The organism is Azospirillum sp. A26, assembly GCF_042604635.1.
GTDB classification, from domain to species: Bacteria; Pseudomonadota; Alphaproteobacteria; order Azospirillales; family Azospirillaceae; genus Azospirillum; species Azospirillum palustre.
In genome coordinates this window covers 235,686-348,296 of the sequence record NZ_CP170473.1, presented here as the reverse complement: position 1 = coordinate 348,296, position 112,611 = coordinate 235,686, and the positions used below count along the sequence as shown (strand labels likewise).

The following is a 112,611-nucleotide window of genomic DNA, read 5'->3' as shown; positions in this document are numbered from 1 at the left end:
CGGGTGAAGGCCTCGGCCAGGAACAGGGCGTCGGGATAGCGGTCCTGCACCTCGCGGATCATCCATTCCCAGAAGGGGAAGGGTTTGGTGTGCGGGTTGTCGACACGGAAGATGCGCACCCCCTCCTTGCACCACATCAGCACCACGTCGCGCAGCGCATACCACAGGTCCGGGTAGGACTGGCGGTAGAAGCTGACATTGACGATGTCCTGATACTTCTTCGGCGGGTTTTCGGCATAGCGGATGGTGCCGTCGGGCCGCCAGTAGAACCAGTGCGGATGCTCCTTCACCCAGGGATGATCGGGCGAGCACTGGATGGCGAAGTCCAGTGCGATCTCGATTCCGTGGCGCTTGGCCTCGCGCACCAACCGGCGGAAGCTGTCGAAATCGCCGATCATCGGGTCGATGGCGTCGTGCCCGCCTTCCTCCGCGCCGATGGCATAGGGCACGCCGGGATCGTCCGGGCCGGGATTCAGCGTGTTGTTCTTGCCCTTGCGGAAGGCGCGGCCGATGGGATGGATCGGCGGGAAATACAGCACGTCGAAGCCCATGTCGCGCACCATGGGCAGCAGATTGACCACGTCGTCGAAAGTGCCGGGACGCGACGGGTCGGGCGAGGCGGAACGCGGGAAGATCTCGAACCATGCCGAACAGGCGCCGGCGGTACGGTCGACATAGACCTCCAACTCACGCACATAGCGCGACTTGTACTGCCGCTCGCCATACTGCGTCATGACGCGGCGCGGCTCGTCCGACAGGGCGTAGTCGATGGCCTCGCGGCCCGACAACGCCTGCATCCGCTCGATCACCGCCTGGAGCGCCGCACGGCCGTCACCATGGTTCAGCTCCAGCGCCTGCTCGACGAAGCGGCGGCCCTCCACCAGTTCCAGATCGACGACCATGCCGGCATCGACCTTCTTCTTGAAGTCGGCGCGCCAGCTTTCCCACACGTCGCGCCAGGCTTCGATGCTGTAGGTGTAGCGGGCGTTGCGGGTCAGCGGCACGCGGCCGACCCAGCGGTCGTTCTCGTGCAGGCGCATCGGCGCTTCGCTCCACCCGTCGTCGCCGTCCGCCTTGTACATGACGGAGGCCGCCAGCACGAAGGTGCCGTCGGTGTAGATGTCGGCCCACACCTCCATCACATCGCCGACCGCGCGCTTGATGGCGAAGCGGCCGCCGTCCAGCTCCGGATAGACATTCTCGATGGTCATGCGGCCGGCGGCGATGGAATCCATCCATTCCCGCTCCTCCACATCGTGCAGTTCGATGGCGTGGCTGCGAGCGGCGCGGGCGCGGAAGACGCGCAGCTCCATCGGGCGCAACTTCATCGGCGCGCCGGGCTCCATCGGCAGCGGCTCCGCCTCCGGCGTCACATCCTCGAACGCCTCATAGGTGCCGCCGGTGGCCGCCAGGATCGGGCCGACATCCAGCGTGTGCGTCCGGTTCTCGTCCGGGTTCAGCACCAGAATGGCGCAGCCGTCGGGCTGGTCGAGGGCGGCGCCGTCCACCTGCCGGATCAGCCCCAGCACCGGGCTGTGCGGGGAGGTCACGCGGCGCTGCGGTCCTTCGACATTCAGGGCCGGGGTGGCCGCCTTCATGGCGTTGACGGCACCGATGAAGCCGGTCAGGTCCAGCTTCGGCTGCTCCCAGTCGGCCGGGCTGGTGCGCACCACGTCCAGCTTGCGGGTGAAGCCATATTCGAAGCCGACCGGCATCATCACGCCAGTAGAGAAGCTGGCGGCGAACAGGTAGTGCATCTTCAGCTGGGCGGCGAGCCGCACCGCGTCCTGGCTGCCGACCTCCGCCGCCAGCCGGTCGGTGTCGTGGCTTTCCGGGAAAGCGATGGACGGCGCAATCCAGCGGAATTCCTCATACTGGTCGAGCAGCCAGTCGGCCTTGAAGTCCCACCATTTGGCGCTGTTGAACAGGAAGTCGAAGCCGGCACCGCACAGCTCGCGCACCTGCTCAACGGTACAGCCCAGCGTCTCGGCGAAGAACTTCACCTCCGGGTTCACGGCGTGGGCGGCGTCGATCAGGCTCTTCCACACTTCCGCTGGCACCTGATAGGCGGCGTCGCAGCGGAAGCCCTTTACGCCAAGTCCGATGTAATGGCGCAGATAGTCGGACCAGTAGCCGACCAACCCGGCGCGCGAGTCCGCCCGCTCATAGTCGAGCGAGGCGAGGTCGCCCCACACCGTGACATGGGCGGTGTTGTCGGGATCGACGGCGCCCGGACGGTGCAGGTCGCCATCCGCGCCGCGCTTGTACCAGTCGGGGTGACGCTCGACCAGCAGGGCATCGCGCGAAGTGTGGTTGATGACGAAGTCCATCATCACCGACTGGCCGTGCGCGGCGGCGTCGGCCGTGAAGCGGCGCAGAAGCTCGTCGTCGCTTTCGTGCGACCCGCCGCGGAGCGCGTCATGCAGCCGGTAGGGGTCCTTGATGGCATACAGGCTGCCGGAGAATCCGGGCTGGTGGATCGGGTTCAGGAATATCCAGTCGAAACCCATCCCCTGGATCCGCGGCAGGTGCCCGGCCCAATCGCGCACGGGACCGACCAGGGTCGGAAACAGGTTGTAGATGCGCGGTCCGACGATGCTCATGGAACCCCCTTCCTTGGCCCTGCTTCTCCGTTGACAGCCTGCCGCTCCCCGTTGTGGGATCGACCAGGCGGCATCGGTGCTTTTCCCTCACAGGTGTGCCGGCGCCGACGCAGATGCCGACACCGTGCCCCCGCCGGACAACCCGCAGGAGCAGTGAAGGTTCCGCCCGCCCTGTTGGCAAGCCGCAACCGAACCCACCAGCACAGGATGCAACGCATGGCCGAGAAGCCCGGCAAGGTCTCGAAAATCCGTCTCGGGAAACTGGACCAGGAGCAGGCGCGGATCGAGACGGCGGAGGAATATGACCGCCGACTCGGCAAGCTGCAGAAGGAGCTGCTGCACATCCAGCAGACCTACTGGCACGAAAAACGCCGCGCCATCGTGGTCTTCGAGGGCTGGGACGCGGCCGGCAAGGGCGGGGCCATTCGTCGCATGACCGAACCGCTCGACCCCCGCGGCTTCCATGTCTGGCCGATCTCCGCCCCCACAGCGGACGAGCAGGGAAAGCATTACCTGTACCGCTTCTGGACCAAGCTGCCGGCGCCCGGCACCTTCGCCATCTTCGACCGGTCCTGGTACGGCCGCGTCATGGTGGAGCGGGTGGAGAAGTTCGCCACCAAGGACCAGTGGAAGCGCGCCTATGACGAGATCAACGAGTTCGAACGGCTGCTGACCGACGACGGCGTGCGCATCGTTAAGCTGTTCCTGCACATCACTCCGGAGGAGCAGCTGGAGCGCTTCCGCGAGCGGATGAAGAACCCCTACAAGCGCTGGAAGCTGACCGAGGAGGATTTGCGCAACCGCGCCAAATGGGACGATTACGTCAAGGCGGCGGAGACGATGTTCGAACGCACCTCCACCGTCAACGCGCCCTGGCATGCGGTAGAGGCAAACTCCAAATGGCATGCCCGCCTCAAGGTGCTGGAACTCGTCACCGCCGCCCTGAAGGAGGGTGTGAACATCGCCCCGCCCCCCATCAACGGCAACGTCGCGAGAATTGCCGCCGAAGTTCTGGGTATAGAGGCGGAGTAAATCACCCCCTGCCCGGCACCACCCAAGGCCGCCGCTCCGCATCCGTCCGGTCGAAGGCGTCGATGGCGTCCTGGTGGCGCAGGGTCAGGGCGACGTCGTCCAGCCCTTCGACCAGACAGTCCTTCTTGAAGGGATCGATGGCGAAGGACAGCGCCCGGCCGTCCGGACCGGTCAGGCTCTGGGCCGGCAGGTCCACGGTGACGGCGGCACCCGGCGTCTCCTGCAACTGGCGGCGCAGCAGTGCCACCGTCTCCTCCGGCAGGGTGACGGTCAGCAGGCCGTTCTTGGCGGCATTGGCGGCGAAGATGTCGCCGAAGCTGGGAGCGACGACGCAGCGGAATCCACCGTCCACCAGCGCATAGACCGCGCCCTCGCGCGAGGATCCGCAGCCGAAATTGCGGTCGCTCACCAGAATGCGGGCGCCGGCATAGGCCGGGTCGTCCAGCGGGAAACCCGGCTTGCGCTCGTCATGGAACAGGAAGTTGCCATAGCCGGCGCTGCGCGGCTTCTTAAGGAAGCGGGCGGGCAGAAGCTGGTCGGTGTCGATGTTGGCGATGTCGAGCGGCACCGCCGGCGCGGTCAGCGTGACGAAGGGCTCCATCCTCAGGAAACTCCCAGCTTGCGGACATCGAGCTTTCTGACATCGGTGAGTTTGCCGGTCGCGGCGGCGGCGGCGGCCATCGCCGGGCTCATCAGATGGGTGCGGGCGTTCGGCCCCTGGCGGCCGGGGAAGTTCCGGTTGGTGGTGGAGGCACAGCGCTCACCCGCCGGAACGAGGTCGCCGTTGATGCCGACGCACATCGAGCAGCCGGGTTCGCCCCATTCCAGCCCGGCGTCGATGAAGACCCGGTCCAGCCCTTCCGCCTCCGCCTGATGGCGCACCGGGACCGAGCCCGGAACCACCAGCCCCGGCACCGCCGCGCGACGGCCGCGCAGCACCGCGGCGGCGGCGCGCAGATCTTCCAGCCGGGCATTGGTGCAGGAGCCGATGAAGACGCGGTCGATGGCCACCTCCTCCAGCGCCATGCCGGGGGCGAGGCCCATGTAATCAAGCATCTTGCGCATCTGGCCGGCGCGCACCGGATCGGCCTCCGCAGCGGGATCGGGGACCGCAGCCGTCACTGGAACCGCGGTTTCCGGACTGGTGCCCCAGGTCACCGCCGGGGCGATGTCGGCGGCATCCAGCGTCACCTCGCGGTCGAACACGGCGTCCGGATCGCTGGGCAGGGTGCGCCAATGCTCCACCGCACGGTCGAACACATCCTCCTTGGGGGCGAAGGGCCGCCCCTCGATCCAGGAGAAGGTGGTGTCGTCCGGTGCGATCATGCCAGCCCGCGCGCCGGCCTCGATCGACATGTTGCAGACGGTCAGGCGGCCTTCCATCGACAGGGCGCGGATGGCGCTGCCCGCATATTCGATGACATGGCCGGCGGCCCCGTCGGCGCCGATGGCGGCGATCACCGCCAGGATCAGGTCCTTGGCCGTGACATGAGGCCCCAGCACCCCGTCCACCGTGATGCGCATGGTCTTGGGCCGGCGCTGCCACAGGGTCTGGGTCGCCAGCACGTGCGACACCTCGGTGGCGCCGATGCCGAAGGCCAGCGCGCCGAAAGCCCCGTGGGTCGAGGTGTGGCTGTCGCCGCAGACGATGGTCAGGCCGGGCAAGGTCAGCCCCTGTTCCGGCGCCAGCACATGGACGATGCCCTGGGCCGGATCGTGCAGGCCGAAATGGCGCAGACCGTGGCGGCCGGCATTCGCCTCCAGCATCGTCACCATGTTGGCGATCTCGGGATCGGCAATCGGCCTGGACCGGCTGTGCGAGGGGACGTAATGGTCGGCGACGGCGAAGGTCAGCTCCGGCCGGCGCACCCTGCGGCCGGCATGGTCGATCATGCCGAAGGCGTGGAAGGACCCCTCGTGCAGGAAATGGCGGTCGATGGCGAGCAGGGCCTGACCGTCCGGCCGGGTCGCCACGACATGGACGTCCCACACCTTCTCGAACAGGCTGCGTGGCTGTGCGGTCATTGGTTGGTTTCCTCACTAACGGTGCCCGCGGCAGCCATCCCGGCGATGCGCCCCAGCGCCACCGCGGTCAGCAGGCCGTTGCCGGACAAATAGCCGGACGCCTTGGATCCCGACACGCCGCAGGCGGCCCCGCCGGCGGCATAGAGGTTGGGCAACGGCGTCCCCTGCCCGTCCAGAACGCGGGCCTCGTCATCGACGACCAGCCCGCCCTGGGTGTGGAAGAGGGCGCCGGTAACGCGGACGGCACGGTAGGGCGGCACCAGCGGGGCCGAGCCGGCGAAATCGCGGCCGAACCCGTCGGTTCCACCCTCCGCCTTCAGCCGGTCGATACCAGTCAGAGTGGCGGCGATGGCATCCGCGTCGATCTTCATCAGACGGGCCAGTTCGGCCGGCGTGTCGGCGATCAGCACCGCGCCCATCGCCTCGGCCTGCCGGAAATCCTCGAACTGGCGGGCGATGGCGGCGATGCGCTCGTCGAAGACGGTCCAGGCGATGCCGTCCGGCTGGCGCAGCACCACCGCCGCCTGTTCCGAATAGCCCTGCGCCTCGTTGGAGAAGCGCCGGCCCTCCGCATTCACCTGCACGCCGCCCTCGGTGATCGTCGCCCAGGTGACGAGGATGCCGGCGGGGTGTGCCACGGAGCCATGGCCCTGATGCCCCGACAGGTGCCGGGTGGCCGCCCCCAGTGCCTCGCCCCACAGCAGCGCGTCGCCCTGGTTGCCGGGATGGCCGAAATAGAGCGCGTCGGCCAGTTCCGGCACATGCTGCCCGACCAGCGCCCTGTTGCCGCCATAGCCGTTGCAGGCAAGGATCAGCGCACCGCAGCCGACCCGCTCGACACTGCCGTCGGGCCGCGTGATCTCGACGCCGCGAATCCGTGCGCCATCGGCATGGAGGGCGGTGACATGCGCCTCGCACAGCACGTCGATGCCGGCGGTTTCCACGGCGCCGCGCAGCCGGTCGATCAGTTCCGCTCCCGATCGGCTGGGCAACCCATGCATGCGCCGGGCGCTGTGTCCGGGATAGCTGAAATTGTCCACCACAGAAAACGGCAGGCCGTAACGGTCGGCCAGCCATTCCAGAGCCGGCCCGACCGCCTGGGCGACGCGGGCGACCTCGGCCGGATCGGGCTCGCCCTTCGCCTTGGCGACGATGTCGGCGGCGAAGCGCTCCGGGCTGTCCTCGATGCCAGCGTCGCGCTGCCAGCGGGTGCCCGGCGCCGGGATCAGCCCGGCCGACAAGGCGGTAGATCCTTGCGGCAGCGCATCGCGCTCCAGCACCAGCACACCGGCACCCCGCTCATGGGCGGCCAGCGCCGCGACCATTCCGGCCGCTCCGCCGCCGATCACGACGACGGGCACGGTGAACTCGAACTCGACGCCCTCGGCGGGCAGGATACGGCTCATGAATTCGCCACCTCCTCCAGCATGGTTGCGACCGTCGCCACCCGGCAGACCGGACGCAGCGCGGCGACGGAGACCTCGTGCACCTCACGGCTGAAAGCGGCGCAGCCGTCCTCCAGCAGGATGGTGTCGAAATCGCGGACATGGGCGTCGCGCACGGTCGAGGCGACACCGCCATTGGTGACGATGCCGCAGACCAGCAACCGTTCCACCCCGCATTTCCGTAAGACCCATTCCAGCCGTGACATGTAGAAGGCGGAATACGCGACCTTCTCCACCTCGACATCGACGGGCTGAAGCGCATCCACCGTCCGGTGTCCCCAGCTTCCGGGCTGGAAATCGCCTTTCGCCAGGAAGGGCCGCAGCGTCTTAAGATGCGGGGAGATCATCGGCTCGCCGCCGCGGCCCGGCACCAGGGTGAAGTTGGTGGAGATCACCCAACCGCCCCGCGCGCGCAGCAGATCGGCCAGCGGCTTCACCCGCTCCGGCAGCGCCGCAATCTCCGGCGCCGTCTGTCCGGCGCGGCCATAGGCGCCTTCGGGATGGAGGAAGTCGTTCTGCAGGTCGCAGACCAGCAGGGCGGTACGCTCGACCGGGATGACGGCGGCGCTCATCGGCCGCTCCTTTCGACGATGACGTTGCCGAAGCCGTCGACACGGGCGGAGAGGTCGGGGTCGATGACGGTGGTGGCGTCGGGCTGCTCAAGGATCGCCGGCCCCTGGACGACGGCACCGACCGGCAGTTCCAGCCGGTTGTAGACGGCGGTCTCATGCCAGGCCCCGTCGAACCACACCGGCCGCGACCCGGCATAGGCGCCCTCCACCGTCGTTCCGGCTGCCGGAGCCAGGGCGGAGAGGTCGAAATGCGGACGGCGGCCGATGGCGGCGGTGCGCAGGTTGACGATCTTGGCGCCGACGCCCGGCAGCAGCCGGCTGAAGGACGCCTGATAGGACCGCTCGAAGGCGGCGCGGATGGTCGACTCGTCGATTCCGGTGCTGCCGTTCTCCACCGACACCGGCAGCGGCACGGCGACCGTGTGGGTCTGGCCGATGTAGTGCATGTCGAGTTCGAAGACGAGGTCGATGCGCTCGACGCTGAGCCCGGCGGACTCCACCACCGCGCGGGCGGCGGTCGCCTCCTCCACCATGCGGCGGTCGAGCGAGCCTGCGTCGATGCCCGCCAGCGGCAGATTGACCGTCTGCACCTGATCGTGGCGGATGTCGGCGATGACGCAGCCGAGCGCCGAGGTCACGCCGGGGAAGCGCGGCACCAGCGCCGCCTTCAGCCCGACCTCCTTGATCAGGGCGCCGACATGCAGCGCCCCGCCGCCGCCGAAGGGCACGGCGGCGAATTTGGCCGGGTCATGGCCGCGCTCAATGGAGACGAGGCGGATGGCGCCGGCCATCTTGCTGTTGGCAATGCGCACCACCGCTTCCGCCGCCGCCATGACCTCAAGGCCGAGCGGCTCGGCGACATGGGTGGCGATGGCAGTGCGGGCTGCATCGACGTCCAGCCGCGCCAGCTTGCCGCCGATGGGACGCTCGGCGTTGATGCGGCCGAGCAGGACATTGGCGTCGGTCAGGGTCGGGCGGGTGTTGCCCTGGCCGTAGCAGACCGGCCCCGGCCGCGAGCCGGCGCTCTCCGGCCCGACCTGGAGCATGCCGCCGGGATCGACCCCGGCGATGGAACCGCCGCCGGCGCCGATGGTGGTGATCTCGATCATCGGGGTGCGGACGACCAGACCGAAATCGATGGTGGTCTGGGCGGCCAGCATGGTCTGCCCCTCCACCACTAGCGACACGTCGAAGCTGGTGCCGCCGAGGTCGCCGGTGATGACGTTGGGGAAGCCCGCCGCCTTGGAGATCGCCGCCGCGGCGATGACGCCGGCCGCCGGCCCCGACAGGGCGGTGCGCACCGGCAGCCGCCGGGCGGTGTCGGTGGACATCACGCCGCCGTTCGACTGAACGATGTGGAAGCGTCCGCCGAACCCCTCCCCAGCCAACGCGTTGTCGAGCTTGGCGAGATAGCTGCCGACCACCGGCTGGAGATAGGCGTTGAGCGCGGTGGTCGAGGTGCGCTCGAACTCGCGGATTTCCGGCAGGATGCGCGACGAGCATTCGAGGTTGGCGTTCGGCCAGACCTCGCGCGCCGCCTCCAGCGCCGCCAGCTCGTTGGCCGGGTTGGCGTAGGCGTTGATGAAGACGATGGCGAGCGCCTCCGCTCCCCGGTCGGCCAGCCGGCGGGCGGCGGCCCGGACTTCCTCCGGATCGATTTCGCTGCGGACGGTGCCATCGGCCAGCGTGCGCTCTGTCACCTCCAGCCGCATGTCGCGGTCGACCACGGGGACGAAATCGCCCCACAGGCCCCAGGTGTGGCGGCGGTCGCGGCGGCGCATCTCCAGCACGTCGCGGAAACCGGTGGTGGTGATCAGCCCGACCTTGGCACCCTTGCGCTCCAGCAGCGCATTGGTGCCGACGGTGGTGCCGTGGACGATGGAGCCGAGTTCGGCAACCGGGCCGAAGCTCTGCAAACCGGCCAGGAAGCCGACCGCCTCGTCGCCACGGTTGGACGGGACCTTGGCGGTGCGGAAGCTGCCGCGCGCCTCATCGTAATGGAACAGGTCGGTGAAGGTGCCGCCGACATCGACGCCGACGATGGCACCCCTGGGGGCACCCTTGGAAATGCCGTTGTTCATGGTCTTGCTTCCGGGTTCGTCAGGCGGCGGAGGATTCGCGCAAGGTCGCGGTGGCGGCGATGTCGAGCGCGCCGTCGTCGGTCAGCACCACGCCATAGGCGCTGCGCGCCGCGTCACGGCCGAGATATCCGAGCCGCACATCGCGGGCGACAGCCTCCGCATCGCGGCGCTTCGGATCGCCCCAGCCGCCGCCGCCCGGCGTCTCCAGCCGCACGCGCTGACCGTCGCGGATCTTCACGTCGGTGACCTTGGAGGCCAGCGGCGGCGACTTCTCACCCTCGTCGCTCTGCCAGGTGAAGCGGTTCAGCGCCGCCGGGGTGCCACCGGCGACACCGAAGGGCGCGAAGACTCCGCGCTCGCCCAGCAGGAAGACGTCGGCGTCGGTCAGCGCCTCGATCTCATAGACGGCCCCCAAACCGCCGCGATGCAGGCCGGCCCCGGCGGAGTCCGGGCGCAGGGCCCATTGGGTGAACATCACCGGATAGGCGGCTTCCAGGATTTCCACCGGCGGGATGGTGGCGGTGGAGATCGGGTTGTTGGCGTGGTTCAATCCGTCCGTTTCCGGATTGCCGCCCAGGCCGCCGCCGAAGAAGGAGAACATCACCCAACGCGAGCCGTCCTTGCGGTGGCCGGCCAGCGACAGCGCGTTGATGGTGCCGAAGGGCGCGGCGGTGGCGCGGGCCGGATCGGCCAGGGACAAGGCGCCGAACACCACGCCGATGACGCGCAGGATGGTTTCGGTATAGCCGCCGACCGGCTTCGGCGGCTTGACCGCCAGCAGGGTACTTTCCGGGATGACGAAGGTGATCGGGTTGAGGCAGCCGGCATTGGCCGGCACGTCGGTGAAGACATGCTTCAGCGCGACGTAGCAGCAGGCGACCGCGGTGGAATAGGCGATGTTCAGCGGCCCGGCGCAGGGAGCCGACGACCGCGAGAAGTCCAGCGTCATCCGGTCGCCGGCAATCGTCAGGTCCAGCGCGATCAGCAGCCGGTCCGCCGTGATGCCGTCATTGTCGAGATAATCCTCGAAGCTGTAGACGCCGTCCGGCAGCTTGGACACGGCGCTGCGCATCAGCGCGTCGGCCCGCGCGGTGAAGGCGTCGAAGGCGGCGGCGACCGTCTCCTCGCCATGCTCGTCCAGCAGTTCGGTCAGCCGGCGCACGCCCAGGTCCAGCGCGTTCAGCTGCCCGTTCAGGTCGCCGTAATTCGACACCGGCACGCGGGAATTGGCAGCGAGGATCGCCAGCAGATCGTGGTTCATCGCGCCGGCCTTGACCAGCTTCACCGGCGGGATGCGCACGCCTTCCTGGAAGCTGTCGGTGGCGCGGGCGTTGAAGTTGCCCGGCACATTGCCGCCGATGTCGAGCCAGTGACCGACCGACGCCATCCAGCAGAACAGTTGGCCCTGGCGGAAGATCGGCCGCACCAGACGAAAATCGTTCAGGTGGGTGCCGCCGTCATAGGGATCGTTGAACAGGAAGATGTCGTCCGGGTGGAGGTCGCCCTCCTTCGTCACCTTGTCGATCACCGCCTTGACCGCGAAGGCCATGGCGCCGACGAAGATCGGCAACCCGTTGGTGCCCTGCACCAGCGTGGCGCCGGTCTCGGCATGGTAGAGGCCGTGGCAGGCGTCGCGCGCCTCGGCGATGATCGGGTTGAAGGCGGAGCGGTAGAGCGTCGCATCCATCTCGTCGGCGATCTGCTCCAGCCGGCCCTTCAGGACGGCCAGCGTGACGGGGTCGATGGACGTGGTTTTAGCAGTGGTCTGGGTGGTCATGCTGCGTCCTCCCGCTTGGCGGAGCCAAAGTCCTTGTAGGTCTCGCCGAGCGCCAGCATCTCCGGCGTGCCGATCAGGTCGTTTAGCGCGTTGAAGTCGAACATGCGGTCGCGGAAGGGCTGGGTGGTGCCGTGCTGCGCCAGCGAGCCGTAATAGTCCTGCGCTTGCCGAGCGAGCGCTCGCACGATTCCGCCGGGGAAGATCACCAGCCGGTAGCCCAGCTCAGCCAGATCGGCGGCCGAGCTGATCGGCGTCTGCCCACCCTCCACCATGTTGGCGAGCAGCGGGCGGATGCCACCCAGGTCGGTGGCGATGGCCGATAGCTGCTCGCGGCTCTTGGGCGCCTCGACGAACAGCACGTCGGCCCCGGCCTCGACATAGAGCCGGGCGCGGTCGAGAGCGGCGGACACGCCTTCCACCGCCACCGCATCGGTGCGGGCGACGATCAGCGTGCCTTCGCTGGTGCGGGCGTCGACCGCCGCCTTGATCTTGCCGGCCATCTCGCCGGCCGGGATCACCGCCTTGTCGGTCAGGTGGCCGCAGCGCTTGGGAAAGCTCTGGTCCTCAAGTTGCAACGCGGTGGCGCCGGCGCGCTCGAACATGCGCACGGTGCGCTGCACGTTCAGGGCGTTGCCGTAGCCGGTGTCGGCATCGACGATCAGCGGCGTCGGCACGCGGTCGCGCACCAGGGCGATGGTGTCGGCCACCTCGCTGACCGAAACCAGCCCGATGTCGGGCCGGCCCAGCCGGGTGTAGGCGATGGCCGCACCGGACAGATACAGCGCCTCGAACCCGGCAGCCGTGGCCATCGACGCGGTGAAGGCGTCATAGACGCCGGGCGCCAGCACGACGCGGTCTTCGGAAAGCCGCTGTTTGAAGCTGAGGTCGGGCATGGTCATCTCAGACGCTCCCCCCGGCGGCGGCAGGCGCCGACAGAAGCCGGGTCAGGGTTGAAAGATCGGCCGCGCGGTCGATGGTCTCGACGCAGTCGGCGATGGCGGCGGCGTGCGAAGCGCCCCAGACCGGGCCGGCGAGTTCAGCGAACTTCGCCCGCACCTCGCCCGCGCTGTAGGGATCCTCGGTGTCGCCCTTGTTGGTCAGCGCCTCCGCCGCGAAGCTGCGGCCGTCGGCGAGCGTCAGGCGGACACGGGCCGGGCGCAGGCCGGGAAGACGGGCAGTCAGGCCGGTATCCTCGTGCACCGTCACCCGGCGGGCGAGATCGCGGGTGGCCTGGGCCTGCCGGGCCTCGTCGCGGAAGGCGTCGGGTGTCGCCGCCCCATTGGCGAGGAAGGTCGCCAGGGCGAAGGGCAGCGAGAATTTCGCCGCCAGCATGTTCTTCGGCTCCGGCCCGTTCAACTGGGCCGCCCAGACATAGGTATCGACCTCGATGGAGGCGACCTGCTCCGGCGCGATCCGCCCGTCGGCCTGCGCCACGATGTCGCCCAGCGCATCGAGCGCGCCGTGGGTGTAGCGGCAGGCGGCGTGGCGCTTGAAGTAGTTGCGGGCGATCTCCCAGCGCTCGCCCAGCTCGTCGACCATCAGCTCCGGCCGGAAATCGCGGGCGATGACGCCGCCGAACACGCTGCCGACCCCGTCGGTCTCGCCGATGATGCCGCTGGCCGCCAAATCCCAGGCGGTCAGGCCCAGCTGGTTCGACACGCCGGCATAGGCGTTGCGCACGGTGCCGCCCTCCAGCATCGTCCGCCGGCTGGTGGCGAGGCCGAGGGTGGAGGCGATGTTGATCGTCTCGATCATCGCCGCCGCGTCGGCCCGGTTCAGGTGCGCCACCGCCAGCGCCGCCCCCGCCGTGCCCCAGGTGCCGTGCGGGTGGGTGGTGACCAGCAGCTTGGCGGCGATGCCGATGCGCGAGCCGATCTCGTACCCCAGCGCCAGCGCGGTCAGCAGATCGGCGCCGGAGGAGGTCAGCCGCGGCCCGGCGGCCAGCGCCGCCGGCAGCACATGGATGCCCGGATGGCCACGGGCATACTGGTTGCCCTCGTCCAGCTCCAGCATGGTCCCGGCGAGGCCGTTGAGGAAGGCGGCCGAGCCGGCGGGGAAGCCATGGCCCGAACCGATGGCCGGACAATCCCCTGCACCGGCGGTCCGGGCCATCCGGCCGACCAGCGCGCGGCATTCCGGTTCCTGCATGCCGGCGGCAATCACGCCGATGCAATCGAGCAGCACCAGCTTGGCCCGCTCCACCACCGGGGCCGGCAGGTCGGCGAAGGTCAGGCCGGCGGCGAAGGTGCCCCAGCGGTCGAGCCAGGACGGGCGGGCGGCGGCGAGCAGCTCGCTCGCCGGCTTCACGTCGAAGGACAGGCTTGTCATGTCACCGCTCCCAGGCGGACGGCCCCTCAGAGGCCGAGATAGGTGCGTTTCAGTTCGGGATCACGCGCGATCTCGTCGGACGGTCCCGACAGCGCGAAGACGCCGTTCTCAAGGATGTAGGCCCGGCGGGCGACCTCCAGCGACTGGACGACGTTCTGCTCCACCAGCAGGATCGCCAGCCCGTCGGCGTTCAGCTTGCGGATCAGCCCGAACATCTCCTCCACCACCAAGGGCGAAAGGCCAAGCGACGGCTCGTCGAGGATCAGCAGCAGCGGTTCCGCCATCATGCCGCGACCGATGGCCAGCATCTGCTGCTCGCCGCCGGAGAGCGTGCCGGCGAACTGGCCCTCGCGCTCCTTCAGACGGGGGAAGATTGCGAATATGCGCTCCAGATTCCGTGCCCGGTTCGGCTTGCCACGGCGGTAGCTTCCGAGTTCCAGATTCTCGCGGATCGACAGGTTGGGGAAGATCTTGCGGCCTTCCGGCACCTGGATCAGCCCTTCTTCCACGATACGCGCGGCGGATTTGCCGTCGATGCGGGCGCCGCCGAAGCGGATTTCTCCGGTCCAGGCCGGCAGCACGCCCGACAGCACCTTGTTCAGCGTCGTCTTGCCGACGCCGTTGGAGCCCAGCACCGTGACGATCTCGCCGGCATGGACGGCCATGTCGATGCCGCGCAGCACCTCGGTGGCGCCATAGCCGGTCTTCAGCCCGCGGATTTCCAGAAGCTGCTCAGCCATGGGCCGCCCCCTCCGCCTTCAGCCGGGCGGCGGCACCGTGGCCGAGATAGGCCTCGATCACGCGGGCGTCGGCACAGACGACGGCGGGCGGCCCTTCGGCGATCATGCGGCCCTGCGCCAGCACATAGACGCGCTCGCACAAATTCATCACCGCCTGCATGACGTGTTCGATCATCAGGATCGTCACCCCTTCGTCGCGGATGCCCCGGATCACCGGGATGATGTCGCGGATCTCCGATGGGTTCAGCCCGGCCAGCACCTCGTCCAGCAGCAGCAGCTTCGGCTCGGTGGCGAGCGCGCGGGCCAACTCCAGCCGCTTGCGCCCGGCCACCGTCAGCCCGCCGGCCGGCCGGTCCAGCTCGCTCCCCAGCCCGACGCGGCGCGCCACGTCGCGCGCCTTGGCGGTGGCGTCGGCCCGCTTGGCATGGCGCAGATAGGCACCGACCGCGATGTTCTCGCACACCGTCAGCCCGGCGAAGGGCTGGACGATCTGGAAGGTGCGGCCGATGCCGCGCTCGGCCCGGCGGTGCGGTTCCTCGGCGGTGATGTCGGTGCCCTCGAAACGGATGCGCCCGTCGGTCGGGGCGACGAAGCCGGAGATCATCGAGAACAAGGTGGTCTTGCCGGCTCCGTTCGGGCCGATCAGCCCGACGATGCCGCCGGGTTGCAGCGACAGCGTCGCGCTGTCCACCGCCATCAGCCCGCCGAACCGCTTGGAAACGCCGTCAACGGCCAGCATGGGAAACCTCCTTGGGTCCGCGCGTGACCATCCCGCGGCCGCGGTCGCGCAGCCGTTCCAGCAGGCCCAGGATGCCGCCGCGGGCGAAGGCGACGGCCAGCACCAGCACGCCGCCGAAGACGATCAAATCGATGCCGGGGATGCGGCCGGCGAACTGCTTGGCGACCTCGCCCAGCCCGTGCAGGGTCAGCGCCCCCACCACCGGGCCGAAGACGGTGCCGACGCCGCCGATGATCGGGGCCAGCAGAAGCTCCACCGAAATCCAGCTGCCATAGGCGATGTTGGCGTCGATGTAGAGGAAATACTGGGCATAGAGGCAGCCGGACAGCGCCGTCACCCCGCCGGACAAGGCGATGGCGCGCAGCTTCACCGTCAGGGAATTTACCCCCAGCGCCTTGGCCGCATCCTCGTTCTCGCGCACCGCCACCAGCTGCGCCCCGAAGCGGGAGCGCTGGATCCAGCGCGTCAGCAGCAGCACCGCAGCGACGAAGGCCAGCACCAGCCAGTAGAAGATGGCGCGGTCGTCGAATTGCAGGTTGACGGCGCGGACATCCAGCTTGATCAGCAGCCCCGCCGCGCCGCCGGTGACGGAGGCGGCATTGGCGAGGATGCGGAACACCTCGGCGAAGGCCAGCGTCACCAGCGCGAAATAGGAACCGCGCAGGCCCGACCGGAAGCTGAGGAAGCCGATGACCCAGCCGACCGCCGCACCGGCCAGGGTCGCCAGCACCAGCCCGGCCCAGGCGTTGACGCCATAGCGCACTTGCAGGATCGCCGTCACATAGGCGCCGGTGCCGAAGAAGGCGGCGTGGCCGAAGCTGAACTGGCCGCCGAAGCCGCCCAGGATGTTCCAGCCCTGTGCCCCCAGCGCCACGATCAGCATGAAGACCAGGAAGTTCAGCACCGGGCTGGAGGTCACCACCAGCGGCAGCAGCGCCGCCAGGAGGGTGAGGACGGCGATCGGGATCAGGTCGCGCGCGGTCATGCCTTGGCTCCGAACAGTCCGGTCGGCCGCACCAGCAGCACGGCGATGAAGATCAGGAAGATGCCGATCTGGCCCAGGCTGTCGCCCAGGAACAGGCCGCACAGGCTCTCCACCACGCCGATGAACAGGCCGCCCAGCAGCGCGCCGGGCAGCGAGCCCATGCCGCCCAGCACCACCACGGTGAAGGCGACCAGCACGAAGGCGCCGCCGATGCGCGGGTTGACGTAGAAGGTCGGCATCAGCAGCCCCGCCGCCACGGCAAGGCAGGCGCAGCCCAGGCCGAAGGTGACGGCATAGACATGCGGCACGTCGATGCCGACCAGATTGGCGCCGAGCTTTTCCTTGGCGACCGCACGGATCGCCTTGCCGGTGTCGGTTCGGTTCAGCACCAGCCACAAGAGGCCGGTGACCACCACGGCGACGCCCAGCCCGATCAGCCGTGGATAGCTGAGCAGCAGCGGCCCCAAGGCCACCACCTGGAAGGAATAGTCGGTGTCGAGCGTGCGGGTGTCGGACTGGAACACCGCCAGCAGCACATTCTCCAGCACGATGGACAGGCCCAGCGTGACCAGCAGGATGTTGCCGTCGTCGCCATGGCTGGCCGGCCCGATGACGAAGCGCTGCAGGCCATAGCCGAGCACGAACATCAGCGGCACCAGCGGCAGGATGGCGAGATAGGGGTCCATCCCCAGCCATGCCCAGGCGATCCAGACCGCGAACATGGCACAGGTCAGCAGCGCGCCGTGGGCGAAGTTGATGATGTGGAGCACGCCGTAGATCAGCGTCAGCCCAAGAGCGATCAGGGCATAGACCGCACCGGTCATCAGACCGTTCAGCGCCGCTTCCAGGATGATCTGAGGTGAATACATGGCAGCCCGCGCATGAGGGGAATGGTCCCTTCACCCGCGCCGGGTCGGCCGGCTCGCGGCGACCCGGACGGATGGGGGAATGCGGAGGTGCGACGGCGAAAAACGGATCAGGCCGCCGGGAAGTTGGCCTTCACCTCGGCGAATGCTTCGGGGAAGATCACCTTGATGTCCTCACCCTGGATCTGGGTGTTGATCGGGGTGGCGCCCTCGTTCTGGCCGTTGACGAACTTGGTCGGGCCGTAGGGCATGATGTGGCCGGCGAAGGTGGAGGCGTTCAGTGCCTCGATGATCTTCTTGCGGTCGGTGGAGGCGGCGCGCTCGATGGCGTCGGCCAGAAGCAGGACGTTCGAATAGTTCAGCGAGACATTGTAGGCGAAGGACTTGCCCTGCCCTTCCACCGCCTTGCGGAGCGTCAGCGCCTTCGGGTTCTTCGGATCGTGCCAATGGTTGCAGTCGATGACGTTCTGGGCCGCCTGCGGGAATTCCTTGACGAAACGTCCGTTCGACGCCGCACCGCCGAGAATGGCGTAGATGCCCTTCGGCTTGATGCGCTGCTGCTGCATGGTGCGGGCGAGCAGCACGAACTCGCCATAGTAGTTGGAGGGGATCACCAGATCGGGGTTCAGCGAGCGGATGCGCAGCGCCACGTTGGACATGTCGCGCGCCGGGGTCGGGTGGGCGATGGTCTCCAGAATCTCGAAGCCGCGCTTTGGCAGTTCGCTTTGCAGCAGCTTGGCGAGGCCGGAGCCGAACAGCCCGTCCTCATGCACCAGCACCACGGTCTTGGCCGGCTTGCCGGCCTTGTCGTTGATGGCAGTCAAATTGTCGAGCGCCACCTGGGTGACCTTGCCGAAGCCGGGGCTGAAGCGGAAGGTGTTGGTCAGGCCGCGCGACATGATCTGGTCCGACACGCCGACATCGACCAGATAGGGCAGGTCGTAGCGTGCCGCCGCCTGCGACGCGGCAAGGCAGATCGGGCTGGCGAAACCGCCGACGATGGCGGCGACGCCCTCGGCCTGCATCCGCTCCACCTCCTGCGTGCCGGCTTCGGGGGTCGAGCGGGCGTCGCCGAACAGCATTTCCAGCTTGGCGCCGCCCAGCGACTTGATGCCGCCGGCCGCGTTGATCTCGTTGATCGCCATCTCCGCACCGGCCCGGCCGAGGTCGCCGTCATGGGCCAGCGCGCCGGTCACCGGCTGGAGGATGCCGATCTTCACCACCGGGGCCTGCGCCCGCAGGACCGAGGGGGCTGCAAACGGCAGCGCGGTGACGGCGGCAGCCGCTGCGCCGGCCTTCAAAACCGTGCGGCGGGAAACGCCGATGAGGGTGGAGTCCTGAACCGAACGTCCCATAACGCTCAACTCCTCTGTTTGATGACCCGCGGGGTGCGGGCGGGCTTTTCGCCCGATTTGCTTTTCTCGGATTTGTTCTTGTCGGCAGCGCGCGGCCAGCCGAGTGCCGGGCTCCAGCGCCGTTCGCCGTCGCTGCCGGTGCGCACCAGATCCATGTGGAAGCTGTAGCGGTCGGGCCGGTACAGCGCGTGGAGATGTTCCACGCCGCGGCCCGACGGCTCGTAGACGATGCGGGTCAGCGTCAGCAGCGGCGAGCCGATCTCCAGGTCCAGCGCCGCCGCGGCTTCCGGACCGGCCAGCGTGGCGTTGATCGCCTGGGTGGCGCGTTCCGTCGTCACGCCCGACCGTTCGATCAGCTCCAGCAGCGGGCGCGCCGCCAGTTCCGCCTCCGAATAGGTCAGGCCGATCCATTCCGGCACATGGGTGGTGAGGTAGGAGAAGGGCTCCCCGTCGATCAGGCGCACGCGCACCGACCGCTGCGCCCGCTCGCCGGGCTTCAGGCCCAGGCTTTCGGCAATCGGCTCCGGCGGCACCCCATAGCCGAAAGACAGCAGTCTGACGTCGGTGCTGCGGCCCATGTCGATCAAGTGCGACAACACATTCGACAGGTCGGCGACGATCGGCCGGACGGTGCGCGTGTCGTGGACGAAGGTGCCGGACCCCGCCTTGCGCTGCACCAGCCCTTCCTTGTCCAGAAGGTCCAGCGCCCGGCGCACGGTGACGCGGGACACGGCATGTTCGGCGGCCAGAGCCGGCTCACCCGGCAGGCGCGCGCCCGGCGGCAGTTCACCGGCGACGATGCGGTCGCGCAGCAGCAGATAGATCCTGCGAGCCTTCAGGGGTTCGACCGCCGACTTCACAGCACTCCGCCTCCCCTTCCACCGGAAACCGTCCCACCGGGACCCAATGCTGTCCATTCATCAGACAGGAACCTGTATGATGGATAATACAGCTTTGGTCAACAGCGTTGTTGGGGGTGCGAACCATCGCGGCCCGGCCCGTCTGGAATGGCATGCCCCTTACGCAAGCGGCTTGGGATCGATGGGATTTCCTTATGGTTGAAATCGCAACTCCGCATTTCCGATTTCGATTTGCCCGGTTTATCCCTTGGTCACAGGCCAAGGGGCCGGGTTGCCAGCCGACGCCCCGCGAGCGAGGATCGGCCGGACTCCGGCGCTGCAAAGCCCAAGTTCGAAAAGCCAGCTTCCAACCGTCCATCAAGGGGAAGACCGCCATGACCATTCCGCCGAGCGAGCAGGTGCAACTCGTCGCCTATCTGGTTGCCAAGCCCGGCCAGGAGCAGGCGCTGGCCGACGCCATCGCCGCCATCGTTCCGGACGTGCTGAAGGAGCCGGGCTGCCTCGCCTACTCCGCCCATGTCAGCCGCGAGAAGCCCGGCACCGTCGTGATGTACGAGATCTGGCAGGATCAGGCGGCACTCGACACCCATGCGAAGGCGGCGGCCTTCACCGGCCTTGCCGCTCAGTTCGACACGCTGCTGGGCGAGCCGCTGCGGATCGACCTGCTCCGCCGCATCGCCTGATCGACGCAACAGCGGTCAGGCGCCGCCGGCCTCCGGCTTGCCGGAAGACCGGCCGAGGCTCGTGCGTGCCGCCTCCAGGATCTCTTCCGACAGGGCGGGATCGTCGACGGCACGCGCAAGGATCAGGGCGCCGACCATCTCCGACAGGGTGGTCAGCGCCGCCTTCCGCTTCGCCTCCGCCGAGCGGCCCGGAACGAGGCGGCTCAAGCCGTCGAGGAAGGGCCGCAGTCCGCGGGTGAAGGCACTCCGTGCCACGCCGCCCTGGCGGGCCACATCGATACCGAGCGCCGCGATGGGGCAGCCGGCGGCACTGCGGTCGCGGTGGCGCGGAGACAGATAGCTGTCCAGCAGCGCCGTTAGAGCCTCGTCCCCCTTGGTCTCCGCCGAAACGCGCCAGCGCTCCGCCGCCACCTCCATCGCGTGGGCACAGGCCTCCGCCGCCAAATCCTCCTTCGAGGCGAACTGGCCGTAGAAGCCGCCGTGGGTCAGGCCGGCCTCCTTCATCAGGTCGGCGACGCCGATCCCGTTGAAGCCGCGCTCGCGGAACAGCGCGCTTGCCACCTCGACGACGCGGCGCCGGTTCTCCGCCGCCTGCTCCTTGCTCACCCGCATGATGCACCTTCCCTCAAAAAGCAGTTGGAGACCCGTTGACAAATTATATGACGATCATCATCAATTATGCAAACATGATGCTTGTCATTTAAATTTCGCCCCAGCCGGGCTACCGATCCGGAGACCGCAACATGCACACCGCTTCGACCCACGACCCCGTCGTCATCGTGTCCGCCGTCCGCACGCCTCTGGGCCGCTTCCAGGGAGAGCTGTCGGCGCTGCCGGCCCCGGCTCTCGGCGCCCGCGCCATCGCCGCGGCGGTGGAGCGTGCCGGCTTGCCGCCCGCCAGCATCGACGAGCTGCTGTTCGGCTGCGTCCTGCCCGCCGGGCAAGGGCAGGCGCCGGCCCGGCAGGCCGCCCGCGGTGCCGGGCTGCCCGATGCGACCGGAGCGACCACGATCAACAAGGTCTGCGGGTCGGGCATGAAGGCGACGATGCTGGCCCATGACCTGATCCGCGCCGGGTCGGCCGACATCGTGGTGGCCGGCGGCATGGAGTCGATGACGAACGCCCCCTACCTGATGGCCAAGGCCCGCGGCGGATACCGCATCGGCCATGACCGGCTGCTGGACCACATGATGCTGGACGGGCTGGAGGATGCCTATGAGGGTGGCCGCGCCATGGGCGATTTCGGCGAGGCGACGGCCGAGTCCTATGGCTTTACCCGCGCCGAGCAGGACGCCTACGCCGCCCGGACGCTGACCCGTGCCCGTGCGGCGGTCGAGAGCGGTGCCTTCGCGGCGGAGATCGTGCCGGTCACGGTTCCCGTCAAGGGTGGCGAGCGGGTGGTCACGCAGGACGAGAACCCGCTGAAGGTCTCCCCCGACAAGATTCCGGCGCTGAAGCCCGCCTTCCGCCGCGACGGGACGATCACCGCCGCCAGCTCGTCGGCCAATGCGGACGGCGCCGCGGCGCTGGTGCTGACCCGGCGTTCGGTGGCCGAGGCCGCCGGTCTGCCGATCCTGGCGGAGATCCGCGGCCACGCCACCCACAGCCAGGATCCGGCCTGGTTCACCACCGCTCCGATCCCGGCGATCCGCAAACTGCTGGACAAGGTCGGCTGGGCGGTGGGCGAGGTCGATCTGTTCGAGATCAACGAGGCCTTCGCCGTCGTCGCCATGGCGGCACAACGCGACCTGGGGATCGATCCCGAGCGGTTGAACGTCAATGGCGGGGCCTGTGCGCTCGGCCACCCCATCGGCGCCACTGGGGCACGGCTGATCGTGACGCTGCTGCATGCGCTGTCGGCACGCGGACTGACACGGGGCGTGGCCTCCCTCTGCATCGGCGGCGGTGAGGCAACCGCCATCGCCATCGAGCGGGTCGCCTGAGGCGCCGGAAGCGGCGCACCTATCGCGCTGCCTCCTCCCGGTTCAGCCGGCGCGCCATGGCGTCGAGGAACAGGCGCACGCGCGTCGGCAGTTGCCGTTGCGAGGGGAACAGCGCACAGACCGGTGCGGGGTCGCCATGCCAGTCCGGCAGCACCCGCACCAGCCTGCCGGCGGCAAGGTCGTCCTCGACGTCGATCCGCGACTTCCACAGGAGGCCGCAGCCGGCAAGCGCCCAATCCTGGGCGACGTCGCCATTGTCGCAGCGCAGGCGGGATGCGGTGTCCAGTTCGACCACCGCACCGCCGGGCCCCAGCAGGCGCCAGCGCCCGCCGGTGCCGCGATACTGGATGCAGTCGTGGCTCTCCAAATCCTGCGGCGAGGCGGGCCAGCCGCGACGCTCCAGATAAGCCGGCGCAGCGACCAGTATGCGATGATTGTCGGCCAGCCTGCGCATGACCAGCGCCGAATCCCTGGGCGCGCCGATCCGCACCGCCACGTCCAGCCCCTCGTCGATCAGATCGACCATGCGATCTGTCAGGCGCAGGTCGACCGAAATCCGCGGATAAGCCTCGACAAGCTCGCGGCAGACTGGGCCGACATGCATGCGCCCCAGGGCGGCCGGCGCTCCCACCCGCAGAATGCCCTGCGGCTCGACGCGGCCATGGCTGAGAGCCTCCTCGGCCTCCGCGACCTCGGCGAGGATGCGCTGGGCATGCCGGTACAACCGCTGCCCCTCCTCCGTCAGGGCGAGGCGCCGGGTGCTGCGGGCCACCAGCCGCGTATCGGTCCGCCGCTCCAGCGATGCCAGCCGCTTGCTGACCACGCTCAACGCCAGATTCATCTCGCGGCCGGCGGCGGACAGGCTGCCCGCGGCGACGATGCGGACGAAGGTGCGCAGTTCATCGAGGTCGCCCAGCATGCCCGCCGCATTCTTTCCATTCGGTGGAGAGTATATCGATCAGGTCGAGGATACTGCGCAATCCGGAGAGGTTCTAGACTTGCTTCCACTCCACCCCTGAAGGAAGTGCACCATGTCAGACAGCTTGAAGAACACGCGCGTGCTGGTGGTCGGCGGCAGCTCCGGCATCGGTCTGGCGACCGCGACGGCCGCTGCCCAAGCAGGCGCTTCGGTCACCATCGCCTCGCGGTCGCGCGACAAGCTCGACGCCGCGGTCGCCGCAATCGGCGGCGATGCACGCGCCGTCGTGCTCGACACCCGCGACCTGGAGGCGGTCGAACGCTTCTTCGCGGAAGAGCCGGCCTGGGACCATGTCGTCGTCTCCGCGGCGCAGACGCCCGGCGGGTCGGTGCGCGGCCTTGCCGTCGCCGACGCCCGGAGCGCGATGGACAGTAAATTCTGGGGCGCCTACCACGTCGCCCGTGCCGCGAAAATCAGCGAGACCGGATCGCTTACCTTCGTGTCGGGCTTTCTCAGCGTCAGGCCCTCCGCGACCTCCGTTCTGCAGGGGGCCATCAACGCGGCGCTGGAGGCGCTGGCCCGCGGGCTGGCTCTGGAACTCGCCCCGGTCCGCGTCAATGCCGTTTCGCCCGGCCTGATCGCGACACCGCTGTGGTCCGGCCTGCCGGCGGAGAAGCGGGAGGCGATGTTCGCCGGCGCCGCCCAGCGCCTGCCCGCCCGCCGGGTCGGCCAGCCCGAGGATATCGCCAACGCCGTGCTGTTCCTCGCCACCACCCCCTTCGCCACCGGCTCCACCGTGCGCGTGGATGGCGGCGGCGCCATCGCCTGACCGGCCCCATGAACGGACATCGAAACCGCGACACGTCACGGGAATTGATGAAGTTCTTTCATAAGTCCATGCATCTTTGGGGGACTAATCGCAGACAGCCCCGTGGACTAGCTTCTCTGGTGCCACCACCGCCGCACCGCGGTGGGCAACGACCGGAGGATCGAGGCCATGGACATCACACGCGTCGGCTCGCAGCCATCCACCAGGGGACCGGCGGACTGGTTCACGGGCACGGTCCGCATCGACCCGCTGTTCCAGCCGCACCCGCCGGCCCGCACGACGGCCGCCAGCGTCACCTTCGAACCTGGCGCCCGCACGGCATGGCACACCCATCCGCTGGGACAGACGCTGATCGTCACCGCCGGTTGCGGCCGTGTCCAGCGCGAGGGCGGCCCCATCGAGGAGATTCGCCCCGGTGACGTGGTCTGGTTCGCGCCGGGCGAACGGCACTGGCACGGCGCCTCGCCCACCATGGCGATGACGCATATCGCCATCCAGGAACAGTTGGACGGCAAGGCGGTCGACTGGATGGACAAGGTGACGGACGAGCAATACGGCGCCTGACACCGCCCGTCCCGGAAAAGAAGCTGAGAGAAGCGAGGAGTTTCGCCCCATGACTGTGAAAGCCTATGGCGCCCATGCCGCCGACAGACCGCTGGAGCCGATGGACATCGTTCGCCGGGCTCCCGGTCCGCATGACGTGCAGATCGAGATCGCCTATTGCGGCATCTGTCATTCGGACCTGCATCAGGTGCGGGCGGAGTGGGCCGGCACGCTGTGGCCCTGCATTCCCGGACACGAGATCGTCGGCCGGGTTTCCGCCGTCGGCGGCCATGTGAAGGGCTTCCGCGAAGGGGATCTGGTCGGCGTCGGCTGCATGGTCGACAGCTGCCAACACTGTGACGACTGCGAGGCCGGGCTGGAGAATTACTGCGACGGCATGGTCGGCACCTACAACGGACCGACCGACGACACGCCCGGCCACACGCTGGGCGGCTATTCGCAGCGGATCGTCGTCCACGAACGCTATGTGCTGCACGTCAAGCATCCGGAGGAACAGCTCGCGGCGGTGGCGCCGCTGCTGTGCGCCGGCATCACCACCTATTCGCCCCTGCGCCACTGGCAGGCGGGGCCGGGAAAGAAGGTCGGCGTGGTCGGAATCGGCGGCCTCGGCCATATGGGCATCAAACTGGCCCACGCGATGGGCGCCCATGTGGTGGCCTTCACCACGTCCGAATCCAAGCGGGAGGATGCGAAGGCGCTGGGTGCGGATGAGGTCGTCGTATCCCGCAACGACGACGAGATGGCCGCCCATGCCAAGAGCTTCGACCTGATCCTGAACACGGTGGCGGCCCCGCACGATCTGGACGCCTTCCTGGTGCTGCTGAAGCGCGAGGGAACGATGACGCTGGTCGGTGCGCCGGCCACGCCGCACCCCTCGCCCAACGTGTTCAACCTCATCACCAAGCGGCGGTCCATCGCCGGCTCGATGATCGGCGGCATCCCCGAGACGCAGGAGATGCTGGATTTCTGCGCTGAACACGGCATCACCGCGGACATCGAACTGATCCGCGCCGGTGACATCAATGCGGCCTATGAGCGGATGCTGAAGGGCGACGTCAAATACCGTTTCGTGATCGACAACGCCTCCCTGTCCGCCTGATCCCGGCTCTCGCCTCCCTTTAGAAAATGCGAGCACCCCCGAACCGGCGCGCCCCCAGCGGCCCGCCGGACGGGGCTTGCTGCCTTGGATTTCGGCAAATATGCAAACTCACTACTCTTCGGATGCCGACAGGATCGTGCCGCAGCCGGCAGCATGGGGTGCCGTCTTCGCGTTGTCCCTCGGCGCCTTCGCCCTGGTCGCATCCGAATTCATGCCGGTCAGCCTGTTGACCCCGATAGCGTCGGAACTTCACATCACCGAGGGACAGGCCGGACAGGCCATTTCCGTATCCGGCGCCTTTGCCATGCTGACCAGCCTTTTCATCTCGTCCCTGGCCGGCTCGCTCGACCGCAAGCATCTGCTTCTGGGATTGACCGTCCTGATGATCCTGTCGGGAACCATCGTGGCCGCTGCACCGAATTACCCGACCTTCATGGCGGGCCGGGCCCTCATCGGCGTCGCCATCGGCGGATTTTGGTCGATGTCGGCGGCCACCGCCATGCGGCTCGTTCCCGACCATCAGGTGCCGTGGGCGCTGGCGATCCTCAACGGCGGCAATGCGCTCGCTACCGTCGTCGCCGCACCGATGGGAAGCTTTCTCGGCGGTCTCATTGGCTGGCGCGGCGCCTTCTTTCTGGTCGTGCCGGTCGCCGCAATCGTCCTCGTCTGGCAGTCGGTCAGTCTTCCGTCCATGAGGACGGAGAGCCGCTCATCCCCCGTGACGGTCTTCCGGCTGATGGGCCGCCCCGTCGTTGCATTGGGAATGATTGCGGTCAGCGTCTTCTTCATGGGGCAGTTCACCCTGTTCACCTACCTGCGGCCGTTCCTGGAAAAGGTCGCCCATGTCGACGTTTCCACCTTGTCGTTCATGCTGCTGGCGATGGGGGCGGCCGGCTTCGTCGGCACCACCCTGATCGGCGGATTCCTGAAGACAGGTCTCTACCGGACATTGATAGTCATTCCGGCACTGATGGCTCTCATCGCCCTGATGCTCGTCGCGGTTGACTGGACTCTGCCGATGACGGCGCTGCTGCTCGCCTGCTGGGGGTTGTTCGCCACCTCGGCCCCGGTCGGCTGGTGGACCTGGGTGGCAAGCACGCTGCCGCGGGACGCCGAGGCTGGTGGCGGCCTGATGGTGGCCATCGTCCAGCTTGCCATCACCCTGGGAGCGGTTGTCGGCGGCCTGCTGTTCGACGCAAGCGGCCATCGCGCCACTTTCGGCGCCAGTGCGGTTCTGCTCGTTCTTGCCGCCCTGCTGGCTTTTCTCACCTCCCGCGCCGAAATCGCCGGCATGCGGCGGGGACAGCAACCCAATTCCTGAATTCCACTCCGACGCTGTAATGTGCGGAATGACATGAAGGAGAGTCATGAATGCCGCGAGAGAGCGTCGACGATCTGCTGGCCTTCATCGCGGTGGCCCGTGAACGGAGCTTTACCAGGGCGGCGGCGCAGTTCGGCCTGTCGCAGTCGGCGCTCAGCCACACCATCCGCCAGCTTGAGGCCCGGCTCGGCATCCGGCTTCTGACCCGCACGACGCGGGCGGTATCGCTGACCGATGCCGGCGAGCGTCTGTTCAACGGCATCCGTCCGCATTTCGAGGAGATCGGCGCCCAGATCGACGCGCTCAGCGAGCTTCGCGAGAAACCGGCCGGCAACATCCGCATCACGGCATCCGACCATGCCGTCACTCATGTGCTTTGGCCCAAGCTGCGCGACATCCTGCCGAAATACCCCGACATCAAGGTCGAGCTGGTTCTCGACAACGCGCTGATCGACATCGTCGCCACGCGGTGCGATGCCGGCGTCAGGATGGGCGAACTGCTTGCCAAGGACATGATCTCGGCCAGGATCAGCCCGCCGGTCCGCTTCGCCGTGATCGGCACCCCCGCCTACTTCGACGACAATCCAATCCCCGCCAGCCCGCAGGACCTTGTCCACCACAGCTGCATCAATCTGCGCCTGCCGACCTATGGCGGGCTGTGGGCATGGGAGTTCGAGCGCGAGGGGCAGACGGTCAACATCCGCGTCGATGGGCAGGTGGCCTTCAACAACATCCACAATGTTCTGGAGGCGGCCCTGGATGGCTTCGGGCTTGCCTACGTTCCGGAGGACATCGCCAGCCCCCACATCGCGCAGGGGCGGCTGATGCGCGTCCTCGAAGACTGGTCGCCTTACTGGGAAAGCTATCACCTGTATTATCCGAGCCGGCGGCAGTCCTCGCCAGCCTTCATCGCGCTGGTCGAAGCGTTGCGCCATCGTGAATGAAAGGGCGGGACCGGCGGTGGCCGGACCGCCGGCTTCTCAGTCCGGCAACGCCCAATTCGGCGGCCAGCGATGGACGAAGCCGGCGTCACGCTCCAGCCGGCGGCCCAGCCCGATCAAGCGGTGTTCCTCCCCTGGACGGGCGATCAGCTGGATGCCGAAGGGCAGCCCATCGGCGTCGCCGGCCGGCAGCGTCAGCACCGGAAACCCTATCAGCGTCACGATGGCCGTAACGCCGAGATAATCCAGGATCGACTCCGTCGGACGGCCGTCGATGGCGGTCACCTCGCCATCCTCGTTCGGCCAGGGCATTACGCCGCAAGCCGGAGCCACCAGCACATCGACGTCCCGGAACAGTGCGGCAAACCGGCGGTACAGCGCGGTGCGCGCCGCCTGCGCCTCCAGATAGGACTGGGCGGTGATACCGCCGCCCGCTTCGATGTTCCACCGCACGGTGTCGGTCAACCGGTCGCCATGCCTGTTTAGCAGCGGGCCGTAGGCGTGGCTGATCTGTGCGGCGCGCAGGGTGCGGAAAGTCGCCATGGCATCTCCGCAGTCCGGATGACGGTGGACGACCGGCCCTGCCACCTCCTCCAGCCGGGCGACGGCAGCGGCGAAGCGCTCCCTCACAGCGCGCGACACGACTGCAGTGCCGAAATCGACCGTTGCACCCAGCCGTGAACCCATTCCGCCGTCGCGGCCACTGCCGTCACCGTCGCGGAGCGGCGCCAGAAACGATGTCGGATCGTCGGGATCCATGCCGGCCATCGCATCGAGCAGCAATGCGCAGTCCGTGGTGTTGCGTGCGATCACGCCATGCGTTGCCAGCGTATCCCAACCCAGCGGCCGCTTCGGCGCCGGGATCAGTCCGGGCGTCGGCCGGATCGAGGCGACGCCGCAGAAGCCCGCCGGTATCCGCACCGACCCGCCGAAGTCGGTGCCGTGGGCCAGCGGAACCATGCCGGTGGCGGCGGCAACCGCAGCACCGCCGCTCGATCCGCCGGACGTCAGCTGTGGATCGAACGGATTGCGCGTCGGTCCCGCCAGCCGGTTCTTGCAAATGGCGCCGAAGCCGAATTCCGGCGTGTTGGTCTTGCCGATGACGATGCCGCCGGCCGCATTGATCCGCTCCACCGCGACGTCGTTCGCCGCCGGCACATGGTCGGCGTACAGTTCCGACCCATAGGTGGTGCGGATGCCGGCGGTGTCGGTCAGATCCTTGACAGCCACCGGCACGCCGTGCAGCGGCCCGACCGGGCGGCCGGTCTTCGCAAATGCGGCGTCGAGCGCCTCTGCCTGTGCCAGCGCCTTGTCCGCGGCGACGGTGATGAAGGCGCAGTGCGCGGGGTCGGCAGCCGAGATCCGCTCGAGATGCGCCTCCGTCACCGCACGGGCCGAAACCTCCCCGGCGGCGAGGCGCGCCGCCAGGGCCGCCGCGCTGTCCCGCCACAAGACGTCGCTCTGCACAGACATCGCTCAATCTCCCCGTAATGGCGTCAAAAGCGGCATATGCATCCGGCTTCAGCACAAGATGGCGGCAACTCGGATTCCGCAAAACCGTCCGCCAGAATGAAAACAAAGCTATCATATTGCTATATATGGAAAAAGACAAAATCGGCATGCCGTTTGCTAAAGAGGTTTGCGATCAAACGGTAACGCGAAAGGGATGGTAAAGCCATGGTCAGCGCTTCGCCAATCGGCCCGGCTTCCCCGCGCGGGCAGACGCTTCTTCTCGACGGGATCACCCAACGTTACGGTGCGTCGCTCGCCGTGAACGAGGTCACGCTCGACATCCGTGGCGGAGAACTCGTGGCTCTGCTCGGCCCTTCAGGCTGCGGAAAGACCACCCTGCTGCGGATCATCGCCGGTTTCCTGGCCCAGACGAAGGGTCATGTGATGGTCGGCGGAAAAAGCGTGGACGGCCTGCCGCCCAACCGCCGCTCGGTCGGCATCGTCTTTCAGAACTACGCGCTGTTCCCGCACATGACGGTGGCAGAGAACGTCGCCTACGGCCTTGATGCGCGCGGTGTCGACCGCGCCACCCAGCGCAGCGAGGCGCAGCGCATGCTTGATCTGGTCAAGCTCGGCCATCTGGGCGACCGCACCCCGCGCCAGCTGTCCGGCGGCCAGCAGCAGCGCGTGGCGCTGGCCCGCGCACTGGCGGTCAACCCGTCGATCCTGCTGCTGGACGAACCCTTCGCCGCGCTGGACAAGAATCTGCGCCTGGACATGCAGATCGAGGTCAAGCGCATCCAACGCCTGTCCGGCATCACCACCATCCTCGTCACCCACGACCAGGAGGAGGCGCTGTCGATGGCCGACCGCGTCGCGGTGCTGAGCCAGGGCCGGCTGGAGCAATTCTCCCCGCCGACAGAAATCTACGACGCGCCCGACAGCCTGTTCGTCAACACCTTCGTCGGGTCCGCCAACCTGCTGGGCGGCGTGCTGGTCGACAGCGACCGCAGCGCCGGCCGGGTGCGGCTGGACGCCGGCGGCCTGATCGAAACCCGCGCGCCCAAGGGCGACCTGCAGCCCGGCTCCCGCGTCACCGTCTGCCTGCGCCCCGAACATCTGAGCGTCGATGCGGCCGCGGGCGACGCCGAGACGCTGAACGGCGTGGTGGAGATGGGGCTGCCGCTGGGCGCCACCGTCGTCCACGAGATCCGCGTCGGCGACGGCACCGCCGTCAAGGTGTCGGAGCCACGCATCCAGCGGACCGACCTGCTGGCGCCCGGCACCCCGGTGCGGCTGGCGCCGGTCGCCCCCCGCCTCGCCTCGGTCTTCGCCGCGGCCTGAATCTCCACTTCACCACCTCCTCTCACCTTCAGGCCCCTCTCACCTTCAGGAGTGAACGATGCTGCTGACCCGCCGCAATCTGATGCAGACGGCGCTGACGCTGGGAGCCATGCACGCCTTCCCCGGCCTGACCTGGGCGCAGGCGCGCCCGCTGGTCTTCGCGACCTTCACCGGCAGTTGGGAGGAAGCCCACAAGGCCGTTCTCGTCCCCGCCTTCCGCAAGGCGGCAGGCAACGCCAACATCGTCCTCGACCCGATGCTGTCGGTCGACCAGATCGCCAAGGTCAACGCCGCCAAGTCCAACCCGCCGATCGACGTCATGCTGCACGATCCGGGTCCGGCTCTCCAGGCCATCGCGCAGGATCTGGTCGAACCCTACCCCGTCGAACAGAGCGCTTATTACAAGGACCTGATCCCGGCGGCCCAGGTCCCGATGGGGCCGGCGCCCTTCTTCCAGGTGGTCGGCATCACCTACAACCCGGAGACGGTGAAGACGCCGCCGACCTCCTGGGCCGACCTGTGGAAGCCGGAATTCAAGGGCCGCGTCGGCATCACCAACCTGAACTCGACGCTCGGCACCGGCTTCATGGTGGAACTCGCCAAGATGCATGGCGGGTCGGAGGCCAACATCGACCCGGCCTTCAAGGCCATCGAGGCGCTGCGCCCCAGCCTTGCCGCCGTCGCCGCCAACCCCGGACAGCTCGCCACCCTGTTCCAGCAGGGCCAGATCGACATTTCCCCCGGCAACTTCAACGCCATCCAGATCCTGAAGGCACGCGGCGTGCCCGTCGAGTTCGTCATTCCCAAGGAGGGCGCCATCGCATTCAAGACGACCATTCACATCGTCAAGAACTCTCCCAACAAGGAGCTGGCCTTCAAGCTGATCGAAGCCGCGCTGTCGCCGGAGGTTCAGGCCACGCTGATGGAAGAGCCCTACCTGATCGTGCCGACCAACACGAAGGTCGCGATCAAGGGCGAACTGGCCAAGACGCTGGCCAAGGACCATGCGGAGATCGCGAAGAAGTTCGTGTTCCAGGACTGGGGCAAGATCAACGAGCAGCGCGCCGCCTGGATCGAGCGGTTCAACCGCGAAATCCGCGTCTGACCACGCAATAGCCCGCCAGCCGGAGGAGGCGCCCCATGGCCGCGACGTTGCGCGACGTCACCACCTACGACCTGAAGCTCGCGGCTCCGCTGGCGGCGGGCTTCGTCCTGTTCTTCGTTACGCCGCTGGCGATCCTGCTGGCGCTGAGTTTCCAGACCGACCCACAGGGCGGCCATTATGGGCTGACCCAGTATGTCAACTTCCTGGGCGACAGCTTCAGCCTGGGGGTACTGGGCTCTACCTTGTGGCTGGGGGTGAAGGTGACGGTGCTGACCCTGCTGCTGGGCTATCCGGTGGCATGGCTGCACCAACGCTCCCCCGGCTGGGCCAGGGGGATCATCATGCTTCTGGTGCTGCTGCCGCTGCTGACCAGCGTGGTGGTCCGCACCTTCGCTTGGGTGGTCATCCTGGGCCGCCAGGGCATCGTCAACGCCACGCTGGCCTGGATCGGGCTGATCGACACGCCGCTGAAGCTGCTCTACACCGAAGGCGGGGTGGTCGTGGCGCTGGCACAGGTGCAGATGCCGCTGATGGTGCTGCCGATCATCACCGCCCTGAGCCGCATCGACCCGAATTTCGCCGACGCCTCGTCGGTTCTGGGGGCCGGGCACTGGCGGACCTTCCGCAAGGTGATCCTGCCGCTGTCGCTGCCGGGCATCGTCGCCGGCTGTCTGCTGACCTACGCCGCGGCGATCACCGCCTTCATCACGCAGAGCCTGATCGGCGGCGGTCAGATGCTGTTCATGCCGATGTACATCTACCAGCAGGCCTCGACCCTGCAGAACTGGCCCTTCGCCGCGGCGATCTCCATCGTCTTCCTGGTGTCGGTGCTGGTGGTGGTGTCGATCTTCAACGCTCTCGGCCGCCTGTCGCGCGGCTATGCCAACGCCTGATCCGGGGAGGCATCGATGTCCGACCACGCAAAGCCGGTCTCCGGCGGCCGCCGCATCGATTTCGATGCGCTCAGCTTCCGCATCGTCATGACCGGCATCGCGCTGATGGCGCTGGTCCTGCTGGTCGCCCCCACCGTGGTGGTGATCTGGGTGTCCTTCACCAGCGGTTATTCCCTGAAATTCCCGCCTCCCGGCTATTCGCTGCGCTGGTACGCCGAGCTGTGGAACGCCTGGCAGCTTCAGTTCGCGATGATGAACAGCCTGAAGGTGGCTGCCTGGGCGACCGGCCTGTCGGTCCTGCTGGGGGTTTCCGCCTCGCTGGGCATCGCCCGCTCGCCCACGCTGACGGCGAAGGTGCTGGACAGCCTGTTCCTGTCGCCGCTGGTGCTGCCGGCGCTGGCCTTCGGCCTGTCGTCGCTGATGTTCTTCTCGATGATCGGGGTGCCGGTGTCGCCGCTGACGCTCATCATCGGCCATACGGTCGTCTCCGTGCCCTTCGTGGTGCGCAACACGGTGGCGTCGCTCGCCCAGATGAACCCGTCGCTGCTGGAGGCCTCGTCCAGCCTGGGCGCCGGGCGCTGGTACGGCTTCCGCCGCGTCACCCTGCCCTTGATCCGGCCCGGCATCATGGCGGGCGGCTTCATCGCCTTCATGGCGTCCTTCGACAACGTCCCCGTCTCGCTGTTCCTGCGCGACGCCGCCACCGACATGCTGCCGATCCGCATGTGGCAGGATCTGGAAGGCCGGCTGGACGTGACCGTCGCCGCGCTGTCGGGCGTGCTGATCGTCGTCACCATCGGCCTGATGCTGGTGATGGAACGTGTCGCCGGCCTCTCCAAAAGGTTGACCTGACCCCCGTCACACACCGAGAAAGAGGGAAACCCCGTAGGGGGTGAACTTGAAGGGCAGATGCAGATGGCGGTCGAGGTCGGTGACGACGAAGCGGAACGGAACGATGTCGAGGAAGCGGGCCTGCTCCTCGGCATAGCCCGCCGCCCGCAGCCAGTCGCCAACATGGAACAGCACCTCGTGCGGGCCGGCTTCGATGCCGTCGCCGCGCACGGTCGGGTGGTCGAGCTGCCCGTTGGCGCCAAGCTCGCCCGCCGCCAGCAGCCGGCGTTCCGGGGTCAGCGCGAGAAGCTCCACCAGCATGCCCTGGGCGGCGACGCCGCGCGCCACATCCACGCCATGGATCGAAATTCCGCCGGCCATGCCGCCTCCGTCTTCGGTTCGCCGAAATGGTAGCCGAGACGGCAACGGCAACGCCAGCGCCACTGCTCCCCCCGCTGCTGCCGGCACTGGTCGGCATGACCGGTTTGCAGGCGCTGGTCGCGCTGGCCCTGTTCGCGCCGGGGGTGCTGGCACCCCGATTGGGGATCGACCCGGCGGGGCTCGGCCTGTTCACCACCACCGGCTTCGCGGTCGGCATGGCGGCGTCGCTCTATGGCGGCGTGCTGGCCGGGCGTCTCGGACCGTTCCGGATCGCCAGCCTCTGCGCGGTGGCGGTCGCCGCCGCCATGCTGTGCGCGATGACGGGCGGGAGCGCCGCGGGGCTGCTGGCCGCCGGTGTCGCCATCGGCCTTGCCTGCGGACCCGAGACGCCGGCCAGCGCCGCGATCCTCGGCCGGCTGGTCCGGGAAGCCGACCGGCCGATGGTGTTCTCCGTCCGCCAGACGGGCAACCAGATCGGCGCCATCGCCGGATCGCTGGCTCTGCCGCTTCTGGCCGTCGCCTTGGATCCCCGCGCCGGCTACGCGGTCATCGCCATGCTGGCGCTGGCCTGCATTCCGGTCTTCGAGCGGCTGCGGCCCGTCTATGACCCGCTGACCCGCAACGCCGCCGCCGGTTTCGGATTGGGCACGGCGGTGCAGTTGCTGCGCGGCGACCCGGCGCTGCGGCGGATGGCGCTGGCAGCCATGCCCTATTCCGCCAGCCAATTGACGCTGAACGGCTTTTTCGTGGTCTTCGCCGTGACGGAGCTGGGGCTGGAGCATGTATCGGCCGGGGTGGCGCTGGCCGCCGGGCAGGCCGGCGGGCTGGTGGGACGGCTCGGCTGGGGCGTGGTGGCGTCGCGCTGGATGGCGCCGCGCCGGCTGGTCGGGCTGCTGGGGCTGGGCATGGCCGCGGCGTCGATCCTGGTGGGATGGGCCGGCGCTGCCCTGCCCTTCCCGGCGCTGACCCTGGCGACCTTCCTGTTCGGACTGACCGCCAGCGGCTGGAACGGCGTGTTCGTGGCCGAGGTCGCACGGCTTGCCCCCGCCGGCCGCATCGGCGAGGCGACGGGGGCGGTGATGGTCGGCGGCTTCGCCGGGCTGATCGCCGGGCCGATCCTGCTGGTCGCCGCCGCCGCGGTCAGCGACCTCGCCACCGGCTACATCGCCGTGGGCCTGCTGGCGGCGCTGTCGGGCCTCAGCCTTCTGAAGGACAAGCGATGACCACTTCCCCGCGCGCCGCCGCCCCACGCGCCACCGCCATTGCCGAAGCCGTGCGCACCGGACGCAGCAGCGCCCGTGCCGAAACGGAAGCGGCGTTGGCCCGCATCGCCGCCGGCAATCCGGCGCTGAACGCCTTCGTCTCCGTCGACAAGGCCGACGCGCTGGCCGAAGCGGATGCGGTCGACCGCAGGCTGGCCGCCGGGGAAACGCCGCTGCTGGCCGGGGTTCCGGTCGCGGTGAAGGACACCATCTGGGTCGCCGGCCGGCGCGTCACCCAGGGATCGCGCCTGTTCGCCGACTTCCACGCTCCGGCCGACGCCATCGCGGTGGAACGGCTGCGCGCCGCCGGCGCCGTCATCGTCGGCATGACCAACAGCTCCGAATTCGCCTGCAAGGGCGTCACAACCAACCCGCTGTTCGGACCGACGCACCACCCGCAGGACCCGAGCCTGACCCCCGGCGGGTCGAGCGGCGGACCGGCCGTGGCGGTGGCGGCGGGGCTGGTGCCGCTGGCGCTCGGCACCGATGCCGGCGGGTCGAGCCGCCGCCCTCCCGCCCATGTCGGCGCGGTCGGGTTCAAGCCGTCCTTCGGCGCCATCCCCTACGGACCGGGCTTCGGCGAACCCTTCACCGGCATTGCCGTGATGGCCCCCATCGCTGCCGACGTCGCCGACGCGGCACTGATGTTCGAGGCGCTGTGCGGCCTCGATCCGCGCGATCCCGAGTCCATCGCCGTCGCCCCGGCGGACACCCGACCGCCCGAAAGCCTGACCGTTGCCTACAGCCCCCGCCTCGGCCTGGATGCGCCGATCGACGAGGATGTGCGGCAGGCGGTCGAACATGCGGTGGAGGTGCTGGAACGGGCGGGAGTCTGCGTCGTCCGGCGCGATCCGCCCTGGCCGGCGGGGGTGACGGAAACGGCGCTGATGCCCTTGCAGCATGCCGGGCTGGCCGCTCTCTACGGCGATGCCTTCCGCCGCGATCCGACCCGGTTCGATCCCGACATCGCCGTGCAGATCGAACGGGGACTGACCTTGACGGGAGCGGAGGTCGCGGCGGCGCAGTTGCTTGGCGTCGAGGTGGCCCGCGCACTCGCCGCCTTCTTCACCGGCGTGGACCTGCTGATCGGCCCGACGACGCCGTGCGTGGCATGGCCGCTCGACCGGCTGGGGCCGGAGACCATCGGCGGTCAGGCGGTGGCGCCACGCGCGCATGCAGTCTTCACCCCGCTGTTCAACCACGCCAAGGTTCCCGCCCTCAGCCTGCCCTGCGGCACCGGCCGTGCCGGTCTGCCGGTCGGGTTGCAAATCGTCGCCCCGCGCGGGCAGGACCGGCAGGTGCTGCGCTTCGCCGCCTTCATCGAAACGCTGCTCGCCGGTGGCGGGCCAGGACTGGCCGGATGACCATGGACAACAACGCTCCGGGCGACGTTTCCAGCACCGCTCCCGAAGCCGCCCCCCGGCGGCGCCGGATGGTGCCGCCGCCGCCGCTGGCGGAAATGGCGGTGGAACGCCTGCGCTCCATGATCATCTACGGCGAACTGCCACCCTCGGCCCGGCTGATCGAGCCGGAGCTGAGCGAAAAGCTCGGTATCTCCCGTACCCCGTTGCGCGAGGCGCTGAAGCTGCTGGCGGCCGACGGGCTGGTGATGCTGCGGCCCAACCGCAACGCCATCGTCGCCCCCCTCGATGCCGACGAACTGATCCATTTGTTCGAGGCCGAAGGCTGCATCGAGAGCTTCGCGGCGAAGCTCGCCGCCGAACGGATGACCGCCGCTGACCTGCGCCGCCTGCGCGGCTTCCAGGACAGGATCGAGGCCTTGCAGGGGGCCGGCGCGCTGGAGGAGTATTTCTCCATCAACCAGAAGATCCACCGGCTGATTGTGTCGGGCGCCAAGAATCCGGCGCTGGTGGACGCACATGAGCGGCTGCTCGGCCGTCTGGCGCGGGCGCGCTATTTCGCGCTGGGCGCCCAGGGCCGCTGGAAGGAATCGGTGCTGGAGCACCGCGAGATCCTGGCGGCGATGGAGGCCCGCGACGGCGAGACCGCCCAGCGCCTGTTCATGCACCATGTCGGCCGCACCGGCGAGGTGGTGGCCGCCGCCTGCGCTTCGCCCAGAAATCCCCTCTCCCCCCCGGGGAGAGGGTTAGGGTGAGGGGGTTTCGCGGCGGCCCTTTACCGAGAATCCATCCTGTGCATCCCCCTCACCCCGCCCCTCTCCCCAGGGGGAGAGGGAGTAAATCAGAACGGCAGGACCGGCGCCGGGGCGCTTTTGGGACGGGCGGGCGCCGGCAGGCCGCAGGGCAGGAACTCGCCGCGGCCGGGCTCCGCCAGAAGCGCACCGTCACGGCACACCACCGCCCCGCGCGAGATCGTCGCCACCGGCCAGCCCGTGACCTCCATCCCCTCATAGGGGGTGTAGTCCACATTGTGGTGCAGCATGGCGTTCGTGACCGTGACCCGGCGGTTCGGATCCCACAGGGCGATGTCGGCATCCGCCCCAACCGCGATGGTGCCCTTGCGCGGATGCAGCCCGTACATGCGGGCGGGGTTGGTGGCGGTCAGCTCGACGAATTTGGTCAGTTCCATCCGCCCGGTCATCACACCGGCGGAGAACAGCAGCGGCAGGCGCGTCTCCACTCCCGGAATGCCGTTGGGCACGCAGCGGAAGGGCGCCTGTTCGCCATGGATTTTCTTGCCGCCCGGTCCGTCGAAATGGAACGGCGCATGGTCCGACGAAAAGACCTGGAAGGTCCCGCCGGTCAGCCCATCCCAGATGACGGCCTGATTGGCGGCATCGCGCGGCGGCGGGGAGCAGATGCACTTCGCGCCATCGAACCCCTCCCCGCCCAGATCGTCGCCGGTCAGGAACAGATATTGCGGGCAGGTCTCGGCATAGATCCGCAGGCCGCGCCCCTGGGCCCAGCGGATCTGTTCCACCGCGTCGGCGCCGGAGACATGGACGATCAGGATCGGCACATCCACCAGTTCGGCGAGCGAAATGGCCCGGTGGGTGGCCTCACGCTCCGCCACGCGCGGGCGGGAGACGCCGTGGAAGAAGGGTGCCGTCTGCCCGGCGCGCTCCAGCTTTTCGGTCAGCCAGGCGATGCATTCGGCATTCTCCGCATGCATCATCACCATGGCGCCCTCGCTGCGGGCAATGTCGAGAACCTCCAGAATCTGACGGTCGTTCAGCTTCAGCGCATCGTAGGTCATGTAGATCTTGAAGGAGGTGTAGCCCTCGCGGATCAGCGCCGGCAGTTCCTGGCCCAGCACCTGCTTGGTCGGATCGGTGACGATCAGGTGGAAGGCATAGTCGATCACCGGCTTGCCGGTGGCCCGCCGGTGATAGTCGTCCACCGCATCGCGCAGCGACCGGCCCTTTTCCTGGCAGGCGAAGGGCAGCACCGTTGTGGTGCCGCCGAAGGCGGCGGAGCGGGTGCCGGTCAGGAAATCGTCGGCCATCACCGATCCGTCGCCGGTCGGCTGGTCGAAATGGACATGGCCGTCGACGCCACCCGGCAGGACCAGCAGCCCGGCGGCGTCGATCTCCTCGGCTCCGGGGGCGAGACCGGCGCCGAGCGCGGCGATGGTCCCGCCGCGCACGCCGACATCGGCCTTGAACACATCCGACGCGGTGGCGACCGTGCCGTTGCGGATGACCAGATCGAACTCCATGCTCCCCTCCCCCCGATTATGCGGTCAGCCGTGCAGTTCCCGGAACAGGCTGCCCCAGCCCTCGACCCGGCGGGTGTCGACGCCGGTCATGCGCAGCGCCTTCCACACCACGGTGGACACGGTGTCGTAGACGGGGATGCCCAGCGCCTTCTCCACCCGCTCCGCCACCGGGGCGCCGCGCATGTTGGTGCAGATGATGGCAATCGCGTCGGGCTTGGCCTCCGCCACCTCGGCGCACATCCGCTCGATCCGCTCCTCGGTGATCTCGGAGAAGGAGAAGTTGCCGCGGTCGTTCAGATGGCGCTCCGCCACCACATCGAAGCCGGCGGCGTTGTAGTTGGCGACCATCCGCTCCTGAATCTCGTCGAGATAGGGGCTGACGATGGCGAAGCGCTTGCGGCCGGTCGTCTCCAGAATCTCGTTCAGCGCCAGCATGGAGGTGCAGGCTGGGATGCCGGTCTCCGCCGCGATGGTGCTGCACAGCCGCTCGTCGGCATCGAAGCCGAGCCAGCCCGCCGAGGTGCCGTTCCAGCCGATCACGTTCAGCTTGGCGTCGGCCAGCAGGCGGGCTGCGTCGAGGAAGGGCGCGTCGGTGAACTGGTCGAGCGCTGCGGCGCGCAGCGAGATCTCCTTGACGGTGAAGCGGCCGAAATGGGCCGACACCTCCGGCAGCCCACTCAGCATGGCGGAGGTCACCGGCTCAAGGACCGTGTTGGAGGACGGGGTCAGCATCCCCAGAAGGACGCGCTTGGTCAGGTCGGGCGTGGTCATGTTCGGTCCTTATCGCTTCAGGCGTTTCTTGTTTTCAGGGTTTTTGGGGTTCAGGCCCGCGCCCACAGCGCGCGGGCGGCCTCGTCGGCCTCGATGCAGATCCGCTCCAGATCGGCGCGCAGCAGGCGGCCGTCCTCGACCAGAACATCGCCGTCGACCATCACCATTTCCACGTCGCGGCCCTGACCGGTGTGGACCAGCGTGCCGAGCGGGTTGGTCTGCGGGCGCAGATGCGGACGGCGGCTGTCGAACACCACCAGATCGGCGCATTTGCCGACGGTGAGCGTGCCGATGCGGTCGGCCATGCCGACGGCCTCCGCCCCGCCCAGGGTCGCCATGTGGAAGACGTCGGCCGGCTGCCAGTCGGCGGTGACGCCGCCCTGGCCGATGCGGGCGGTGGCGAGCGCCCAGCGCATCGTCTCCACCATGTCGCCATGCTGGGTGTCGGTGCACAGCGCCAGATTGACCCCCGCCGCCTTCAGGGCCGGGGTCGGCGCCAGCCTGCCGGAGGCGGCGTTGCATTTGGGCACATGCACCGCATGGGCGCCGGCACGGGCCAGCCGCGCGATGTCGTCGTCATCGACATAGAGGCAATGGGTGGCGAGAAGCCGCTCGTTCAGCATCCCCACCTCGTCCAGCAGGGCCGCGGGAGAAAGGCCGGTGGAGGCACGGACGCGCTCCACCTCGACCCGGCTCTGCGCCAGATGGGTGTTGACGCGCATCCCGCGGGTCGATGCCTCGGCGGCAAGCGTCCGCAGGAAGCCGGGGGAGCAGGTGTCCGGCGCATGGGCGGCCATCTGCACCGCGATGCGCCCATCCAGCGCCCCGTGCCAGCGGTCGTGCAGGTCGAGCGTCCGGCGCAGCAGATCCTCGCCGATGCCGGCGTCGAAGCGCCATTCCCCCTGCGGCACGCGGGCGAAATCCACGTCATGCACCCGCCAGCCGGCATGGACTCGCAGCCCCAGCTCGGCCACCGCCTCCAGCGTCGCTTCGGCGTGGACGAAATGGTCGCAGACCAGGGTGGAGCCGGACAGCAGCGCCTCCGCCACGCCGAGCCGGGCCAGCGCCCGCGCCTCCTCCGGCGTTGCGTCGGTGCCCTTGGGCACGCCGGGGGTGTAGGACGGGGCGAAGCCGAGATCGGCGGCGACGCCGCGGACCATCACCAGCACCGCATGCAGATGGGCGTTGACGAAGCTCGGCGTCACCAGCCGGCCGGGACGGTGCAGCGTGCGCTCCGCCGCTGGCAGCCCGGCGGAGACCGGGGCCAGATGGGCGATCCGGCCATCACGGATGCCGATGGCGGCGTCTTCCACGATGCCCAGCGCCGGATCGCCGGTGATGGCGGTGACGCCGGTCAGCAACAGATCGAGGGGAGCGGGGTTCATGCCGCAGCGCCCTGACGGCCGGCCGCAGCGGCGTCCGGCACCGGTTCCGGCTTCGCCGCCTCCTTGCGCTGCTGCATCCCTTCCTCGCGGATCAGGTTCAGGATGTGGCGCTTGTGGTCGTTGAACTGCTGGCTGGTGATGTCGCGCGGGCGCGGCAGGTCGAGGTCGATCAGTTCGCGCACCCGGCCCGGCCGGCTGGTCAGGACGGCGACCTGGGTGCCCAGCACCAGCGCCTCGTCGACGCTGTGGGTGACGAAGACGATGGTGCAGCGCTGCTTCTGCCAGATGGCGACCAGCTCCTCCTGCATGTCCATCTTGGTCTGGGCATCCAGCGCCGCGAAGGGCTCGTCCATCAGGATGACCTGCGGGTTCAGCAGCAGGGCGCGGGCGATGCCGACGCGCTGGCTCATGCCGCCCGACAGTTCGGCCGGAAAATGGTTCTCGAAACCGCGCAGGCCCACCATGTCGATGTATTCCTGCGCGGCGGCCCGGCGGTCGGCCTTGCGCCAGCCCTTCAGCCGCAGATGGAAGGCGACATTCTCCCACACCGGCAGCCAGGGCATCAGGTTGGCCTGCTGGAAGACCATGCCGCGGTCGGCGCCCGGCCCGTCCACCGGCTTGCCACCGACCGTCACGCTGCCGCCGGTCGGCTTCTCGAAGCCGGCGATCATGTTCAGCAGCGTGGACTTGCCGCAGCCCGACGAGCCCAGCAGGCAGAGGAACTGGTTGGGTTCCACCGACAGGCTGACATCGTCGATGGCCAGCAGGTCGCGCTTGCGCTTGGCATCGCGGAAGATCTTGGTGATGTTCTTCAGCTCGATGGAGGCCATGGCGTCAGCCCTCCCGGCTTTGCAGGGTGGATCCGTGCTGCCAGTGCAGCGCCATGGACATCAGGAGCTTGATCAGGCCGTCGGTCGCGTAGCCGAGCAGGCCGATGCTGGCCATGGCGGCGAGCACGAGGTCGTAGCGCAAGAAATAGTAACTGTCCCACAGCACGTACCCGAGGCCGCTCTTGACCGCGACCATCTCGGCGGTGACGGTCAGCATCCAGGCGGCGCCGATGCCGATGCGCAGGCCGGCGAAGATGCTGGGCAGGGCCGCCGGGAACACCACATGGCGCAGAAGCTGCTGCTCGGTGGCGCCCATCATCGCGGCGGCGCGGATCAGGTTGCGGTCGGCCGTCTTCACCCCGTGGATGGTGTTCATCAGGATGGGGAAGAAGGCGCCGAGGAAGACCAGGAAAATGGCCGGCTTGTTGGCGATGCCGAACCAGATGATCGCCACCGGAATCCAGGACACCGGCGGAACCGGGCGCAGCATCTGGATCGTCGGCTCCACCGTCCGCTCGACCCACCGCCACCAGCCGATGGCGATGCCCAACAGGATGCCACTGGCCGCCGCGATGGCATAGCCGGCGGCAACCCGCACGGCGCTGGACAGCGCGTCGGCAAACCAGCGCCCGCTGTTGGCCTGGGCGGTCTCGTCGAAGCCGAAGACCCAGTCGCCCCATGCATGCAGAACCACCGTCGGCGGCGGCAGCAGCGCCGCGGGCAGAAGGCCGGACCGCGACACGGCCTCCCAGGCCACGAGGATGACGAGGGGAACGACCGCCCTTTCCCAGGCGAACCGCTCCCAGATTTTTCCTATCGCCGTCATGAACCGGACTCCTGTCCCATGAAACACCTGGCCGGATGCAGCCGGCAGCCGATCAGAAGCCCAACTCGGTCTTCGGCTTGGCCGTGACGGTTTCCAGGAAGCTGTAGTCGAGGTTCTTCTCGGCCGCGGCGGAGACGTCATGGCTGATGTATTTCAGGTCGCGCATCATCGCGGCGATGGCGAGCGTGCTGTCCTTGTGCATGGCATAGTCGGGCGAGGCGTTCTTCAGCGCCTCCGCGGCGACAGTCTTGTCCATGCCGGTGTATTTGTTGATGGTGTCGACCCAGGCGCCCCGGTCGGCCTTCAACTTGTCGACCAGCGCCACGACGGACGCGACGGTGGCCTCGACCGCCTTGGGATGCTCCTTGATCACGTCGGAGCGGGTGACGATCAGGTTGGTCAGGTTGCCGGCGGCCTGATCGTAGGGAAGCGTGAAGTGCCGGCCGGTCCCGCTGCTGCGGATCTGCGAGGCGAAGGGCTCCACCGTGCAGATCACATCGACCTCCCCGCGCTGAAGGGCGGCGGCATGGTCGGACGGGTTCGGGATGTTGACGAACTGCACGTCCTTGTTGGCGTCGATCCCATTCTTCAGGAAGGCGCCGCGCATGTGGATGTCCTGCGCGTTCCCGCGCGAGGCGGCGACGCGCAGCGGTTCGCCCTTTGCCTTGCGGTCGGCGATCAGCGCCTTCAGCCCGGCCCAGTCGTCCGGCTTCAGCTCGATCCCCTTGGCGGTCAGGATCTCCGATCCGCCATTCACCTGACCGGAGATCGCCACCACGTCGAAGCCCTTGTCGAGGGCGGTGATGTAATGGAGGTAAGTGACCTGCGCCACGTCGATGCTCTTGGACACCAGAGCCGTCAGCACGTCATTGCCGGAGTTGAAGTTGATGGCCTCGATCTTCACGCCCTTCGCCAGATCGGGCGTCAGCGCCATCGGCAGGCAGTGGGCGCATTTGGCGAAGCCCAGCTTCACCGCCTCCATGTCGGCGGCCTGGGCGGTCGCGGCGGCCGCGGACAGGGCGAGGACCGCGCCGGTGACGGCGCCAAGCGTGAAGGATCGAAGCGACATGAGCAGGATTCCCTGATGCGATTGCGATATTCCCTCTGTCGCAAGCCGCGTGCCAGATTGTATACAATATGGTGATTTTGGATTTATCTTTTTATATCAATGATATATAAGTTTTTGAAAGCCAAGTGCGCACCTCGACTCTCTTGCCCTATTTTTAAGCGCATGGCATCGTTTGCGCATGGCTGCACAATCATTCAGCATTATGGACATCGCCGGATCGACCATGGACATTGTGAAGACCGCCAAGTTCCCCGCCGGGCCGATCCGCCGTGAAACGCTGCACCATGGTGCCGTCGCGGAGCTGCGCGCGATGATCCTGTCCGGCGAATTGCGGCCGGGCAGCCGCGTGCCGGAGGTCCAGCTGTGCGAACAGCTGGGGGTCTCGCGCACGCCTTTGCGGGAAGCGCTGCGCGTCCTGGCGGCGGAGGGGCTGGTGGAGCTTCGTCCTCACCGCGGCGCCGTGGTGACGCCGATCGACCCCAAGGAGATCGCCGCCGTCTTCGAAGTGATGGAGGCGCTGGAGGCGCTGGCGGGCGACCTTGCCTGCCGGCGGGGTACGGTCGAGGAATTCGCCGAACTCGACCGGCTCCACGACCAGCTTCACGCCCAGTTCGATGCCGGCGACCGCCCGGCCTATTTCCTGACCAACCGGCAAATCCACGCCCGGATCGTCACGATGGCGCGCAACCCGTCCCTGGACGCCACCTACGCCGGCTTCGCCTCCAAGATTCTCCGGGCGCGGTCGCTGGCCAACTACGATGAGGAGCGCTGGCGGCACTCGCTGAACGAACATGACGGCTTCATGGCCGCAGTCCGGCAGCGCAACGCGGCGGCGGCCGGCGGTCTCCTGGCCGCCCACAGCCGCAAAACCGCCGATGCCGTCCTCGCTGCGCTGAACGGTCCCGGCGCAGCCATTCCGGCTGGTGCGGGATGGCAGGCAGAATCAGTGTGAACCAGTCCCTGTAAGCCGTATCACACGTCCTGCCCACCGCCCGGACCTGGCTGAGACTGCGGTGCGGTTCCGGAGGCGCGCGCGTCCTGGCCGGAGGGCGGCGGCGGCACCTCGTCGCTTCCCTCGCTGCGGTCGCGGTAGAGGGCGGCGCGGGCCAGCAGCATCAGGGTGATCGGGGTGGTGACCACCATCAGGGCGGTGATCAGCACCTCGTGCAGGATCGCCCTGGACTCCAGGACGGAGAAGACCAGCATCGAGGCCAGCAGGATGCAGCCGATGCCCAGGGTCGAGCCCAGCGTCGGCGCGTGGACCCGCTGGTAGAAGCTGCCGAACCGCAGCAGCCCGACGGTTCCGATCAGGGTCAGCACCGCACCGGCCAGCAGCAGCAGGGCGGCGGGAATGGCGGCCCAGGCGGGGAGATCGGCCAGATGGTTGTTCATTCGATGACCTCGCCGCGCATCAGGAACTTCGCCAGCGCCGCCGTCGACACGAAGCCGAGCAGGGCGATGATCAGAGCCGCCTCGAAATAGAGGATGCTGCCGTTGCGGATGCCGAAGGTCAGCAGCAGCATGGTCGCCGTGACGTAGAGGGTGTCCAGCCCCAGCACCCGGTCCTGTGCCCGCGGTCCCCGCAGCACCCGGACGGTCGCGAAGGCCATCGCGACCACCAGCATGATCTGGGTGAGGAAGATCGTCCCCATCAGCAGGGTCAGGATCATTCGAACAGCTCCATCAACCGTGTCTCGTAGCGGCCCTTGATGGTGTCGATCCACTCCTGCTCGTCCACCAGATCGAGGATGTGCAGGAGGATGGTGTTCCGCCGCCGGTCATAGGCGACCCACACCGTGCCGGGGGTGGCGGTGACGATGCAGGCGAGCGTCGCCAGCCCGTAGGGCGCCCGCAGATCGAGCGGGATGCGCACGAAGCCCGACACCCGGCCGCCGACGCCCGGCCGCAGGATGATCTTCGCGACCGCCCAGTTGGAGCGCAGGATATCCACCAGCACCACACCCAGCAGCGACAGCGCGGCCTGCGGACGGCGGAAGCGTCCGCCCGGCAGATCGAGCACGCCCAGCGTCGCGGCCGTCCCCAGCGAAAGAACGCTGCCCAGGATGATGGTGCCGGGGGCCACGCTCTCGTTCAGCAGCAGCCACACCCCCAGCAGCGTCGCCGTCATCATGGGATAGGGCAGCAGCAGCCTCATCAGCCGTCTCATCGGGCACCTCCGGCCGTCGGGCCCGCCGTCGGAATGCCGGACAGCACGGCACCGTTGTAGTCCTGCGGCGCATGGAGCGCGCGCGCGGTGTCCTCCATGTAGCGCATGGCCGGTCCGGCCTGGATGGTCAGCGCCAGATTGAGGGCGAGCAACAGCAGGACGGGCGCGATCTCGGCCACCCGCACCCGCGGCACCTCGGCGGCCGGCGAGGCCCAGAAGGCGTCGATGCCCACCCGCGTCATCGCCACCACCGTCGCCAGCCCCGACAGCACCAGCGCCGCCAGCAGGATCCAGGTGGTGACGGGAACCTCCGGCCCGGCCGCCAGCAGCGGCGACAGGATGGCGAATTTGGCGAGGAATCCCGACAGCGGCGGCAGGCCGGCCAGCAGGAGCGCGCTGGACATGAAGCCGATGCCGAGGATCGCCATCGTCGCCGGAATGGGCACACCGGCCCCGCCGCCACCCCCGCCGTCGTCGGCATCCTCGTCGTCGCCCTCACCGAAGGCCTCGCGGGTCACCGCCAGCACGTCGGCGCCGACACCCCGGCCGCGCTCCACCAGCTCGATCAGCAGGAAGAAGCCGGCGACCGCCATCACGGAGCTGGTCAGATAGAACAGCACTCCGCCGGTCACCGCCATCTGGCCGGCGCCGATGGCCGCCAGCAGGGTGCCGGACGACACCAGCACGGTGGCGCCGGCAAGCCGCGCCATGTTCTGCGTCGCCAGCACGGCGATGCAGCCGAAGCCGATGGTCAGCAAGCCGCCGATCAGCAGGACCGTGCCGCCGAAGCCGCTCGACGCCCCCGCCCCCTCGCCGAACACCAGCAGCCACAGCCGCAGCACAGCATAGATGCCGACCTTGCTGAGGATCGAGACGATGGCGGCCGAGGCCGAGCCCAGGGTGGAATAGGTGTTGGGCAGCCAGAAGCCCAGCGGCCACATCCCCGCCTTGATCAGGAAGGCGAGACCCAGGATCGCCGCACCGGCTTCCAGCAGCCCGCGATCCTCGGCAGCCAGCCCAGCGACCCGGCCGGCGAGATCGGCCATGTTGAGGGTGCCGGAAACGCCGTAGATCATGCTGACGCCGATCAGGAACAGCAGCGACGCCGACAGGTTGATCGCGACGTAATGCAGCCCCGCCCGCACCCGCGCCAGCCCGGAGCCATGCAGAGCGAGGCCGTAGGAGGCCGCCAGCATGATCTCGAAGAAGACGAACAGGTTGAACAGGTCGCCGGTCAGGAAGGCGCCGTTCAGCCCCATCAGCTGGAACTGGAACAGCGGGTGGAAATGCGCCCCCGCCTTCTGCCAGCGCGGCAGCGAGAAGGTCAGGGCGGCCACACCCAGAATCCCGGTCAGCACCAGCATCAGGGCGGCGAAGCGGTCCAGCACCAGCACGATGCCGAAATTCGCCGGCCAGTTGCCGAGCCGGTAGACGCGGACGACACCCGCCCCTGAATCGGCGATGGTCAGGGCCAGGATCGCCAGCCCCAGCAGCATCAGCGCCGACGCCATGCCGATCACGGCCTTCAGCGTGCGCTGCCGCTCGTCGATCAGCATCATCACCGCCCCGGCCAGCAGGGGCACGACGATGGGGGCAATCGTCAGATGGTCCATCCAGCCGCTCACCGGCCGCTCTCCTTTCCGTCGACATGGTCGGTCCCGGTCAGGCCGCGGGCGGCGAGCAGCACGACGAGGAACAGGGCGGTGGTGGCGAAGCCGATGACGATGGCGGTCAGCACCAGCGCCTGCGGCACCGGATCGGCATGCATGGCGAGCGTGCCGGCCCGGCCGCCCTCCAAGATCGGCGCAGCACCCGTGCGCAGGCCGCCGGTGGAGAAGATGAACAGGTTGACGGCATAGGAGAGCAGCGACAGGCCGACGATCACCTGGAAGGTGCGGGGCCGCAGCAGCAGCCACACGCCGGAGCCGGTCAGCACGCCGATGCCGAGCGAAAGGATCAGTTCCATCAATCGTCTCCTACAGCGGTAGGCACCGGTTCGGGCACCGCCGGAACCTCCGGTGGACGGGGGGCGGCGGCACGGTGGCCGCGCAGCGATTGGCGGGCCAGCGCGATCAGGATCAGGATGGTGGCGCCGACCACCAAGGCGAAGACGCCGATGTCGAACAGCAGGGCGCTCGCCACCGGGACCTTGCCCAGCACCGGAGTCTGCGAATAGGCGAAATAGCTGGTCAGGAACGGCCGGTCGAACATCCAGGCGCCGAGCCCGGTGCCGGCGGCCAGCAGCAGGCCGATGCCCATCCAGCGCATCGGCAGCACGCGCAGCCGCGCCTCGACCCACTGGGTGCCGCCGAACATGTATTGCAGGATCATGGCGATGGCGACGGTCAGGCCCGCGGCGAAACCGCCGCCCGGCAGGTCATGGCCGCGCAGCAACAGGAACAGCGCCACCAGCAGGATCACCGGGAACAGCAGGCGGGCGATCAGCGACGGGATGAACAGCCAGTCGGCCACGGTGTCGCCGTCCTTGCGGTCGGGCCGCGAGGCGTCGAAGGCGCTCTGGTCGCGCTGCTGTTCGGGAACGTCCACACTGTCCGACGCCGGGCGGAAGCGGCGCAGCAGCGCGTAGGCGGTCATCGCCACCACCCCCAGCACGGCGATCTCGCCCATGGTATCGAAGCCGCGGAAATCGACCAGGATGACGTTGACGACGTTGGTGCCGCCACCCTCGCTGTAGGCCAGCTCCAGGAAATGGCGGGCCAGCAGTTCCGGCGGGAAGCGCGTCATCACCCCGAAGGCCAGCCCGGCCATGCCGGCCCCGGCGGCGGTGGCGATGCCGAGGTCGCGCAGGCGGCGGGTCAGCGTGACCGCCTCCGACCCGCGGCTGCCGGCGCCGTCCATCCGCTTGGGCAGCCAGCGCAGGCCCAGCAGCAGCAGGATGGTGGTGACCACCTCCACCAGCAGCTGGGTCAGCGCGAGGTCGGGGGCGGAGAACCAGACGAAGGTGACGCAGACGACCAGCCCGGTGCCGCCGAGCAGGATCAGCGCCGCCAGCCGGTGGAACTTCGCCTGCCAAGCCGCACCCAGGGCGCAGGCGGCCCCCAGCAGCCAGATCAGCGCCAGCACCGGGTCGATGCCGGACGGCACCAGATTGCCCGGCCCCACTCCGCGGGTCCACACCGTCCAGCCGGCGGCCAGCACCGCGGCGGCCACCACCAGCCGCAGCTGCGGCTGCAGGCGGCGGGTGCCGAGCACCCCCTCGGCGGTGCGGGCCAGCCGCCAGGACAGGAAGACCATCGTCCGCTCGAACATGCGCCGCCCTTCCAGGCTGCGGATCAGCGGTGGCCCCTCGATGCCCTTGGCTAGATGGCTTTGCAGCAGCCGGTAGAGGATCAGCCCGGCGGCGAAGGCGGCCATGCTCATCACCAGCGGCAGGTTGAAGCCGTGCCAGACCGCGAGGCTGTATTCCGGCGTCGCCGCGCCCAGGGCGGCGCGGGCGGCCATGTCGAGATAGGGGCCGACGGTGGCGGCGGGCAGGATGCCGATGACGATGCAGGCCAGCACCAGCACCTCGACCGGGAAACGCATCCAGGCCGGCGGCTCGTGCGGCTTGTGCGGCAGGTCCACCGGGTCCGGCCCGAAGAAGGTGCCGTGGATGAAGCGCAGCGAATAGGCGACGCTGAAGGCGCTGGCCACCATCGCGGCGACCGGCAGAATGTCGAAGAAAACCGGAAGCGGGTCCTTGGCGGAGAGCGCCTCGGCGAAGAACATCTCCTTCGACAGGAAGCCGTTCAGCAGCGGCACGCCCGCCATGGCGCCGGCGGCGATCAGGGCAAGGCGGGCGGTGAAGGGCATGAAACGATTCAGCCCCGACAGGCGCCGGATGTCGCGCGTCCCCGTCTCGTGGTCGATGATGCCGGCGGCCATGAACAGCGACGCTTTGAAGGTGGCGTGGTTGATGACGTGGAAGATCGCCGCCACCATCGCCAGCTCGCTGTTCAGGCCGAGCAGCAGGGTGATCAGGCCGAGATGGCTGATCGTCGAATAGGCCAGCAGCCCCTTCAGGTCATGCTGGAAGATGGCGACATAGGCGCCGAGCAGCAGGGTGGCGAGACCGGCCGACCCGACGATCCAGAACCACGCCTCGGTCCCCGCCAGCACCGGCCACAGCCGCGCCATCAGGAAGACGCCCGCCTTCACCAGCGTCGCCGAATGCAGGTAGGCCGACACCGGGGTCGGCGCCGCCATGGCGTGCGGCAGCCAGAAATGGAAGGGGAACTGCGCGCTCTTGGTCAGGGCGCCGAGCAGGATCAGCACCAGGGCCGGCAGGTAGAGCGAATGCGCCCGGATGCGGTCGCCGGCCGTCAGCACGGCGTCGAGATCGTAGCTGCCGACGATGTGGCCGAGGATCAGCACGCCGGCGAACAGGCAGAGGCCGCCGGTCGCGGTGACCGTCAGCGCCATGCGAGCACCGTCGCGCGCGGCGGCGGTGTGGTGCCAGTAGCCGATCAGCAGGAAGGAGAAGAGGCTGGTCAGTTCCCAGAAGAAGGCGAGCTGGATCAGGTTACCCGACAGCACCACCCCCGTCATCGACCCCATGAAGGCGAGCAGGAAGGCGAAAAAGCGCGGCACCGGATCCTCGGCCGCCATGTAATAGCGGGCGTAGACCACCACCAGCACGCCGACCCCGAACACCAGCCCGGCGAAAAGCCAGGCGAAGCCGTCCATCCGCAAGGAGAAGTCGAGCCCCAGCGACGGCATCCATCCGGCGGTGAAGCGGAGCACGCCGCCGGCCGAAACCGTCGGGTAGGCCGCCCACACCATCGCCAGCCCGAGCAGCGCCACGCCGCCGGCCAGCCATGCCGCGGCGTTGCGCGCATGGGTGGGCAGCAGTCCGGCGGCGACCGCGCCGGCGAAGGGCAAGGCGATGGCGATCAGGAGCGGGAGTGCGTCGGGCATGAAATCCTACGGCAGACTGGCGGCAGACTGAAGGCACGCTGGAACGGCGGCGATGGACGGCGTCAGAAGCCGGGGGAGGCGTCGTTGCAGTCCCGGTCGTCCTCATCCTGGGCAACGGCCTGGATGACGATCTGGGCCGCGTCGTCGGCGGTCTTGGCACCGCGCAGCCGGCGCAGCGACTGCGGATCGCGCAGCGCCCCGCAGATTTCCGCCATGGACGCCAGCAGCCCCTTGCGGTTCGATGCCGGCCAGAGCGCCAGGAAGACCAGATCGACCGGCTCGTCGTCGCGCGCGTCGAAATCGACCGCGCGCTGGAGACGGGCGAACAGGACGACCGGGGCCGCAAGATCGGCAAGCTCCGTGTGGGGAAGCGCCACGCCCCTGCCGAGCGCGGTGGAGCCGATCTTCTCCCGCGCCTGCAAGGCCTCCAGGATCTCAGGCGCCGGACGCCCGCTGCGGGCGGCGGCCTCGGCCGCCAACTGGTCGAGCAGCGCCGCCTTGTTGCCGGGCGCGGCATCGAGGATCACGCTGGACGCGGAAAAATGGTCAGTGATGGTCATCCGGTTCTCCATTCAGGCCCATCAGGGGCAAAGTGTGGGTGCGGGCGCCGGGGACCAGCCGGAGCCCATTCCCATACCCACGCCACCGATCAGCACGTCGCAGGGCAGCACGTCGATCACCTCGGACGACGTGCTGCCCAGCAGGACACGGGCAACACCGCTGCGCCGGGCCGAGCCCATCGCAACCAGATCGTACCGCCCCTGCCGGGCCAGACCGACGATCCGCTGTCCCGGAGAGCCGGTCAACAGGATCGTCTCCACCTCCATCTCACCCGGCGGCCCACCCGGCGCTCCTTCCCCCTGGGGGCCGAGCACGGTCCGGAAATCGTGCTCGACCTGTGCCTTGTCCAGTGCCGACGCGTCCGGCAGATCGGCGACATGCAGCAGGTGGATGCATCCCTCCGCCATCAGCAGGCGCGCCGATTCCACCGATGAGCGCGACCGTTCGGAAAAATCGACAGGCACCAGCGCCCGCAGATAGGGCTGGAGCGGCTTGTCGCGCACGATCAGCATCGGCGTTCCGTCGGCAATCGCGATGCGCTCGACGGTGGAGGCCAGGAACAGGTCCGCCACCCGGTCGCGCTGGTGCAGGCCCACCACGAGAAGGTCGGGACGCCACAGGCCGGCATAGCCGGCGACCCGGTGCTCCACCGCGTCGCCGCGCACTGCGACCGCCTGTGCCCGGATGCCGGCCCCGCCGCTTGCGGCCAGGATGTGGCGCTGCAACTCGCCTTCCACATGGTGCAGCGGCAGGCAGCCATAGCGGCCGCCGTTGCCGTCGACGACATGCAGCGCCGTCAGCTCCGCATCGAACCGGTGGGCGAGCTGAACGGCGCGCTCCAGGGCGCGGTCCGATTTCGGCTCCAGGTCGGTTGCCAGCAGAATGCGCTTGAGGCTTGCCATCGTGACGGTTCCGGTTTCTTGAGGTCTCCGGTCCTTTTGTTCCGGTGCGGTCGGCTGCCTGCCGGAAATCGCTCCGCAGGCAACTTCTCAAAGATCGGAAGTCGGCGGCAGTCTGTCCATGCCGGGAAATACGGACCCGAAGGGGCTGCGCCCGATCCCGCAGGATCTCCGCAGTAATACGGGCCCGGCGATTTCCCCTGATGCAGTCGGAGCGGGTTGGCGCTACCATCGCCCCATGTCGCAGATTGTCCGCCGCAAATGGATGTTGGTTCCGGCCTATCTGGCCGTCCACCTGTTCCTGGATTGGATCAGCTTCATTCATGCGGTTTCGTCCATCAACATCACGCCGTGGAACCCGCCGGCCGGGCTGATGATGGGGGTGTCGGTGCTGTTCGGCGTCCGCGCCGTGCCCCTGGTCTGGCTGGCCCTGACCGCCGCCGACCTCGTCGTCCGCGATCTGCCCATAACGCTTCTGCCCGTGACGCTGTGGGCGCCGTTCCTGGCGAACGGCGTCGTCGCCATAGGCTATGGGGTTGCAGGATGGCTGCTGCGCCGTGCAATCGATCCGGGGCTGTCCCGGCTGCGCGACATCGTTCTGCTGCTGGGCGGCAGTGCCGCGGCGGTTCTGGCCATCGGACTGTGCTTCATCGCCATCCACACCGCGGCCGGGCTGTTCGAGTGGACAAACTTTCCGGAGGTGCTGCTGCGCTATTGGACGGGCGAAGTCATCGGCATCGCCGTTCTGACGCCGCTGGTGCTGATCGGCCGGCGGATGCCGGCCCTGCGCTGGTCCTGGAGCGGTGCGGCGGAGACGCTGGCGCAGGGGGCGCTGATCGGTTTCACCCTGTGGCTCGATTTCGGCCCGCTCGCCTCCTCGCAGTACGAGCATTTCTATCTGCTGTTCCTGCCGGCCATCGGCATCGCCGTGCGGCATGGGCTGGTCGGCGCGGTGGTGGCTTCGGTCGCCACGCAGGCCGGGCTGATCGCCGCCATCCAGGCGACCGGCGTCGACACCGACCGCATGGCGCATTTCCAGCTGCTGATGCTGACTCTGGCCGTCACCATCCTGCTGCTGGGCGCCGTGGTCAGCGAGCGCCGCCGGGCGGAGGACAGGCTGCGGGTGCGGCAGTCCGACCTCGCCCACGCCTCCCGCCTGATCGAGGCGGGCGAGATGACGGCGGCGCTGGCCCATGAGTTGAACCAGCCGCTGGCGGCGACGATGGGATATGCCCGCGCCGCCCGCAAGGTCGCGCGGCTCGAAGGGGCCTCCCCCCGCCTGACCGAGATACTCGACAAGACCGTCACCCAGGCTGAGCGGGCGGACCGGGTCATCCGCAGCCTGCGCGATTTCGTGCGCAAAGGCGCCAGCGACCGCACCCCGCTGCCGGTCGCAACGCTGATCGCGGATTGCCTGACGCTGGCCGGTCCGCTGGCCAGCCGCCATGCGGTGGAGATCGTCGCCGAAATCGACCCTGCCCTTCCGGCCCCCCTGCCGACGATTGACGGCGATGCGGTCCAATTGCAGCAGGCGATTCTCAACCTCGTCCGCAATGCCGCGGAAGCGATGGGCGAAGGCGCGGATGGCAGTCCGTCCGCCCAGGCCCCCCGGCGCCGCATCGTGATCTTCGCCTGCCCTGCCGCGCAGCCCGGCTTCGTCGCCATCGGTGTGCGCGACACCGGACCCGGCCTTGCCGAAGTGGTGGAGCGCAACCTGTTCGCCCCCTTCGTCACCACCAAGCCGACCGGCATGGGGCTTGGGCTGTCCATCGTCCGCACCATCGTCGAGAGCCATGGCGGCACCCTGACCGCAAGAAGCGGCGCAACTGGCGGCCCCATTGGCGGCGCCATTGGCGGTACCGTGTTCCAGTTCACCATTCCCGCCCATGCCGCGGGCAAGAACGGAGAGCCCGCATGACGACCGAAACGCCCGCCGCGGGCTCCGGAGCCACCCCGGTGGCTTTCGTGGTGGACGACGACGAGGCCGTGCGCGATGCGCTGGCACTCCACCTCGATCTGGCCGGTATCACCGTACGCTGCTGCGCGTCGGCCGCCGAGTTCCTGGAAACGGCATCCCCCGACCAGCCCGGTTGCGCCATTCTCGACATCCGCATGCCGGGCATGGACGGTCTGGATTTGCAGCAGGATATGATCCGGCGCGGCCTGACCCTGCCGGTGATCGTCATCACCGGCCATGGCGACGTTACCGCCGCGGTGCGGGCCTTCCGGGCCGGGGCGGTGGATTTCCTGCAAAAGCCGTTCGACGAGGATCTGCTGATCGAGCGGGTGCAGGAGGCGTTCGCGCGTGACCTCGCCGCGCGCAGCGCCGATGCGGAGGTCGGGGAAATCCGTCGCCGCCTCGCCCTGCTCAGCCCGCGCGAACTGGAGGTGATGGAGATGGTTGCCCAGGGCCTGCCCAACAAAACCATCGCCAGCCGCCTCGCCATCGGCATCCGCACGGTCGAAACCCACCGCGCCCGCGTGCTGGAGAAGATGGAGGCCCGCAACGCCCCGGAACTGGCGCTGATGCGGATGAAGCTGGGCGAGCGGCTGGACTGAAGGCCAGATTTCAAAGAGTGAACAGCACGGCCCCAGGCGTGCGGTCGAGAAGCGCGGCCAACCGCCACTCGAAGCCGATGGAAGTCCAGAAACGCGCCGGCCGCTCCACCACCAGAAGGTCGCCGCCGGCGTCGAGACTGGCGGCGCTCTGCGCATCGGTGGTCGGCCGCACCGTCGAAAGCCGGACCGGACACCGGCAGTCCAGTTGCCGCAGCCACTCGTCCGCCCGTCCCGGAGCGGCACGCTCGTCGAGGATCAGGTGAACCGACGCGATGGCCGGGAAGAGCCGTTGGGCGATGCCGAAGGATTTCAGCGCGCGGGGCGCTCCGTCCGCCAGGATGGCGATGCTTCGGCCCAGGTGGGACGGTGTCTCTCGCGGTGCCACCAGAACCGCACCGAACCGCTGCGCATCGGCGCTCCAACAGGATGGCTTGCCGGGCTGCGGCCTGCCGGCCAACAGCAGATCGAACCTCCCGACCGGAGGATCGTGGCTCAGGTGGAGCGCCCCCTCACCGGGGAGCGGAGCGGCAAGGCGACGGGCCTGGAGCGCAGCGGTCCGTATCAGCGTGTCGTTACCGTGGTCCTGCGTGAGGACATGAAGATCCATATAGCCGCGTGCACACAGTCCGGCACCCGGCCCGCGGTCCGGAGGACCGGCCGTGACGGTCACGCCCGGATTCATCGACAGCAGCCAGCCGCAGGCCAGCACCGACTCCAAATCATCATCCAAGGCGGCAAATATCCGGATGCCGTTGCCCATGGGATCGACCTCGGCTGATGCCGGAGAGATTGGCGGCAAGACGGCGGAGAACGTCAGCACTCCGGCAGATTGACCGCCAGCCCGCCCAGGCTGGTCTCCTTGAACTTGGTGCTCATTTCCTCGCCGGTCTGCCGCATCGCCTGGATGCAGTTGTCGAGCGGCATGAAGTGCTGGCCGTCGCCGCGCAGCGCCAGGGACGCCGCGGCCACCGCCTTGGTGGCGCCGATGGCGTTGCGCTCGATGCAGGGCACCTGGACCAGACCGGCGACCGGGTCGCAGGTCATGCCGAGGTGATGCTCCAGCGCGATTTCCGCCGCATTCTCCACCTGCTCCGGCGTTCCGCCCAGCACGGCGCACAACCCCGCCGCGGCCATGGCGGCGGCCGACCCGACCTCGCCCTGGCAGCCGGCCTCCGCCCCGGAGATCGAGGCATTGTGCTTGATCAGGCCACCGATGGCTGCGGCGGTCAGCAGGAAATCGGCGACCTTCGCCGGCTCCGCCCCGGCACAATGGTCGAGGTAATAGCGGAGCACCGCCGGCACGACGCCGGCCGCCCCGTTGGTCGGCGCGGTCACCACCCTGCCGCCGGCAGCATTCTCTTCATTGACCGCCATCGCATAGATGGCAAGCCAGTCGGACGCGACGTGCGGCAGACTCGAATTGGCTCCGCGCTCGCGCAGAAGCTGCTGATGGATGGCCTTGGCCCGCCGCTTGACCTTCAGGCTGCCGGGCAGCTGGCCATCCAGGCTGAGGCCACGCTCGATGCAGCCGTTCATCGCCGCCCAGACGGCGCCGAGCTTCTCGTCCACCTCGGCGGGGGAGCGGACGACGATCTCGTTGGCGCGCTTCATCTCGGCGATGGACTCACCGCTCTCCCGCGCCATCCGCAGCATCGCCGCGGCGTTGTGGAAGGGGTAGGGCCAACCGACGCACTCGGTCTCGAACGCTGCCGGCGGAGCTTCCCGTTCCGCCGCAGTGACGACGAAACCGCCGCCGATGGAATAGAAGATCTCCGACAGCGTCACCTTGCCGGCCCGGTCCAACGCCTGGAAAACCAGCCCGTTGGCATGGCCGGGCAGCGGCGGCCCGAAGTCGAAGACCAGATCGGCTTCCGGATCGAAGTCCAGAGCCGGCAAACCGACCGGGTGCAGCCTTCGGGTCCGCCAAAGCTCGGCGATCCGTTCCTCGGCTTCATCGACATTGAGGCTGTCCGGCCGGTAGTCGAGAAGCCCGAGCAGGACGGCCCGGTCCGTCGCATGCCCCTTGCCGGTGAAGGCGAGCGAGCCGTGCAGCCGGACCTTGATCGCCGCGGGCGCGGCATCCGCCGACGCCCGCAGCATGTCGAGGAACCGCACCGCCGCGGTCATCGGCCCCATCGTGTGCGACGACGACGGGCCGATGCCGATCTTGAACACATCGAAAACGCTGAGAAACATCGCGCGCCTCGTCAGGTCAAACAGTTGGCCTTAAGCAGGATTTCCCAGCGGCACGTGTCCCGGTCAGCCGTAGATCGGGAAGCGCTCGCACAATTCGCGGACTTCGCCATGCACGCGCGTCTCGACCTCGGCATTGCCGTCCGGTCCGGCGACGGCAAGGGCGTCGATGACGGTCAGGATCAGTTCGCCGATGCGGGCGAACTCCGCCTCGCCGAAGCCGCGGGTGGTGCCCGCCGCGGTGCCGAGACGGACGCCGGAGGTCACCGCCGGCTTTTCCGGGTCGAACGGGATGGCGTTCTTGTTGCAGGTCAGGCCGGCCTGCTCCAGCGCGCGCTCCGCATCACGACCCTTCACGCCTTTCGGCCGCAGATCGACCAGCACCATGTGGCAGTCGGTGCCGCCGGAGACGATGTCCAGCCCGCCCTTGACCAGCGTGTCGGACAGCACCCTGGCGTTGGCAACCACCTGAGCGGCATAGGCCTTGAACTCCGGGGTCAGCGCCTCGCCGAAGGCGACCGCCTTGGCGGCGATGACATGCATCAGCGGGCCGCTCTGGTTGCCCGGGAACACCGCGGAGTTGAACTTCTTGGCCAGCGCCTCGTCGTTGGTCAGGATCATGCCGCCGCGCGGGCCCCTCAGGGTCTTGTGCGTGGTGGTGGTCACCACATGGGCGTGCGGCAGCGGGTCCGGATACTGGCCGGTGGCGACCAGCCCGGCGTAATGGGCCATGTCCACCATCAGATAGGCCCCAACCTCGTCGGCGATGCGGCGGAACGCGGCAAAGTCGATCACCCGCGGATAGGCCGACGCCCCGGCGACGATCAGCTTCGGCTTGGTCTCCAGCGCCTTGGCGCGCAAGGCATCATAGTCGATCAGCTGGTCGCTCTCGCGCACCTCGTAGCTGACGATGTCGAACCACTTGCCCGACATGGTCACCGGCGAGCCGTGGGTCAGGTGGCCGCCATGGGCCAGCGACATGCCCATCACCCGGTCGCCCGGCTGGAGCAGCGCCAGGAACACCGCCTGATTGGCCTGGGCGCCCGAATGCGGCTGGACATTGACGAATCCGGCGCCGAACAGCCGCTTGGCGCGGTCGATGGCGATGGTCTCGACCTCATCCACGAACTCGCACCCGCCGTAATAGCGGCGGCCCGGATAGCCCTCGGCGTACTTGTTGGTGAGAATGGAGCCCTGGGCGGCCAGTACGTCCGCCGAGACGATGTTTTCCGAGGCGATCAGCTCGATCTCGTACTTCTGGCGGTTCAGTTCGCGCCCGATGGCCGCTGCAATCGCGGAATCGGTGAGATCGGATTTCGGCAGGGACTGATGACGGGTCATGTGCGGTTCTCTCGATCAGAGGCCGAGCGCGATTTCGCGGCTGACGGCGTGCAGGATTCCCCAGACATGGTCGGCGAAGGAGCGCCAGACCTCGATCCGGAAGCGGTTCTTGTCCTCGCGGATCAGGACGATCTGCGCCTTGTCGAAGAGGGTGCGACAGCCGGTGCCGACCGCCATCGCCTCGACATCGAAGGCGATGGCCGAGCGCAGGGCGAGCGCCGCGGCCTCCCCCTCCACCAGGATGCCGACCTCGCGATGGCCGATATCGACGAGGCTGTGCGTCTCCCCAAGGGCGGCGAAGGCATCGGCGATGGCGTCGCTCTCGGCGACCGGCGCCGTCAGCACCCATTCGTCGGGGCCGAGTTGCAGCGCCATCCGGCCGCCGGCCTCCACCATCCCGCCGATGCGGGTGGGGAGCGGCATGCCGAAAGCGGCCCCGGCCGACTGGACGGCGGCGGGATCGATGCGCAGGCTGAAACGGGCGACATCATCGGCGGCACGGATGCTCAGCCGGCTTGCGGTGTCGCCGGGGATGGTCTTGCCCAGCAACGGGTGATTGGCCAGAAGCATGGGTAAGCCTCCTATGCGCTGAGACGCTTGTTCTCGGGATCGACGAACACCATGCCGGTGATGGTCGCGGCATGGACCTTGTCCGGCATCGGCACATGCACGGTCTTGCCCTGCAGGGACCGGCCGCCCTGGATCACCGCAAAGGCGATGGACCGCCCCAGCTCGGCGCTCCAGTAGGACGAGGTCACATGGCCGACCATGTCCATCGGCACCGGTTGGTTCGGGTCGAGGACGATCTGCGCCCCCTCCTCCAGCACGGTCTTCGGATCGCTGGTCAGCAGGCCGACCAGCTGCTTGCGATCCTTCGCCAGCATGTCCGGGCGGGACAGGGAGCGCTTGCCGACGAAGTCCGGCTTGGTCTTGCCGACGGCCCAGGACAGGCCGGCATCGTCCGGCGTCAGCGTGCCGTCCGTGTCCTGCCCGACGATGATGTAGCCCTTCTCGGCGCGCAGGACGTGCATCGTCTCGGTGCCGTAGGGGGTGATGCCGAAGCGCTGCCCGGCCTCGAACAGCTTTTCCCACACCGCGCGGCCGTAGCGGGCCGGCACGTTGATCTCGAAGCCGAGTTCGCCGGTGAAGGACACGCGGAACAGCCGGGTCGGTACGCCGCAGATTTTGCCGGTCGCCACCGCCATGTGCGGGAAGGCGCCTTCCGACAGGTCGATCCCCTCGACGAACGGTTCGATCAGTTTGCGGGCGTTCGGACCTTGCAGCGAGATCACCGACCATTGTTCGGTGGTCGAGGTCAGCCAGACCTTCAGGTCCGGCCATTCGGTCTGGAGATAATCCTCCATCATGCCCAGCACGCGCGCCGCACCGCCGGTCGTGGTGGTGACGTGGAAGCGGTCATGGGCCAGACGCCCGATCACGCCGTCGTCGCGGATGAAGCCGTCCTCGCCCAGCAGCAGGCCGTAGCGGCAGCGGCCGGGCGCCAGCTTGGCCCAGGCGTTGGTGTACATACGGTTCATGAACTCGGCGGCATCGGGACCGACGATCTCGATCTTGCCGAGGGTGGAGGCGTCGAACATGCCCACCGACGTGCGCACCGCCTGGCATTCGCGCGCCACCGCGGCATGCATGTCCTCGCCGACCTGCGGGAAGTACCAGGCACGGCGCCAAAGCGACACCGGCTCGTACACCGCGCCGTTTTCCTCGGCCCAGCCGTCGATCGGCGTCTTGCGCGTCACCTCGAACAGCGCACCCTTGTTGTAGCCGGCGAAGGTGCCGAAACTGGTCGGGGTGTAGGGCGGACGGAAGGTGGTCAGGCCCACCGCCGGGATCGGCCGCTTCAGCGCATCGGAGGCGACGGCCAGACCGTTGATGTTGGACAGCTTGCCCTGGTCGGTCGCCATGCCGTTGGTGGTGTAGCGCTTGATGTGCTCGATGGATTTGAAGCCCTCGCGCACCGCCAGCCGGATGTCCTTGGCCATCACGTCGTTCTGGAAATCGACGAACGCCTTGGCGTGGCCCGGATCGAGGTCGGTCGGCAGCTCGCGGCCGGTCACCCCGGTGAAGGACAGCTCGCCCTCCACATGATAGCTGGCCGGCTCGGCGCCGAACCCGGCATCCGTGGCAGCGGCGGCGCCGGCGGCGGCACCGTCCTCGAAGGCGGCCTTCAGCCCGAAGCGGCCCTTGCCGGCGCCGGCCAGACGGCACTCCTCCTTGCCGCGGCCGGGCAGGAACATCTGGCCGTCCTCGTTCCAGGTCAGCGAACCCTGGGTGTGGGAGAACAGATGGATGCTGGGGGTCCAGCCGCCCGACATCAGCAGGGCGTCGCAGGCAATGGTCTCGGCACCGCCGACCTTGCCTCCGGCGCCGACCGGATTGACCCGCACCGAGGAGACGCGCAGCCGGCCCTTGGTCCCGGTGACGGTCCAGCCGATCAGCGTCCTGATGCGCAGCGCGTCGGCCGCCGCGACAAGCTGGGTCGGCACGGTCCCGCGGACATCGACGATGGCCGCAACCTCCACCCCCGCCTTGGCGAGATCGAAGGCGGCATGCCAGGCACTGTCATGGCTGGTGACGACCACAACCCGGTTGCCGACCTTGACGCCATAGCGGTTCAGATAGGTGCGCGCGGCCCCGGCCAGCATCACACCGGGCCGGTCGTTGCCGGCGAACACCAGCGGCTTCTCGATGGCGCCCTGGGCCAGCACCACCTGCTTGGCCCGCACCTTCCACATCCGTTCGCGCGGCGCGCCGTCCGGCACGATGCGCAGATGGTCGGTCAGACGCTGACAGAGACCGATGAAGTTCTGGTGATAATAGCCGATGGCCGTGGTGCGCGGCAGCACGGTGACGTTCGGCATCGCCGCCAGCGCGGCGTTGGCGTCCTCCAGCCAGTCCCAGGCCAGCTGCCCGTTGATCTCGGCCGTCGGCTCCGACAGCAGCGAGCCGCCGATTTCCGACTGTTCGTCGCACAGGATGACCGACGCGCCGCTGCGGCCGGCTTCCAGCGCGGCGGCAAGGCCGGCGGCACCGCCACCGACGACCAGCACGTCGCAATGGGCGAAGCGGCTGGCATAGGTGTCGGGATCGGGGGCGGTCGGCGCCTTGCCCAGGCCGGCGGCGTTGCGGATGACCGGCTCGTAGACCTTGTCCCAGAAGCTCTTCGGCCACATGAAGGTCTTGTAGTAGAAGCCGGCCGAGAACAGCATGTAGAGCGCGTCGTTCACCGCGCCGATGTCGCGGGTCAGCGACGGCCAGCGGTTCTGGCTCTCGGTCTTCAGCCCTTCGAAGACCTCCAGCACCGTCGCCCGCGTGTTCGGCTCGAACCGGCCGTTGCCGCGGTTGCTGCCGACCAGCGCGTTCGGCTCCTCCGACCCGGCGGTCAGGATGCCGCGCGGACGGTGGTACTTGAAGGACCGCCCGACGAGATGGACGCCGTTCGCCAGGAGCGCGGACGCCAGCGTGTCGCCCTCATAGCCGTTGTAGTCCACGCCGTCGAAGGTGAAGCGGAGCTGACGGTTGCGGTTGACCCTGCCCTTGCCGGCAATGCGGAAATTGCTCATGGACGTGCATCCTTGACGCTGGCGGCAGCGGGGGCGGCGGCGGAGTCGGCGGCTGCGCTGGAGGCAAGCGCGATCTCCTCGTCGCTCGGACGCGGAGCCCCGGCCTTGTAGGTCATGGAGAATTTGTCGGTCACGGTGTCGCGCACCGCGTTGAAAAAGCGGCCGCAGCCGTGCATGTGGCGCCAGCGCTCGAAATGCCGGCCGCGCGGGTTGGTGCGGATGAACAGGAAGTCGCGCCATTCGTCGTCGGACAGGGCGGAGGGGTCCGCCGGTCGCGCGATGTGCGCCTCGCCGGCATAGGTGAACTCCACCTCCGGGCGCTCTGCTTCGCAATAGGGGCAGCGGATGAGCAGCATGATCGTCTCCTCAATGCGCGACAGCGGCGGCGGCGGCCTCGTCGATCAGCCGCCCGGTCTTGAAGCGTTCCAGCGTGAAGGGCGCGTTGATCGGATGCGGCTCGTCGCGGGCGATGGTGTGGGCGAAGACGTTGGCCGACCCCGGCGTCGCCTTGAAGCCGCCGGTGCCCCAGCCACAATTGACGTAGAGCCCCGGCACCGGCGTCTTGGCGATGATCGGCGAGCGGTCGGGCGTAACGTCGACGATGCCGCCCCATTTGCGCAGCATGCGCATGCGGTTGAAGATCGGGAACACCTCGCAGATGGCGGCGACGGTGTGTTCGATCAGTGGCAGACCGCCGCGCTGGCTGTAGGAGGTGTATTGGTCGGTGCCCGACCCGATCACCAGCTCGCCCTTGTCGGACTGGCTGATATAGGCGTGCACCGTGTTGGACATCACCACGCAGGGAAAGGCCGGCTTGATCGGTTCCGACACCAGCGCCTGCAACGGATAGCTTTCCAGCGGCAGCCGGACGCCAGCGGTGTCCATCACCACCGAGGTGTTGCCGGCGGCCGACACCGCGACTTTCTTGGCCTTGATGAAGCCGCGGGCGGTATCAACGCCGGTGACGCGGCCGGAGGCGTCGCGGCGGATCGCGGTCACCGGGCAGTTCTGGATGATGTCGACCCCGCGCGCCGACGCGGCCCGCGCATAGCCCCAGGCCACCGCATCGTGGCGGGCGGTGCCGCCGCGCCGCTGCAACGCGGCCCCCATCACCGGATAGCGGGCATTGGCGGCGATGTTCAGCGGCGGGCAGTATTCCTTGGCCTGCTCCGGCGTCAGCCACTCGTTGTCGATGCCATTCAGGCGGTTGGAGTGGATGTGGCGCTTGAAGCTCTGGATGTCATGGACCGTGTGCGCCAGCATCATCACGCCGCGCTGCGAGAACATGACGTTGTAGTTCAGCTCCTGGCTCAGCCCTTCCCACAGCTTCACCGCATGCTCGTAGAGCCGGGCGCTTTCGTCGTACAGGTAGTTGGAGCGGATGATGGTGGTGTTGCGGCCGGTGTTGCCGCCACCGAGCCATCCCTTCTCCACCACCGCGACGTTGGTGATGCCGTGTTCCTTGGCGAGATAATAGGCTGCACCCAGACCATGCCCGCCCGCGCCGACGATCACGACGTCATATTCGGATTTCGGTTCCGCATCGGGCCATTGAGGCTGCCAGTTCTTGTTGCCGGTCAGCGCATTGGTCAGCAGCGAGGAGAATGAGAAGCGGGTCATGGCAGCACCGCGAAGTTCAATGTGCTGACAGTATCGGGAAGCGACCCTTCATTGGACAGAATGGATGCGTCAGTTTAATGTCACCTGTGCGACGGTGCGTCCGCCGGAGGTCACATGACAGTCATTGCCAGGGCAAACGCCATCGGACCGGGCCGGTTCCCAAACCGTCCCGCCGCACCGCGCCTGTCCGTCGGCTTCATCCTCGCCCACCGCTTCACACTGTGCGCCTTCGCCAATTTCGTCGATGTGCTGCGGCTGGCCGCCGACGAGGGCGACCGCAGCCGGCCGATCCTGTGCGAGTGGTCGGTGCTGTCCGACCAGATGCGGCCGGTGGCATCCAGCTGCGGCATGCTGATGCAGCCGACCGAACGGCTGGGCGATCCGGCAAAGTTCGACTACATCGTCGTCATCGGCGGGTTGATCGACGAGATCTCCAACCTCAGCCCCGACTACATCCGTTACCTGCGTCAGGCGGCTGCGGCGAAAATTCCTCTGGTCGGCGTCTGCACCGGCGCCTTCATCCTGCAGCGGGCCGGGCTGATGGACGGATACCGCTGCTGCATCAGCTGGTTCCACCACGCCGACTTCCTGGAGCAGTTCGACGGCATCACGCCGGTCTCCGACCAGATTTTCATCGTCGACCGCGACCGGCTGACCTGCTCGGGCGGCACCAGTTCGGCCCATCTCGCCGCCTATCTCGTGGAAAAGCATGTCGGGCGGGCCCAGGCGCGCAAAAGCCTGCACATCATGATCATTGACGACGCCCTGCGCGGGGAGAAGCCGCAGCCCGGCATCCCGCTCGACTTCTCCACCAACGACGAGGTGGTGCGGAAGGCGCTTCTGCTGATGCAGCAGAACATCGACGTGCCGCTGTCGGTGGCGGAGATGGCCCGCCGGCTGGGGGCCGCCCGGCGCCAGATGGAGCGGCATTTCCAGAACGCGCTGGGCATGACGCCGACCGAGGCATACCGGATCATGCGGCTGGAGCATGCCGAATTCCTGCTGCGCAACACCGAGCAGTCGGTGACGGAAGTGGCCGCCGCTGTCGGCTTCTGCGATTCCTCGCACTTCGTCCGCGCCTTCAAGGAACGGCGCGGCATGACGCCGTCCGTCTTCCGCAAGGGCTGAAGCTCCGGCAGGGCCTTTCTGCCACAGCCATTCCATTCAACGCCGGTGACGCACCCGTACAATCGGCGGGTGGATCCCTTCGCCATGCTACGTCCAACGGAACGGTCGGGGACGCAACCATCCACAGTGCCCCCGACCCGCACTGCGGCAATTCGCTTTCCGTGGCTTGCCGGGCTCAACAAGGATGGCGACCATGCTCGACGACAACGACACCATGCAACTGCACTGGCGCGAGGCCGGCATTCCCGAAGAGCTATGCCGGGAACTCGCCCTGGCATCGACGCCGATGCGCCTGCACGCCCATCCGCCGGTGCGGACCGTCGCCGATGCGGAGGAGCATTGGCGCAGCGTTCCCGGCGTGCACACCAAGAACCTGCTTCTGAAGGACGCCAAGGGCGTGCTGTGGCTGGTGGTGCTGCCGCACGACCAGTCGGTGAACATGAAGGAGCTGGCGCCGGTCATCGGCTCGGCCAAGCTGTCCTTCGCCTCGCCGGTCACGCTGGAGCAGGTTCTGTCCATCGAGCCGGGCGGCGTCAGCCCGCTGGCCCTGGTGGCGGACAAGGAGCGTCGCGTCCGTCTGGTGCTGGAACGCCGCGTCCTGGCCGGCGACACCGTCAATTTCCACCCGATGACGAACCGCGCGACGCTGTCGATGCACCCCGACGACCTGTCGGCCTTCCTGGGCCGGCTCGGCTATGAGCCGATCATCGTCGACATCGCCTGACCATACCTCCCCCGGCCAAATCCTTAGGCGCGAGATCTGCGATGCGTCCCAATCACAACCTCTTCTACATGACTGTCAGTTGCCTGAGCCGGCCGGGGATCATCTCCGCCATCTCCACCCACCTGTACGACCGCGACTGCGACATCATCGAAAGCGCGCAGTTCGTCGATCACGACGGCGAGCATTTCTTCCTGCGGATGGCCTTCGACGCTCCGGACGCGATCCGCAGCGAAGCCGCCCTCATCGAAGATCTGCAACCCATCATCGGGCGCTTCGGGATGAGCCTGACGCTGCGGGATGCGCGGCGGCGGCCGAAGATTCTGATCATGGTGTCGAAGTTCGGCCATTGCCTGAACGACCTTCTCTACCGCCACAGCATCGGGGCGCTGCCCATCGACATCGTCGGCGTCGTCTCCAACCACGACGCCTTCCGGTCCCAGGTCGAATCCCACGGCATCACCTACCATCACCTCCCCGTTTCACCCGGCACCAAGCGGGAGCAGGAACTCCGCCTGATGGAGATCGTGGAGACGAACGACGTGGAACTCGTCGTGCTTGCCCGCTACATGCAGGTTCTGTCGCAGGACCTCTGCACGCGGATGGCCGGGCGGATCATCAACATCCACCACAGCTTCCTGCCCAGCTTCAAGGGGGCCAAGCCCTATCACCAAGCCTACAAGCGCGGCGTGAAGCTGATCGGCGCCACCGCCCACTATGTCACCGACGACCTCGACGAAGGACCGATCATCGAACAGGAGGTGGCGCGCGTCGATCACTCGATGTCGCCCGACGATCTGGTCGCCATCGGCCGCGACGTCGAAAGCGTCGTCCTGGCCCGCGCCATCCGTCTGCACATCGAAGCGCGCGTCATGCTCCACGACCACCGGGCAATTGTCCTGCGGTAACAAAAGGAGTCCACCGATCTTGCAGCTCATTGACGAAAACGCCACCCAGGCGATCCGCCGCGCTTTCGCATCGGGCGGCCTCGCCGCCGCGGTGCAGGAATTGCGCCGGCATGTCGTGATCGAGGATGAACGCATGGCGCTCGCCACCGTCGAGGCGTTTCTTGCCAGTGTCCACAACGGCGACACCCGGCTATAAGGTCGCCGTTCCCGCCTTGTCGGGACTGTCGGCCCCGACATGCGGGCGTTTTTCCCCCTCCGGCGGATCAAGCGATGTCCCTCATCCAACCGATCGTCCCGCTGCTTCTCGCGGTGTTCCTGATGATGGGGGGAACGGGCGCGCTGACGACCATCGTCAGCGTCCGCCTGGATGCCGCCGGCGCGCCGCCCATCCTGCTCGGCGCCCTGACCGCCGCCTATTACCTGGGGGTGACGGTCGGATCGACGCAGGCGTTCCGGCTGGTCGGGCAGGTCGGGCACATCCGTGCCTTCAGCGCCTCCGCGACGGTTCTGGTCGCGGCGACGCTCGGGCACACGCTGGGGTCCGATCCCGCGGCCTGGATCGCCCTCCGCCTCGTGGAGGGCTGCTGCATGGCCGGCCTGTTCGTCTGCATCGAAAGCTGGCTGAACCAGAGCGCCACCTCGGCCACGCGCGGGCAGATCCTGGCGCTCTACATGATCGCGCTCTATGGCGCGCAAGGGGTCGGCCAGTATCTGATGGTCATCGACGATCCGCACGGCTTCAAGCAGTTCGTCATCGTGTCGATCCTGGTCTCGCTCGCCCTTGTCCCGGTCGCGCTGAGCCGCACCGCCCCGCCCCTGTTGCAGAAGCTGGAGTCCATCAGGATCGGCCATCTCTACCGCGCCAGTCCGCTGGGATTTGCCGGGACGGTGATCAGCGGGCTGATCGTCGGCGCCTTCTATGGGCTGGGTCCGGTCCATGTCCGGCATCTCGGCTACGATCTGGGCCAATCCGCGACCTTCGTCAGCGCCGCCATCATCGGCGGCATGCTCCTTCAATGGCCTGTCGGCAAGCTTTCGGACCTTATCGACCGGCGGCTGGTCCTGGTCGGTCTGTTCGCGGCCCTGGCCGTTACCAGCATCGGCATGACGATGCTGCCGCAGGGCAAGTTCGGCCCGCTGCTGGCCGGGATCTCCCTGTTCGGCGGCATCATCTTCGCGATTTACCCGATCTGCGTCTCGCACACCAACGACTTCCTGACACCGGCCGAAATGGTGCCGGCCAGCGGCGGCATGGTGCTGGGCTTCTCGGTCGGCGCCATTGCCGGTCCCTTCCTCGCCTCGCTGGTGATGGCGGTGTTCGAGCAGGATGGGCTGTTCCTGTTCTCGGCACTGGTCGCCATCGTCGCGCTGGCGTTCGCGCTCTGGCGGATGACGGTCCGCCCCCCTGTGCCGTTGGACCAGCGCCTTCCCTTCCTTCCCCAGGCCCCGATCCCGGGGCCCTTGGACGGTGTGACGCCGGGTGTGGAAAAGTCTGGGAACGGCCTCAGGGAGGAAGAGCCCGAAGCGGAACCGTCGAGGCTCTGAAGGCCCCCGGGGCGACGGAGGGCGGCACGACCGTCGATAAGATCCCTTTCCCAACCCGAAGCTGTCGATGTACCACTCGCATGAGACGGGGATGCTGCTTCACCCATGAAGCGTGCATCCCACAAAACTCCGGCATGTTGGCGAGATCGATGGTTCCTGTTTCCAGTATTCTTCATCCCCCGAAGCGGACGGCACCGATCATGAGGGTGCTGGGCACTGTCCTGGGATGCGCCGCGACGCTGCTGGTTGCCACGCTGATTTTCAGCGCGGCCCCGGCCCGTGCCGAGAACTGGCTCGTCGCTTCCGAGGATTTCTTCCCGCCCTATAATTTTACGTTGCGCGGCAAGCGGACGGGAATGGACACCGAGATCGTCGAAGCGATGCTGAAGGAAATCGGCGTGTATCCGGTTCACCGCCCGATGACCTGGCCGGAGGTGGTGCGCGCCCACGACGAGAACGAGGTCGATGTCGCGTTCCAGTTCTTCACCTCGCCCCGGCGTCTGGAGCGCGGCCATCTGATCGGACCTTACCGGGTCGGCGCGACCGTGCTTATGGTCCGCAGCAATTCGGACATCGGTTACACGGGTATCGAGGATCTGCGGGGGCTGCGGGTCGGCGTCGTCGAAGGCTTCGAATATACGCCCGAGTTCGACAAGTCGCAGCTTTTCGAAAGGGTTCCCAGCAGCAGCAGCGTCGTCTCGTTCCGGCGCCTGCTTCTCGGCCGTGTCGATGCCATCGCCGGTGATTTGCAGGTGCTCAAGTATCTTGCCGACAGCGAGGGCCGCACCGCGTCGGTCAAAATCCTGCCCAAGCCTCTGGCGATGGTGCCGCGCTACATCTCTGTGCCGAAGGCTCGGGCGGATAAGGCCGAACGGCTGCGTGCGGCCTATGAAAAGCTCAAGAAGGACGGCACCATCGACGCCATCGTCCGCAACTGGGACCGGTAGTCGAAGACCCGATCCCAAGGAGCCGGCGCATTGTTGCCGTCCCGGGGTTGACGCTCACTCCTGCGCATCCAGCATGAAGTGGCGAACCTTGTGCCGGTTCTCGATCAGCTCGTCGATGGTGGGTTCGTTGCGCATCGCCCGGCCAATGGCGATCTTGGTCGCCTCGTAATTGGTGCGGTAGAGATCGGACCGGTCGAGGTTCGCATCGGTGGCGCAGCGCGGATCGATCCAGACCATCACCAGAATGCACAGGTCGTTGATCCCGTCGCGCGGCAGAAGGCCGTCGATGACGCAGTCCAGCACCGCATCGGCGGTGGCGGCCTGGACGACGCCGCCGAACAGGTCGACATAGGCGCTGGACTTCATCGTCACCTTGGACACCATCATGGTGGCCGGGCGGACCATCTGGTTGCAATCCCGCACCGCGAACATACGGGTGTGGCCGGCGGTCTGCCCCATCATGGTGGCAAACGCATGGCCGGCCGGACCGTCGACCGTGCCGATCACGATTTCCGGCATGGCGTCGGTAAACTGGCCTTCCTTGGCGAAGACGGTGGCCTCGCCGACACGGAACAGCGGATTGCTCATGGGATTCCTGCTCTCTTGAGAAAGGGTGGTGGGGGCGGTCATCCGGTGCGGATGCCGTCCAGCAACTGTTCGATGCTGCCGCGCAGCCGTACGGTCTGACCGGCGAGGTCGGCAGCGGCGGACAGGACGTGCCGTGTGGCGCTTTCGGTGTCGCGGGCGCCGCCGGTGACATGCCGGGCGTTGCGTGCGACCACGCCCGCCCCGGATGCCGCCTGGTCGATGCTGGCATGAATGGTGGCCGACGCGGCGGCCTGCGCCTCCATCGACTTGGCGATGGCAAGCGAGATCGTGCTGATCTCCTCGATCACGGCGGTGATGCTCTGCAATGCCTGGGCGGCATTGCCGGTCGCGTCCTGCATCGCCTGGATGCGGAGCGAGACATCCTGCGTCGCCTTGGCGGTCTGGCTGGCGAGCTGGCGCACCTCCTGCGCCACCACAGCGAAGCCCTTGCCGGCCTCGCCGGCGCGGGCGGCTTCGATGGTCGCATTCAGCGCCAGCAGATTGGTCTGTCCGGTGATCTCATCGATGATGCGCACGACGTTGCCGATGCCCTCGGCCGACTGCCGCAGGCTGTGCACCGACTGGTCGGCCTTGCGAGCCTCCTCGACCGCAGACAGGGCGATGCGGGTGGAATCATCAATGCGGAGGCGGATTTCCCCCAACGACCGAAAGGTCTCGTCGGCCAACGCCGCGACCGACTGGACGTTGCTTGCGATCTGTTCCGCCGCCACCACGGTCTCGCCCGCTTGCTCGTTGGTGCGGTCGATGATGCCGGTCAGCTGTCTTGCGGTGCCGTCGAGCGCACCCGCCGACGAATCCACCGTGTCCAGCCCCTCCATCGCCGTCCGTTCGAAATGGGAAATCAGCGCCTCCAGCTGGACGGAGCGCTGGCGCTCGCGCCGCCGCGCCGCGATGTCCTGGAAGGCGGACCGGACATGGTCGTTCGCGGGAGACCCCAGGATTTCGTCCAGGGTGCCGACCTGCGCGAAGCGGCCGTTCTCCATAAAGGCGATCCGGTCCGCGATCCGCATCGCCTCGTCCGGATCCTGCGTGGTGAACATCACGGCCGCCCGATGCGCCCGCTGCCAGTCGAGTAATTCCGCCTCAAGTTCCAGCCGCAGGACGGGATCGACCCCGGCGAAGGGAGCATCCATCAGCAGCAATGGCGGATCGCCGATCAACGACCGCGCCAGCCCGATCCGCAGCCGCGCCTCGGACGGAATTTCAGGCGGACGCCGGTCGGCCAGATGGGCCAGCCCCATGCGCGTCAGCATGGCCCGGGCGCGATCCTGACGCTCACGCCGACGCGAGCCGGCGACCTCCAGCCCGAACGCCAAATTTTCCAGAACGGTGCGGTTGGGCATCAGTGCCGCGGCGCCGAAGGTCATCGCCATGCTATCGCGGCGGGCGGCCACCAGTTCGGCCGGCTTCATCGCCGCCATGTCGCGCCCGTTCAGGCAGACGATGCCTGAGGTCGGTTCGACCAGACGGTTCACCATGCGGATCAGGGTGGATTTGCCCGAATTGGACCGCCCGAGAAGGCCAAGGATTTCGCCGGCCGAAAGACCGAACGAAACATCGGCAACCGCCACCACCGCACCGGTTTCCCGCTGGATGTCGACTTGGTCCCTCCCGGCATGCAGCATGGTCAAGGCGCGGGCGGCATTGCCGCCGTACAGCTTGCACAATCCCGTAACCGACAACATCCCAATGCCGGCCGGCACCACGCCTTGCAGGTGAGTTGGGCCTTGCAGGTGAGCTGGCGAGTTCATCGGCGCTCCCGATCGTGAAAGGACTGGAAACGGGAATGGCGGGAGACGGCCGTCCATCACGCGATTGCGTGTTGTGAACGGACCGCCTCCATCGACAGTGCTGGGAATGGTACGGGAAAGGGTGCCCGGCTGCAGATCAGAGCTTGCCAGTGACCCAATAATCGATCCGGGTCTTGTTGTTCTTGATGTAGTTGTCGACCGCCTTCTCATAGCTGGTCTGGCGGGCTTCCTGCATCATCGCCTCTAGATCGCCGATGGGCAGGACCATCCGGTTCAGGAATTCGTAGATTTCCGGGTGATCCTGGTAGAAGCCCTTCCGGACCACCGCGTTCACGCTCTCCAGCCCGCCCAGCGCGCCCTTCGGATCCTCCAGATAGCGCAGCTTCCAGTTGGCGAACATCCAGTGAGGGCTCCAGCTGGTCACGACGATCCACTCGTTGCGCTTCATGGCGCGCTCCAGAGCGGCGAGCATCGCGGCGTCGCTGGCCGACACCAGCTGCATTCCCTTCAGATCGTAGGTCTTCAGCGCCTTTTCCGACGCCTGCATCAACCCCGATCCCGGATCGATGCCCTGAATCTTGCCACCGAGCTGCTTCTGCACCTCCGGCTTCTTCAAATCCTCGATGGTCTTGACCTGATCGACGGGGATGTAGTCCGGCACCACCCAGCCCAGGCGGGCACGGGTGTAGAGCGGGCCGAGATCGACGATGTCCTTGCCGACCTTGTCGAGATAGGGCTTGTGGGTCAGCGGCTGCCACGACATCAGCATGGCGTCCAGCTTGCCGCTGGCGATGCCCTGATACTGGATGCCGATGTCGGCCATCGTCAGTTCGACCTTGTAGCCGAACCGCTCCTCGATCACCGCTTTGGCGAGTTTCGTCACCGCCTCGGCGTCCGACCAGGCGGTCCAGCCGATGTTGATCGACTTCTCCGCAGCCTGCGCCGGAATGGCGGTCACAGCGGTCCCCAGACCGACCGTCATGGCCGCCGACAGCAGCATGCCCAAGGCTTTACCGAAGATTTTCATCAAGAAGCCTCCTCGTGTCGTTTGTTTGTTTGAGTGTCGTTTGTTTGGGTTCTTCCGCTTGGATTGACCGATCCGCCGTGCCGGGACTTGAACCGGACGCGTGCGCGTGGCCCGGCAGGTCATCTCCGACCTACCGGTGACTGCGGTCGCGTGACGGGTTGGCGTCCATGTAAACGGATGGCCGACCGCCTTCCGGCATTGAACGGAAAGCTGTTTCCAACCGATGCGAACCTTTGCTGGCATCAGTGCTGATTGAGGAAGAATGCCGGCCTTGAAAGCAAAAAACCTTCATCACAGCGGCAGTTCATATCGCATTTGCGACAACGCCGTATAACGTCTGCCTGCCCGGCGAATGCTGTCGGATTTACCAGCGGATATTTTAAAATCTGCCATGGAAATAGGAAAACGCTTCGGCAGTCCTGTGGCGATGAGACGTTACGAAGGATAGCTGGCACTTATCATCTCGCCGAACGCTGGCCCTGCTCCCGGCCGGATCGAACGACCATGCTTCCCGAATATTCGCATCCTGTCGCAAACCGACCATTGCCTCCGGCCCGGCCTGCGCAAAAAGACAGGATGTCCTGTCGGCCTTTTTAAAGTTGATGTCGCAATCCAGAACGCGACGCGCTGCGGCTGGCGGCAGGCTGTGTGTCGTGGAATCGAGAAAATCGCAGCCCGGTCAAGGTTGAAGCGGCTCCACGAACGCATTGCCCAACTCCCGCTGGCCCACTCCCGCAGAAGGTCAACAACCATGTCGTCCGAGATTTCCATAGAAGCCCTGCTGAAGCGCCGAAAGAAGGGTCACAGCCTGGAAGCCCCGTTCTACACCAGCGACGAGATCTTCAAGCTGGACATGGAAATCATCTTCGGCCGCCACTGGCTGCATGTGGGTGTGGAACCGGATGTGGCGGAGCCGGGCGACGTGATGGTGGTGGACATCGGCAAGACGTCCGTCATCGTCATGCGCGACGACGACATGGAACTGCGCGCCTTTCACAATGTCTGCCGCCACCGCGGCGCGCGCATCGTCCTGAAGGAGAAGACCTCCGTCGGCAATCTGGTGTGCAGCTACCACCAGTGGACCTACGGCCAGGACGGCGAGCTTCTGTTCGCCGAGCATATGGGCAACGATTTCGACCGCAAATGCCGGAACCTGAAGAAGGTCCACATCCGCTCGGTCGGCGGCCTGATCTTCATCTGCCTGGCGGAAGAGGCTCCGGACGACATCGACCGCATGGCGGCGGCCATCGAGCCCTACATCCTTCCGCACGATCTGAAGAACTGCAAGATCGCCAAGACCGTCGACCTGATCGAGAAGGGCAACTGGAAGCTCACGATGGAGAATAATCGTGAATGCTACCACTGCGTCAGCAATCATCCCGAACTGACCATCCCGCTGTTCGAATACGGCTTCGGCTTCGCCCCCGACGGCACCAACCCGAAGCGGATGGAACATGCCGCCAAGTACGATGCCCTGGTGCAAAGCTGCCATAGCAGTTGGGAGGCCTCGGGCTTCCCCAGCCGCGAGATCGAGCATCTGACCGACACCACCGGCTTCCGCGCCGAACGGCTGCCGCTCGACGGTGCCGGCGAGGCCCACACCAAGGACACGCGCAGCGCCTCCAAGAAGCTGCTGGGGTCGATCACCGAGCGCAAGCTGGGTGCCTTGTCCTTCTGGACCCAGCCGAACTCCTGGAACCATTTCATGAGCGACCACATCGTCACCTTCTCGGTGTTCCCGCTCGGTCCCGACCGCAATCTGCTGCGCACCCGCTGGCTGGTCCACAAGGACGCGGTGGAAGGCGTCGATTACGACCTGAACCGCCTGACGGAGGTGTGGGAGGCGACCAACCAGCAGGACGCCGATCTGGTCGAGATCTCGCACAGCGGCGCCATCAGCCCCGCCTACGAGCCGGGCCCCTATTCGCCCTACACCGAGCCGCTCGTCGAGAAGTTCACGGAGTGGTATGTCGGCCGCATGGCCGAGCATCTGCTGGGCAAGCAGGCCGCGGTGAGCGTCGCCGCCGAATGACGCGGCGCCGGGGCGTCCCGGCCGGCAAGGCGCCGGGACCGCCCACCGTTCGCGACCAAGGCTTCACGGCTCAGGAAGAGAGATGACGATGCAGCAGGATGCGGCTCTGCCTCCGGTCCGGAACTGGGATCCCGAAATCGACGACACGCTGGTGTGCCGGGCGGTGCGGGACGAAACGCACGATGTGAAGACCTTCGTCTTCGCACCGCGGCAACCCTGCCTGTTCCGGTTCAGGCCGGGCCAGTTCATCACGCTGGAACTGCCCATCGGCGGCGAGACCATTCACCGCAGCTACACCGTCTCCTCTTCCGCCGCCCGGCCGCACCGGCTTTCGATCACCGTCAAGCGGGTGCCCGGCGGCCCGGTGTCGAACTGGCTGCACGACACCCTGAAGCCGGGCGACACCATCCGCGCGGTCGGCCCGCTCGGCGAGTTCACGCCGGCCGAGTCCGAGACGCCGCGCAAGTTCTTGTTCCTATCCGGCGGCAGCGGCGTCACGCCGCTGATGTCGATGACCCGGACCTTCGACGACCTGGGCGAAGACCACGACATCGTCTTCGTCCACGCCGCCCGCACCCCGGCCGACATCGTCTTCCGCCGTGAGCTGGACGCGCTGACCGGCCCCGGCCGGCGCCTGCGCGTCGCCCATGTCTGCGAGGGAATCGGCACCGAGGCCCATTGGGCCGGCTTCACCGGGCGTTTGTCGCTGCCGATGCTGGGCATGATCGCGCCGGACTTCATGGAGCGGGAGGTCTATGTCTGCGGCCCCGGTCCCTTCATGAAGGCGGTGCGCACCTTCCTGGAGGAAGGCGGCTTCGACATGAGCCGCTACCATCAGGAGAGCTTCAATTTCGAAGAGTTGGTGGCCGATCTCGCCGCCGGGAAACCGCCCCAGGAAGCCCCGGTCCAAGAGGCACCGATTGAGGACGCGCTGCAAGCGGCCGGCTTCCGCATCGAATTCGCCAAGACCGGCAAGGTCTTCACCTGCCTGCCGGACATGGCCGTGGCGGATGCCGCATCGGCGGCCGACATCCGGGTTCCGACATCCTGCTCGCGCGGGCTGTGCGGGACCTGCAAGACAAAGTTGATTTCCGGCACGGTGGAAATGAACCACACCGGCGGCATCCGCAAACGGGAGATCGACCAGGGGTTGATCCTGCTCTGTTGCAGCCGTCCCACCAGCGATCTGGTGGTGGAGCGTTAGACGCATCGCCACTGAATTGTCTTCCGGGGGCAGGCCGCTGACGCTAGCATTCCGAAGGATGGAAGATGGCCGTCAAGCGAGGGCCATCGGACTGGGAGGGTGTCCTGGTGGGGAAGACAGTGGAATATCGCCGGTTCGGCGGTAGCGGTCCCGCCCCCCGGCAGGAGGAACGCGCGCTTCTGTCGGTCGGGTTCATCCTGACCAACAATTTCACCCTGACGGCGCTGGCCCCCTTCATCGACGCCCTGCGGCTGGCGGCCGACGAGGGCGACCGGTCGCGGCAGATCCGCTGCCGCTGGACCATCATGGGCTCGCGGGCCGAACCGGTGATGTCGAGCTGCGGCATCGGCGTCGCCCGCTGGGAACCGCTGACCGATCCCCGCCGCTTCGACTATGTGGTCGTGGTGGGCGGGTTGCTGCATGGCGGCCCGCAGTTGGACGACGAAACGCTGGCCTATCTGCGAGCCGCGGCGTCCTATGGCGTGACCCTGGTCGGCGTGTGCACCGGCAGTTTCGTGCTGAGCCGCATCGGCCTGATGAAGAACCGGCGCTGCTGCGTCAGCTGGTATCATCACCGCGATTTCATCGAGGAATTTCCCGATCTGGTGCCGGTGGCCGACCAGCTTTACGTGGTGGACCGCGACCGCATCACCTGTTCGGGCGGCGCCGGGGTGGCCGATCTGGCCGCCTTCCTGATCGAGCGCCATCTGGGCCGCGCCACCGCCCAGAAGACCATGCACATCCTGCTGATCGACAAGGCGCGTCCCGCCAGCCAGTCGCAGCCCCAGCCGCCGACCGTGGTGGAGATCACCAACGACCGGGTCCGCCGCGCCCTGCTGCTGATGGAGCAGCACATCAGCGATCCGCTATCGGTGGAGGAGATCGTCCACCGGCTGAACGTCAGCACCCGGCAGTTCGAACGGCTGTTCCGGCTGGCGGTGGGCACCAGCCCGGCCACCTATTACCGGTCCTTGCGCCTGCGCTATGGCCACTGGCTGCTGCGCAACACCAAGCGGTCGGTCACCGCCATCGCGAACGAGGCCGGCTTCGCCGACTGCGCCCACTTCTCCCGCCAGTTCCGGGAGCTGTTCGGCGTTTCGCCGTCGGACGTACGCCGCACCGCCGGGCCGGATGCGGAGGCCGATCCGCATGTCTCCCCCCTCGCCGCCTTCCGGCGCACCAACGCCAATTCCCTTCTGCCCGACCGCCGCCTGTTCGAAGATCCGGAACCGATGGCCTAGGACACCGCGCAAGTCGACTGACGGGATAGGTTACCGCCGATTTTCCAAAAAATTCATATGCTTGTTCGGCCGGTGCCCTCCCGTTCCGCTCCTGTCGCAAAAAGGTAATTCCCGGTCGCGGGGGGCAACGCGACAATGACGCCGATGGTGAATTCTTGGCAGGCTCAATACTGGGGATCGTTCCTGCCATGTCCTCACCCGCCGAAGCCCTTCTGAAGCCTCTGCAGATCAAGCATTTGACGATCCGTAACCGCGTGATGAGCACAAGCCACGCGCCGGGCTACGGATCCGAAGGCAAGCCGAAGGAACGCTACCAGCTCTATCACGAGGAAAAGGCCAAGGGAGGCATCGGCCTGACGATGTTCGGCGGCTCCTCCTCCGTCGCGGTGGATAGCCCGGCGGCGCCGTGGAACCAGATTTCCGTCGCCGACGACAGCGTCATCCCCTTCTTCCGCGAATTCTCCGACCGGGTGCACCGCCACGGCGCGACGCTGATGATCCAGCTGACCCACATGGGCCGGCGCACCCGCTGGGACACCGAGAACTGGCTGCCCACCGTCTCCGCCTCGGCCGCCCGCGAACCGGCGCACCGCAATACACCGAAGGAGATGGAGGATTTCGACTTCACGCGGATCATCGCCGGCTATGCCGCCGCCGCCCGCCGCTGCAAGGAAGGCGGGCTGGACGGTTTCGAGCTGTCGGCCGCTCATGGCCACCTGATCGACCAGTTCTGGAGCCCCTCGGCCAACCGGCGCAGCGACAGGTATGGCGGCAGCCTGGAAAACCGCATGCGCTTCGGCATCGAGGTGTTCGAGGCGATCCGGGCCGAGGTCGGCGACGATTACGTCATCGGCATGCGCATGTCGGGCGACGAGCTGATCGACGACGGCCTCAGCCACGAGGACTGCATCGCCATCGCCCGGACCTATGCCGAACGCGGGCTGATCGATTTCGTCAATGTGCTGGGTGGACAGGCGCGCGATCATCTGGCGCATGCCATCTCGCTGCCCAACATGTCCTTCCCGGTGGCTCCCTTCCTGCATCTGGCCAGCGGCATCAAGCGCGAAGCCGGCATCCCGGTCTTCCATGCCCAGCGCGTGACAGACCTCGCCACCGCCGCCCGCGCGGTCGAGGAGGGCCATGTCGACATGGTCGCCATGACCCGCGCCCACATCGCCGACCCGCATCTGGTGCGCAAGCTGATGGAAGGGCGGTTGGACGACGTGCGGCAGTGCGTCGGCGCCGGCTATTGCATCGACCGCATCTATGTCGGCGGCGACGCGTTGTGCATCCAGAACGCCGCGACCGGCCGCGAGCGGACCATGCCGCACGTGATCCCGAAGGCGGAGCGCAAGCGCCGCGTCGTCGTGGTCGGCGGTGGCCCCGGCGGGCTGGAAGCCGCCCGCGTCTGCGCCGAGCGCGGCCATTCGGTCGTCCTGCTCGAACGCAACGCCGCCCCCGGCGGCCAGATCGGCATTGCCGCCAAGGCGACCTGGCGCGAGGCGATGAGCGGCATCACCCGCTGGCTGTCGCAGCAGGTCACCAAGCTGGGCGTCGATGTCCGCCTCGGCGTGGAGGCCGACCGCGCCGCCGTCGAGGCCGAGAACCCCGACGTGGTGATCCTCGCCACCGGCGGCCGTCCCAACCGCGGCGACTTCAAGGGCGCCGATCTGGCGGTGTCGACCTGGGACATCCTGACCGGCGCGGTGGAGCCGACGGGGACCGTCCTGATGTATGACGGCACCGGCCAGCATCACGGCGCGTCCTGTGCGGAGTTCATGGCCAAGCGCGGCGCCCTGGTGGAGATCGCCACCCCCGACCGGATGGTCGCGGAGGAGGTCGGCACCACCAACCAGCCGATCCACCTGCGCGAGCTGTACAAGCTGAACGTGGTGATGACCACCAACCACCAGCTCGTGGAAATCTACCCGGAGGGCAACCGCCGCGTCGCCGTCCTGCGCAACGAATACACCCACGAGGAAGAGGAACGGCTGGTCGACCAGATCGTGGTGGAACTGGGCACCCTGCCCAACGACGGCCTTTATTTCGATCTGAAGGACCTGTCGCTGAACCGTGGCGAAACCGATCTCGACAGCCTGATCGCCGGCCGGCCACAGCCGGTCCAGGCCAACGGCCATGGCGGCTACACGCTGCATCGCATCGGCGATGCGGTGGCCGGCCGCAACATCCACGCCGCCATCTACGACGCGGCGCGTCTCTGCAAGGACATCTGACACCTCCACCCCCGCCAGCGCCCCCAGCCAAGCGACAGGAGCCGTCCGACGTGATCGCCACCGCTCTCACCACCGTCGTCCTTGCCGTCCTCGCCATCGGCGCGGCATTGGCCGCCTGGCAGTCGCGGCGTTGGCTGGCTGGCCGGCCGGCGACGGTCGGTGTGGTCGCCGGGTTGCGCGCCCTGCCCGGCCGCTATCTGGTCGATGTCCATCATGTCGTGGGGCGGGCGCCGTTCAACGCCCGCTTCCATGCGCTGGTTGCCGGCGGGTTCCTCGCGGCGCTGGTGCTGCTGATGGCGATGGGCATCGCCTTCGGTGGATCGCGCGTTCTCTGGCTGCTGCTGGCGGTGGTGCTGGCGGTCATGCTGGCGGGTGCCCTGATGGTCCGGCATCGCCGCCGGGTCTTGCGCCCGCGCGAGCTGTCGCAAGGGCGCTTCGCCCGCCTTCCCCTGTCGCTTCTGGGATTTTCCGGCGGTCTGCTGCTGGTGGCGCTCGACCAAGCGCTGGGCGGCGTGATGCCGGAGGCGCTGGCGCTGATGCTGATCGCGGTCGCCGGGGTGGCGATGGCCGATCTGGTGTGGGGCGTGTGGAAGGGGCCGCTGAAGCATGCGGTGCATGGGGCGCTGCATCTGGCCTTCCATCCACGTCCGGCCCGCTTCCACGACGGCAAGGGGCGTGACACCGGGTTGAAGCCGCTGCCGCTCGCGCCTGGGGAGGAGACCGAGCCGGGTGCCCTGGGCGTGGAGCGCCCCGTCGATTTCGCCTGGAACCGGCTGCTCGGCTTCGATGCCTGCGTCCAGTGCGGGCGCTGCGAGACGGCCTGCCCCGCCTATGCCGCCGGCCTGCCGCTGAACCCAAAGAAGCTGGTGCAGGATCTGGTCGCCGCGATGGACGGGCAGGCCAGCGACGCCGCCTATGCCGGCAACCCCCATCCCGGCCGCGGCGTCGGCAAGGCCCATGGTGGGGCGGCGCTGCCGCTGGTCGGACCGGACGCGATGATCCATCCCGACACGCTGTGGTCCTGCACCACCTGCCGCGCCTGCGTGCAGGAATGCCCGATGATGATCGAGCATGTCGACGCCGTCGTCGACCTGCGCCGCTTCCAGACGCTGGAACTCGGCGCCACCCCCGGCAAGGCCGCCATCATGCTGGAGGAGTTACGCGCCACCGACAATCCCGGCGGCCGCCCGCTCGCCCGGCGCTGGGACTGGGCCGCCGACCTGTCGCTGCCCCGGCTGCCGGCCGGCGGGTTCTGCGACACGCTGCTGTGGGTCGGCGACGGCGCCTTCGACCTGCGGGTCCAGCGCTCGCTGCGGGCACTGGTTGTTCTGCTGCGCCGCGCCGGGGTGGATTTCGCCGTGCTGGGCGAGGAGGAACTGGATTGCGGCGACGTCGCCCGCCGGCTGGGCGACGAGGCGACCTTCCAGTCGCTGGCGACCCGCAACGTGGCGACGCTGAACGCCCGCCGCTTCACCCGCATCGTCACCGCCGACCCCCATGCCCTGCACACGCTGCGTAACGAATATCCGGCCTTCGGCGGCAACTGGACCGTCACCCACCACACCGCCCTGCTGCTGGAACTGATCACCGCCGGCGCGCTGACGGTGACCAAGCCGGTCGGGCGCAGCGTCACCTTCCACGACCCCTGCTATCTCGGCCGCTACAACGGCGAGATCGAGGCGCCGCGCGCCCTGCTCGACGCCATCGGCGTGGAGCGCCGGGAAATGCTGCGCGCCGGCCTGCGGTCGAGCTGCTGCGGCGGCGGTGGCGGTGCCCCGCTGACCGACGTGTCGGGCGAGCGCCGCATCCCCGACGTCCGCATGGAACACGCGCGGGAGACCGGCGCCTCGCTGGTCGCCGTCGCCTGCCCCAACTGCGCCCTGATGCTGGAAGGCGTCGTCGGTCCCCGGCCCGAGGTGGCGGAGATCGCCGAACTGGCGCTCGCCGCGACGGAGACCGCCCGATGACCGGCTCCCAAATCCGCCGCCGCGTCGATCCCCGCGCCGAGCGTGCCGCCCGCACGATCCTGACCGGCCAGCGTCCGCGCCTGCTGCGCCAGCCGGTCGCCGCCGCAGACAACGAACGCCGCCGCGATCCGCGCGCCCTTCGGGCTGCCGCATTGGTCCAGAGCCAGCCGCGCCCGCGCTATGACTGGGCCCGCGATGCGGCCTCGGCCGACACTGCCGTGGCTGTCGGAATCGCCGTTGCCGCCACGCCCGCGATCCCGCTCCGGGTGATCGCCGAGCCGGCCTATCTGGTTATTGCCATGCTCGACCGCCCCGGTGGCGAGGTCGGCGAGCATGACCGGCAGGTGATCGCCGCTGCCCGTCTGCTGGCCGATGCGGGGGGCGGTGCCGTGGTGACCGTCTGCACCGGTTCGGGCGAGGCGTTGGCCGAGGCCGGGTCCGACCGCCATGTCGCCCTGCCCGACGGCTGGGCCGACGATTACGTGCCGGAACGGCGCGCCGCCGCAGCTTCGGCGCTGATGACCGCATTGTCTCCCCGCCACATCCTGTTCCCGGATAGCCCGGACGGCGCCGACGTGGCGCGGCGGCTCGCGGCGGCAACGGGAGAGCGGCTGTTCACCGGCGTGCAGAGCCTCGTCCCCGACCGCGCGACCCGCCAGTCGGCCGGCGGATCGCTGGAGACCGGGCACCGCCCCACCCGGCTGATGACGGTCGCGGTGGACGCCTTCGCCCCGCTCGACGGTGTGCGGCACGAGGCCCGGCCGCTCGATCTCGAAACGTCGGTGGCCGCGGAGGAGGTCCTGCCCCGCCTGGGCGGCGCCCGCCGGCTGGCGGTCGATCCCGACGCCCTGTCCCTGTCGGAAACCGATTTCATCCTCAGCGCCGGCAATGGCGTGACCGACTGGCGGAGCTTCGCCGAACTGGGCGAAACGCTCGGCGCCACCCGTGCCGGCAGCCGCGTGGTCTGTGACGCCGGCCACCTGCCGCGCGAACGGCAGGTCGGCGCCTCCGGCACGGTGGTCAGCGCGCGCTGCTATCTCGCCTTCGGCATCGCCGGCGCGCCGCAGCATCTCCAGGGCATCACCGGCGTCCGCCACGTGATCGCCGTCAACACCGACCTCCATGCCGAGATGATCAAGCGCGCCGACCTGTCCATCGTCGCCGATGCGCAAGCCGTCATGCCCGCCCTGATCCGGCTGATCCGGGAGCGCCGCCATGACTGAAACAGCCATGCTTGATGTCGCCGTCCTGCTGTCCGTCGGCCGCCACCCGGTCTCCGGCCGTGCCCGCCGCGCCGCCACCGACGCGCAGGCGCTGGAAATGGCGCTGGCGCTGCGCCCGAAGCGGCTGACGGCAATCCATGCCGGACCGGCCGCCGATGCCGATGCGCTGCGCGGCTATCTCGGCATGGGGCTGGAGCGGCTGACGGTTCTGGTCCTGCCGGAGGGAAGCGATCCGGTCGAACCGCTGATCGCCCATCTGCGCCGTCTCGCCCCGTCGCTGATCCTGACCGGGAGGCAGGCCGAGGACGGGGAGGGCAGCGGCATGCTGCCCTATCTGATCGCCCGCGGCCTCGACGCCGCCGTCGTCGCCGATGTGGTGCGGATCGGCACCGCCGATGCGCCGGCCTCCACGGCCAGCATGACCGAGCTCGTCCAGGCGCTGCCGCGCGGACAGCGGCGGGCACTGACCGTCACCGGCCGCCTCATAGCGACTGTCCATCCATCCGCCCCGCCCGCCCGCGCCTCGGCCTTCGGCCCGGCCCGGCGGGGCGTCATCGAGCCGGTGGCGGTCCAGGCAACCGCCGATCTCTTCCTGTCGGAGTGTGAGCACTGGCCTTGGCGCCCAAAGCCCAAGCTGATGCGCGTCAAGCGCGGCGGTTCGGCCCTGGACCGGCTGAAGGCGGCGACCGAGAGCAAGAGCGGAAAAGGCCAACTGCTGGTCAACCCGACAGCTGAAGCGGGGGCGCTGGCCATCTACGACAGCCTTGTCGAACAGGGAATGCTTCCATGAAAACCATGCAAAACGATCCTCCCAGTACCACAGGTCACTCTGTCGCCAACCCGGGGGAGACACGCCGATGAACACGATGATGCGAAGCGCGGTCTCGGTCGGCGGCCCTGCCAGCCTGGGCTTTCCCCGCGGAGCGGCCAGGACGGGCATCGGCGAGGATGCGGCGGTCCGGCTGGAAGTGCGGAACGTCTACAAGGTCTTCTCGGCCGATCCGAAGCCCGCCCTGTCGATGCTGCGCCAGGGCGCCAGCAAGGCGGAGGTCCTGGAAAAGCTGAACGTCAATGTCGGTGTCCTCGACGCCAGCTTTCAGGTCCGTGCCGGCGAAATCTTCGTCATCATGGGGTTGTCGGGGTCCGGCAAATCCACCATGATCCGCCTGCTGAACCGGCTGATCGAGCCCAGCAGCGGCGAAATCCTGCTGGACGGCAAGGATCTTGTCAGCATGTCGAAGGCCGACCTGATCCAGGCCCGCCGCCGCAACATGGGCATGGTCTTCCAGTCCTTCGCCTTGATGCCGCATCTGACTGCGCTGGACAACGCCGCCTTCGGCCTGGAAATTTCCGGCGCCTCCAAGGCGGAGCGTCACAAGGCGGCCCAGCAGGCGCTGGAGCAGGTCGGCCTGGGCACCTATGCCCACCGCTACCCGCGCGAGATGTCCGGCGGCATGCAGCAGCGCGTCGGCCTCGCCCGCGCGCTGGCCAACGACCCGACCATCCTGCTGATGGACGAGGCCTTCTCCGCGCTGGACCCGCTGATCCGCACCGAAATGCAGGACGAGCTTCTGCGCCTGCAACGCGAACAGCAGCGCACCATCGTCTTCATCTCCCACGACCTCGATGAGGCGATGCGCATCGGCGACCGCATCGCCATCATGGAGGGCGGGCGCATCGTGCAGGTCGGCACCCCCTACGAGATCCTCAGCCGTCCGGCCGACGATTACGTCCGCTCCTTCTTCCGCAACGTCGATGCCTCGAAGGTTCTGCGGGCCGGCGACGTCGCGCGGTTCGAGGCGACCAACACGGTCATCCGCCTGCCCGGCGAACTGGCTCCCGCCTTGCAGCAGCTGCGTGAGAACAACCATAATTTCGGGTATGTCCGCACCCCGGAAGGCCATTTCGAAGGCATCGTCTCGCGGGCGACGCTGGAACGCGAGCTGAACGGTCCGCAGCCGCGCTTCGTCAATGCCTTCCTGCCCGGCGTCCGTACGGTCAACGCCTCGGCGCCGATCCATTCCCTGCTCGCCCTGGTCGCCGACAGCGAATGGCCGGTTCCGGTCGTCGACGACGACGACAACTTCCTCGGCGCCATCTCGCGCGCCCTCATGCTCCACACCTTGGTTCGGGGGGATTGACCGATGGATTTCGAAATCAGAATCGGCAAATGGGTTGAGGAACTGGTCACATTCATGCTCGACCATTTCCAGCCGACCTTCGACGCCATCGCGACGGTGGTGAACGGCTTCGGCGGCGCCATCGACTTCGTGCTGGTGGGCGCGCCCGCCTGGCTGCTGATCGGGCTGATCGTCGCAACCTCCCTGTGGCGCGTCGGCACCGGCTTCGCCGTCTTCACGGTCGCCGCCCTGTCGCTGATCGCCGGCATGGGGCTGTGGACGGAAACCGCCTCCACCCTGGGGTTGGTCCTGACCGCCACCCTGCTCAGCCTGCTGATCGGCGTGCCGCTGGGCGTCTGGATGGCGCGCAACCGCGTGGTCGAGAGCATCGTCCGCACCACGCTGGACTTCATGCAGACCATGCCGGCCTTCGTCTATCTGATCCCGGCCGTGATGTTCTTCGGTCTGGGGCGGGTGCCGGGCATCCTCGCCACCGTGATCTTCGCCATGCCGCCGGCCGTGCGCCTGACCTCGCTGGGCATCCAGCAGGTTCCGGCCGAGATCGTGGAGGCCGGCAAGGCCTTCGGCTGCCATGACCGCCAGCTTCTGTTCAAGGTTCAGCTGCCGAACGCCCTGCCCTCGATCATGGCCGGGGTGAACCAGACCATGATGATGGCGCTGTCGATGATCGTCATCGCCTCGATGATCGGTGCCGGCGGCCTGGGCAATGTCGTGCTGCAGGGCATCCAGCGGCTGGACATCGCGCTCGGCTTCGAAAGCGGGCTCAGCGTCGTTCTGCTGGCGATCATCCTCGACCGCATCACCCAGAGCTTCGGCCAGACCGCCGCCGCTCCGCGCCCGGTGCGCTTCGCGTTCCTGCGCCGGTTCCTGCCGGTGCCGGCACGGTGAGCCCGGGGGCTCTTCCGGAAGGGGGCTCCGCCGCCGCTCTTCCGGCGCGGCCCCTGCCTCGTCACGGGCTGCGGCCGCATGCCGATGCACAGGCACGTGGACCGGGGTTGGAGCCGGGGCCGGGGTTGGAGCCGGGCGGCATGCAGGTGGAGCGGCTGGCCGGCGTCGCCCTGGCCGACCGGCTGGAGGAACTGGCCGCCCTGCGGCTGGCGGTGCTCGGCGAGTTCCCCTATCTCTATCGCGGGTCGGCCGCGTACGAGGAACGGTATCTCTCCGATCTCGGCAGCCTGCCGGGCGGGCTCATCCTTGCCGCCTTCGACCGCAACCGCATGGTCGCGGCGGTCACCGGTGCGCCGCTCGACCAGGAAATCGACGCCTTGAGCGATCCCTTCACCCATGCCGGCCGCGACCCGAGCGCGATCTTCTATTTCGGTGAGGTGGTAGTCCTGCCCTCCCACCGCGGGCGGGGTGTCGGAACGGCCCTGCTCGAAATCGGCGAATCCCACATCCGCGACGACGACCGCTTCGCATCCGCCGCCTTCGGCGAGATCGTGCGCTCCACCGACCATCCCCGCCGCCCGAAGACCTACCGGACGCCCGACGCCGCATGGCGGCGGCTGGGCTACAGGCTGGAGCCGGACATCGGCGGCACATTGTCCTGGTGCGACTCCTGCGACCGGGAAGAAACCGCCAAACCCCTTCGCTTCTGGGTCAAGTCCTTCACCCCCAGCACCGGAGCATGACGCATGCCGCATGACGGCCTTGTCTTCGACCTCCCGGCCGGGGAGAGAGCGGGCGACGAGTGTCCGCTGCTGATCCGCGAAATTCCCTACCGCGATCCGGTCGCCGCCTTCGCCCCCTGGTCCGGCCAGCCTTTCGCCGCCCTTCTGCACAGCGCCGCGGAAGCCGGCGGCCGGGGCCGCTGGAGCATCGTCGCCGTCGATCCCTTCCGCACGGTCGAAGCGCGCGGCGGCTCCGTCACGGTGGATGGCGAGGCGGTTGCCGGCGATCCGTTCACCGTGCTCGAACGGGAGCTGGACGCCCATCGCCTGCCCGTTCCCGCCGACCTGCCCGTCCCCTTCGCCAGCGGCGCCGTCGGCTTCCTCGGCTATGAATTGGGACAGGTGCTGGAACGGCTGCCGGCACGGCATGGCGACGACAGCGGCCTGCCCGACATGGCTTTCGGGCTCTACGACACGGTCATCGTGTTCGATGAACGGGAGCGGCGCGGCTGGGTCCTGTCCAATGGGTTTCCCGAACGCAGCCCGGTGAGCCGCCGCCTCCGCGCCGCCCACCGCCTTCAGTCCTTCGCCGATGCGCTGGCAGCGGCGCCCAGCGATCTGCCGCCGCCCAACGCCGCCACCGCGCCCTGGCGGCCGGAGATCGAGCGCGACGAGTATTGCCGCCGGGTGGAGCAGGTGCTGGAGTACATCCGCGCGGGCGACATCTTCCAGGCCAACTTCACCGGGCGCTTCCTGGCCGACCGCCCGGCAGGCCTGTCGGTGCTCGACCTCTACCGCCGCCTGCTGGCGCGCAGCCCCGCCCCCTTCGCGGCGTGCCTGTCGCTTCCCGGCGGCACCGGTCTGGCCAGCGCCTCGCCGGAACGCTTCATCCGGCTCGACGCCGACGGCCGCATGGAAACCCGTCCGATCAAGGGAACCCGCCCGCGCGGCGCCACGGCGGAGGAAGACGAGGCGCTCGCCCGCGAACTTGAACACAGCATCAAGGATCGGGCCGAGAACCTGATGATTACCGACCTGCTGCGCAACGACATCGGCCGCGTCGCGCGCATCGGCAGCGTCAAGGTGCCGGTCCTGTGCGGGGTGGAGCGCTTCGCCTCCGTCCATCATCTGGTGTCGGTGATCGAAGGGCGGCTGAAGCTGGGGCTGGGGCCGGTCGATCTGCTGCGCGCCACCTTCCCCGGCGGCTCGATCACCGGCGCTCCCAAAATCCGCGCCATGGAGATTATCGACGAGCTGGAGTCTTCCCGGCGCGGCGCCTATTGCGGATCGGTGGCCTGGATCGGCTTCGACGGGGCGATGGACAGCAGCATCGTCATCCGCACCCTGACCGTCACGCCCGACCGCGTCATCGCCCAGGCCGGCGGCGGCATCGTCGCCGATTCCGATCCCGGCGGCGAGCATGACGAGATGATGGTGAAGATCCGCCCGCTGTTGCGCGCACTGGATGGCGGCTGAGCCGGCGACGACCGGCGCGGGTGCTGGGAAAAAGCCAAGGCCCCGACCGGTTCAACGGTCGGGGCCTTCCTGTGTTGGGCGATGGCAGAGAAGGACCGCCGATGTCACTGGATATCGTTCGGCTGAACGATGACCCAGTTCCGGTCGGCGAGGACCGGCAGCTTTTGGTCCGCCTGCCCGGCGGCGGCGGTCTCCCACATCTGCTTGATCTGCTTCATGTACTTGTCCTTGCGGTTGACCCACACCCGCAAGCCGCCATTCGCCGTATCGGTGGAATGGAGCAGCATGTAGCCGTCGCTGGTGGGGGTGTCTCCCGCCACCAGCACCGGCTTCTTCCACTGGTCGATGTAGGTGAGAATCGCCGCGTGCTTACCGGCGAACCAGGTCAGCGGCGCCCACAGATAGGTGCCAAGTTCCAGCTCCATCGTCTTGGCCCAGTCGTATTTCCCTTCGGCGATCAGCTTGCGTGCCGTGGTCACTTCGCCGGTGGCGCGGTTCTTCAGCAGCATGGTGACGCCGATGACGTTCTGCGGCTTGACGTTGTAGCCGTATTTCGGATCGGACAGCACCATCCGGACCAGTTCCTCGCTGGCGGCGGTCACCACATAGACGTCGATCCCGTTGGCGGTGAGATGGTTCACCAACTCCTGCTGGCCGGTGTAGAATTTGGGCGGGCTGACCTCGACCGTCTTGACCGCGTCGCCCTCATAATAGGTGGCGGGGATCGGCTTGCCGTCGGCCAGCATCTCGTCGATGAAGCCCTTCAACTGGGTCAGGGTAAAGCCGGAAAAGATCTGCGCCACCCACGGATAGCACACCTGGTCGTCGATCTCGCACAGCCGGTAATAATAGCTGTTGAGGCTTTCCTTGTGCCCGTTCACGTCCTTGAACGGAATGATCTTCAAGGACGGGTCCATGCTCTCGCGCGACAGCACGCCCTTGCGCTCCAGATAGGGCAGCAGGGATTCCTCAAGGTCGTAGCGGTACAGCGTGTTGTCGGCATCGAACACCGCATAGGCGCCCTTGCCCGCATTGGCGGACACCAGCGCCTTGAGGCTCGCCGCCGCCTCCGCCGGCCAATGGGCGAGCGGTTGAGGGGAGCCCGATTGCGCTATGGCGGCCATTGGAGCCATGGCGACCATGCCCGCAAGCAGCGCGGAGCGGAAAAGCGTCTTCATCTGTGCCCTCTCTTCCCTGTTCAAAGACACGATTCCTCTAGTCCGGAAGTACTCTGTTGGAGAGACGTCGGCTGTTCTGGGGATTATCCCGAACTGTCCAAAATTTTTTCAGTTGAGGATCACAGTTTATGACAGATTCTTTACATCTGTCCACTGGATCTAATTTTTAAAATCTGTCGCGGATTGACCTGAAATCGTCGCCTATACAGAGGAGTTGCTTGAAACATCTCCATCCGCTCAATTCGGCGAGACCGAACGGATGGTGAGGGACAGGGCTTTGCCCCGGCGCGGCCAGTCCACCACGTCGCCGACCCGCCCTCCGACCAGCGCCTCACCCAGCGGGGATTGCCAGCTGATGCGGCCGGCAGCGGGATCGGCCTCTTCCCCGCCTACCAGCGTGAAGGTCCACCGGCGCCCGGTCTCATCCTCCGCCACAACGACGGAGCCGAAGCCGGCTTCCTCGGCCGGGCCGGACGGGCGCACCACCACGGCGGCGGCCAGCCGGGCGCGCAGAAGGTCGGCGCGCCGCTTGGCGCTGCTCATCGCCTGCCGGTCCTCCGGCGCATCGGAACCGCGCAGCTGCGCCACCTCCGCGTCGGCCGCGGCAAGCTCCTCCTGCCACGCGGCGACGGTGGCGGCAGACACATGCAGGGGCCCGTTGACCTGGGGCAGCGGCCCCTCGGTCTCGGCATCGCTTTCCTTGACGAAGGCGCGGCTCATCCCGGTTCCCTCAGCCCAGCAGCGCCATGGCCGCGGCCGGAGCGCAGCTTGCGACCCAACCCTGACCGGGGGCACCCACCACATCGCAGAAATCAAGGTAGGGGCGGCCGAGCCGGGCAGCCACCTCCTGCACGACGGCACGCCCGACACCGGCCCCGACCACAGGCGCATCGCTTGGCAGCGGCGGCGCACCGGCCGACAGCACCCGCGAGGCGCCATCGTGGATGCGGCGCAGCTGGCGTTCGACCAGATCGCCGGCCATCGCCCGCCAGACCGCCGGATTGTAATCGCCGGCATCATGGCCGACCATGCGGGCCAGACGGCGCAGGCTGGCGTCGACCGTCTTCTGCCCATTGTCGGCAGCGGGATGCTGGTCCGCGGCCTCGTCCAGCCGGCCCAGCACGCGGTAGAGGTCGGCGCTGGTGGCGAAATACTCGGCCATCATCGGCAACCGCTCGCCCGCCACCAGGGCGGTGCGTTCCATCGCCATCACCGCCGTCCGGGTCAACCCGGTATAGAGCAGTTCCTCCACTGCCATCCGGTCATGATCGGTGATGCCACGCGCCGCCACCTCGCCGTCGCGCACCGGCACGATGTCGGTGGTGGTGCTGCCCATGTCGACCAGCAGCGCCGCCGGCAGCCGCTTGGCGACCACGGCGGCGGTCGCCATCCAGTTGGCCGAGGCCACGTCCATCACCTGTCCACGTGCCTCCTGCGGCGACAGCAGCCCGCGCCGCCCGGCATAAACACGCAGCCGTCCCGGCGGAACGGCCGCGGCGATGCGGTCGATCAGCGTGTGCACGCCCTGGGTGCGGTCGTCGAACAGGTCGACCAGTTCGCCCGTCATCGTCACCACATGGTCGGCGCCAGCCGGCAGGCGGTCCAGAATCGTGGTCAGCGCCGTGTCCAGCTCGCCCAGCCCTTGCCAGAGCCGGCACGGCACCTGCACGGCATCGCGCAGCCGGCCATCCTCCGCCCAGGCGGCCTTCAGATGGGCACCGCCGATGTCCCAACCGATTACGGTCGAGTCACGGGTGGCCGATCCACGGGTGTCAGACATGCGCATCCTCCCGGCCGGCATCGGCCGATCTGGTGTGGAACAGAACCAGGATGTCACCCGCCGGGTTCCAGCCAAGCACCCGCGACAGCCCGGAATAGCCGACGGACAGGCGCGGGTTCACCTCCACCACCACCGGGCCATTCGAACCCACGTCATCGGGCCGGTCGATGAGGTCCACGGCGACATAGCCGCGCAAACCCGGAATCGCGGCGGCAATGGCATGCGCCAGCGGCTCCCAAGCGGCGCGGCGGTGCTCCATCGCCCCGACATCCACGCCATGGAAGGAGAAACTCCCATCCCCACGCTCCACCCTCTGCCGGTTGCAGCCGAGCAGCCTCACCCCGCCGGCACCGTCGACCAGCATGGACAGGCTGCACGCCTCGCCTTCGACCAGCGGCTGGACGATCCAACGGCCGGCGTGCGGCGGTGTCCAGTTGGCGATGTCATCGACGATGAAGGTATCCAAGCAACCGGCGCCGTCGTCCGGCTTCACCACATGGCGGGCGGCGGGCGGCGGCGGGGCGCCGAAGGGGACGGTGGGAATGGTCGCGATGCCATGGGCGGCCAGCCGGGCCGCCGTCGCCGTCTTCGAAGACGCCAGAGCGATGGCGTCGGGGGCGCAGGCGACCACCGGCCGGCCGGTGTCGCGGAACAGGGCGGTCACTTGCGCCAGCAGCCCGTCGCTTTCCGGCGCAATCGGCCAGACCATGTCGCACAGGGCAGCCGCGGCGCGCCAGCGCGCCTCATGCTCCTCGCCCGGCGCCACTGGGAACAGGGCGACCCGGTCCGCCGGGAAGGACGGCGGGGCAAGTCGGTTGTCCCAACACAGCGTGACGTGCAGTCCATCCAGCGCGACCAGATCGCCGACCAGGGCAGCGACCATCGCGTTGGCCTCCGCCATCAGGTCGGTCGGAAGCGGCCCGTTGCACAGCGCGCCGCCGGTGACATACTCGCAGACCAGAATCCGACGAAGGCTATTCTCCATGGACATCGTTCCCGTCATCGACCTGCTGGGCGGGCAGGTGGTTCATGCCAAGCGGGGGGAGCGCGACCGCTACCGCCCCATCGAAAGCGCGTTGACCGCCGGATCGGCTCCGCAGGATATCGTGGCCGCGCTGCTGGCGCTGCAACCCTTCCGCGCCTGCTATGTCGCCGATCTCGACGCGATCCGCGGGAATGGCGACCATCGCCCGACCGTCGCCGCTCTCCAGGCGCGATGGCCGGAAGTCGCCTTCTGGGTCGATGCTGGGCTGGCGACGGTAAAAGATTGCCAGCGCTGGTTCGATGCCGGACTCCGGCATCTGGTGATCGGCAGCGAAAGCCAGACGGATGGCACGACGCTGGAGGCGGCACTGGCGCTGACCGGCGAGGACCGGGTGGCGCTGTCGCTGGATGTCCGGCAGGGCGAGCCGCTGGGGCCGGCGGCACTGCATGAGGATGCCGGCCGCTGGCCCTCGCGGGTGATCGCCATGACGCTGGACCGGGTCGGCTCGGGCGAGGGTCCGGATCTCGACCGCATCGCCGCGCTGACGGCCCGGCGCCCGGGGGTTCGGGTGTGGGGCGCCGGCGGGGTGCGCGATGCGGCGGACCTGGAGGCGCTGGCCCGGCACGGAACCGATGCCGTACTGGTGGCCAGCGCGCTCCACGACCGGCGCCTGGACGCCGGAACGCTGTCCCGCTTCGTCTCCGATCAGGAGGCCGCGAAGGGGTGAACCGCGGCGGCCATACCGTCCAGCATCTCCTTGGCGGTCGGGCTGCCGGCGATGGCGCGCTTCAGCGCCAGCTTGGTGGCCTCATGGTTGTAGTCCTGGATCTTGCGGTCGTCCTCCGCCTGCCAGTGGATGAAGACGCCGACCGAGATGAACAGGTCGTCGGCCTCGTCCGCCGGAATGGTGCCGTCCTCGACACACTCGGCGACCGCCAGGGCTACGGCGCGCTGGGCCGGGCCGAACATCTGCACGGCCTGCTTGGCGTTCTTGATCGTCACCTTGTTGAACATGACCGTGGAGGGCTTGACCATCAGGTTTGGCGCCAGCACGGCCAGCAGGCCGTTCACCCCTTCCTTCTGGTTGGTCAGGGTCTGGCAGAAGGCGGTCTCGGCGGCGCTGCCGCGCGGGCCGATGATGAGATCGATGTGAGCGACCTCGTTGCCGTCCCCGACCAGAGCTTCGCCGACCATAACCTTGTCGATCTTAGGCATTGCGCGTCCCTTGCGATGGTTGGTTCGATCAGAGTCCGCCGGTTGTCGTCCGGCGGCCACGGTCCGGCCGGCAGCTCGCCGGCCAGCCGAAGCACGAACAGGCAGGCCACCGTCAGGTCGGCGGACGTGCCCGGATTGAGGCCGCGGCGCTTCAGCGCGCGGTCGAAAGCGAGGAGCCGGCGCGCGGCCCCGGAATGGATGCCGAATGTCGGACCGGTGGAAAGCCGCCGCTCCAGCCGGAACGCCTGCGCCCGCACCCGCTCCGCCACTACCGCGCCATGCTTGCGGGCGATGTGGGTATCGGGGTGCAGGGCCATGAAGCCCAGGTGGATGGCGCTCGCCACCTCCGCCGGACTGGCGCCGCGATGCAGGGCCGAGCGTCCGCGCGCAACCCCGAAGGTGAAGACGTCGGCGAAGGCGGTGGCGTACTGCCGGGCGATCAGGTCGCGGTCGGCCGCCGCCACCATCGCGGCGCGCAGGTCGACACGAGGGGCCGCCGCGACATTATGCTGCCGGGCCTCCCCCAGCCCGGCCGGCAGCGCCACGCGGATGGCCGCAAAGGCGTCTGCGGCATCGGCGATGCTCAGCCCGTCGAGCACCCGCGCCAGCCGAAGCCGTAGCGGCTCCCCTTTGTCACGGCACAGCGCCGCGGCGGCGAGCGGCGCCAGCAGCAGGACGATGCCGAGATTGGTGTTGCAACCGGCCACATCCCGTGTCGCCGCCACCGCGTGCAGGATCGCCTCCCCTACCCGGCGGTCGGGCGTGGCAAGGATCGGGGCGATGGCCGCAGCGCTGTCGAGGAACTGCGTCACGCTCATCCCATGGCCTTCGGCATGGATGTGGACGTTGCCGGGCTTCAGCGCCATCAACTCCAGCCGGCAGGCGGTGAACACCGCCTCTTCTACCAGTTCCCGGCAATCGTGGAGCGGGGTCGGCAGCAGGGCGCTCATCCCACCCTCCGCGCGTCCGCCGACGCCGGCGAGGCCGATGCCAGACGGGCCAGGACCAGATCGGCCAGCGCCTGCGCCACGTCGACCGGCGTCACCGCCTGCAGGCCGCGCCATGCCGGCATGCTGTTGACCTCCAGCACCAGGAACCGGCCGTCGGGCGCGCGGATCACGTCCACCCCGGCATAGTCGGCGCCGACTGCAGCGGCGGCGGCCACCGCCAGATCGCCCAGCACGCCGCCCGGACTGGCGGGATGGCAGCGCGCGCCCTGCTTGACGTTGGTGATCCAGTGATCGCCCTGGCGGACCATGGCGGCCAGCGGACGCCCATTCACCACGAAGACCCGCCAGTCGAACCAGCCGCCATCGGCCGCACCGACATACTCCTGCAAATGGTAGACGCCGGCGGTCTCCTCCGGGCCGGGCAGAGCCATGCCGGGATCGAGCCGGCGCAGACCCTTGCCCTGCGACCCGAACAGCGGTTTCAACACCGCGGATCGCCCCTCGGCATGGAGGGCGGCCAGGATGGCGGAGGCCTGGACCGGGTCGGCGACGCTCCAGGTGCGCGGGGTCGGTATCCCGGCGGCGGCCAGCCGGAAGGCAGTGGCGCTCTTGTCGACGCAGCGTTCGATGGACACGGGGTTGTTCACGACCGGCACCCCGCCATGGGCCAGCGCGTGCAGCACGCCAAGCCGCAGCGTCACCTGCTCGAAACTGCCGGCGGAGATGGTGCGGACCAGACAGGCGTCGGGCAGTCCGCCATCGAAACCCGGAATCGCCGGTCCCTCTGGACCGAAGCCGCAGGCGCTGAGCGACACCGGGACCCCCTTCGCGCCAAGGCGGGCGAAGGCGGCGGTCAGCCGCCGGGTGTGCCAGTCGGCGCCGTCCACGAAGATGGCGATGCGGATCCGTCCCATGCCCCAGCCTCCCCTACCCGCCGATGCCGAAGGAACGGTCGAGCAGCGCTGGTGCCAGCGCCCCGGCGGTGAAGCTCCGCCCGCTCTCGAAGGCGGTCACGATCACGCGGGCCGGGCTGAACAGCATCGGGTCGATCTTGAAGAAGTCGAAGCCGCTCGCCGCGAACAGGTCGGCAAAGGGCCTGCCATAGTCGGCGGAGGCAGAACTGGGCAGGCGGGCCGCCAGATCGGCCGCGTCGTCGTCCGGGCCGTCGACCAGCAGATGGACGGTTCCGCCGAACAGGATGGCGTCGTTGGTCCGGCCCATCGCCTGGACGAAATCGCGTCCCGGCGGCGGCAACGGCGCACAGCCGACGCCGTCGCGCACCCGCTCCAGCGGGAAATGAAGGGCGTGCAGCTTGTGCAACCCGACCTCCAGCACACGGGCGACGATCTGGACGATGCCGGCCGGGCTGCGGGTCGGCGTCAGGATCAGGGTCACGCGCTCCGCCGGCACGCCGCAGTCGCGGGCAACCTTCTCCACCACCGATGCCGGCGGCCGCTTGTCGGTCTCCAGCACCAGCACGGCGCGGTCGGCCATGTCGCGGTAGCCGAGTTCGGCGAACAAAGGCTCCTTCACCGCCAGGGCGCGCCCCGGCCCCGATCCCAGCGCCGAGAACTTTTCGCCCGACAGGCTCCAGCCGGCATACTGGCTGCCGAGGCAGGCCAGGACCGGATCGGCCGCCGTCACTGTCACTTGCGCCGGCCAATGGGCAAAGGGAGAGTCCATGCCGATGCGCACGCTGCCGGCGCCGCCCAGGCAGATCTCGGCGATGCGGCGCCCGGCTTCCAGGCTGCCGGGCCGGTCGATGCCGGCATCGATCACGGTGCAGCCGGCGGGGTGCTGCTCTACCCCGATCCGCAGCATGGCGGCGTCCGCCACCAGCGCGTGGACCAGGGGGGCGGCAAGCCGGTTAACACTGAAGGGAAGGGACGACATCGGCGGTTCTCTCCACAAAACAGGCCCGCCGCGTGCAGTCCGCGACGATGCGTTCGATCCGGCAGGACAGACGGCGCCGCGCCTCCTCCTCGTCCCCGCCCCAGGCGGTGGCGCTGCACAGCGGCAGCCCGCCCCCCACCGCGCTGCCGGCCCGAGGCCGGTCGGCGCACCAGGGGGGCCACGGGACATCCGCCGGCACCGTCAGGGCGTTGGCGGCATAGGCCACCGCCCCGGCAATGACGCCCGGACGCGCTGCCCCCAGCGTCCAATCACGTCCGGCGGCGGCGTCGAGATGCGCGCGCATCACCCCGCCCCGCCGGTGGCGTTCGAGCAGGTCGAGCGTGGCCCCCGGACGCGGGTTGACCTCCAGAACCGTTACCGACGTGCCGTCGACCAGCAGGTCCAGACTGTTCAGCCCGACCAGCCCGAAGGCGGCGGCGATGCGGCGTGCCGCTTCCGCAAGCCGGTCGGCGAGGGATTGCGGCACCGCCGCCGGAAGCACCGCCCCGCCATAGCGGAAGGGCGCGTCGGGCGCCGGATCGGCCCATTGCCGGCTGATCGCCACCGTTTCGCACCGGCCGCTACGGTCGGCGATGAAGGCGACGGAGGTTGGCCGTCCGGCCGCCCGCCGTTGCAGGTAATGACCGTCCGGCAGCGAACCTCCGGCCCAGGGAGCGACGTGCCAGCCCCCGGCCGCACCAACCCGCTTGACCATCCAGTCCTCGCGGATCGCATCGTCTGGCATCGTCACCCATGTTTCCGGATGCCCGATGCCCAGTTCTTCCAGCCCCAGCGCCGCCAGCCGCGCGGCGAAGCCGGCCGGGTCCTTGACCGACCGCACCACCTCCGGCCGGTTGCCGAGCAGCCGATAAGGACCGGCCTGCATCAAGGCGGCCAGCAGGTCGGGCGCCTGTTCGAACCCCGATCCGACGACCAGACCGCTGCCCGGCGGAGCCAGCGTCCGGGCGGCGGCGATCAGCGCCTCCCGGTCGAAGCCGGTGACGGGATCACCGGCCACGCAACGGGCGGGCAGCGACAGGTCGGCGTCGCCGAACTGATCCAGCGTCGCCACGGTGGCCCCGGTGCGCGCCACCGCCTGGGCGATGGCCCGACCCGACAGGGCGGCGACCAGGATCACGCCGCTTTCCGGCATTGGGCGCGGGCCAGGATGAACGCGTCGTCGAAGGCCATATAGACCGGCTTCGCCGCCTCGCGCATCGCCTTGAACAGGCCGTGCTGGGTCTTGAACTTCACGTTGCCGATGGCGAGCGCGCCGATGCCGACGGCGTCCGTGCCCTCGATGGGCGCGCCATCGCTGAAGGCGTCCACCCCCTCCACGCCGGCCGGCGGGACGGCATTGACGTCGGCCACCACCCGCACCGACGGGGCAGCGGTGATCTGTGTGCGGCTCAGCACCCGGACACCAGCGCGGGCGACCGCCAGCACCACATCGGTTTCCGCCAGGACCGCGGCCTTGTGGGCGTCGGTCGAGCCATCCACCGCCCCCAGCGTCACGCCGAACCGTTGACGGTAAGAGGCCGCGCGCTCGGCGACGGACGCCGCGCCGTCATGGCCGACCAGTTGAACGGACGCGCCGGCCCGCGCGGCCAGCACCGCCGCGACACCGCCGACCGGCCCCTTACCGCCGAACACCGCGACCCGTGAGCCGGCCAATGCCAACCCAACCCTCTCAAGCTGGGCCTCGACCTTCGCGATCATCGCCGCGGCGGTGGTGTAGGCGCCGGACGGATCGGCGAAGACCGAGATTTCGAAGGGCGGGACCATCGCCCCGCGCGCCGCCTCCAGCATGTCCAGCGCCTTGAGGATGTCGCGGCCGGCGATGAACAGACCGGTCCGCTTGGCGTCGCCCGGAGCGCGAGAAAAGATCATGTCCTGGACAAGACCCGGCACCTCGCCAGTCTCGACATTGGTGTAAGGCACGATGACGCCATAGCCGGCATCGCATGCCATATTGATGTCGAATGGACTGACCGCCTTTACCGGAGTAATGGAGTGCATGATATAGGGCTTTTCCATGAAACGAATTCCTCGGTTCGCTTCATGGCACTGTCTTTCACATCACATGGTCACGCTGTCTTTTTTGCGACTGTTTCATATCCGGCAGCGACTGCATTCTGATCGGAATAAGTCTCCACCACCGCGCCGTGATTCCGCCCCCGGCAGACGACGAAGCGCAGGTTGGGCCGCGCCCTCCAGCGCGCCTGCGCACCCTCCGCCGCCCGCTCTGCCGATGCCACATCGCCAAAGATGGCAAAGCCGGTCGGCCCCCAGGAACTCTGCCCGATCCCCGTGGCGCCGACCGACGGCAGCCAGCGCAGCACCTCGGCCACGTCCGGACTGCTGAAGCGCCCGCCCTGAGCCGGGGCGAAATGATCGCCGACCACGCTCTGGAGTTCGGTCACGGCGGCGCCGAACCGCATGGCATCCCCTTCCGCCAGCGCCGGCAGCCCGACCATCAGCGCCAGCCGGCACAAATAGGCCGCCTTGTCCGCCGGGAAAGGCGGCAGATCGCGGAACGCGACCGTCTCGGCCGTGCCGGATAGGCCGCGGTTGGCGTCATCGAACACCAGAAGCATCCGCCATGCCTCCGGCAGGGCCATGCGGCTGATCACCGGCGGCGGCTCGTCCAACGCGCCCTTGCCGCCGTCCAGAATGACGCCGCCCTGTTCGAAGGCGCCGACGCCGATGCCCGACCGCGCGCCGCGGTCAAGCAGGCTGGCGACCCGGCGCGGCGGCAGCGGCCGGCCGGTCATCGCCGACAGGGCAGCCCCGACGGCCAGCGCCAGCTGGGTGCCAGACCCCAGCCCGGAATGGCTGGGGATGGTCCGGCCCAGCCGCAGGGAGAAGCGGTTTTCCAAGCCCAGCGCCCCGCACAGCCGGTCGAGATACTCCGCCGCCCGGCAGTCCGGGCCGACTGGGACATCGCTTCCCGTTTTTCCCCGGATCAGCATCAGGTCCGTCCCCAGCCCGTCGAGCGTCAGGCCCAGGCTGCCAAAGCGCCGTCCCAACCCGCCCTCCATGTCGAGGAACCCAAGATGCAGCCGGGCGGGCACCTCCACCCGCACCCTGTCGACCGTCATGCGCTGTTCGCCGCAAATCATGGCCTACCTGTCGCAAAAGCCAAGGCGACCAGCCGCCTTTCGCACATAATAAAATCGATGGCGATAAAATCAACGAGAACAACAATAGAAAACAAATTATAATCCGGAATAATTTCAGATATTGACTCTTCTTTACTCATTTCTGCAAAAGAAATGAACCGACACCCCATGTCTATTATTATTTAAGACAACCCTCCACACTCGATATCATGCGCGGGGTTTGGCATATGGACTACGAACTCGGCGGAGGCGACCTCCCACCACCCATGAGCGATGTCGTTTGTCCGTTCTGCGCAATGGCCTGCGATGACCTTGCAATCGCACGCGATGGCACCGGACAACTCAAGGTGACCACCAACGGCTGCGCACGGGCACGCACCCTGTTCGCCCTTCCGGCATTGCCGGCCCACTGCTTCATCAAGGGTCGCGCCGTTCCGCTCGACGAAGCGCTGGACGCGGCGGCGGTCTTGCTGCGCGATGCGGCTTCGCCGGCCGTCGGGGGGCTCGCCGCCGACACCGAAGGAGTCTCCGCGGCCCTGGCGCTGGCGGAACGGCTGGGTGCAGTGATCGATCATGCCGCCTCCGACAGCCTGTTCCACGGGCTGCGCGCGCTCCAGGTGACCGGCGCCATGACCGCCACCTTCGGCGAAATTCGCAACCGTGCCGACCTGTTCGTCCTGTTCGGAACCGAGTTCGAGCGTCATGCCCCCCGCCTGTTCGACCGCATCGTCCGCCCGCCCACCGCCCTGTTCCGCGATGTCGGCGCGGCGCGCGGCTTCCTGATCGGTCCCGGCGACGGCCCGGCACCGGACGGGTTCGAACGCCTGAGCGCCAACCTGACCCACGCCCCCGCCATCGCCGCCGCCCTGTCGCAGTTGCTGGCCGGCGAAACACCCCGCGGCGCCCAAGTCGGGGGCATCGCCATGGAGGCTCTGACCCGCATCGCCGCGGCATTGCGCGAGGCGCGCTTCGGCGTCGTCGGCTGGATCGCCGCCACGCTGGACCCGGCCGCCGGCGATGTCGCCATCGAGGCCTTCAACCGCCTAGTCGTGACCGCCAACGCCTCGACCCGCTGCGCCGGCCTGTCCCTGGGCGGCAAGGGCAACGCGCTGGGTGCCAATTACGTGTGCGCTTGGCAATATGGTGTGCCGCTGCGCTCCCGCCTGGGGGCCGGCCCGCCGGAGCACGATCCGCTGCGCTACCGGCTGAAAAGCCTGCTGGCCGGGGGCGAGGTCGATGCGCTGGTCTGGCTTTCCGCCCTGAACGGCGCGGAACTGCCCGACACCCGCACACCCATGATCGTGCTGGCCCGACCCGGACAGCCGTTGCCCCGCGATCCGGAGGTGCTGATCCCGGTCGCCATCCCCGGCCTCGACCATTCCGGCAGCATCCACCGTGGCGACGGCGTCGCCGCCCTGCCCCTACGCCGCTTGCGAACGACCGCCATGACGCTTCCGTCGGCCGCGTCGGTGCTGAGCGCCCTGCTCAGCCGTCTGCCCGCCTCCCCAGTCCCGCTTCGGGAGATAGCGCATGTCTGACGCCTACACCCTGCTGCGCGGCGGCCGCGTCTACGATCCGACCGTGAGCACCGACGGCGGCGGGTTGCGTGACCTGTACCTGAAGGACGGCCGCATCGCGGCGACACCTCCGCAGGACGCCCGCATCGGGGAAGTGATCGACCTCGACGGCCGCATCGTCATGGCCGGCGCCATCGACATCCACAGCCACATCGGTGGCGGCAAGGTGAACCTCGCCCGCCTGCTTCTTCCGGAGGAGCATCGCGAGCACGCCAGCGGCCCCGACGGGCTGCGCCGCTCCGGCAGTGGCCTGTTCACCCCATCCAGCTTCGTCACCGGCTACCGCTATGCCGAGATGGGCTACACCGCGGCCTTCGAGCCGGCGATGCTGCCCTCCAACGCGCGACACACCCATCTGGAACTGGCCGACATCCCGATCATCGACAAGGGCTGCTACGCCGTCCTCGGCAACGACGACTTTCTTCTGGAACGGCTTGCCGCCGGGGCGACGCAGTCGGAGGTCAACGACTATGTCGCCTGGATCCTGCACGCCACCCAGGCGGTCGGCGTCAAGGTGGTGAATCCCGGCGGCATCAGCGCCATCAAGTTCAACCAACGCCGCCTGGATCTGGACGAGGCGCATCCCCATTACGGCATCACGCCGCGCCGCATCCTGACCACGCTGGCGACTGCGCTGTCCGACCTCGGGGTGCCGCATCCGCTGCACGTCCACTGCAACAATCTGGGCATCCCCGGCAACGAATCGGTCACGCGCGACACCATTGCCGCACTCGACGGGTTGCCCGCCCACCTGACCCATCTGCAATTCCACAGCTATGGGACAGAGGGCGACCGCCGCTTCTCCTCAGCCGCCGCCGAGATCGCCGAAGCGGTGAACCGCAGCCCGAACATCTCGGTCGATGTCGGCCAGATCATCTTCGGCCAGACCATCACCGCGTCGGCCGACATCATGTCGCAGTTCCGCAACAGCGACCTCGCCAGCCCGCGCAAATGGGTGTGCACCGACATCGAATGCGATGGCGGCTGCGGGCTGGTGCCGTTCCGCTACCGCGACAAGGCCTTCGTCAACGCCCTGCAATGGGCCATCGGGCTGGAGCTGTTCCTGCTGATCGAGGATCCCTGGCGGGTCTATCTGACCACGGACCACCCGAACGGCGGCCCCTTCACCAGCTATCCGCATCTGATCCGTCTGCTGATGGACCGCAGCTTCCGCACCGAGCAGCTCGCACGAATCAACCCCGACGTGGCGGCACACAGCCGGCTCGGCTCCATCGAACGCGAATACACGCTCGACGAGATCGCCATCATGACCCGTGCCGGCCCCGCCCGCGTGCTGGGACTGCGCGACTGCGGCCACCTGCGCCCCGGCGCTGTCGCCGACGTGGTGGTCTATGACGATCTGCCCGACCGCGAGGCGATGTTCGCAGCCCCTGCCTGGGTGTTCAAGAAAGGACGGCCGGTGGCACGGAACGGAGAACTGACCGCGACAGGCTGGGGCGACACCATCGTCGTCCGGCCGGACTTCGACCCCGCCATCGAACGGCGGCTGAAGCCCTGGTTCGAGGATCACCAGACCGTTCGGCTCGGCAACTTCCGCATCGCGGACGGCGAGATCCTCGACCATGGCCGCGGCGGCCTGTCCATCGTTCCGACCCTGACGGCGTCCGGCCCATGCTTCTGAACGGCATCCACATCGAGAACAGCTATGCCGAGGCCTTCGACATGAAGGCGACCCGGCTGATCGTGACCGCCGACACGCCGGCCTGGGCGCGCCATGCTGGCATGGCCGCCACCGGCTTCGCCACCTCGGTCATCGCCTGCGGCTGTGAAGCCGGGATCGAGCGGGAACTGGCGCCGGAGGAAACCCCCGACGGACGCCCCGGCGTGGCCCTGCTGTTCTTCGCCACCGGACGCAGCGTGCTGGGAAAGCAGGTCGAGACCCGCGTCGGCCAGTGCATCCTGACCTGTCCCGGCACCGCCTGTTTTGCCGGCGTGCCGCGCGGCGCCCAGGAGGATTTGATCCCGCTGGGCCGGAAGCTGCGCTATTTCGGCGACGGCCAGCAGATGTCGAAACTGCTCGGCGGCAGGCGCTACTGGCGCATCCCGGTGATGGACTGCGAGTTCCTGTGCGAGGAATCGAGCTGGAGCGTGCCCGCGGTCGGCGGCGGCAACCTGCTGATCCTCGCCGATGCCCGGATGGCGGCGCTGGAGGCGGCGGAAGCGGCGGCGGACGCCATGCGCGCCGTGCCCAATGTGGTGCTGCCCTTCCCCGGCGGGGTGGTCCGCTCCGGTTCCAAGGTCGGGGCGAAGTACAAGGGGATGCCGGCCTCCACCAACGACGCCTATTGCCCGACGCTGCGCGGCCTGCCCCGCTCCCGCCTGCCGGCCGAGGTCGAATCGGTGCTGGAGATCGTCATCGACGGGCTGACCGCCGCCGATGTCGCGGCGGCCACCACGGCCGGGCTGAAATGCCTGATCGAACGCGGTCGCGAGTCCGGCATCTGGGGCGTCACCGCCGGCAATTACGGCGGCAAGCTGGGCCGCCACCATTTCCACCTTTACGAGCTGTTGCCATGAGCGTGCTGAGCTTCCGTCTGAAAGGCCCGCTGACCGGCCGCATCGACGCCTCTCCCCTGCTGCCGCACCGGCTTGCGGAACTGAGCTTGCTGGAAATCGCCGCCTTGCCTCTGCGGCTCGGCCGGGGGCATGTCGCGTTGGGCGACCTGTTCGACCTGTCGGGCAGCCCGGGCGACATCGTGGAACTGGAGGGAGACGGACGGCTCGATTTCGTCGGGGCGGGACTGGCCGGCGGCACCATCCAGGTTGCCGGACCGGTCGGCCACCGCGCCGGCACCGGCATGAGCGGCGGCTCGCTGCTGGTGGACGGGTCGGCGGGGCTGGCGGCGGGGGCGTCCATGCGCGGCGGCGAGCTGGTCGTCCGGGGCGATGCCGGCGACGAGCTGGGCGGTGCCCTCCCCGGCGAGCGGGCCGGGATGACCGGCGGGCGGATCCTGGTCCATGGCACATGCGGCGACCGCGTCGGCACGCGCATGCGCCGCGGGCTGATCGCCGTCGGCGGCGATGCCGGCGCCTACGCCGCCCTGCACATGACTGCCGGCAGCCTGGTGATCGGCGGCAGGCCGGGTGCCTTCGCCGGCCATGGCATGCGCAACGGCACCATCCTGTTCCGCGGCGAGATCGATCCGCTGCCGGGCTTTGCTGACTGCGGTCTCAACCGGCTGCCCTTCCTCTCGCTTCTGGACAATCACCTGTCCGGTCTGCACGACGTGCCACTCGCCTGCCGGGGCCTGACCGGACGGGCACGGCGCTGGCTGGGCGACCGCGGATTCGGCGGACGCGGCGAGTTGCTGGCCTGCCTGTGAAGGCTTGCTGCCAAGGGGTCAGCGGACAGCGGCCCTTCACGCCAAGAGGGGCTACCTCATAGAGAGAGCGTGGTTGCTCCACCGGACGGTGCTATTGTTCGCACCGTCGGATGATTTGCATGAAAAACAATCCAGACTCGGTCAACGTCGCTCTCCTTCAAGGATTATGTCCGCTTTGTTCAATGTCGCAGGGCCCCGACCTGCGTAGGCTGCTTGTCATAAAAACTTGATGGTGCGCAAAGGGATCGATCCCCCGTCCATCCGAACGCGGCCGCCACTGCAAACAAGGCCGCGGGCAAACAGCGTGTTCGCCGACCATTCGCGACCCACGATACGAACAGGAAAGCGGAAGAGGGGCACGGGACATGAAGTGCAACGAGCAGCAATCCGGCGTTTCCCAGGCCGATACCATCGGTTTTCTCCTGGTTCCCGATTTCTCCATGATCGCGTTCACCGCGGCGGTTGAGCCTCTCCGCCTCGCCAACCACATCAGCGGAAAGGAGTTGTATCGCTGGGTGCTGCTATCCCCGACCGGCGGCGTCCAGCGGGCCAGCAACGGCATCGGCGTCTGCGTCGACCACACCATCGCCGACTGCCCGCCGCTGTCCACCGTGATGGTGTGCAGCGGCATTGGCGGCCACTGGTACGAGGATCGGGCGATGTTCTCGTGGATGCGGCGTTCGGCCGCCCAGGGGATCGCCTTCGGCGCCCTGTGCACGGCCAGCCATATCCTGGCCCGGGCCGGCCTGCTGAACGGCTATCGCTGCACCATCCACTGGGAGAACATGGCCGGCTTCGCCGAAACCTTCCCGGAGATCGAAGCGACGGGCGAACTGTTCACCATCGACCGCAACCGCTTCACCTGCGCGGGCGGCACCGCCGCCACCGACATGATGCTGCACCTGATCGCCGCCCGCCATGGCGAGAAGCTGGCGATGGACATCGCCGAACAGCTTCTGCACACCAAGATCCGCGCCGGCAGCATCCGCCAGCAGGAGGAGCTGCAAGCCAATCCGGTGCTGGACCACGAGGATCTCCACGCCGCGGTGGCGGTGATGCAGGCCAACATCGAGGAACCGCTGGACCTGCTGACGCTTGCCGCGGAACTCGGCCAATCCCGCCGCAATCTGGAACGGCTGTTCCGCAAATACATGAACTGCTCGCCGGCCAAATACTATCTCGGCCTCCGGATGAAGCGGGCGCGACAGCTGCTGTGCCAGACCCGCATGTCGGTGATGGAGGTGTCGATCAGTTGCGGCTTCATCTCCGCCACCCATTTCAGCAAATGCTACCGCGACCATTTCGGCATCGCACCGCGCAGCGACCGCCAGAGCCAGCGGCACAGCCCGCTCGCCGCCGCACATGAGTTCGCCGGCCTGACCTGACGCCGCGAGCGGGCGGGCGGAAGGTCAAGCGGGACCGGATCGGGGGAAACAGGCATGGGGCGGCGGAAATCGCCAGATTGCTGTCGCTTTCCAACAGATGCCGCCCTCCGGATGTCGGTAAGGTACAAATGCGGCCCGCCCGACACCAGATCCACGCTCGGCCCCGCCGGACAACAGCCAGGAGGACGGCACCGATGCTAGACGCGATTCTTTCCGCCCAATGCGCGCGTGGCCTGACCGCCGCCGGCCCCGGCCCGTCCACCATCCCCGCCGGCCTCTACGAGCTGTTCCTGGAAAACGTCGTCCTGCCCTGCCGGATCGGCGTCTTCGATTATGAGCGTGACGCGCCCCAGCGGGTGCGCATCGACCTGCTGCTGCAGGTGCGCCAGGACGGCGTCCAATTCTCCGACGACATCGGCGATGTGCTCTCCTATGACGATCTGCTGTCCGGGCTGAAGCGGATCCTGATGGACGAGCACACCAACCTTGTCGAAATGCTGGCGGAAAAGATCGCCCGCATGTGCCTTGGCCACGAACAGGTGCAGTCGGCCCGCGTGTCGGTGGCGAAGCTGGACATCTATGACGGCGTCGCGGTGCCGGGCATCCGGCTGGAGCGGACGCGCGACCAGATGCCGGGCCAATCCCCGCCGGCCTCGCGCCGCCCGCTGGTGATCGCAGACCGGCGGATCTGACCCGATGACGGCCAACGCATCGCCTGAGGATGGATCTCCAGCGCCAGCGGCGCGGCCCTGGGTGATCAAGATCGGCGGCAGCCTGTCCGACTGGCATCGGCTGGGAACCTGGCTGGATCTGATCGCCCGGCCCGGCCATCTCCATCCCGTGGTCATCGTGCCGGGCGGCGGGCCCTTCGCCGACGCCGTGCGCGACGCCCAGGACAACTGGCGCTTCGACGACCGGCTCGCCCACCGCATGGCCCTGCTGGCGATGGAACAGTTCGGGCTGATGCTGCACGGCATCTGCCCGACCCTGCATACGGCGGCGACGCGCGAGCGGCTGCGGTCGCTGATCCGGGCGCGGATGCCCGCGGTGTGGCTGCCGTCGGCCATGGCGCTCGACCAGCCCGAGATCGCCGAAAGCTGGGAGGTCACCTCCGACAGCCTCGCGGCATGGCTGGCGGTGGAGCTGGACGCGGCGGCGCTGGTGCTGGTCAAGTCGGGGCCCTGCCCCTGTGCGGCGACCGACGCGGCGTCGCTGGCCCGCGACGGGCTGGTCGATGCCGCCTTCCCGCTCTGGCGCGCCCGTTTCGCCGGCGAAAGCTGGTGCATCCATCGCGACAACCACATCCTGATGGAGGAGGCGCTGGCAGGCCACGCCGCTCCCGGCTGTGCCCTGCTGCGCTGCCCTGAGGTCGAGCCCCTGCCCAGCGTGCGGGCATGAACAGCATCGCTCCCCCGCCGGCACCGCCGCGGCTGGCCTGGGCGCTGACCGGGTCGGGCCACTACATCAAGGAAACGCTCGACCTGATGGCGCGGCTGGCGCCGCTCGACGTCTTTCTCAGCAAGGCGGCCGAGGAGGTGATGCGGATGTACCGCCGCCGCGACGGCAATTTTCCTCCCGGCACCCGCCTGTTCCGCGACCGGGCCGCCAGCGCCCCGCAGATCGGGCGGTTCTATTTCGGCGAATACCACACGCTGGTGGTGGGGCCGGCAACCTCCAACACGGTCGCCAAATGCGTGCAGGGAATTTCCGACACGCTGCCGACCAACGCCTTCGCCCAGGCCGGCAAGTGCCGGGTGCCCTGCATCGTCTTCGCCTGCGACACCGCGCCGGAAATGATGACGGAGGCGCCGCACGGCATGGTGCCGGTCTATCCCCGGCGCATCGATCTGGAGAATGTCGAACGGCTGCGCGGGTTCGAGGCGACCACCGTCGTCGAAACCGTTCCCGAACTCGAATCCGCGCTGAAGGCGCGCCTGCAATGTCTGACCACCTCGTCTTCGTGACCGGAAAGCTGGCGGAGCCGCGCCTGCGGGCGATGCTCGACGGTATGGCGCCCGCTCCCTTCCGCTTCGACGTGGTGCAGATCGGTGTCAGCGTCGCCGCCTTGATGACCGAGGAGCTGATCAGGCGCCGCCTGCCGCCCCCGCCGCCGGCAGCGCGGGTGATCCTGCCCGGCCGGACGCGCTGCGATCTGGCGGCATTGTCCGCTCATTTCGGCGTCGCCTTCGAACGCGGGCCGGAGGAGTTGCGCGACATCCCCGCCTATCTCGGCGGGCGGGCGGCGCAGGCCGACCTGTCCCGCCATGCGGTGACGATCTTCGCGGAGATCGTCGACGCGCCCCGCCGTTCCGTCGACAATCTGCTGGAGACCGCCGCGAGGCTGCGCCGCGATGGCGCCGATGTCATCGACCTCGGCTGCCAGCCGGGCGAGCGGTTCGAGGGGTTGGAGCCGGCGGTCGCGGCCCTTGTCGCCGCCGGCCATACGGTCAGCGTCGACAGCGCCGACCCCGACGAGCTGCTGCGCGGGGCGGCGGCCGGCGCCTCCTATCTGCTCAGCCTCAGTGAGGACACGCTGTGGGTGCTGGAGCGGACGGAGGCCACGCCGATCCTGGTTCCGGCCAAGCCGCGCGACCTGGAGTCGCTGTGCCGCGCCGTCGACCGGCTGCGGGCCGACGGGCGGCGTTTCCTGGCCGACCCGGTGCTCGACCCCATCCATTACGGCTTCACGGACTCGGTGGTGCGCTATCACGCCCTGCGCCGCCGCTATCCCGACATCGGGATGCTGATGGGCATCGGCAACCTGACAGAACTGACCGACGCCGACACCACCGGCACGACGGCGCTGCTGATGGGCATGGTGTCGGAACTGTTGATCGGCGCCGTCCTCACCCTTCAGGTCAGCCCGCATGCCCGCACCGCGGTACGCGAGGCCGACCGGGCGCGGCGGATCATGCATGCCGCCGCGGAAAGCGGCAGCCTGCCGAAGGGCATCGACGACGGGCTGATGGCCCTGCGCGACCGCCGCCCCTACGCCGGCACCCCGGCCGAGATCGCGGAGACCGCCCGCAACATCCGCGACCCTTCCTTCCGGATCGAGGTGGCGGAGGACGGGGTCCATGTCTACAACCGCGACGGCCACCATGTCGCGACCGATCCCTACAAGCTCTATCCCCTGCTCGGGCTGGCGCAGGATGGCGGACACGCCTTCTACATGGGGGTGGAGTTGCAGAAGGCCTTCCTCGCCTGGCAGCTCGGCAAGCGCTACGTCCAGGACGAGGATCTCGCCTGGGGCTGCACGGTGGAGGAAGCGCCGGAAGCGGAGGCAGGCAGCGACCCCCACGGCTTCAAGGCGGCGGGCACGACCTTGCAGGAGCGGCGGCGGGCCTGCGGAAAGGCATCATGATCCTCGAAACCATCGTCACCACGCTGGGCGCCGACGGGACGCCGCACATCGCCCCCTTCGGGGTGACGCGGACGGCGGACGTTCTGGTGATCGCCCCTTTCCGCCCCTCCGTCACGCTCAATGCGCTGGAGGCCACAGGCCGGGCCGTGATCAACTTCACCGACGATGCACGCCTGTTCGCCGGCTGCCTGACCGGGCGGCGGGACTGGCCGCTGGTCCCGGCAACCGCCATCGCCGGGGTGCGTCTGGCCGACAGCCTCGCCCACTGGGAGGTGGAGGTGATCCGGGTCGAGACCGACCCGGTGCGCCCGCGCTTCCATTGCCGGACCGTCCATCGGGAGGCGCATCGGCCCTTCGAGGGCCACAACCGTGCCGCCGCCGCCGTGATCGAGGCGGCGATCCTATGCAGCCGGCTGCACATGCTGCCGTGGGAGAAGGTGGAGCGGGAAATGGCCTACCTTGCCATCGCCGTCGAGAAGACCGCCGGAGAGCGCGAGCGGGAGGCCTGGGGCTGGCTGTCCGACCGCGTGGCGGCTTTCCGCTCCGAAAGTCTCGCCGCGGACGATATGGCAAAACAACAGGTGTCCTCATGATCCGCATGCTCGCCAGCGTGACCAATCCGGTGGAAGCCGGGATCGCCGTGACGGCCGGGGCCGACCTGATCGATCTGAAGAACCCGGACGACGGCGCCCTGGGTGCGCTGCCGGCCAACATCATCGACGCCTGCCTGCGGACGGTCGATGGACGCAGGCCGGTCAGCGCCACCATCGGCGATCTGCCGATGGACCCGGCGATCATGACGGCGGCGGTTTCCCGGACGGCGGCCACGGGTGTCGACATCGTGAAGATCGGGATCGCCGCCGGAGGCGATCCGCACGCCTGCATCGCCGCATCCGCCGAGGCGCGCGGCGCCGCCGCCTTGGTCGGCGTCATCCTGGCCGACCTTACCGCCCCCACCCCCGAACTGGTCCGCGCCATGACCGATGCCGGCTTTATCGGTGTGATGCTGGACACCGGCCTGAAGGATGGCCGCACCCTGCGCGATCATCTGTCGGCCGACGCGCTGGCCGCCTTCATCGGGCAGGTGCGCGAGGCCGGGTTGCTGGCCGGGCTGGCAGGGTCGCTGAGGCTTGCCGACATCGGCGCGCTGGCAGCGCTCCGTCCATCGATCCTCGGCTTCCGCGGCGCGCTTTGCCAGGGCGGCGCTCGGCGCGACGCTATCGACCCGGACAGAGTTGCCGAGGTCGTCCGAAGCGTGCGCAATGCGGTTGCGCTGAGCGAGTGCCTCTGACCCCTGAACGCCTGCACCGGATCCGCTGTTTTCTTGCCGCCCGTGACGGCTCCCCGTGGCCGCTGGGGTGGGTTGCAGCGGGGGCGGGTTGACCCTGCGGGCAACCGATGGTCGATTGCTTGGCCCCGCCAACAAAACCGTCCAGGCTGTTCATGACCATCGAAAGCGCCGCCGGCCGATCCGCCGAGTCATCCAGCGGCGGCCCGGCGGCCACCCGGCCCGAACCTCATCGGACGGACAAAATCCGGACGGAGACTCCGGCGCTGCACCACCCGCTGCTGGTCGCCGTCACCCTCGTGCTGGTGGCGCTGAACCTGCGGCCGGCGCTGTCGAGCCTTGCGCCGGTGATGGGCGATGTGGTGCGCGATGCCGGCCTGAGTTCCGGGCAGGCCGGGCTGCTGACGACCTCGCCCGTGCTTTGCCTCGGCCTGTTCGGGGTGATCGCCCCGCGTCTGGCCCAGCGCTTCGGCACGGAGCGGACGATTTTCTTCACGCTGCTGGTCCTGGGGTTCGGCGTCGCGCTGCGCGGGGTCGGCACTTTCGCCGCGCTGTTCGCCGGGGCGACGCTGGCGGGTGCGGGGATCGGCATCATCGGCGTGCTGCTGCCCGCCGTCGTGAAGCGCGACTTCCCCCGCAAGATCAGCCTGATGATGGGGGTCTACACCATGGCGCTCTGCGCCGGGGCGGCGATTGCCGCGGGGGCGACGGTGCCGCTGGAGAAGGCGCTCGGGCAATGGACCGGCGCCCTGGCCTTTTGGGCGGTGCCGGCGGTGGTGGCGGCAGTGGCCTGGCTGCCACTGACCCGCGGACGCCAGAGCGAAGCCGGCCCCGCCACCGCGTCGGTGCGCGGCTTGTGGAGCAACCGCCTGGCATGGCAGATCACCCTGTTCATGGGGCTGCAATCGGCTTTGGCCTACATCGTGCTCGGCTGGATGGCGCCGATGCTGCGCGACCGCGGGTTCGACCCGACGACGGCCGGACTGATCGTGTCCGGATCGGTGATGGTCCAGGTGGTGGCGGCGCTGGTCGCGCCCATGCTGGCGACGCGGACCCCGAGCCAGAGCCTCGCCGCCGTCTCGATGCTCGGTTGCAGCCTCGTCGGCATGGTCGGCTGTCTCTACGCTCCGCTCTGGACCATCGCGCTGTGGGCGGCGATCCTTGGCATCGGCCAGGGCGGGGCCTTCGCCGTGGCGCTGACCCTGATCGTGCTGCGCTCGCCCGACAGCCGCATCGCGTCGCACCTGTCGGGCATGTCGCAGAGCGTCGGCTACACGCTGGCGTCGGGCGGCCCGTTTCTGGTCGGGCTGCTGCATGGCTGGAGCGGCGACTGGCACGCCTCCGCCCTGCTCTTCGTCGTGATCGCGGTGGTGGCGGGCGTCTTCGGCTACCTCGCCGGCCGCCCCCGCCAACTCCGCCTCTGATCACGCGCTCCGCTCAGTCGTATTGCGTCGGGCGGCGGCCGCGCGGCGCCGCGAAGGGCGAGATCGACCGGTGCAGGAACCGGCCATCGCCCGCCTTGCCGGTCTGCACGCCCTTGTCGATGATGACGGTGCCGCGCAGCAGGACGGTTTCGGGCCAGCCCGTCACCTCCATCCCTTCATAGGGCGTGTAGTCGGCCCCATGGTGCATCAGATCCTGGGTGATCGTCACCTTGCGGTCGGGATTCCACAGCACGAGGTCGGCGTCCGCCCCGATGGCGATGCTGCCCTTGCGCGGGGCGAGGCCGTACATCCGGGCATGGTTGGTCGATGTCAGGGCGACGAATTCCTGCAAGGAAATCCGCCCCTTCCCCACCCCTTCGGAGAACAGGATCGGCAGCCGGACCTCGACGCCGGGGATGCCGTTGGGGACCCATTTGAAGGCCGTCCGCTCGCCCTGCTTCTTCTTGCCGGCGGGGCTGTCGAATCGGAAGGGGCAGTGGTCGGAGGAGAAGACCGAGAACAGCCCCGATTGCAGGCCGGTCCAGCAGGCGTCCTGGCTTTCCTTGTCGCGCGGCGGCGGGCTGCAGACGTATTTGGCGCCCTCCATTTTCAACCCCTTCAGGTCGTCGGCCGTCAGGGTCAGATACTGGGTGCAGGTTTCGGCATAGACCTTGAGGCCGCGGCTCTGCGCCCAGCGGATCTGCTCGATGGCGTCGGCGGACGAGACGTGGACGATCATGATCGGCACGTCGACGATCTCGGCGAAGGAGATGGCGCGATGGGTCGCCTCCCGCTCCACCGGGATCGGACGGGATTCGGCGTGGTAATAGGGATCGGTGCGGCCGGCGCGCTCCAGCCGCTCGGTCAGGAACTTGATGGCGTCATAGCCTTCGGCATGGACCATCACCAGCGCCTTCTCGCGCCGGGCGACGTCGAACACCTCCAGCAGCTCGCGGTCGTTCAGCTTCAGGTCGTCATAGGTCATGAACACCTTGAACGAGGTGTAGCCGTCCTGCACCAGCGCCGGCAGTTCCTGCCCCAGCACCTGCTCGGTGGGGTCGGAGATGATGAGGTGGAAGGAATAGTCGGTCAGGCACTGGCCTTCCGCCCGCTCGTGATAGGTCTGCACGGCGGCGCGCAGCGAATGGCCCTTTGGCTGCAATGCGAAGGGGATGACCGTCGTGTTGCCGCCGAAAGCCGCGGACAGCGTGCCGCTGCGGAAATCGTCGGCCATGATCGTGCCGTCGTCGCCGTCCTGCGCGATGTGGACGTGGCTGTCGATGCCGCCCGGCATCACCAGCCTGCCGGAAGCGTCGAGGACCTGTCCGGAGGTGTCGAGCCGTTCGGCCAGCGCCACGATGCGGCCGTCCTTGATGCCAATGTCGCAGCGGCTGACATCGGCGGCCGTGACCACCGTGCCGTTGCGCACCACCAGATCGAACTCAGCCATGTGCCTGATCCTGTTCCAGATGTGATCGGTCGGTCATCCTCGGGTCGTCCCGGCACTCACCGCTGCGGCATGGCACTGCCGAGGGCTTCGATGAGACGGTCGACCTCGTCCAGCGTGTTGTAATGGACCAGGGACACGCGGATCACGCCGTTGACCGCAGCCAGCCCCAGCGTCTCGACCAGGCGCTTGGCATAGAAATCGCCGAAGCGGATACCGATCATCGACGCATCGACCGCGCTCACCACCTCGTCCGACCGGTATCCGTCGACCACGAAGCTGATGGTCGGGACCCGCAGGGAGCGGTCGGCCGCGGAATGGCCGATGACCTTCACATCGTTGCGTCCGCGCAGATAGGCAAGCAGCCGTTCGGCAAGCGCCTCCTCATGGGCGGCGATGGCGTCGAAGGCAGCCTCGATCCTGGCCCGGCGCGGTCCTGTGGCGCCGCAGCGCTCACCCAGCTCGGCAAGGTAATCGACGATGCCGGTGCAGCCGACGGCGAGTTCGTAATTCACATTGCCGGGCTGGAGCTTGTAGGGGATCACCGAACGGTCGATGAAGT

104 protein-coding genes (2 of these 104 running past the window's edge) are annotated in these 112,611 nt (G+C 68.3%); 48 read left to right on the top strand and 56 right to left on the bottom strand.

The window, feature by feature from the left end; translation table 11 throughout:
- Positions 1-2,603, bottom strand: partial view of a maltotransferase domain-containing protein gene (locus ABNQ39_RS16155; protein ID WP_376961621.1) — the 5' portion only. Its footprint begins 718 nt before the window's first position; only the first 2,603 of its 3,321 coding nucleotides appear in the window; the start codon lies at positions 2,601-2,603; its stop codon lies beyond the left edge, outside the window.
- 216 nt (positions 2,604-2,819) lie between these two features.
- Between ABNQ39_RS16155 and ABNQ39_RS16150 the strand changes: the two genes are divergently transcribed.
- Positions 2,820-3,635, top strand: a complete 816-nt coding sequence (locus ABNQ39_RS16150) for a polyphosphate kinase 2 family protein (protein WP_376961619.1) — start codon at positions 2,820-2,822, stop codon at positions 3,633-3,635.
- Between the two features lies 1 nt (position 3,636).
- Here the strand turns inward: ABNQ39_RS16150 and leuD are convergent, their stop codons facing one another.
- From leuD to ABNQ39_RS16080, 14 genes are all read right to left on the bottom strand, one after another.
- Positions 3,637-4,236, bottom strand: coding sequence for a 3-isopropylmalate dehydratase small subunit (leuD, locus tag ABNQ39_RS16145; RefSeq protein ID WP_376961617.1), 600 nt, complete (start codon positions 4,234-4,236; stop codon positions 3,637-3,639).
- Between the two features lie 2 nt (positions 4,237-4,238).
- Positions 4,239-5,660: a 3-isopropylmalate dehydratase large subunit gene (gene leuC, locus ABNQ39_RS16140; protein ID WP_376961615.1), complete on the bottom strand. Its 1,422-nt coding sequence runs from the start codon at positions 5,658-5,660 to the stop codon at positions 4,239-4,241.
- Positions 5,657-7,066, bottom strand: a complete 1,410-nt coding sequence (locus ABNQ39_RS16135; RefSeq protein WP_376961613.1) for an FAD-dependent oxidoreductase — start codon at positions 7,064-7,066, stop codon at positions 5,657-5,659. The genes leuC and ABNQ39_RS16135 overlap by 4 nt, the downstream gene beginning before the upstream one ends.
- A complete protein-coding gene (locus ABNQ39_RS16130) occupies positions 7,063-7,677 on the bottom strand; it encodes a cysteine hydrolase family protein (RefSeq protein ID WP_376961611.1) in 615 nt (204 codons plus the stop codon). The genes ABNQ39_RS16135 and ABNQ39_RS16130 overlap by 4 nt, the downstream gene beginning before the upstream one ends.
- Positions 7,674-9,758, bottom strand: coding sequence for a hydantoinase/oxoprolinase family protein (locus ABNQ39_RS16125; RefSeq protein ID WP_376961609.1), 2,085 nt, complete (start codon positions 9,756-9,758; stop codon positions 7,674-7,676). Before ABNQ39_RS16125 ends, ABNQ39_RS16130 begins: the two co-directional genes overlap by 4 nt.
- Positions 9,759-9,777: 19 nt before the next feature.
- On the bottom strand, positions 9,778-11,535 hold the full coding sequence (locus ABNQ39_RS16120; RefSeq protein WP_376961607.1) for a hydantoinase B/oxoprolinase family protein: 1,758 nt from the start codon (positions 11,533-11,535) through the stop codon (positions 9,778-9,780).
- On the bottom strand, positions 11,532-12,434 hold the full coding sequence (locus ABNQ39_RS16115) for an isocitrate lyase/PEP mutase family protein (protein ID WP_376961605.1): 903 nt from the start codon (positions 12,432-12,434) through the stop codon (positions 11,532-11,534). The genes ABNQ39_RS16120 and ABNQ39_RS16115 overlap by 4 nt, the downstream gene beginning before the upstream one ends.
- A gap of 1 nt (position 12,435) precedes the next feature.
- Positions 12,436-13,863, bottom strand: coding sequence for an MmgE/PrpD family protein (locus ABNQ39_RS16110; RefSeq protein ID WP_376961603.1), 1,428 nt, complete (start codon positions 13,861-13,863; stop codon positions 12,436-12,438).
- Positions 13,864-13,889: 26 nt separating this feature from the next.
- Positions 13,890-14,603 (bottom strand): ABC transporter ATP-binding protein, encoded by a 714-nt coding sequence (locus ABNQ39_RS16105; protein ID WP_376961601.1) that lies wholly within the window; start codon positions 14,601-14,603, stop codon positions 13,890-13,892.
- A complete protein-coding gene (locus ABNQ39_RS16100; RefSeq protein ID WP_376961599.1) occupies positions 14,596-15,342 on the bottom strand; it encodes an ABC transporter ATP-binding protein in 747 nt (248 codons plus the stop codon). The genes ABNQ39_RS16105 and ABNQ39_RS16100 overlap by 8 nt, the downstream gene beginning before the upstream one ends.
- Entirely contained in the window at positions 15,329-16,327 is a 999-nt protein-coding gene (locus ABNQ39_RS16095; protein WP_376961597.1) for a branched-chain amino acid ABC transporter permease, read from the bottom strand. The genes ABNQ39_RS16100 and ABNQ39_RS16095 overlap by 14 nt, the downstream gene beginning before the upstream one ends.
- Positions 16,324-17,196: a branched-chain amino acid ABC transporter permease gene (locus ABNQ39_RS16090; protein WP_098738525.1), complete on the bottom strand. Its 873-nt coding sequence runs from the start codon at positions 17,194-17,196 to the stop codon at positions 16,324-16,326. The genes ABNQ39_RS16095 and ABNQ39_RS16090 overlap by 4 nt, the downstream gene beginning before the upstream one ends.
- A 107-nt stretch (positions 17,197-17,303) precedes the next feature.
- The gene (locus ABNQ39_RS16085; protein ID WP_376961595.1) at positions 17,304-18,548 is read right to left on the bottom strand and encodes an ABC transporter substrate-binding protein; all 1,245 of its coding nucleotides are present in this window, start codon (positions 18,546-18,548) and stop codon (positions 17,304-17,306) included.
- A gap of 5 nt (positions 18,549-18,553) precedes the next feature.
- Positions 18,554-19,408, bottom strand: coding sequence for a GntR family transcriptional regulator (locus ABNQ39_RS16080; RefSeq protein WP_376961593.1), 855 nt, complete (start codon positions 19,406-19,408; stop codon positions 18,554-18,556).
- 374 nt (positions 19,409-19,782) lie between these two features.
- Between ABNQ39_RS16080 and ABNQ39_RS16075 the strand changes: the two genes are divergently transcribed.
- On the top strand, positions 19,783-20,091 hold the full coding sequence (locus ABNQ39_RS16075) for a putative quinol monooxygenase (protein ID WP_376961591.1): 309 nt from the start codon (positions 19,783-19,785) through the stop codon (positions 20,089-20,091).
- Positions 20,092-20,106: 15 nt separating this feature from the next.
- On the opposite strand, the gene ABNQ39_RS16070 is transcribed toward ABNQ39_RS16075, so the two are convergent.
- On the bottom strand, positions 20,107-20,703 hold the full coding sequence (locus ABNQ39_RS16070) for a TetR/AcrR family transcriptional regulator (RefSeq protein WP_376961589.1): 597 nt from the start codon (positions 20,701-20,703) through the stop codon (positions 20,107-20,109).
- A 131-nt stretch (positions 20,704-20,834) separates the two neighbouring features.
- Here ABNQ39_RS16070 and ABNQ39_RS16065 point away from each other — a divergent pair, with 131 nt between their 5' ends.
- Positions 20,835-22,034 (top strand): acetyl-CoA C-acyltransferase, encoded by a 1,200-nt coding sequence (locus tag ABNQ39_RS16065; protein WP_376961587.1) that lies wholly within the window; start codon positions 20,835-20,837, stop codon positions 22,032-22,034.
- A 19-nt stretch (positions 22,035-22,053) separates the two neighbouring features.
- Here ABNQ39_RS16065 and ABNQ39_RS16060 read toward each other — a convergent pair whose 3' ends face one another.
- Positions 22,054-22,953 (bottom strand): LysR family transcriptional regulator, encoded by a 900-nt coding sequence (locus ABNQ39_RS16060; protein ID WP_376961585.1) that lies wholly within the window; start codon positions 22,951-22,953, stop codon positions 22,054-22,056.
- A 112-nt stretch (positions 22,954-23,065) separates the two neighbouring features.
- On the opposite strand from ABNQ39_RS16060, the gene ABNQ39_RS16055 reads away from it, so the two are divergent.
- The 5 genes from ABNQ39_RS16055 to ABNQ39_RS16035 all read left to right on the top strand — a co-directional run bounded on the left by ABNQ39_RS16055 (position 23,066) and on the right by ABNQ39_RS16035 (position 27,710).
- Positions 23,066-23,782 carry an SDR family oxidoreductase gene (locus tag ABNQ39_RS16055; RefSeq protein WP_376961583.1) on the top strand — a complete coding sequence of 239 codons (717 nt, stop codon included), beginning with the start codon at positions 23,066-23,068 and terminating at the stop codon, positions 23,780-23,782.
- A gap of 168 nt (positions 23,783-23,950) precedes the next feature.
- A complete protein-coding gene (locus ABNQ39_RS16050) occupies positions 23,951-24,346 on the top strand; it encodes a (R)-mandelonitrile lyase (RefSeq protein ID WP_109049118.1) in 396 nt (131 codons plus the stop codon).
- A 49-nt stretch (positions 24,347-24,395) separates the two neighbouring features.
- The gene (locus tag ABNQ39_RS16045; protein ID WP_376961580.1) at positions 24,396-25,445 is read left to right on the top strand and encodes an NAD(P)-dependent alcohol dehydrogenase; all 1,050 of its coding nucleotides are present in this window, start codon (positions 24,396-24,398) and stop codon (positions 25,443-25,445) included.
- 100 nt (positions 25,446-25,545) lie between these two features.
- Positions 25,546-26,766, top strand: a complete 1,221-nt coding sequence (locus ABNQ39_RS16040) for an MFS transporter (RefSeq protein WP_376961578.1) — start codon at positions 25,546-25,548, stop codon at positions 26,764-26,766.
- Positions 26,767-26,816: 50 nt separating this feature from the next.
- Positions 26,817-27,710, top strand: coding sequence for a LysR family transcriptional regulator (locus tag ABNQ39_RS16035; RefSeq protein ID WP_376961576.1), 894 nt, complete (start codon positions 26,817-26,819; stop codon positions 27,708-27,710).
- Positions 27,711-27,746: 36 nt separating this feature from the next.
- Here ABNQ39_RS16035 and ABNQ39_RS16030 read toward each other — a convergent pair whose 3' ends face one another.
- Complete coding sequence (locus ABNQ39_RS16030) at positions 27,747-29,180, bottom strand: amidase (protein WP_376961574.1); 1,434 nt, start codon at positions 29,178-29,180, stop codon at positions 27,747-27,749.
- Positions 29,181-29,384: 204 nt separating this feature from the next.
- Between ABNQ39_RS16030 and ABNQ39_RS16025 the strand changes: the two genes are divergently transcribed.
- Genes ABNQ39_RS16025 through ABNQ39_RS16010 form a run of 4 tightly spaced genes read left to right on the top strand, consistent with a single transcriptional unit; the run spans position 29,385 to position 33,353 of the window.
- Positions 29,385-30,503: an ABC transporter ATP-binding protein gene (locus tag ABNQ39_RS16025; protein ID WP_376961572.1), complete on the top strand. Its 1,119-nt coding sequence runs from the start codon at positions 29,385-29,387 to the stop codon at positions 30,501-30,503.
- Positions 30,504-30,561: 58 nt separating this feature from the next.
- Complete coding sequence (locus tag ABNQ39_RS16020) at positions 30,562-31,608, top strand: ABC transporter substrate-binding protein (protein ID WP_376961570.1); 1,047 nt, start codon at positions 30,562-30,564, stop codon at positions 31,606-31,608.
- Between the two features lie 35 nt (positions 31,609-31,643).
- Positions 31,644-32,501, top strand: a complete 858-nt coding sequence (locus tag ABNQ39_RS16015) for an ABC transporter permease (protein WP_376961568.1) — start codon at positions 31,644-31,646, stop codon at positions 32,499-32,501.
- A 15-nt stretch (positions 32,502-32,516) separates the two neighbouring features.
- Complete coding sequence (locus ABNQ39_RS16010; protein ID WP_376961566.1) at positions 32,517-33,353, top strand: ABC transporter permease; 837 nt, start codon at positions 32,517-32,519, stop codon at positions 33,351-33,353.
- Positions 33,354-33,359: 6 nt separating this feature from the next.
- Here ABNQ39_RS16010 and ABNQ39_RS16005 read toward each other — a convergent pair whose 3' ends face one another.
- Entirely contained in the window at positions 33,360-33,713 is a 354-nt protein-coding gene (locus ABNQ39_RS16005; protein WP_376961564.1) for a hydroxyisourate hydrolase, read from the bottom strand.
- A 95-nt stretch (positions 33,714-33,808) separates the two neighbouring features.
- On the opposite strand from ABNQ39_RS16005, the gene ABNQ39_RS16000 reads away from it, so the two are divergent.
- Genes ABNQ39_RS16000 through ABNQ39_RS15990 form a run of 3 tightly spaced genes read left to right on the top strand, consistent with a single transcriptional unit; the run spans position 33,809 to position 37,091 of the window.
- On the top strand, positions 33,809-34,936 hold the full coding sequence (locus ABNQ39_RS16000; protein WP_376961562.1) for an MFS transporter: 1,128 nt from the start codon (positions 33,809-33,811) through the stop codon (positions 34,934-34,936).
- Positions 34,933-36,339, top strand: a complete 1,407-nt coding sequence (locus ABNQ39_RS15995; protein ID WP_376961560.1) for an amidase — start codon at positions 34,933-34,935, stop codon at positions 36,337-36,339. Before ABNQ39_RS16000 ends, ABNQ39_RS15995 begins: the two co-directional genes overlap by 4 nt.
- The gene (locus ABNQ39_RS15990) at positions 36,336-37,091 is read left to right on the top strand and encodes a GntR family transcriptional regulator (protein WP_376961558.1); all 756 of its coding nucleotides are present in this window, start codon (positions 36,336-36,338) and stop codon (positions 37,089-37,091) included. Before ABNQ39_RS15995 ends, ABNQ39_RS15990 begins: the two co-directional genes overlap by 4 nt.
- An 86-nt stretch (positions 37,092-37,177) precedes the next feature.
- Here ABNQ39_RS15990 and hydA (ABNQ39_RS15985) read toward each other — a convergent pair whose 3' ends face one another.
- Genes hydA (ABNQ39_RS15985) through ABNQ39_RS15960 form a run of 6 tightly spaced genes read right to left on the bottom strand, consistent with a single transcriptional unit; the run spans position 37,178 to position 43,495 of the window.
- Complete coding sequence (gene hydA / locus ABNQ39_RS15985) at positions 37,178-38,614, bottom strand: dihydropyrimidinase (RefSeq protein ID WP_376961556.1); 1,437 nt, start codon at positions 38,612-38,614, stop codon at positions 37,178-37,180.
- Between the two features lie 24 nt (positions 38,615-38,638).
- Positions 38,639-39,385 (bottom strand): maleate cis-trans isomerase family protein, encoded by a 747-nt coding sequence (locus ABNQ39_RS15980; protein ID WP_376961554.1) that lies wholly within the window; start codon positions 39,383-39,385, stop codon positions 38,639-38,641.
- Positions 39,386-39,435: 50 nt separating this feature from the next.
- Positions 39,436-40,770, bottom strand: coding sequence for an amidohydrolase family protein (locus tag ABNQ39_RS15975; protein WP_376961552.1), 1,335 nt, complete (start codon positions 40,768-40,770; stop codon positions 39,436-39,438).
- Positions 40,767-41,600, bottom strand: a complete 834-nt coding sequence (locus ABNQ39_RS15970; RefSeq protein ID WP_376961550.1) for an ABC transporter ATP-binding protein — start codon at positions 41,598-41,600, stop codon at positions 40,767-40,769. Before ABNQ39_RS15970 ends, ABNQ39_RS15975 begins: the two co-directional genes overlap by 4 nt.
- Positions 41,601-41,604: 4 nt before the next feature.
- Positions 41,605-42,426 carry an ABC transporter permease gene (locus ABNQ39_RS15965; protein WP_376961548.1) on the bottom strand — a complete coding sequence of 274 codons (822 nt, stop codon included), beginning with the start codon at positions 42,424-42,426 and terminating at the stop codon, positions 41,605-41,607.
- 52 nt (positions 42,427-42,478) lie between these two features.
- A complete protein-coding gene (locus tag ABNQ39_RS15960) occupies positions 42,479-43,495 on the bottom strand; it encodes an ABC transporter substrate-binding protein (RefSeq protein WP_376961546.1) in 1,017 nt (338 codons plus the stop codon).
- Between the two features lie 223 nt (positions 43,496-43,718).
- Between ABNQ39_RS15960 and ABNQ39_RS15955 the strand changes: the two genes are divergently transcribed.
- Entirely contained in the window at positions 43,719-44,447 is a 729-nt protein-coding gene (locus ABNQ39_RS15955; protein WP_376961544.1) for a GntR family transcriptional regulator, read from the top strand.
- Positions 44,448-44,467: 20 nt separating this feature from the next.
- Here ABNQ39_RS15955 and mnhG read toward each other — a convergent pair whose 3' ends face one another.
- The 8 genes from mnhG to ABNQ39_RS15915 form a co-directional block, all read right to left on the bottom strand.
- On the bottom strand, positions 44,468-44,887 hold the full coding sequence (gene mnhG / locus ABNQ39_RS15950) for a monovalent cation/H(+) antiporter subunit G (RefSeq protein ID WP_098738501.1): 420 nt from the start codon (positions 44,885-44,887) through the stop codon (positions 44,468-44,470).
- Entirely contained in the window at positions 44,884-45,165 is a 282-nt protein-coding gene (locus ABNQ39_RS15945) for a K+/H+ antiporter subunit F (RefSeq protein ID WP_193548453.1), read from the bottom strand. The genes mnhG and ABNQ39_RS15945 overlap by 4 nt, the downstream gene beginning before the upstream one ends.
- On the bottom strand, positions 45,162-45,662 hold the full coding sequence (locus ABNQ39_RS15940) for a Na+/H+ antiporter subunit E (RefSeq protein WP_376961541.1): 501 nt from the start codon (positions 45,660-45,662) through the stop codon (positions 45,162-45,164). Before ABNQ39_RS15940 ends, ABNQ39_RS15945 begins: the two co-directional genes overlap by 4 nt.
- Positions 45,659-47,287, bottom strand: a complete 1,629-nt coding sequence (locus ABNQ39_RS15935) for a monovalent cation/H+ antiporter subunit D (protein ID WP_376961539.1) — start codon at positions 47,285-47,287, stop codon at positions 45,659-45,661. The genes ABNQ39_RS15940 and ABNQ39_RS15935 overlap by 4 nt, the downstream gene beginning before the upstream one ends.
- On the bottom strand, positions 47,284-47,628 hold the full coding sequence (locus ABNQ39_RS15930; protein WP_098738499.1) for a Na+/H+ antiporter subunit C: 345 nt from the start codon (positions 47,626-47,628) through the stop codon (positions 47,284-47,286). The genes ABNQ39_RS15935 and ABNQ39_RS15930 overlap by 4 nt, the downstream gene beginning before the upstream one ends.
- Positions 47,628-50,579, bottom strand: coding sequence for a monovalent cation/H+ antiporter subunit A (locus ABNQ39_RS15925; protein WP_376961537.1), 2,952 nt, complete (start codon positions 50,577-50,579; stop codon positions 47,628-47,630). The genes ABNQ39_RS15930 and ABNQ39_RS15925 overlap by 1 nt, the downstream gene beginning before the upstream one ends.
- 62 nt (positions 50,580-50,641) lie before the next feature.
- Positions 50,642-51,139: a PTS sugar transporter subunit IIA gene (locus tag ABNQ39_RS15920; RefSeq protein WP_376961535.1), complete on the bottom strand. Its 498-nt coding sequence runs from the start codon at positions 51,137-51,139 to the stop codon at positions 50,642-50,644.
- Between the two features lie 21 nt (positions 51,140-51,160).
- Positions 51,161-52,042, bottom strand: a complete 882-nt coding sequence (locus ABNQ39_RS15915; RefSeq protein WP_376961533.1) for a universal stress protein — start codon at positions 52,040-52,042, stop codon at positions 51,161-51,163.
- Between the two features lie 235 nt (positions 52,043-52,277).
- Here ABNQ39_RS15915 and ABNQ39_RS15910 point away from each other — a divergent pair, with 235 nt between their 5' ends.
- Together ABNQ39_RS15910 and ABNQ39_RS15905 are read left to right on the top strand one after the other, a co-directional pair.
- Positions 52,278-53,957, top strand: a complete 1,680-nt coding sequence (locus ABNQ39_RS15910) for an ATP-binding protein (RefSeq protein ID WP_376961531.1) — start codon at positions 52,278-52,280, stop codon at positions 53,955-53,957.
- Positions 53,954-54,598, top strand: coding sequence for a response regulator transcription factor (locus ABNQ39_RS15905; protein ID WP_376961529.1), 645 nt, complete (start codon positions 53,954-53,956; stop codon positions 54,596-54,598). Before ABNQ39_RS15910 ends, ABNQ39_RS15905 begins: the two co-directional genes overlap by 4 nt.
- Before the next feature lie 10 nt (positions 54,599-54,608).
- On the opposite strand, the gene ABNQ39_RS15900 is transcribed toward ABNQ39_RS15905, so the two are convergent.
- The 7 genes from ABNQ39_RS15900 to ABNQ39_RS15870 all read right to left on the bottom strand — a co-directional run bounded on the left by ABNQ39_RS15900 (position 54,609) and on the right by ABNQ39_RS15870 (position 63,333).
- Entirely contained in the window at positions 54,609-55,358 is a 750-nt protein-coding gene (locus ABNQ39_RS15900; protein WP_376961527.1) for a hypothetical protein, read from the bottom strand.
- Positions 55,359-55,411: 53 nt separating this feature from the next.
- A complete protein-coding gene (locus ABNQ39_RS15895) occupies positions 55,412-56,794 on the bottom strand; it encodes an L-serine ammonia-lyase (protein WP_376961525.1) in 1,383 nt (460 codons plus the stop codon).
- Positions 56,795-56,857: 63 nt separating this feature from the next.
- Positions 56,858-58,132 carry a serine hydroxymethyltransferase gene (glyA, locus tag ABNQ39_RS15890; protein WP_376961523.1) on the bottom strand — a complete coding sequence of 425 codons (1,275 nt, stop codon included), beginning with the start codon at positions 58,130-58,132 and terminating at the stop codon, positions 56,858-56,860.
- Between the two features lie 15 nt (positions 58,133-58,147).
- Positions 58,148-58,702 (bottom strand): sarcosine oxidase subunit gamma, encoded by a 555-nt coding sequence (locus ABNQ39_RS15885; RefSeq protein WP_376961521.1) that lies wholly within the window; start codon positions 58,700-58,702, stop codon positions 58,148-58,150.
- Positions 58,703-58,713: 11 nt separating this feature from the next.
- Positions 58,714-61,713, bottom strand: a complete 3,000-nt coding sequence (locus tag ABNQ39_RS15880; protein ID WP_376961519.1) for a sarcosine oxidase subunit alpha — start codon at positions 61,711-61,713, stop codon at positions 58,714-58,716.
- Positions 61,710-62,069 carry a sarcosine oxidase subunit delta gene (locus tag ABNQ39_RS15875; protein WP_376961517.1) on the bottom strand — a complete coding sequence of 120 codons (360 nt, stop codon included), beginning with the start codon at positions 62,067-62,069 and terminating at the stop codon, positions 61,710-61,712. The genes ABNQ39_RS15880 and ABNQ39_RS15875 overlap by 4 nt, the downstream gene beginning before the upstream one ends.
- A 10-nt stretch (positions 62,070-62,079) precedes the next feature.
- Positions 62,080-63,333: a sarcosine oxidase subunit beta family protein gene (locus ABNQ39_RS15870; RefSeq protein ID WP_376961515.1), complete on the bottom strand. Its 1,254-nt coding sequence runs from the start codon at positions 63,331-63,333 to the stop codon at positions 62,080-62,082.
- A 114-nt stretch (positions 63,334-63,447) separates the two neighbouring features.
- Here ABNQ39_RS15870 and ABNQ39_RS15865 point away from each other — a divergent pair, with 114 nt between their 5' ends.
- The 6 genes from ABNQ39_RS15865 (at position 63,448) to ABNQ39_RS15840 (ending at position 68,582) form a co-directional block, all read left to right on the top strand.
- Positions 63,448-64,461, top strand: coding sequence for a GlxA family transcriptional regulator (locus tag ABNQ39_RS15865; RefSeq protein WP_376961513.1), 1,014 nt, complete (start codon positions 63,448-63,450; stop codon positions 64,459-64,461).
- A 193-nt stretch (positions 64,462-64,654) separates the two neighbouring features.
- Entirely contained in the window at positions 64,655-65,185 is a 531-nt protein-coding gene (locus ABNQ39_RS15860; protein WP_376961511.1) for a YbaK/EbsC family protein, read from the top strand.
- 41 nt (positions 65,186-65,226) lie between these two features.
- Positions 65,227-66,090 (top strand): formyltetrahydrofolate deformylase, encoded by an 864-nt coding sequence (purU, locus tag ABNQ39_RS15855; RefSeq protein ID WP_376961509.1) that lies wholly within the window; start codon positions 65,227-65,229, stop codon positions 66,088-66,090.
- A gap of 19 nt (positions 66,091-66,109) precedes the next feature.
- The gene (locus ABNQ39_RS15850; RefSeq protein WP_376961507.1) at positions 66,110-66,286 is read left to right on the top strand and encodes a hypothetical protein; all 177 of its coding nucleotides are present in this window, start codon (positions 66,110-66,112) and stop codon (positions 66,284-66,286) included.
- Between the two features lie 74 nt (positions 66,287-66,360).
- Positions 66,361-67,635: an MFS transporter gene (locus ABNQ39_RS15845; RefSeq protein WP_376961505.1), complete on the top strand. Its 1,275-nt coding sequence runs from the start codon at positions 66,361-66,363 to the stop codon at positions 67,633-67,635.
- An 80-nt stretch (positions 67,636-67,715) separates the two neighbouring features.
- Positions 67,716-68,582 (top strand): substrate-binding periplasmic protein, encoded by an 867-nt coding sequence (locus ABNQ39_RS15840; protein WP_376961503.1) that lies wholly within the window; start codon positions 67,716-67,718, stop codon positions 68,580-68,582.
- Positions 68,583-68,636: 54 nt separating this feature from the next.
- On the opposite strand, the gene fae (ABNQ39_RS15835) is transcribed toward ABNQ39_RS15840, so the two are convergent.
- The 3 genes from fae (ABNQ39_RS15835) to ABNQ39_RS15825 all read right to left on the bottom strand — a co-directional run bounded on the left by fae (ABNQ39_RS15835) (position 68,637) and on the right by ABNQ39_RS15825 (position 71,969).
- Positions 68,637-69,170, bottom strand: a complete 534-nt coding sequence (fae, locus tag ABNQ39_RS15835; protein WP_376961501.1) for a formaldehyde-activating enzyme — start codon at positions 69,168-69,170, stop codon at positions 68,637-68,639.
- Positions 69,171-69,208: 38 nt separating this feature from the next.
- The gene (locus ABNQ39_RS15830; protein WP_376961499.1) at positions 69,209-70,942 is read right to left on the bottom strand and encodes a methyl-accepting chemotaxis protein; all 1,734 of its coding nucleotides are present in this window, start codon (positions 70,940-70,942) and stop codon (positions 69,209-69,211) included.
- 136 nt (positions 70,943-71,078) lie between these two features.
- Positions 71,079-71,969, bottom strand: a complete 891-nt coding sequence (locus ABNQ39_RS15825; RefSeq protein ID WP_376961497.1) for a glycine betaine ABC transporter substrate-binding protein — start codon at positions 71,967-71,969, stop codon at positions 71,079-71,081.
- Positions 71,970-72,720: 751 nt separating this feature from the next.
- Between ABNQ39_RS15825 and ABNQ39_RS15820 the strand changes: the two genes are divergently transcribed.
- The 11 genes from ABNQ39_RS15820 to pabB all read left to right on the top strand — a co-directional run bounded on the left by ABNQ39_RS15820 (position 72,721) and on the right by pabB (position 87,097).
- The gene (locus ABNQ39_RS15820; protein ID WP_376961495.1) at positions 72,721-74,001 is read left to right on the top strand and encodes an aromatic ring-hydroxylating oxygenase subunit alpha; all 1,281 of its coding nucleotides are present in this window, start codon (positions 72,721-72,723) and stop codon (positions 73,999-74,001) included.
- Between the two features lie 82 nt (positions 74,002-74,083).
- Complete coding sequence (locus ABNQ39_RS15815) at positions 74,084-75,205, top strand: FAD-binding oxidoreductase (protein ID WP_376961493.1); 1,122 nt, start codon at positions 74,084-74,086, stop codon at positions 75,203-75,205.
- A 65-nt stretch (positions 75,206-75,270) separates the two neighbouring features.
- Positions 75,271-76,446, top strand: coding sequence for a GlxA family transcriptional regulator (locus tag ABNQ39_RS15810; RefSeq protein WP_376961491.1), 1,176 nt, complete (start codon positions 75,271-75,273; stop codon positions 76,444-76,446).
- A gap of 257 nt (positions 76,447-76,703) precedes the next feature.
- Positions 76,704-78,680, top strand: coding sequence for an FAD-dependent oxidoreductase (locus tag ABNQ39_RS15805; protein ID WP_428846411.1), 1,977 nt, complete (start codon positions 76,704-76,706; stop codon positions 78,678-78,680).
- Between the two features lie 50 nt (positions 78,681-78,730).
- On the top strand, positions 78,731-80,647 hold the full coding sequence (locus ABNQ39_RS15800; RefSeq protein WP_376961487.1) for a DUF3483 domain-containing protein: 1,917 nt from the start codon (positions 78,731-78,733) through the stop codon (positions 80,645-80,647).
- On the top strand, positions 80,644-81,870 hold the full coding sequence (locus ABNQ39_RS15795; RefSeq protein ID WP_376961485.1) for an electron transfer flavoprotein subunit alpha/FixB family protein: 1,227 nt from the start codon (positions 80,644-80,646) through the stop codon (positions 81,868-81,870). The genes ABNQ39_RS15800 and ABNQ39_RS15795 overlap by 4 nt, the downstream gene beginning before the upstream one ends.
- Positions 81,863-82,660, top strand: a complete 798-nt coding sequence (locus ABNQ39_RS15790; RefSeq protein WP_376961483.1) for an electron transfer flavoprotein subunit beta — start codon at positions 81,863-81,865, stop codon at positions 82,658-82,660. Before ABNQ39_RS15795 ends, ABNQ39_RS15790 begins: the two co-directional genes overlap by 8 nt.
- Positions 82,661-82,727: 67 nt before the next feature.
- A complete protein-coding gene (gene proV / locus ABNQ39_RS15785) occupies positions 82,728-84,011 on the top strand; it encodes a glycine betaine/L-proline ABC transporter ATP-binding protein ProV (RefSeq protein WP_376961481.1) in 1,284 nt (427 codons plus the stop codon).
- A 3-nt stretch (positions 84,012-84,014) separates the two neighbouring features.
- A complete protein-coding gene (locus ABNQ39_RS15780; RefSeq protein ID WP_376961479.1) occupies positions 84,015-84,899 on the top strand; it encodes an ABC transporter permease in 885 nt (294 codons plus the stop codon).
- Between the two features lie 140 nt (positions 84,900-85,039).
- Positions 85,040-85,642, top strand: a complete 603-nt coding sequence (locus ABNQ39_RS15775; protein WP_376961477.1) for a GNAT family N-acetyltransferase — start codon at positions 85,040-85,042, stop codon at positions 85,640-85,642.
- Between the two features lie 3 nt (positions 85,643-85,645).
- The gene (gene pabB, locus ABNQ39_RS15770; protein WP_376961475.1) at positions 85,646-87,097 is read left to right on the top strand and encodes an aminodeoxychorismate synthase component I; all 1,452 of its coding nucleotides are present in this window, start codon (positions 85,646-85,648) and stop codon (positions 87,095-87,097) included.
- 104 nt (positions 87,098-87,201) lie between these two features.
- Here the strand turns inward: pabB and ABNQ39_RS15765 are convergent, their stop codons facing one another.
- The 4 genes from ABNQ39_RS15765 to ABNQ39_RS15750 all read right to left on the bottom strand — a co-directional run bounded on the left by ABNQ39_RS15765 (position 87,202) and on the right by ABNQ39_RS15750 (position 91,040).
- On the bottom strand, positions 87,202-88,275 hold the full coding sequence (locus ABNQ39_RS15765; protein WP_376961473.1) for a haloacid dehalogenase-like hydrolase: 1,074 nt from the start codon (positions 88,273-88,275) through the stop codon (positions 87,202-87,204).
- Positions 88,276-88,512: 237 nt separating this feature from the next.
- Positions 88,513-88,995, bottom strand: coding sequence for a GreA/GreB family elongation factor (locus ABNQ39_RS15760; protein WP_376961471.1), 483 nt, complete (start codon positions 88,993-88,995; stop codon positions 88,513-88,515).
- 10 nt (positions 88,996-89,005) lie between these two features.
- On the bottom strand, positions 89,006-90,055 hold the full coding sequence (locus ABNQ39_RS15755; protein WP_376961469.1) for a hydantoinase/oxoprolinase family protein: 1,050 nt from the start codon (positions 90,053-90,055) through the stop codon (positions 89,006-89,008).
- Positions 90,048-91,040 carry an ATP-grasp domain-containing protein gene (locus ABNQ39_RS15750; protein ID WP_376961467.1) on the bottom strand — a complete coding sequence of 331 codons (993 nt, stop codon included), beginning with the start codon at positions 91,038-91,040 and terminating at the stop codon, positions 90,048-90,050. Before ABNQ39_RS15750 ends, ABNQ39_RS15755 begins: the two co-directional genes overlap by 8 nt.
- Here ABNQ39_RS15750 and ABNQ39_RS15745 point away from each other — a divergent pair.
- Entirely contained in the window at positions 91,039-91,767 is a 729-nt protein-coding gene (locus ABNQ39_RS15745) for a HisA/HisF-related TIM barrel protein (protein WP_376961465.1), read from the top strand. The genes ABNQ39_RS15750 and ABNQ39_RS15745 overlap by 2 nt on opposite strands.
- Here ABNQ39_RS15745 and fae (ABNQ39_RS15740) read toward each other — a convergent pair.
- Genes fae (ABNQ39_RS15740) through ABNQ39_RS15710 form a run of 7 tightly spaced genes read right to left on the bottom strand, consistent with a single transcriptional unit; the run spans position 91,746 to position 98,199 of the window.
- Positions 91,746-92,234, bottom strand: a complete 489-nt coding sequence (fae, locus tag ABNQ39_RS15740; protein ID WP_247879512.1) for a formaldehyde-activating enzyme — start codon at positions 92,232-92,234, stop codon at positions 91,746-91,748. The two genes, ABNQ39_RS15745 and fae (ABNQ39_RS15740), sit on opposite strands and share 22 nt — an antisense overlap.
- Positions 92,129-93,205, bottom strand: coding sequence for a triphosphoribosyl-dephospho-CoA synthase (locus ABNQ39_RS15735; RefSeq protein WP_376961463.1), 1,077 nt, complete (start codon positions 93,203-93,205; stop codon positions 92,129-92,131). The genes fae (ABNQ39_RS15740) and ABNQ39_RS15735 overlap by 106 nt, the downstream gene beginning before the upstream one ends.
- Positions 93,202-94,119, bottom strand: coding sequence for an ATP-grasp domain-containing protein (locus ABNQ39_RS15730; RefSeq protein WP_376961461.1), 918 nt, complete (start codon positions 94,117-94,119; stop codon positions 93,202-93,204). The genes ABNQ39_RS15735 and ABNQ39_RS15730 overlap by 4 nt, the downstream gene beginning before the upstream one ends.
- Positions 94,120-94,132: 13 nt before the next feature.
- Positions 94,133-95,098 carry a methenyltetrahydromethanopterin cyclohydrolase gene (gene mch, locus ABNQ39_RS15725; protein WP_376961459.1) on the bottom strand — a complete coding sequence of 322 codons (966 nt, stop codon included), beginning with the start codon at positions 95,096-95,098 and terminating at the stop codon, positions 94,133-94,135.
- Complete coding sequence (locus tag ABNQ39_RS15720; RefSeq protein ID WP_376961457.1) at positions 95,073-96,236, bottom strand: ATP-grasp domain-containing protein; 1,164 nt, start codon at positions 96,234-96,236, stop codon at positions 95,073-95,075. The genes mch and ABNQ39_RS15720 overlap by 26 nt, the downstream gene beginning before the upstream one ends.
- Positions 96,233-97,135 (bottom strand): NAD(P)-dependent methylenetetrahydromethanopterin dehydrogenase, encoded by a 903-nt coding sequence (locus tag ABNQ39_RS15715; RefSeq protein WP_376961455.1) that lies wholly within the window; start codon positions 97,133-97,135, stop codon positions 96,233-96,235. Before ABNQ39_RS15715 ends, ABNQ39_RS15720 begins: the two co-directional genes overlap by 4 nt.
- A 50-nt stretch (positions 97,136-97,185) precedes the next feature.
- Positions 97,186-98,199: a beta-ribofuranosylaminobenzene 5'-phosphate synthase family protein gene (locus ABNQ39_RS15710; RefSeq protein ID WP_376961453.1), complete on the bottom strand. Its 1,014-nt coding sequence runs from the start codon at positions 98,197-98,199 to the stop codon at positions 97,186-97,188.
- A gap of 368 nt (positions 98,200-98,567) precedes the next feature.
- On the opposite strand from ABNQ39_RS15710, the gene ABNQ39_RS15705 reads away from it, so the two are divergent.
- From ABNQ39_RS15705 to ABNQ39_RS15650, 12 genes are all read left to right on the top strand, one after another.
- Positions 98,568-99,758 (top strand): formylmethanofuran dehydrogenase, encoded by a 1,191-nt coding sequence (locus tag ABNQ39_RS15705; protein WP_376961451.1) that lies wholly within the window; start codon positions 98,568-98,570, stop codon positions 99,756-99,758.
- The gene (locus ABNQ39_RS15700; RefSeq protein WP_376961449.1) at positions 99,751-101,439 is read left to right on the top strand and encodes a formylmethanofuran dehydrogenase subunit A; all 1,689 of its coding nucleotides are present in this window, start codon (positions 99,751-99,753) and stop codon (positions 101,437-101,439) included. Before ABNQ39_RS15705 ends, ABNQ39_RS15700 begins: the two co-directional genes overlap by 8 nt.
- Entirely contained in the window at positions 101,430-102,335 is a 906-nt protein-coding gene (gene fhcD, locus ABNQ39_RS15695; RefSeq protein ID WP_376961447.1) for a formylmethanofuran--tetrahydromethanopterin N-formyltransferase, read from the top strand. Before ABNQ39_RS15700 ends, fhcD begins: the two co-directional genes overlap by 10 nt.
- A complete protein-coding gene (locus ABNQ39_RS15690) occupies positions 102,332-103,141 on the top strand; it encodes a formylmethanofuran dehydrogenase subunit C (protein ID WP_376961445.1) in 810 nt (269 codons plus the stop codon). Before fhcD ends, ABNQ39_RS15690 begins: the two co-directional genes overlap by 4 nt.
- 365 nt (positions 103,142-103,506) lie before the next feature.
- Entirely contained in the window at positions 103,507-104,526 is a 1,020-nt protein-coding gene (locus ABNQ39_RS15685) for a GlxA family transcriptional regulator (protein WP_376961443.1), read from the top strand.
- Positions 104,527-104,720: 194 nt separating this feature from the next.
- Positions 104,721-105,218, top strand: coding sequence for a dihydroneopterin aldolase (locus tag ABNQ39_RS15680; protein ID WP_376961441.1), 498 nt, complete (start codon positions 104,721-104,723; stop codon positions 105,216-105,218).
- Positions 105,219-105,222: 4 nt separating this feature from the next.
- Positions 105,223-105,924 (top strand): amino acid kinase family protein, encoded by a 702-nt coding sequence (locus ABNQ39_RS15675; protein WP_376961439.1) that lies wholly within the window; start codon positions 105,223-105,225, stop codon positions 105,922-105,924.
- Positions 105,921-106,490, top strand: a complete 570-nt coding sequence (locus ABNQ39_RS15670; protein WP_376961437.1) for a flavoprotein — start codon at positions 105,921-105,923, stop codon at positions 106,488-106,490. Before ABNQ39_RS15675 ends, ABNQ39_RS15670 begins: the two co-directional genes overlap by 4 nt.
- Positions 106,466-107,890, top strand: coding sequence for a DUF6513 domain-containing protein (locus ABNQ39_RS15665; protein ID WP_376961435.1), 1,425 nt, complete (start codon positions 106,466-106,468; stop codon positions 107,888-107,890). Before ABNQ39_RS15670 ends, ABNQ39_RS15665 begins: the two co-directional genes overlap by 25 nt.
- Complete coding sequence (locus tag ABNQ39_RS15660; RefSeq protein ID WP_376961433.1) at positions 107,887-108,483, top strand: DUF447 domain-containing protein; 597 nt, start codon at positions 107,887-107,889, stop codon at positions 108,481-108,483. The genes ABNQ39_RS15665 and ABNQ39_RS15660 overlap by 4 nt, the downstream gene beginning before the upstream one ends.
- Entirely contained in the window at positions 108,480-109,181 is a 702-nt protein-coding gene (locus tag ABNQ39_RS15655) for a (5-formylfuran-3-yl)methyl phosphate synthase (protein WP_376961431.1), read from the top strand. Before ABNQ39_RS15660 ends, ABNQ39_RS15655 begins: the two co-directional genes overlap by 4 nt.
- A gap of 152 nt (positions 109,182-109,333) precedes the next feature.
- The gene (locus ABNQ39_RS15650) at positions 109,334-110,602 is read left to right on the top strand and encodes a CynX/NimT family MFS transporter (protein ID WP_376961429.1); all 1,269 of its coding nucleotides are present in this window, start codon (positions 109,334-109,336) and stop codon (positions 110,600-110,602) included.
- 13 nt (positions 110,603-110,615) lie between these two features.
- On the opposite strand, the gene hydA (ABNQ39_RS15645) is transcribed toward ABNQ39_RS15650, so the two are convergent.
- The gene (hydA, locus tag ABNQ39_RS15645; protein ID WP_376961427.1) at positions 110,616-112,052 is read right to left on the bottom strand and encodes a dihydropyrimidinase; all 1,437 of its coding nucleotides are present in this window, start codon (positions 112,050-112,052) and stop codon (positions 110,616-110,618) included.
- A gap of 56 nt (positions 112,053-112,108) precedes the next feature.
- Positions 112,109-112,611 carry the end of a cysteine desulfurase-like protein gene (locus ABNQ39_RS15640; RefSeq protein ID WP_376961425.1) on the bottom strand. 748 nt of this gene lie beyond the right edge of the window, so only the last 503 of its 1,251 coding nucleotides appear in the window; the start codon falls outside the window, past its right edge; the stop codon is at positions 112,109-112,111.

Bases quoted from the DNA above. Each gene is read 5' to 3' on its own strand.
- ABNQ39_RS16150 (WP_376961619.1), top strand. From the start codon at position 2,820: ATGGCCGAGAAGCCCGGCAAGGTCTCGAAAATCCGTCTCGGGAAACTG.
- leuD (WP_376961617.1), bottom strand. From the start codon at position 4,236: ATGGAGCCCTTCGTCACGCTGACCGCGCCGGCGGTGCCGCTCGACATC.
- leuC (WP_376961615.1), bottom strand. From the start codon at position 5,660: ATGACCGCACAGCCACGCAGCCTGTTCGAGAAGGTGTGGGACGTCCAT.
- ABNQ39_RS16135 (WP_376961613.1), bottom strand. From the start codon at position 7,066: ATGAGCCGTATCCTGCCCGCCGAGGGCGTCGAGTTCGAGTTCACCGTG.
- ABNQ39_RS16130 (WP_376961611.1), bottom strand. From the start codon at position 7,677: ATGAGCGCCGCCGTCATCCCGGTCGAGCGTACCGCCCTGCTGGTCTGC.
- ABNQ39_RS16125 (WP_376961609.1), bottom strand. From the start codon at position 9,758: ATGAACAACGGCATTTCCAAGGGTGCCCCCAGGGGTGCCATCGTCGGC.
- ABNQ39_RS16120 (WP_376961607.1), bottom strand. From the start codon at position 11,535: ATGACCACCCAGACCACTGCTAAAACCACGTCCATCGACCCCGTCACG.
- ABNQ39_RS16115 (WP_376961605.1), bottom strand. From the start codon at position 12,434: ATGACCATGCCCGACCTCAGCTTCAAACAGCGGCTTTCCGAAGACCGC.
- ABNQ39_RS16110 (WP_376961603.1), bottom strand. From the start codon at position 13,863: ATGACAAGCCTGTCCTTCGACGTGAAGCCGGCGAGCGAGCTGCTCGCC.
- ABNQ39_RS16105 (WP_376961601.1), bottom strand. From the start codon at position 14,603: ATGGCTGAGCAGCTTCTGGAAATCCGCGGGCTGAAGACCGGCTATGGC.
- ABNQ39_RS16100 (WP_376961599.1), bottom strand. From the start codon at position 15,342: ATGCTGGCCGTTGACGGCGTTTCCAAGCGGTTCGGCGGGCTGATGGCG.
- ABNQ39_RS16095 (WP_376961597.1), bottom strand. From the start codon at position 16,327: ATGACCGCGCGCGACCTGATCCCGATCGCCGTCCTCACCCTCCTGGCG.
- ABNQ39_RS16090 (WP_098738525.1), bottom strand. From the start codon at position 17,196: ATGTATTCACCTCAGATCATCCTGGAAGCGGCGCTGAACGGTCTGATG.
- ABNQ39_RS16085 (WP_376961595.1), bottom strand. From the start codon at position 18,548: ATGGGACGTTCGGTTCAGGACTCCACCCTCATCGGCGTTTCCCGCCGC.
- ABNQ39_RS16075 (WP_376961591.1), top strand. From the start codon at position 19,783: ATGACCATTCCGCCGAGCGAGCAGGTGCAACTCGTCGCCTATCTGGTT.
- ABNQ39_RS16070 (WP_376961589.1), bottom strand. From the start codon at position 20,703: ATGCGGGTGAGCAAGGAGCAGGCGGCGGAGAACCGGCGCCGCGTCGTC.
- ABNQ39_RS16065 (WP_376961587.1), top strand. From the start codon at position 20,835: ATGCACACCGCTTCGACCCACGACCCCGTCGTCATCGTGTCCGCCGTC.
- ABNQ39_RS16060 (WP_376961585.1), bottom strand. From the start codon at position 22,953: ATGCTGGGCGACCTCGATGAACTGCGCACCTTCGTCCGCATCGTCGCC.
- ABNQ39_RS16055 (WP_376961583.1), top strand. From the start codon at position 23,066: ATGTCAGACAGCTTGAAGAACACGCGCGTGCTGGTGGTCGGCGGCAGC.
- ABNQ39_RS16050 (WP_109049118.1), top strand. From the start codon at position 23,951: ATGGACATCACACGCGTCGGCTCGCAGCCATCCACCAGGGGACCGGCG.
- ABNQ39_RS16045 (WP_376961580.1), top strand. From the start codon at position 24,396: ATGACTGTGAAAGCCTATGGCGCCCATGCCGCCGACAGACCGCTGGAG.
- ABNQ39_RS16040 (WP_376961578.1), top strand. From the start codon at position 25,546: ATGCAAACTCACTACTCTTCGGATGCCGACAGGATCGTGCCGCAGCCG.
- ABNQ39_RS16035 (WP_376961576.1), top strand. From the start codon at position 26,817: ATGCCGCGAGAGAGCGTCGACGATCTGCTGGCCTTCATCGCGGTGGCC.
- ABNQ39_RS16030 (WP_376961574.1), bottom strand. From the start codon at position 29,180: ATGTCTGTGCAGAGCGACGTCTTGTGGCGGGACAGCGCGGCGGCCCTG.
- ABNQ39_RS16025 (WP_376961572.1), top strand. From the start codon at position 29,385: ATGGTCAGCGCTTCGCCAATCGGCCCGGCTTCCCCGCGCGGGCAGACG.
- ABNQ39_RS16020 (WP_376961570.1), top strand. From the start codon at position 30,562: ATGCTGCTGACCCGCCGCAATCTGATGCAGACGGCGCTGACGCTGGGA.
- ABNQ39_RS16015 (WP_376961568.1), top strand. From the start codon at position 31,644: ATGGCCGCGACGTTGCGCGACGTCACCACCTACGACCTGAAGCTCGCG.
- ABNQ39_RS16010 (WP_376961566.1), top strand. From the start codon at position 32,517: ATGTCCGACCACGCAAAGCCGGTCTCCGGCGGCCGCCGCATCGATTTC.
- ABNQ39_RS16005 (WP_376961564.1), bottom strand. From the start codon at position 33,713: ATGGCCGGCGGAATTTCGATCCATGGCGTGGATGTGGCGCGCGGCGTC.
- ABNQ39_RS16000 (WP_376961562.1), top strand. From the start codon at position 33,809: ATGACCGGTTTGCAGGCGCTGGTCGCGCTGGCCCTGTTCGCGCCGGGG.
- ABNQ39_RS15995 (WP_376961560.1), top strand. From the start codon at position 34,933: ATGACCACTTCCCCGCGCGCCGCCGCCCCACGCGCCACCGCCATTGCC.
- ABNQ39_RS15990 (WP_376961558.1), top strand. From the start codon at position 36,336: ATGACCATGGACAACAACGCTCCGGGCGACGTTTCCAGCACCGCTCCC.
- hydA (WP_376961556.1), bottom strand. From the start codon at position 38,614: ATGGAGTTCGATCTGGTCATCCGCAACGGCACGGTCGCCACCGCGTCG.
- ABNQ39_RS15980 (WP_376961554.1), bottom strand. From the start codon at position 39,385: ATGACCACGCCCGACCTGACCAAGCGCGTCCTTCTGGGGATGCTGACC.
- ABNQ39_RS15975 (WP_376961552.1), bottom strand. From the start codon at position 40,770: ATGAACCCCGCTCCCCTCGATCTGTTGCTGACCGGCGTCACCGCCATC.
- ABNQ39_RS15970 (WP_376961550.1), bottom strand. From the start codon at position 41,600: ATGGCCTCCATCGAGCTGAAGAACATCACCAAGATCTTCCGCGATGCC.
- ABNQ39_RS15965 (WP_376961548.1), bottom strand. From the start codon at position 42,426: ATGACGGCGATAGGAAAAATCTGGGAGCGGTTCGCCTGGGAAAGGGCG.
- ABNQ39_RS15960 (WP_376961546.1), bottom strand. From the start codon at position 43,495: ATGTCGCTTCGATCCTTCACGCTTGGCGCCGTCACCGGCGCGGTCCTC.
- ABNQ39_RS15955 (WP_376961544.1), top strand. From the start codon at position 43,719: ATGGACATTGTGAAGACCGCCAAGTTCCCCGCCGGGCCGATCCGCCGT.
- mnhG (WP_098738501.1), bottom strand. From the start codon at position 44,887: ATGAACAACCATCTGGCCGATCTCCCCGCCTGGGCCGCCATTCCCGCC.
- ABNQ39_RS15945 (WP_193548453.1), bottom strand. From the start codon at position 45,165: ATGATCCTGACCCTGCTGATGGGGACGATCTTCCTCACCCAGATCATG.
- ABNQ39_RS15940 (WP_376961541.1), bottom strand. From the start codon at position 45,662: ATGAGACGGCTGATGAGGCTGCTGCTGCCCTATCCCATGATGACGGCG.
- ABNQ39_RS15930 (WP_098738499.1), bottom strand. From the start codon at position 47,628: ATGGAACTGATCCTTTCGCTCGGCATCGGCGTGCTGACCGGCTCCGGC.
- ABNQ39_RS15925 (WP_376961537.1), bottom strand. From the start codon at position 50,579: ATGCCCGACGCACTCCCGCTCCTGATCGCCATCGCCTTGCCCTTCGCC.
- ABNQ39_RS15920 (WP_376961535.1), bottom strand. From the start codon at position 51,139: ATGACCATCACTGACCATTTTTCCGCGTCCAGCGTGATCCTCGATGCC.
- ABNQ39_RS15915 (WP_376961533.1), bottom strand. From the start codon at position 52,042: ATGGCAAGCCTCAAGCGCATTCTGCTGGCAACCGACCTGGAGCCGAAA.
- ABNQ39_RS15910 (WP_376961531.1), top strand. From the start codon at position 52,278: ATGTCGCAGATTGTCCGCCGCAAATGGATGTTGGTTCCGGCCTATCTG.
- ABNQ39_RS15905 (WP_376961529.1), top strand. From the start codon at position 53,954: ATGACGACCGAAACGCCCGCCGCGGGCTCCGGAGCCACCCCGGTGGCT.
- ABNQ39_RS15900 (WP_376961527.1), bottom strand. From the start codon at position 55,358: ATGGGCAACGGCATCCGGATATTTGCCGCCTTGGATGATGATTTGGAG.
- ABNQ39_RS15895 (WP_376961525.1), bottom strand. From the start codon at position 56,794: ATGTTTCTCAGCGTTTTCGATGTGTTCAAGATCGGCATCGGCCCGTCG.
- glyA (WP_376961523.1), bottom strand. From the start codon at position 58,132: ATGACCCGTCATCAGTCCCTGCCGAAATCCGATCTCACCGATTCCGCG.
- ABNQ39_RS15885 (WP_376961521.1), bottom strand. From the start codon at position 58,702: ATGCTTCTGGCCAATCACCCGTTGCTGGGCAAGACCATCCCCGGCGAC.
- ABNQ39_RS15880 (WP_376961519.1), bottom strand. From the start codon at position 61,713: ATGAGCAATTTCCGCATTGCCGGCAAGGGCAGGGTCAACCGCAACCGT.
- ABNQ39_RS15875 (WP_376961517.1), bottom strand. From the start codon at position 62,069: ATGCTGCTCATCCGCTGCCCCTATTGCGAAGCAGAGCGCCCGGAGGTG.
- ABNQ39_RS15870 (WP_376961515.1), bottom strand. From the start codon at position 63,333: ATGACCCGCTTCTCATTCTCCTCGCTGCTGACCAATGCGCTGACCGGC.
- ABNQ39_RS15865 (WP_376961513.1), top strand. From the start codon at position 63,448: ATGACAGTCATTGCCAGGGCAAACGCCATCGGACCGGGCCGGTTCCCA.
- ABNQ39_RS15860 (WP_376961511.1), top strand. From the start codon at position 64,655: ATGCTCGACGACAACGACACCATGCAACTGCACTGGCGCGAGGCCGGC.
- purU (WP_376961509.1), top strand. From the start codon at position 65,227: ATGCGTCCCAATCACAACCTCTTCTACATGACTGTCAGTTGCCTGAGC.
- ABNQ39_RS15845 (WP_376961505.1), top strand. From the start codon at position 66,361: ATGTCCCTCATCCAACCGATCGTCCCGCTGCTTCTCGCGGTGTTCCTG.
- ABNQ39_RS15840 (WP_376961503.1), top strand. From the start codon at position 67,716: ATGAGACGGGGATGCTGCTTCACCCATGAAGCGTGCATCCCACAAAAC.
- fae (WP_376961501.1), bottom strand. From the start codon at position 69,170: ATGAGCAATCCGCTGTTCCGTGTCGGCGAGGCCACCGTCTTCGCCAAG.
- ABNQ39_RS15830 (WP_376961499.1), bottom strand. From the start codon at position 70,942: ATGAACTCGCCAGCTCACCTGCAAGGCCCAACTCACCTGCAAGGCGTG.
- ABNQ39_RS15825 (WP_376961497.1), bottom strand. From the start codon at position 71,969: ATGAAAATCTTCGGTAAAGCCTTGGGCATGCTGCTGTCGGCGGCCATG.
- ABNQ39_RS15820 (WP_376961495.1), top strand. From the start codon at position 72,721: ATGTCGTCCGAGATTTCCATAGAAGCCCTGCTGAAGCGCCGAAAGAAG.
- ABNQ39_RS15815 (WP_376961493.1), top strand. From the start codon at position 74,084: ATGACGATGCAGCAGGATGCGGCTCTGCCTCCGGTCCGGAACTGGGAT.
- ABNQ39_RS15810 (WP_376961491.1), top strand. From the start codon at position 75,271: ATGGCCGTCAAGCGAGGGCCATCGGACTGGGAGGGTGTCCTGGTGGGG.
- ABNQ39_RS15805 (WP_428846411.1), top strand. From the start codon at position 76,704: ATGAGCACAAGCCACGCGCCGGGCTACGGATCCGAAGGCAAGCCGAAG.
- ABNQ39_RS15795 (WP_376961485.1), top strand. From the start codon at position 80,644: ATGACCGGCTCCCAAATCCGCCGCCGCGTCGATCCCCGCGCCGAGCGT.
- ABNQ39_RS15790 (WP_376961483.1), top strand. From the start codon at position 81,863: ATGACTGAAACAGCCATGCTTGATGTCGCCGTCCTGCTGTCCGTCGGC.
- proV (WP_376961481.1), top strand. From the start codon at position 82,728: ATGAACACGATGATGCGAAGCGCGGTCTCGGTCGGCGGCCCTGCCAGC.
- ABNQ39_RS15780 (WP_376961479.1), top strand. From the start codon at position 84,015: ATGGATTTCGAAATCAGAATCGGCAAATGGGTTGAGGAACTGGTCACA.
- ABNQ39_RS15775 (WP_376961477.1), top strand. From the start codon at position 85,040: ATGCAGGTGGAGCGGCTGGCCGGCGTCGCCCTGGCCGACCGGCTGGAG.
- pabB (WP_376961475.1), top strand. From the start codon at position 85,646: ATGCCGCATGACGGCCTTGTCTTCGACCTCCCGGCCGGGGAGAGAGCG.
- ABNQ39_RS15765 (WP_376961473.1), bottom strand. From the start codon at position 88,275: ATGAAGACGCTTTTCCGCTCCGCGCTGCTTGCGGGCATGGTCGCCATG.
- ABNQ39_RS15760 (WP_376961471.1), bottom strand. From the start codon at position 88,995: ATGAGCCGCGCCTTCGTCAAGGAAAGCGATGCCGAGACCGAGGGGCCG.
- ABNQ39_RS15755 (WP_376961469.1), bottom strand. From the start codon at position 90,055: ATGTCTGACACCCGTGGATCGGCCACCCGTGACTCGACCGTAATCGGT.
- ABNQ39_RS15745 (WP_376961465.1), top strand. From the start codon at position 91,039: ATGGACATCGTTCCCGTCATCGACCTGCTGGGCGGGCAGGTGGTTCAT.
- ABNQ39_RS15750 (WP_376961467.1), bottom strand. From the start codon at position 91,040: ATGGAGAATAGCCTTCGTCGGATTCTGGTCTGCGAGTATGTCACCGGC.
- fae (WP_247879512.1), bottom strand. From the start codon at position 92,234: ATGGTCGGCGAAGCTCTGGTCGGGGACGGCAACGAGGTCGCTCACATC.
- ABNQ39_RS15735 (WP_376961463.1), bottom strand. From the start codon at position 93,205: ATGAGCGCCCTGCTGCCGACCCCGCTCCACGATTGCCGGGAACTGGTA.
- ABNQ39_RS15730 (WP_376961461.1), bottom strand. From the start codon at position 94,119: ATGGGACGGATCCGCATCGCCATCTTCGTGGACGGCGCCGACTGGCAC.
- mch (WP_376961459.1), bottom strand. From the start codon at position 95,098: ATGTCGTCCCTTCCCTTCAGTGTTAACCGGCTTGCCGCCCCCCTGGTC.
- ABNQ39_RS15715 (WP_376961455.1), bottom strand. From the start codon at position 97,135: ATGGAAAAGCCCTATATCATGCACTCCATTACTCCGGTAAAGGCGGTC.
- ABNQ39_RS15710 (WP_376961453.1), bottom strand. From the start codon at position 98,199: ATGACGGTCGACAGGGTGCGGGTGGAGGTGCCCGCCCGGCTGCATCTT.
- ABNQ39_RS15700 (WP_376961449.1), top strand. From the start codon at position 99,751: ATGTCTGACGCCTACACCCTGCTGCGCGGCGGCCGCGTCTACGATCCG.
- fhcD (WP_376961447.1), top strand. From the start codon at position 101,430: ATGCTTCTGAACGGCATCCACATCGAGAACAGCTATGCCGAGGCCTTC.
- ABNQ39_RS15690 (WP_376961445.1), top strand. From the start codon at position 102,332: ATGAGCGTGCTGAGCTTCCGTCTGAAAGGCCCGCTGACCGGCCGCATC.
- ABNQ39_RS15685 (WP_376961443.1), top strand. From the start codon at position 103,507: ATGAAGTGCAACGAGCAGCAATCCGGCGTTTCCCAGGCCGATACCATC.
- ABNQ39_RS15680 (WP_376961441.1), top strand. From the start codon at position 104,721: ATGCTAGACGCGATTCTTTCCGCCCAATGCGCGCGTGGCCTGACCGCC.
- ABNQ39_RS15675 (WP_376961439.1), top strand. From the start codon at position 105,223: ATGACGGCCAACGCATCGCCTGAGGATGGATCTCCAGCGCCAGCGGCG.
- ABNQ39_RS15670 (WP_376961437.1), top strand. From the start codon at position 105,921: ATGAACAGCATCGCTCCCCCGCCGGCACCGCCGCGGCTGGCCTGGGCG.
- ABNQ39_RS15665 (WP_376961435.1), top strand. From the start codon at position 106,466: ATGTCTGACCACCTCGTCTTCGTGACCGGAAAGCTGGCGGAGCCGCGC.
- ABNQ39_RS15660 (WP_376961433.1), top strand. From the start codon at position 107,887: ATGATCCTCGAAACCATCGTCACCACGCTGGGCGCCGACGGGACGCCG.
- ABNQ39_RS15655 (WP_376961431.1), top strand. From the start codon at position 108,480: ATGATCCGCATGCTCGCCAGCGTGACCAATCCGGTGGAAGCCGGGATC.
- ABNQ39_RS15650 (WP_376961429.1), top strand. From the start codon at position 109,334: ATGACCATCGAAAGCGCCGCCGGCCGATCCGCCGAGTCATCCAGCGGC.
- hydA (WP_376961427.1), bottom strand. From the start codon at position 112,052: ATGGCTGAGTTCGATCTGGTGGTGCGCAACGGCACGGTGGTCACGGCC.